The sequence below is a fragment of the Isoptericola sp. 178 genome, from assembly GCF_030586525.1.
GTDB classification, from domain to species: domain Bacteria; phylum Actinomycetota; class Actinomycetes; order Actinomycetales; family Cellulomonadaceae; genus Isoptericola; species Isoptericola sediminis.
This window is the reverse complement of record NZ_JAUQYN010000004.1, coordinates 1-114701: the sequence shown is the minus strand read 5'-3', so window position 1 is coordinate 114701 and position 114701 is coordinate 1. Positions and strand designations below refer to the sequence as shown.

Here is a 114701-nt window from a genome sequence, read left to right as displayed (position 1 = left end):
TGCCGGTGACGAAGTCCGGCAGCGAGCAGCTGGCTGACAAGGAGAGCATCGCGCCCTTCCTGGACCTGCTGCCGGACGCACAGTTCTACCCGTCGACCAACCCGCAGTGGTCGGCCACCCAGGGTGCCGTCCAGTCGCTGATCGGCCAGATCCCGCAGGGCTCCGACGCGCAGGAGGTCCTCTCCGAGATCCAGGCCAAGGCTGACGAGTCCTGACGTGCCGGGGGTGGCGTGCCCGCGCCACCCCCGCACGCTCGCCCGACACCTCACCGCCATCGAGGACTTGACATGACCCACACGACTCTCCATCAGGAATCCCGGCCACCGGGCGCGTCGCGACCGCCGACGACGGACGAGCCGACGGCGGATCCCGTCGACCGTTCACGGCGGACCTTCCGGGACACGCTCTCCGCTCTTCCGTGGATCGGCCCCAGTCTCGCGTTGATCTTCCTGATCGTGCTCTTCCCCGCGGGGTACATGATCTACAACTCCACCCGAGAGATCTCCCAGTCGGGGGTGGACCGCGGAGCTGTCGGTCTGGCCAACTACCTCGACATCTTCGCGAACAGCGCGCTGCCGAGAGTCCTGCTCAACACCGTGGTGTGGGTCGTGGTCGTCGTCGCTCTGACGGTCGTGCTGTCGTTGGCGTTGGCGAACTTCCTGGACAAGCAGTTCCCCGGCAGACAGCTCGTGCGGCTGGCGGTCATCGTCCCGTGGGCCGCGAGCGTCGTCATGACGTCGACGGTGGTGTATTACAGCCTCCAGCCCAACTACGGGATCGTCAATCATTTCCTGGCGGACATCGGCATCCTCGACGTCGGTGACTACGGATTCACGCGCAACGTGGTTCCTGCATTCATCGTCGCCATTCTTGTCGCTGTCTTCGTCTCTCTGCCGTTCACGACGTACACGATCCTCGCCGGGCTCCAGTCCATTCCGCACTCGATCGTCGAGGCGGCACGGATGGACGGCGCCGGGCCCGTCCGAACCTATTTCTCCGTGATACTTCCCCAGCTGCGGCCCGCCGTCGCCGTCGCGACCATCATCAACATCATCAACGTCTTCAACAACGTCCCGATCATCCGCATCATGACCGGCTCCATCCCGGGCTACGACGCCGACATCACGACCACCCTGATCTTCAAGCTGATCCAGACCGACCGGCGCGTCGACCTGGCGTCCGCGCTCTCGGTCGTCAACTTCGCGATCGTCGTCCTGGTCATCGTCGCCTACATGCGGATCGTCAAGCCGATGAAGGGAGTGGACGAGTGAGCACCGGTGTCGCCGCTCCTGCCACGGCAGCGCAGCTTCGCAAGACGTCCCGATACCGCGACGGCGGTCCCGGGGCCGGGGGTTCGGTCATCGGCCGGGTGGTGGCGGGCGTCGTCATCATCGGGGTCTTCCTGGTCCCGTACGGGATCATGCTCTTCGGGTCGCTCAAGGCCAGGTCGGAGATCCTCGGGATCCCGCCGACGTACCTGCCGCAGGAGTGGTACCCGTCGAACTACGTCTCGATGTGGTCCACCCCGGAGACCCCGCTGCTGCAGAACCTCATCTCGACGGTCGTCATCTCGGTCTGTGCCACGCTCCTCGTGCTCCTCGTCGCCGTTCCCGCGGCGTACTACACGGCCCGGTACCGCTTCCCTGGTCGTCTCGCGTTCTTGTTCCTGGTGCTGGTGACGCAGATGCTCCAGCCGGCGGTCCTCGTGGCCGGCCTCTTCCGCCAGTTCCTCACGATCGGCATCAACGACACGTGGATCGCGATGATCCTGGTGAACTCGGCCTTCAACCTCGCCTTCGCCGTATGGATCATGCACAGCTTCTTCGCCAGCGTTCCGCGGGAGGTCGACGAAGCGGCCCAGATCGACGGAGCGGGACGATGGACGGTCTTGTTCAGGGTGAATCTCCCGCTGGTATGGCCCGGCATCGTCACAGCGGTCATCTTCACCTTCGTGGCCGCGTGGAACGAGTTCGCGGCATCGCTGGTCATTCTGTCGACCGCAGGAAACCAGCCCTTGTCGGTGGCGCTGACGAAGTTCATCGGACAGTACGACTCGGCGTGGCAGTACGTGTTCGGCGTGTCCATCGTGGCTATCGTCCCCGTGATCATCCTCTTCGCGCTGATCGAGAAGCGCCTCGTAGGAGGCCTGACCGCAGGGAGCATCAAGTGACGACCGACGATGCACGACACGAGCACGACCGGACCGAGGACCCCGAGGGGATGTCCAAGTCCGTCCGCTGGGAACGGCTGCTGGCCCTCCTGGCGGATCGCACACGACTGTCCGTCACCGAGGTGGCCGAGGAGTTCGGCATATCGGAGTCGACGGTCAGACGTGACTTCGACCAGATGGCGGGACGCCAGCTGGCGCACAGGACCCACGGCGGTGTGGTCGCCGCATCGGTCGCCTACGGGCTGCCGCGCCGGTTCGGGCGACAGCTGGACGCGAAGCAACGCATCGCCGACGCTGCCGCCAACCTCGTCCTCGCACGGCATCCTGCGCCGGTGGTGGGACTGAACGGCGGGACGACGACCAGTCTCGTCGCCAAGGCGCTCGGCGAGCACTCCGAGGACACCACCGACGGGGTCCGGCAGCCGACGGGACATGCCATGACCGTCGTGACCAGCGCGTTGAACATCGCGACGGAGATGGTGCTGCGTCCGCACGTGCGGACCGTCTGCCTGGGGGGTACGGCACGGGCGCAGTCCTACGAGCTCACCGGCCCCGCCGCGATCCAGATGGCGAGCACGATGTGGATCGACGCGCTCGTCCTGGGGATGCTCGGCATCGACGCGGCCGCCGGCCTGACCTGCGGCGAACCCGAGGAAGCGGGCGTGACGACGGCCCTCGTGTCGCGTTCCCGTGAGGTGATCGCCGTCGGCACGTCCGACAAGATCGGCGTCCGCTCCTTCGCACAGATCTGCGAGATCGGTCGGGTCGACACGCTCGTCACCGACTGCGAGGCCACCGAGGAAGCCTTGGCGCCCCTGCGTGACGCGGGCGTCGAGATCGTGACGGTCTGAACCGTCCGAACGACCGTGGTCGGCGGGTGCCGATCACTACTGAGAAGAGAGGCAAGCCCACGATGAGTTCCACCCATGTCGGCGCTGAGATCGCCAGCCAGCCGCAAGCCTGGCGTCAGGCAGCCGCGCTCGCCCATGAGCGCATGACGGACCTGCCGCAGCGTGGCGAGCGTGTCGCCGTCGTCGGCTGCGGGACCTCGTGGTTCATCGCCCAGGCCTACGCCGCCCGTCGCGAGGAGATCGGGCACGGCGAGACGGATGCCTTCGCCGGGAGCGAGTTCCCGGCAGGACGGCTCTACGACCGCGTCGTCGCCATCAGCAGGTCCGGGACGACGACCGAGATTCTCGAGCTCCTCAGAACGCTGCGCGGGAGGCTTCGCACCGTGGCGATCGTCGGCGATGCGGCGTCGCCCTGCGCGCTCGCCGCCGACGACGCCGTCGCGATGCCGTTCGCGGACGAGAAGTCGGTCGTGCAGACGCGATTCGCCACCAGCGCGCTGAGCCTTCTGCGCGCGGGTCTCGGGGAGGACGTCGAGCCGCTGGCCGAGGCAGCGGAGTCCGCGGTGACCTGGGCCGTGCCCCCCGGCCACCTCGAGCGTCAGCAGTTCACCTTCCTCGGGCGCGGCTTCGCCGTCGGGCTCGCGAACGAAGCCGCTCTCAAGATGCGCGAGGCTTCGCTCGCCTGGGCCGAGTCCTACCCGGCGATGGACTATCGGCACGGACCGATCAGCGTCTCGGACGGGTCCAGCATCGTGTACCTCGTCGGAGAGGGCGCCCTGGATCTCGTCGAGGACGTGGAGCGCACGGGCGCCCTGGCGGTGCCCCTGCGCGAGGACCCTCAGGTCGCGCTCGTGCGGCTGCAGCGTCTCGCCGTGGCCAACGCGGTCCACAAGGGTCTCGACCCCGATGCGCCCCGACACCTCACCCGTTCCGTGATCCTCGATGCGCGGATCGCATGACCGGGCCCTCGGAGTCCACCGACACACGGCCCGTCGTCATCGCGCTGGACGTCGGGGGGACGGACATCAAGGCGGCGCTCATGGACGCCGACGGCGTCCTGCACCAGCAGGTCTCCTCGACGCGCGCTGAGCAGGGCGCGGGGGCTGCCGTCGAGGCCGTGCTGGAGGCGATCGCCTCCGTGCGGGCACGCGTGCCGCGGGGACGCCGGATCGACGCCGTCGGGCTCGCCGTCCCCGGAACCGTCGACGAAGCCCGTGGCGTCGTCGCGAGCGCCGAGAACCTGGGCTGGACCGACCTCCCGCTGAGGTCGCTCGTCGAAGAGGCCACAGAGTTACCCGTGGGTTTCGGGCACGACGTCCGTGCAGGCGGCCTGGCCGAGTGGGAGCTCGGGGCAGGACGCGGTGCCCCGGATCATGTCTACCTCTCGGTCGGCACGGGCATCGCGGCGGCGCTGATGCTCCGCGGTGACGTGTACTCCGCAGGCGGCTGGGCCGGAGAGGTCGGGCACGGCGGGTCCACCACCGGGGAGGCTTGCTCGTGCGGTGGCCGAGGGTGTGCCGAGACGTACGCGTCCGCCGCCGGGATGGCTCGTGAGTACCGGCGACTGACCGGTGCCACGTCCGCCCAGGTTCCCGGTTCGTTGGAGGTGCTGCGCCGCGCCGAGGCCGGGGACCGGACCGCAGCAGCGGTCTGGGACCGCGGTGTCGACCGGCTCGGAGAGCTCGTCGCCGAGATGGTGCGTGCCCTGGGGCTGCGGACCGTGATCGTCGGAGGCGGGCTCGTTCGAGCCGGGCAGGCGCTCATGGAGCCGCTGGACGGCGCGGTGCGGCGCTACCTCACGCTGCATCCGGTGCCCCGCCTCGTGCCGGCGGCCCTGGGGTCCGCGGCAGGGACGCACGGCGCTGCCCTGTTGGCATGGGAGGCGGCACGGTCGGTACGGGCGCCGCTCTCGTCGAGCGGCCCCGGCAGGGCAGGAGACGTCGGTCTCGACGCCGCCGTGGGGCGCACCTCGTGAGCGCAGCGCTCGTCGCGGGCGTGCCACGATCCGTCGTGACACTCACTCCCAACCCCGCCTGGGACCTGACCTATCAGGTGGACCACCTCACGATCGGCCAGTCGGTCCGGGTGCACGCGCGGTCTGCGCGCGCCGGGGGCAAGGGTGTGAATGTCGCTCGGGTGGCCCGGACCCTCGGTGCCCGCAGCACCGCGGTCCTTCCGCTCGGTGGTGCGCTCGGCGGGCTGGTCGCCGACGACCTGCTCGAGGATCGCCTGCCGTCCTTGATCGTGCCGGTGGCAGGTCCGACCCGCCAGTCCGTCGCCATGGTGCCTCGTGACGGAGCGCATCCCACGGTGGTCAACGAGCCGGGCCCGGAGCTGGACGACGCGGAGTGGGCCGACCTGATCGCTGCCACCGTCCGGACCGTCGGAGAGGCCGCACCGGCGCCGTCGCACGTGGTGGTCGCCGTCTGCGGGTCGTTGCCTCCGGGCACGACCAAGGACCGCACCACCGACCTGGTGCGGTCGTTGCAGGCGACCGGGGCGCAGGTGTACGTCGACGTCTCGGGTCCGGCGCTCGGCTGGGCGGCGGAGGCCGGCGCCGACCTCGTCAAGCCGAATCGGTCGGAGCTCGCCGAGGCCACCGGGACGGACGACATGGTCCGTGGGGCCGCCGAGCTGTTGCAGCACGCACGGTCGGTCGTGGTCACGGACGGGGAGCGGGGCATGCACGCCTTCGTGGCCGGGCCGCAGGGGGCGAGACTCCTGGCGCACGCGCGACTCCCCGAGCCTGTGGTGGGCAACCCCACCGGAGCGGGCGACGCGGCGATGGCTGCGCTCGCGGCGTCAGGAGCCGCGCCGTGGCCCCGCCGCCTCGCTCTCGCCGTCGCCACGTCGGCGGCCGCCGTACTCCAGCCCGTCGCCGGCGCGGCTGATCCTCAGCACATCGAGACCCTGCTCGCCCGGGTCTCCACGACTACGGAGAAGTGAATGCCTCTCGTCACCACCGACCAGCTGCTCGAGCCGGCATGGCGCTCCGGCCGTGGGGTCGGCGCCTTCAACGTCATCCATGTCGAGCACGCCGAGGCGTTCGTCGCCGCCGCGGAGCGCGCCGGGACCGGCGTCGTGCTGCAGATCAGCCAGAACGCGGTTCGCTGGCACGGTGCGCTGGAGCCCATCGGCGCGGCGACCCTGAGCATCGCGAGGTCATCACGTGTGCCGACGGTCGTCCACCTCGACCATGCGGAGGACCGTTCCCTCGTCTCCGAGGCGCTCGAGCTGGGTTTCACGTCGATCATGTTCGACGGCTCGACGCTCGACTACGAGGACAACGTCGCGGCGACCGCCGAGGTCGTCGCGGAGGCGCGCTCCGCAGGTGCGGTCGTCGAGGCCGAGCTCGGCGAGGTGGGAGGCAAGGACGGTGTCCATGCTCCGGGTGTCAGGACGGATCCGTCCGAGGCCGTCGAGTTCGTGCGCGCGACGGGCGTGGACGCCCTGGCAGTGGCCGTCGGCACGTCCCACGCCATGACGGAACGCGTCGCGTCGCTCGACTTCGGACGCATCCGTGAGCTCCGCCGCGTCGTCCCGGTGCCGTTGGTGCTCCATGGTTCCTCCGGCGTCGCCGACGAGGACCTGACGCGCGCCGTCGAGTCGGGCATGACCAAGGTGAACGTCTCGACCCATCTGAACGCTGCCCTGACGGGTGCGCTGCGCGCGTTCCTGGACAGCCATCCCACGGTGGTCGATCCGCGCAAGTATGTCGGTGCGGGCCGGGATGCCGTGCAGACCGAGGTCCACAGACTTCTCGGTGTCCTGCGCGCGTGAAGAACGACGACGCGGGCGAGGCGACCGCCGACACCGAGGTGGTGGTCGGCCGGATCGTGACCCCGACCGACGTCATCGAGGACGGCGCCGTGCAGATCCGGGACGGTCGGATCCACTGGTGCGGACCGCGGACGGCACTGCCTGCTCGTGCAGGCGAGGCGCCGGTGCCCGATCCGCGGCCGGGCTCGACGGTGCTGCCCGGCCTCGTCGACCTCCACAACCACGGTGGCGGCGGGGCGAGCTTCCCCGACGCGGCGACAGCCGCTCGGGCTCGCCACGCCGTGACCGCGCACCTGCACCAGGGCACCACGAGCGTCGTCGCCTCGCTGGTGACGGCGCCCGCGGAGGTGCTCCGCGAGAGAGTGGCGCTGCTCGCCGATCTCGCCGACGCCGGCGAGATCGCCGGGATCCACCTCGAGGGGCCGTTCCTCTCACCCGCACGGCGTGGTGCCCAGAGCCCGCGACACCTGCGGGCGGGAGATCCGGACCTGGTCCGGGCGCTGGCGGCAGCCGCTCGTGGCCACCTGCGCACGATGACCGTCGCGCCCGAGATCGAGGGCGTCGTCGGCCCGGGCGGGGTCATCGAGACCCTCGTCGACCTCGGGATCCTGCCGTCGATCGGGCACACGGCTGCCGACACGGACACCACGGAGCGGGCCATCTCGACCGCTCGCGCGGCGCTGACCGCGGTGGGTCGCCGGGACTCACGCATCACGGCGACCCACCTGTTCAACGGGATGGAACCGCTGCATCACCGGTCGCCCGGTCCGGTCGCCGCGTGCCTTGCTGCCGCGGCACGCGGCGAGCTCGTCGTCGAGCTCGTCGCCGACGGTGTCCACCTCGCCCCCGGCATGGTTCGCGCCGTGTTCGACATGCTCGAGTGCGGGGCGGCTCGGGGCGGGGCCACGGCGCCGTCGGGAGCGATCGCCCTCGTGACGGACGCGATGGCAGCAGCGGGGATGGCCGACGGCAGCTACGAGCTCGGTCCGATGAGCGTGCGCGTCGTCGACGGCGCCGCGTGGCTCGCGGACGGCAGCTCCATCGCCGGCGGGACGAGCCGTCTGCTGGACGTCGTCCGCTCCGCGGTCGCGGCCGGTGCGGACCTGGTGGCCGCCGTGCGGGCAGCATCGAGCACGCCGGCGGACGTCCTGGGCCTGGCCGACGTCGCAGGGATCGTCGTCGGGCACCGCGCCGACGTCGTCGTGACCGACGGCGACCTCCGTGTCCGCCGTGTGCTGCGGGCGGGGAACGACGTCCTGCCCGTGCAGCGATGACCCGGGCGGTCACTCCTCGGCAGGTGGCAGCCTGCGCTCGGCTGCGGCGGCCCCCTCGGCACGAGCGCTCGCGAGAAGCCTGTCGAGCTCCTGCTTCCGGCGACGGCGTCGAGCGACGCCGGCACCGAGGAGCAGGACGAGCCCGGTGAGGAGCAGGAGCTGCGGCACGGGGAGGGCCCAGGCGGTGATCTCGGCGGCGACGGGCTCGGCGACGACGTCGGCGGCGTCACCCGTGGGTTCGACGGCCGACGGCTGCGCGGCGACGCGCACCCGCACGGGCCCGAGCGGCCAGAGCTGCTCCACGTCGGCCTCGACCGCGCGCGAGCTCCCGGGGAGGACCTCGCCGCCCTCGGCGGTCGTGGACCGCTGGCCGTCCCAGGCGTCGGCCGTGACCAGCGGATCGGCGGCCAGCCGGACGTTCCCGTCGTTCACGAGGTCGAACCGGACGCTGGCGGAGCCGGGAGCGAACGGGTTCCAGGACGGCTCGTAGGTGACGTCGAGGTCCGTGGCGTCCAGGCGCGCCTCCACCGCACCGGGCACCCGCACGTCGACCCGCACGCCCACGCGGTTCTCGACGCGGACACGTTCGTCACCCGTGATCACCGATGCGGTCACGCCCGCGGGATGGTCTCCGGGCGTCGCCCGCGCGGGAACGGCGATGTCCAGCGGGACGACGACGGTCTCTCCCGGTCCTGCGGTCACCGACGGGGGTACCTCGATCCACGACCCGGCGTCGACCGGCTCCGATCCGGACGGGCGCACGTCGAAGCTCCCGTTCGCGGTGAGGTAGCCGTCGTTGGCTGCCATGGCGAAGGTGACCTCGGCGGTGCTGTGGTTGGTCACGGAGACCTGGTCGGTCGTCGAGGCGCCCGGTTCGACCGTGTGGCCGATCGACCTGCGTCCGTCCGGGCCGGCGGTGTCGGCAGCCGCCACCGACCACGTGATGCGGTCGGGCTCGGAGGCGTCCTCCGCCGCCCCGGCCGCGGTGGCGGACGGGGCGGCGAGGGACGCGGCGAGCCCCAGGACCGTGGCGAGAACGGATGACCGCATCATCGAGGACTCCTGAGGTGTGCGGGGTGGGGCGTCAGCTCTGCTCGAAGAGCGTGAGCGTCAGCGTCGAGGTGTAGGAGCCGGCAGGGATGTCGGCGGGCGTCCGGAGCGTGAGGCCGGCCTCCACGTCCCACGTGCCGATCTCCTCGGCGGCCGAGAACGTCGAGACGAGCAGCTCCTGCCCCTCCAGGCCCACGGCGGCGGCGCCGGTGCCGTCGTCGACCACCGAGGACACCGGCTCTCCCTCGGCGACCAGTCCGGTCGAGGACGGGGTGAGGAGCCGGGGTTCCCAGCCGAGGTGTTCGGGGCCGAACGTCTGCGTGGCGTCGCTGCCCTCCACGAAGTCGCCCGCCTGTCCGACGACGGCCCAGTACGACCCGTCCGGCACCTCCTCCGGGGAGCGGGTGTCGGTCACCGTGACGGTGGGCGTGGTCCCGACGAACTGGCGTGCGGTGTCGTCGGAGCCCTCCTCGACGAGGGCCACGCCGTCGTTCGCGGCCACGGACATCGACAGCTCGCCCGCAGGGGTGAGGTCCTCGATGTCGACCGAGATGTCGATGCTGTCGTCACCGGCCGGGTCGGCGGCCGCCGCGAGGGTCGGCACACCGGCCGCCGCGAGCAGGGACAGGCCGATGCTCGCGGCGGCCGTGCGCCGCCTGGTGCTCCGTGCGTTCATGTGAGATCTCCGTCGTCGTCGTCGCGATCCGCCTCATCACGTGCCGCACCGGCTCGTCGACGAGGCAAGAGCAGGTTTCTGCTCTGTAGAACTAGGAATCTCTCAGAAAGAATCATCGGTGTCTACCCCTGAGCGACGGCAGAGACAGCCCGGTCCTCGTGGTCGCGCTGTGCCCGGTCTGGCTGCAGCGCGTCTCGGCCGTGATGGACAGCATGTGGCCGCCAGAACTCTATGACGGATTTTGCGTGAACTCTGGTCATGAAAGTCAGAATGTGTCATTCTCGTCCACACCGAGCACTGTCCAGCTGCAATGAAGCACGGGAGGCACCCAGGCATGGCCCCAACGACAGTCCGCACGGCAGCGCGCCACAGACGGCTCGCCGTCCTCACGACCCTCACGGCGTTCGGCGTCGGCGCCCTGGTTCCCGCGGCCGCAGCTGCCCCGACGGCCCTCCCGCTCGCCGCGGACGGCGACGCCTACGTCGACCAGCCGGACCACGACACCGCGCTGTACAGCGTGGTCGCTCCCGACAACGCGGCTGCCCAGGAGTTCGTGCTCGACGTCGACACGACCGTCGAGCGGGTCAGTGTCTGGCTGTCCTCGAGCGCGACGGAGGGCACGATCACCACGGAGATCCGTACCGATGTCGAGGAGCCGACGAGCGCGATCGCCACGTCCGGCATCGACATCGCCGAGGATCTCGGAGGTTCGGGGTCCGGCTGGATCGACCTCGACTACGACGTCTCCGTGGCGGGCGGCACCGGGTACGCGCTGGTGGTGCAGGCGGACGTGCCGTCCGGCAAGGTGGCGTGGCACGGGACCAGGACAGCGAGGCCCGGGTCCCTGCCGAGCTGGAACTACGACGTGCCCTACTGGGGCGGGTGGCAGCAGTACGGCGGCAGCCGTGCCGCGTTCCACATCAACCCGACGGGCCTCGAGGGGTGCGGCGGGGGCTGCTACCAGGTCGTGCCGGACTGGGCGCTGCGACTTCCGGTCGCGGGCCTGTACTCGAACGGGACCGACGTCGCCCCGATCTCCCCGTCCGAGGGCTGGGGTGCGGAGTACGTCCCGGGCAGCAACGTGCTGGAGATGCCGGACGGCCGGTGGCGCTACCTCCCCGAGGGCGCCACGAGCCCGGTCACCGTGGCGGCCGGCGACGCGGACGCCATGGCTCAGATCGAGGAGTCACGCGCCTGGCTCGCGTCCGGGACCATTCCCGGGAGCACCGCGGAGGAGCGGGCCACCGCCGAGCGGGCGCTCCTCTCGATGCGTGCGCTGACACGGCCGAACGGTGCCGTCGCCGCCGCGTGGCACTCGGCCTGGAAATACTCCTGGCCGCGTGACTCCAGCTTCGTCGCGGCGGCGTTCGCAGCCACCGGTCACATCGAGGAGTCGCTCCGGATCAACACCTTCAACGCCTCGACGCAGCGTGCCGATGGCACGTGGGAGGCCCGGACGACGCTCGACGGCGCAGGTCCCCCCGACGACCGCGAGTGGCAGCTCGACGGCAACGGCTTCGTGCCGTGGTCGATCTGGCAGTGGTATCGGGCCGCCGACGAGTCGAGCACGCGCGACGCGCAGCTCGCCGACCTGTACCCCACCGTGCAGAAGGCAGCCGACTACTCGGCGGCCTCGCTCGACCCTGACACGGGTCTTCCGCCCGCCTCGCCCGACTACTGGGAGCTCGGCACGGACACGCCCAACCTCGGCACGGCGGTCCCGCTGCTCGCCGGGCTGAATGCCGCGGCGGACCTGGCTGCGGAGACCGGGAACGCCGACGACCGCGATCGCTGGAGCAGTGCCGCCGACGCGCTGGCCGACGGCATCGCGAGGACGTTCGCCCCGCTCGGGTACCCGCGGACGACGGAGAACCCGGATGCCCGGGAATCCGCCGTCGGGCTCATGGCACCCCCTTTCGTGGAGGCGCCGGCTGGTCTGCCGGACGCGCTCGACGCCTCCTGGGACGCGCTCGTGCTGCCCAGCGGTGGCGTGGTTCCAGGCGGCTCCGGGTGGGGTGTCGCCTGGACACCCAGCACGAGCTTCTTCGCGCTGGCGTGGGCCGGCACCGGCAACACCGCCCGGGCGACGGAGACCCTCGACTGGATCGTCGACTCGCGCACCTGGCTGGGGGAGCTCCCCGAGCAGGTGGCGTCGGACGGCAAGGCGACGTCGGTGAGCCCGCTCGTCTGGACCGGCGCGCTGTCCCTGCTGATCATGTCCTCGCTGGACGACGACCCGTTGCCCACGCCGCCCACCGCGGTCGCGCCGATGTCGGAGCCGACGGTGACGGCGACGGCGGAGCTGCGGTGCCTCGACTCGCACGCCTACCTTGCCGTGGCCGCGAAGAACGAGGAGCCGGACCCCGTCGCGATCGAGATCGGCGGCGATCACGGCACGCGGTCCTTCGCCACGGTTGCACCGGGGACCTTCGCCACCGCGACGTTCGCCACCCGGGAGGACTCCGTCCCCGCCGGTGAGGTGGAGGTCGTGGCGAGCGCGGAGATCGAGGGCGAGACGGTCTCGACCACCACCACGGTCCCCTACACCGCGACCGACTGCGGCTGACCCCGCTTCCCACGGCCACGACACCCGGAGAGCGCTGTGTCCGCACGTGAACCCTCCGTCCGTCGTCGAGATGACGTCGTGACCAAGCCCCTGCACGACACACGAGAGGCACCCGCCATGTCCCGTACGACAGTCCGGACGACCGCACGCCGGCGACGGCTTGCTGTCCTCGCCACACTCACCACGTTCGCCGTCGGAGCGCTGGTGCCGACGGCCTCAGCCGTCCCGTCCGCACCACCACCCGCGTCCGTCGACGACACCCCGCCCGCCCCCAGCACCTTCGACACCACGCCCGCGCGCGCCGCGATCGAGCGACTCGTCGGAGCGCGCGACGACCTGGAGCTGGTGGGGATCGACGCCGGCGGGGAGGGCGACCGCTACCGGGTCACGGCCGACGCCGGGGCGGTGCGCATCGAGGGCACGTCCCCCTCGACCATCGTCGCCGGCTTCCGTGACTACCTCGGCGCCGAGCTCGACATGTCCATCTCGTGGAACGGCGACAACCTCGGGGGGACGGACGGACCCGACCTCCCGTCGGACCTGCCGCTGCCCGACGCGCCGATCGAGGCTTCGGCGAACGTCGAGCACCGCTTCTACGGCAACGACACCGAGGACGGCTACACCGGCGCGTACCGGACGTGGGAGGACTGGGAGCGCGCGATCGACGTGTTCGCCGCCCACGGCATCAACGAGGTGTTCATGCCCGTCGGGACGGACGCGGTCTACTTCGACACGCTGACGCAGTTCGGGTACTCGACCGACGAGATCCTCGCCTGGATCCCGCAGCCGTCGCACCAGCCGTGGTGGCTCCTGCAGAACATGTCCGGGTATCCGTCGCCCGTCACGGAGGCCACCCTCGACGCCCGCGCCGAGCTCGGCCGGAAGATCGCCGACCGCCTGCGCGAGCTCGGGATGACGCCCGTGCTGCCGGGGTACTTCGGCACCGTCCCCGACGAGTTCGCCGAGCGGAACCCCGGTGCGGTCACGGTGCCCCAGGGTGGGTGGGTCGGTTTCGAACGGCCGGACTGGCTCAGCCCCGCCGACGGCGTCTTCGCCGAGGTGGCCGATGCCTTCTACACCGCGTCGGAGGAGATCCTCGGCACCTCGACGATGTACAAGATGGACCTCCTGCACGAGGGTGGGACGGCCGGTGGCGTGGACGTGGGCGAGGCGACGCTCGGCGTCGAGGACGCCCTGCAGGCAGCCAACCCCGGAGCCACCTGGGTGCTGCTCGGCTGGCAGAGCAACCCTCCCCGCGCCATCATCGACGCGGCCGACCCGGCGACGACCTTCATCGTCGACGGGCTCTCGGACCGGCGCGTGCTCGACCGTGAAGCGTCCTGGGCGCCCGTCCCGTACGCGTTCGGTGCGATCTGGAACTTCGGCGGGCACACGACGCTCGGCGCTCAGCTGAGCCTCTGGAACACCCGCTACCACGAGTGGCTCGACCGATCCGGTTCCCACATGACCGGTGTCGCGATCCTGCCGGAGGCCGGGGACAACAACCCCGTCGCGTTCGAGTTCCTCGCGTCGCGGGCCTGGAGCGACGGGCCGGTCGACGTCGAGAAGTGGTTCGCCGACTTCGCGACCCGACGCTACGGGGTGCGCGACGAGTCCGCCGTCGCCGCCTGGGACGTCCTGCGACGCACGGTGTACGACCTGCCGACGGACGACGGGTGGAGCGAGGCCCAGGACGCGCTCTACGGAGCCACGCCCAGCCTGTCGCGGACCACCGCCGCGTCGTTCTCGCCGGGCAGGGCTCGCTACGACATCGACGAGTTCGCGACGGCGCTCCCGCTGCTCCTGGACGCGAGCCCCGAGGCCCGGGCCACGCCGACCTACGCGTACGACCTGATGGACGTCGCACGACAGGTTCTCTCCAACACCTCCCGCACACTGCTCCCGCGCCTCGCCGAGGCGTCGTCCAACCGGGACGCCGAGACGTTCCGTGAGCTGTCCGACCAGTGGCTGGCGAACATGGACCTGCTCGACGACGTGGTCGGGACGCAGGAGCAGAACCTCCTGGGCGCGTGGCTCGAGCGTGCGCGGTCCTACGCCGTCGACGACGAGCAGGCCGCGGCGCTCGAGGTCGACGCCCGGTCGATCCTGACGACGTGGGGTGATCGGTCCGCGGTGAACGCCGGACTCAACGACTACGCGAACCGTGAGTGGCAGGGGCTCGTCGGCACCTACTACAAGGGACGCTGGGAACAGTTCCTCGACGGGCAGCACCAGAGGATCGTCGACGGCACGCCCGCCCCCGCGATCGACTGGTACGCCGTCGGCGAGGAGTTCGTCCAGGGCACGGGGTCGTTCCCGACCGAAGCCAGCGGCGACATCGTCGCGTTGGCCACCGAGGTGGTGGACCGCCACGCGGAGGCCGAGGCGCCCCTGCCCGACCCGCCGTCCGCCGGGACGACCTACGTCTCCGACATGCCGTTCGTCGCGACGCGGGTGAACGGCGCGTACGGTCCGGTCGAGCGGGACACCGAGGTCGGCAACGCTGCCGCGGGCGACGGTCAGCCCCTGACCATCGACGGGACCGTGTACGACAAGGGGATCGGTGTCAACGCGAGGGCCGAGGTCGACCTGTATCTCGCCGGCAGCTGCTCCGCGTTCGACGCGATCGTGGGGATCGACGACACGATGAACCGCTCGGACGCCTACCCGAGCGTGATCTTCCGGGTGGTCGGTGACGGCGAGGTCCTCTTCGACAGCGGCACCGTCCGTGCCGGTGATCCGCGCGAGGTCTCGGTCGACGTCAGTGGTGTCGAGACCCTCACCCTCGAGGCCGATCCGGACGTCGCGTCGACCCAGCCCGGTGCCGGTGCGGAGTGGTGGGACCGGGCCGACTGGGCGGACGCCCGCGTCACCTGCGGGCCGGCGGTGGCCGTCGAGGCCTCTGCCGAGCTCCGCTCAGTGGGTTCGCGCACCGTCCTCGCGATGCGGGTCGACAACACGGAGGACGTGCCCGTGGACGTCGAGATGTCCACGTCGTCCGGGACGGTCTCCGGACGCGTCGAGGCAGGCGAGTCCCTCTACCGGGGCCTGGTGCTCCGGGAGGACCTGGACGGAGGCACCGTCCGGGTCAGCGTCACGACCGTCGGGGAGGACCCCGAACGGACGGCGGAGTTCGAGCTCCCCTACGGCAGCGCGAACTGACCTCCACCGGGGCGGTCGGACTCCCGTCCGGCCGCCCCGCCCCCTCGCGCCCCCGGGCGCTCCCGAGCGAAGGAGCTTGCATGAGGCCCTCAGTCCGACGATCCGACCACCGGTCACGGCCACCACGCCGCAGCCGCCGTCCCGCCGCAGCCGGCGCGATGCTGGCCCTGGCGACGACCGCGGTCCTCGCCGCGCCTCCCGTCTCGACGGGCGCTGCGGAAGCGGCGGTCGCGACCGCAACCCCCGTCGGGACGGCCACGTCCTCCGTGGTCCCAGAAGTACCCGTCGACGCGTCCGGCACGACGATCGGTGCGATCTCCGACGTCGTGCAGGACGCGGAGCAGGTCACGCTCCAGGCCGCCGACGGCGCTGCCCGCGTGACGTTCCTCGACGAGGCGACCGTCCGCGTGGAGTCCGACCCGTCGGGGAGCTTCACCGACCCCGCGAACACACCGGAGGGTGACCCCGCCCGCACGGCGGACATCGTCGTCGGGCGTGACGAGTTCCCGGGTGTGGAACCGACGGTCACGGAGGCCGACGGCGAGATCACGCTGTCGACCGACGCCGTGGCCCTCACCGTCGACGCCGACACGTCGAGAATGACCCTTCACCGCGCCGACGGCTCCGTCGTCTGGGAGGAGTCGGCGCCCGTCACCTTCGGCGCGGACAGTGCGACGCAGCACCTGGCCACGCAGGACGGGGAGCAGTTCCTCGGCGGTGGCATGCAGAACGGGCGCTCGATCCACACGGGCGAGACCGTCAACGTCGCCCGGAACTTCGACTGGAACGACGACGGTTACCCGAACGCGGTGCCCTACTACATGACGAGCGCGGGCTACGGCGTCCTGCGCAACACGTTCGCCCGGGGTTCGTACACGTTCACGGCCGATGCGACCACCACCCACGAGGAGCGGCGGTTCGACGCCTACTACTTCGTGGGTGACTACAAGGAGTCGCTCGACGGCTACACGGCGTTGACCGGACGCCCCCTGATGCCACCGGTGTACGCGCTCGAGTACGGGGACGCCGACTGCTACAACCGCTCCAACCCGGACTACTCGCCGACAGGAGGCGACCCGGAGGGCATCAAGCAGACCACGCCCCAGGCGGCGATCACCGCGGCCCGTTTCAAGGAGAACGACATGCCGGGCGGCTGGATGCTCGTCAACGACGGGTACGGCTGCGAGTACACCGAGCTGCCCGAGACGGTCGCGCAGATCGCCGAGGAGGCCGACCTGGTGACGGGCCTCTGGACCGAGCGGTCCCTGACGAACCAGGAGTACGAGGTCGCCGAGGCGGGAATCCGCCTGCGCAAGCTCGACGTCGCCTGGGTCGGGTCCGGGTACCGGCAGGCGCTGACGGCCTGCGAGAGCGCCCACAGCGGCATCGAGGAGTTCTCCGACGCACGCGGCACGTCACTCATGGTGGAGGGGTGGGCCGGTTCCCAGCGCTGCGGCATGCAGTGGACCGGTGACCACGCGGGCAACCTCGACGCGGTGCGTTGGCAGGTCTCGGCGCTGACCGGCGCCGGCAACTCCGGCCTCCCGTTCACCACCGGCGACGTCGACGGCATCTTCGGCGGGTCGCCGGAGTCGTACGTCCGCGACCTGCAGTGGAAGGCGTTCGCCCCGGCGCTCTACTCCATGAGCGGCTGGGCCGCGGTCGACAAGCGTCCGTGGCTCTACGGCGACGAAGCGACGAAGATCAACCGCGACTACCTGCAGCTGCGCCAGCGGCTCATGCCGTACATCTACACGCTCGCCGCGCAGGCGCACTCCCAGGGCACGCCGCCGATGCGGTCGGTCGCGCTCGAGTACCCCGACGACCCGATGGCGTACGGCGAGGAGGCGAACACCGAGTTTCTGCTCGGGACCGACTTCCTCGTGGCGCCCGTGTACACCGACTCGGACGTGCGCGACGGGATCTACCTGCCCGAGGGGCAGTGGGTCGACTACTGGACCGGACGCCTGTACGACGGTGGTCGGGTGCTCGACGGTTACGACGCGCCGCTCGACACGCTCCCGGTGTTCGTCCGCGCCGGCGCGATCGTCCCGCAGGGGATGGTCGCGCGCAACGCCTCGCTGGTCCCGGAGGACTCGACCATCACGCTCGACGTCTACCCCCAGGGTGAGAGCACGTTCGAGCTGTACGAGGACGACAAGGTGACGCGGGAGTACGCCGATGGACGGTCGGCGCGCCAGAGCTTCACGGTCGAGGCGCCGGACCGCGACGGCGGCGACGTCAGCATCGCCATCGGCTCGCGCGACGGCGGCTACACCGGCATGGCCGAGGAGCGTCCGTACGCCCTCGACGTGCACACGGGGTCCGCGCCGGAGGCTGTCGTGCTCGACGGCACCGATCTCGCGGAGGTCGCCGACGCGGCCGCGCTCTCGGAGGCGGCGACCGGCTGGTTCTTCGACGAGGAGCGCGGCGGCGTCGTGCGGGTGAAGGTCGGGACCCTCGCCGCGGACGCGTCGGCGAACCTCGTGCTGCGTGGTACCAGCGCCGTCGGCGGCCTCGACTCGGACGGTCAGCGGGTGTCGCTCGAGGTGGAGGCGCCGGGCCAGGTGTTCCCCGGTGAGTCCGCAGAGGTGGAGATGACCTTCACCAACACCGGCACGAAGGTCAAGACGGACCTCGAGATCGCGGCAGAGCTCCCCGAGGGCTGGACGACGGACGACGTGCAGGGGAGCACCGCGGCGGCTGTCGCCCCGGGGGACTCGGTCACTGCGACGTTCGTCGTCACACCGGGATCGGGCGCGAAGGCCGGTGCTGCCACGGTCCGGGGCGCTGCTGCCTACCTCGACTCGGCCGGCGGTGAGCGATCGGTGTCCGGTGGACAGCAGGTGGACGTCGTCTTCGCGAACCTGGCGGACGCGTTCAACCGTGTCTCGATCACGTCGCTCGAGACCAAGGACACCGGGAACTTCGACGGTTCGGGGGCCTCGTTCTCGGAGACCGCGCTGGCCGACGCCGGAGCGACCTGGGGCGAGCCGGTCTCGGTCACCCGGGGCGACGACACGTTCGACATGGTGTGGCCGGATGCGGCACCCGGGGTCGCGAACTCGACGTCCCTGGCGGGCCAGACCGTCGCCGTCTCCGGGTCGGGGACGCACCTCGCGTTCCTCGGGTCGGGGGCGTCGGGAGGCGGCGTCACCCCGGAGGTGACCATCACCTACGCCGACGGCACGACCGCTGAGCGCTCGTTCTTCCTGCCGAACTGGCTCCTGCAGGGCGATCGGCGGGACGCGGTGGACGCGGTGGAGAGCAAGGGCCGCAACAACGCCGCCAACCCCGACGGCTACGAGTACCCCTCGTACACCTATCGGGTGTACGCGAACGTCGTAGCGCTGGACCCGTCGAAGGAGCTCCGGTCGATCACCTTCTCGCAGACGGACCGCGCGATCCTGTTCGACATGAGGCCCGTCGACCTGACCCTGCCCGAGGCTCCGTCCGGTGACGTCTGGTTGTCGGACCTGCCGTGGGTGTCGGCCTCCAACGGGTACGGCGTGATCGGCATCGACGTCGCCAACAAGGACAACGCGAGCTCACCCGACAAGCCGCTCGTCATCAACACGACCGACGAGCTGAAGGAGACCTACGACAAGGGTCTGGGGGTCCACGCGCCCTCGAGGATCACCTACTACCTGGGCGGCGAGTGCACACGGTTCACCTCTGACGCGGGCCTCGAGGACGGGTTCTCCGGCTCGGTGATCTTCTCCGTCGACGTCGACGACGTGAGCCGCTACGAGGGCACGACGTTCCAGCCGGGATTCCCCACCGAGGAGATCGACCTCGACCTCACGGGGGCTCAGTACCTCGAGCTCGCCGTCTCCACGCCGGGGACGTCGATCAACGGTGCGCACGGGGTCTGGGGCGGTCCGCGTCTCGAGTGCGACGAGGACGCCCCGGAGTTGGCGTTCTCGACGGATGTCCGTCTGCGGACCATCGGGTCCTCGACCGTTCTGGCCGTCCGGGTCGTCAACGACGAGGGGGTTCCGGTCGACGTCACGATCGAGACACCGTACGGGGACAAGTCGTTCAGCCAGGTCGAGCCGGGACAGAGCGCCTACCAGGCGTTCTCGACGCGATCGGACGCCGTCGATGCCGGAGAGGTGCTCGTCACGGTGACGGGCACGATCGACGGCAAGGAGGTGACCGCGACGCGGGCCGTCCCGTACCCGGTGGGCTGATCCGCCACTGGCGGGCACCGCGGTGCTCGCCGAAAGGGCCCACCTGCGCGAGATCACGCGCCGGTGGGCCCTTTCGGCCTTCCGTGTCCCGGCGCCCGTCGGGCCGCAGCACGGCGCAGTCCCACCGCTTGATCGCTGGCCTCCGTCGGTGCCGAGAGACTCCGGGGGCCCGGAATGCGTGGGACGCTGGCCGGGAGGAGGCGCGAGCTCATGGGACGCGATGCCTATGGAGTGCGGGCGAAGGTCTACGACCGGGTCGTCGAACCGATGAACGCGCCGCTGCGTCGGATCGCCCGGCGGATGTGCCCTCCGGATCCGGGATGGACCGTGCTCGACATCGGGTGCGGCACCGGGGCGGCGCTGGCCGAGTATGCGGACGAGGGATGTGCCGTCGTCGGCGTGGACACCTCACCGGCGATGATCACGGCAGCGCGTGAGCGCCTCGGCTCCGAGGCGGACCTGCGTCTCGTCGAGGGGTCGCGGCTGCCCGTCGCCGACGGCAGCGCGGACCTGGTGCTCGTCTCCTTGGTGCTGCACTCGATCAGCCGCTCGGACGGCGTCGCGCTCCTGCGTGAGGCCCGGCGGACGCTGGCACCCGGCGGCCGCGTGCTCGTCACGGACTTCGGCACCGACGGCCTCCGGTTCCCGCGCGGGTGGGGCACACGCGCGTTCACGGCGGTGGCCGAGCTCCTCGCCGGACCCCGCCACGCGCGGAACGCCCTGACCTACCTCCGGCGGGGTGGGTTGCGGTCCCTCGTCGACGAGGCCGGGCTGACCCTCACCACGCAGCGTCCGTCAGCCGGCGGGAACATCACGCTTGCCGTCCTCACGGTGTGAGGGGTCCACCTCCGTCGGCGCGGCCCTGAGGGGCAGCACCGAGAGCACGATCATGGCGCCGGCGAAGGCGTAGGTCGCGATGCTCAGCGCGCCGAGGCGGAGCCAGACGACCAGCATCGGCTCGGGGTCGACGAGACTGGCCAGGGCGACGGCCGCGTTGTAGGGGAGCTCGGTGGACACCACGAGCCAGACCGTCAGCACGACGAGCGTGAGCGTGGCCGTCCACAGGGGGACCAGCTCGCGGTACGAATTCGCCCTCGCTCGGGAACGCCAGGCCAGCAGCACGGCGAGACCGGTCACGAGTGCGACGGCCGCGCCTGGCCAGAGCAGCCAGATGTGGGGTGGCGGGGACATGACCGAGACAAAGGTGGTCCCGGTCCAGTCGAGTCGCGCGTTGTTGGAGACGGCGGCCACGTGGAGATCGAGGTAGCCGATGATCACGACGTAGGCCACGACTCCGGGGAGGGTCGCCAGGGCGCTGAGCGCGAGCCGCCAGGTCGGCGATCTCGTGGACGATGTCATCGGAAGAGCCTAGGTGCCATCTCCCGAGGTCACATGGCCAGTGCCTTCCACGTCCCCTCGGAGACCACCTCGACGGCGCCGTCCGCCACCACGATCGCGGTGTCGTCGTCGATCGCGTAGGCGGGGCCGCCGAGGCCGGCCGCCCACGTCTCGGCCGCGGCCAGGGTGTTGGTCGGCAGGTTCGGGTGGTCCAGGTGCGGAAAGATCGAGAAGTCCACGAGTCCCAGCGTGCTGTCGTCGCCCTCGCCGGGCGGCTGCCACCCGACGAACTCCTGCCCGATGCGCGGCGTCGTCACCATGCTGCCGGCGCTCATCCCGAGCCAGACGGTGTCCGTCAGCTCGGGCAGGAGATCCGCGAACCCGGACTCCCGCACCCAGTGGCTCAGGTACACCGCGTCGCCGCCGCTGAACAGCAGGACGTCGGCGTCCCGGACCACCGGCTGCCAGCGTTCGGCGGGGAGGCTGGGCAGCGCCGTGAGCTCCAACAGCCCCATCGACTGCCACCCGAGCCCGACCATGGGGTTGCCCTCCTCCTTCCCGGCGACGAACTCCCACGCCTTGATGCCGGGCCCCACCCACGGGTGCCCGTACATGCCCGTGGGGATGCACAGCGCCGTGCACGCGGCGACGGGCTTGTCGAGCAGGTCGTCCAGGGCCGAGCGGATGGTCGGGTTCGTGACGCCGCCCGAGGTGAGCAGGAGCTTCATGTGCGCCTCCCGTGACGCGGTGAGATCGGGTCACGCACAAGGACGGTGGACAGGCGCGGAACTCATCGCGCGCCCCGACCGTCGAGACAACGCGCGGACGGGCGGCCCGAAGCGGCCGCGCCCCGTACCGTGGTCACTGTCTCCGACGGAGGGGGTGGGACGTGAGCGCCCAGGGCACCGGCTTCACCGAGAAGACCTTCACCTTCTTCGAGGAGCTGGCCGCGCACAACGACCGCGACTGGTTCAGGGCCCACCGAGACGTCTTCGACCAGTACGTCGACGAACCCTTCGTCGCGCTGCTCGAGGAGGTCACCGCGCGGCTCGCCGACACCGACGTCCCCCTGCGCGGCGGGTCGGCCACCACCTTCCGGATGAACCGCGACGTCCGCTTCAGTCCCGACAAGAGCCCGTACACGACGTCGCGCTCCGGCCTGCTGACGCCCAGCGGCACCAAAACCGAGGACGGCGGCCTGGTCTACGTGCAGCTCAGCGCCGACGGTGGACTGCTCGCGGGCGGGCTCTACAAGCCGCCCACCGCGCGACTGGACCCCCTGCGACGGTCGATGGTCGAGGACCCCGACCGCTTCACCGCCGTCGTCGACGACCTCGCCGCCGCCGGGCTCGAGCTCGAACGGAGCGACGCCGTCAGGACCATGCCGCGGGGGTACGCCGAGCACGCCGACCATCCCCTGGCCGACCACCTGCGGCTGCGGCAGCTGGTCGTGATGCGGCCGCTGCCGCGCTCGACCTGGCTCGACGACACCGTCACCGATCGCGTCACCGCCTTCGCCCAGGACGTCTCGCCCCTGCTGCGCATCGTCACCCTCCGCTGATCATCGGCGGACACCCCGCGCGGCAGCGCGTGGAAGCGCTCAGACCTCCGTCGCGACGGCGGCGACCACAGACTCGTAATGCTGCACCAGCTCGTGGCAGACCTTCGCCCAGGTACGCCCGAGCGCCCGCTCCCGGGCCGCCGCACCGAACGCCCGTCGCTTGCGGTCGTCGCCCAGCAGGTCGTCGACGTGCGCGCGCAGCGCCCGGTGGTCGCCCGGCGGGTACAGCCAGCCGGTGTGCGAGTGCGCGACGACGTCGATCGGGCCGCCCGCGGCGGGGGCAACGACGGGCACCCCGGAGGCGTGCGCCTCCTGCAGGGTCTGGCCGAACGTCTCCAGCTCGCCGGGGTGGACGAAGACGTCCAGGCTCGCCATCGCGCGGGCCAGCTCCTCGCCGCGCAGCAGACCGGTGAAGCGGGCCTCCGGCAGCAGCTCTTCCAGCAGTGGCCGCTCGGGACCCTCGCCGACGACGACGAGCCGCACGTCGTCCCGGTCGTGCAGCACCCGCAGCGCCTCGACCTGCTTCTCCGCGGCGAGCCGCCCGACGTACCCGACGAGCAGCGGCCGCCCGGCCCCGACCTCTCGCCGCCAGGCATCGTCCCGGGCGCCGGGGCGGAACAGCTCGGTGTCCACACCCCGTCCCCAGCGGTGCACCCGCGGGATGCCGCGGGCTCGCAGGTGGTCGATGGTCGGCGTCGACGGCGCCAGCGTCAGCGCGGCGCGGTCGTGCAGGGTGCGGACGCGCCACCACAGCAGCGGTTCGAGGTGCCGCACCCCGTACCGGGCCGCATAGCTGGGGACCTCGGTCTGGTAGACGGCGACGGCCGGGACGCCGAGCGCCTCGGCGACCTGCATCCCGCGCCAGCCGAGCATGAACGGCGAGGCGAGGTGCACGACGTCGGGCGCGAACGCCGCGAGCGTCCGCTCGATCCGGGCACGCTGGCCGACGACGACCCGCACGTCCGGGTAGCCCGGCAGGCCGACCGACGGCACCTCCACGACGGGCGCGCCGTGCACGAACGGCGGCAGGTCGCCGTCGTCGGTGTCGGGAGCCAGGACCAGCGCGTCGTGCCCGGTGCGCTGCAGGTGCTCGAGGACCCGCAGGACGGAGTTCGTGACTCCGTTGACCTGCGGGAGGAAGGACTCGGCCACGATCGCTACCCTCACGCTCCGCACACTGGCGGGCCCGGGTGACCAACGGGGGAGCGGCCGGCGACGGGTCGGGGTCGACCCGCGGAACGGGTGGGAAACGTTCGGTGCCGGCTACGCGGACCGGGCGTCGTCGTCCGTCGTCGTCACGTGGCGTCCGCCCGGCTCCGCGGTGCCCAGCCGCACGAGCTGCCACACGGCACCGACCATGAGCACCACGAGCGCGGCGTTGCGCAGCGCCTCGATGACCACGATCCAGGCGTCGCCGGCGAGGAACGGACCGTAGCCCACCGGGTAGACGAGGTAGGTGGCGTAGGCGACGAGGACCATGCCCAGGGCGGGCGGCCACCAGGCGCGCAACGCACGGCCCTCGGGCAGCGACGCCAGCGCGACGGCGACGACGGGTCCGATCCAGGCGATGAACTGCGGCGAGCCGACCTTGTTGAAGACGATGAGCGCGACGAGCTGCGCCGCGGCCGACAGCAGCACGATCTCGTAGGTCCGCGCGGGGTGTCGCCGCGCCACCCACCAGGTGAGGGCGGCCACGGCCACGACGGCGAGGATCAGCAGCCAGTCCAGGGTGTCGGCCACGGTCCGGGCGGCGTCCCCGAGCACCTCGAAGGTGTAGATCTCGTCGTTGTACTCGATCCGTACCGACGGGTCCCACCAGCGGGCCACGGAGAACCAGGTGGCGGCCACGGACTCGGCCTGCAGGGTGCGGCTGCCCTGCTGGCCGAACACGCTCAGCGCCCGGACACCGGCCCCGCCGGCGAGCGCGAGCCCCACGACGACGGCGCTGACGACGGCCCCGGGCACGACGACGGTGCGCAGCAGGTCGCGCAGGCTGCGGCGGGTGGCGGCGATCGCGACGACGACGGCGCCGGGGGAGATCTTCACCCAGGCGCCGGCGGTGGCCACGGCGACGGCGATGCGCGGGTGGCGGCGGGCCAGGACGAGGGCGACGAGGATCATCGGGGCGACGACGCCGTCGATCCGGCCGAGGAAGATCGGCCCGAGCGCGAGCAGGAACAGCAGCCACCACCACGCGCCGAGCACACCCCGCGGCGTCATGCGGACCAGGACGACGGTCGCCACGGCGTCGAGCAGGACGATCATCGCCGTCCAGACGATCTCGTACCCGAGCACGTCGACGCTGAGGACCCCGGGCAGCCCCACGGGCACCAGGGCCCCCGCCGGGTACACCCACGTGTAGTCCAGGACGGGCCACTCGCCGCCCGACAGGCCCTGCCGCGCCCACCACTCGTACAGCGTGACGTCGCCGAAGATCGTGTTCTGCCAGGAGATCGCCTCGTGGACGAGGCGTGCGTGCACCACGACGAAGGCGAGGGCCAGCAGCCAGGGGGACGCGAGCAGCCGCCCTCCGCTGCCGGCCGCCGGAGCGGATGTCGCGGTGGGCGGGTTCTCCGGTGAGCGGTCCTGCGCGGCGTCGGGCACCGCCACATCGTGCCAGAACGCCACCCCCGGCGCTCCGACGGCGGCAGGTGGCCGCGTCTCGAGGGTGCTGTCTACGATCGCGACGACCCGAAGTTCCCCGGCCTCGAGATCGAGGAGGCCCCGTGAGGCCGCGAGCCGCATCGTCCCGGAGTGTCCTGCGCCGGCTGCGTGCCCTGTCCCTGCTCGGCCCCGCCTTCGTCGCCGCGATCGCCTACGTGGACCCGGGCAACGTGGCCGCCAACCTCACCGCCGGTGCCGAGTTCGGCTACCTGCTCGTGTGGGTGCTGGTCATGGCCAACGCGATGGCGGTGCTCGTGCAGTACCTGTCGGCCAAGCTGGGGGTCGTCACGGGGCGCTCGCTGCCCGAGGTCCTGGCGGATCGCATGACCCGGCGGGGGCGGATCGCCTACTGGCTGCAGGCCGAGGCGGTCGCGATGGCCACGGACCTGGCCGAGGTCATCGGCGGCGCCCTCGCCCTGCGCCTGCTGTTCGACGTGCCCCTGGTGCTCGGCGGGCTCATCACCGGCGTGGTCTCGATGCTGGTGCTCTCGATCCAGCAGCGCCGGGGCCAGCGGGTGTTCGAGACGGTCGTGCTCACGATGCTCGGGGTCATCGTCGTCGGGTTCTGCGCGGGGCTGGTCGTCGCCCCGCCGGACCCGGGTGCCGTCGTCGAGGGGCTCGTCCCGCGGTTCGCCGGGACCGACTCGGTGCTGCTGGCGGCCTCGATGCTGGGTGCGACGGTGATGCCGCACGCGATCTACCTGCACAGCTCGCTGGCCCGCGACCGGGTGCGCCACGACCTCGCGGTGCGCGAGGTGCTCACCGAGCTCCGCGGGGCGGACGGATCACCCACGGAGGTCGACGCCCCGTCGGTGCCGGACCCCGGCCTGGTGGAGCGCCTGCTGCGCGTCACACGGATCGACGTCGTCGCCGCGCTCGTCATCGCCGGCGGGGTCAACATCGCGATGCTGCTGCTCGCGGCGGCCAACCTGCCGGGTCGTGCCGACACCGACACCATCGAGGGGGCGCACGCAGCCATCGCCGACGCGCTCGGCCCGGCGGTCGCGGTGCTGTTCGGCGTCGGGCTGCTCGCCTCGGGGCTGGCGTCCACGGCGGTGGGCGCCTACGCGGGCTCGGAGATCATGGCCGGGCTGCTGCACCTGCGGGTCCCGCTGGTCGTGCGGCGGGTCGTCACGCTGGTGCCCGCGCTGCTGCTGCTCTCGACGGACGTCTCGCCGACCTATCTGCTGGTGCTGAGCCAGGTGGTGCTGAGCTTCGGCATCCCGTTCGCGATGATCCCGCTGGTGCGCGTCACCGCGGACGCCGGGCTGCTGGGTCGGTTCCGCAACGCTCGCGCCACCCAGGCGGTGGCGTGGCTGGTGGCGGGGATCATCGTGGGGCTCAACGTGGCGCTGCTCTGGCTCACCGTCGCGGGCTGACCGGCGAACGGCCACCGTCTGATACTGCGTATCGCTTGACGTGAGACTCGGTTGCAGAGCATGATAGGAGCAGGCCGACGCCGTCGTCACCAGCTTCTGCGGCGGCGCGGCCGCCCCCGTAGAGAGTGAGAGAACCTCATGAGCCGCAACGCCCCCACCCAGATCGGCGTCACCGCACCCGACTACGACCTCACCGCCGCCTCGGACGTCGACTACGCCGGCGCCTTCGCCGGGATCGCCCCCGAGGTGCGCGAGCACCAGCTCGCCGTCCGCCAGTTCGTCCAGGACGAGGTGCTGCCGGTCATCGACGGGTACTGGGAGCGCGCCGAGGTCCCGTTCGACCTGGTCAAGGGTCTGGCCGAGCGCGACTTCCTGCGCGACGGCGTCGACGTGCCCGGCCGGCCGACGGTCTCGCTGATGGCCGAGGGCCTGGCCAGCATGGAGATGTCCCGCGGCGACGGCTCGGTCGCGACGGTCTGCGGCGTCCAGGGCGGCCTGGCGCTGCGCTCCATCGTCATGCACGGCTCGCCCGAGCAGATCGAGCAGTACGCCGAGCCCATGGCCCGCGGCGAGATCCTCGGCGCCTTCGCGCTCACCGAGCCCACCCACGGCTCGGACTCGGTCTCGCTGGAGACGACGGCGGAGCGCACGGTCCGCGACGGCGTCGAGGGCTACGTGATCAACGGCGAGAAGAAGTGGATCGGGTTCGGCTCCTGCGGCCACATCACCGTGGTCTGGGCCCGCCTCGTCGGTGATGACGGCGACAACCAGGTGCACGGCTTCATCGTCCCGCAGGACGCGCCCGGGTACACGGGCACCACGATCGAGGGCAAGATGTCGCTGCGTGCCATCTGGCAGGCACACATCGTCCTCGACGACGTGTTCGTCCCGGCCGACGCCGCGCTGCCCGGCGCCACGTCGTTCAAGGCGACGTCCGAGGTCCTCTTCGCCACGCGTCTGAGCGTCGCCTGGGCCGCCGTCGGGCACGCCATCGCCTGCTACGAGTCCGCCCTGGCCTACTCCACGCAGCGCGTCCAGTTCGGCAAGCCGCTGGCCGCCCGCCAGATGGTCCAGGAGCGCCTGACCCGGATGCTCTCCACCGTCACCCAGCTCCAGCTCCTGGTGGCGCGCCTGACCGAGCTCGCCGAGAAGGGCGAGCTCACCGGTGAGCAGGCGTCGCTGGCCAAGTACACCTGCACCCGTGGCGCCCGCGAGGTGGCCTCGATCGCCCGCGACATGCTCGGCGGCAACGGCATCCTGCTGGCCAACCGCGTCGCCCGGCACTTCGCCGACATCGAGGCCCTGCACACCTACGAGGGCACCGAGTCCATGAACGCGCTGATCATCGGCCGCGACATCACGGGAGTGTCCGCGTTCGCCTGAGCCGCAGCGAGGGTGAGGGCCGCAGCGCAGCAAGGCACTCGCCCGCAACGAAGGCGACGGCGAATGCGGGGCTGATCCTGTTCGCCTGATCGCCCCCCCCCCCACAGACCCCGGCGTGGATCGACGCCGGCCCGTGCACCTGCTGGTCCGATCACCAGCCGGCGAGGCGGTGCACAACGGACGAGCGCCGCCCCACCACGTGGGGCGGCGCTTCGTCGTCCCTGGGGCCGGGAGGTGCCGCACGCGAGGACTCCGTTCGGCAGTTCCTGCCTGGATCGGCACCTTGAGCTGCCGATCCAGGCAGGAACTGCCGACCGCGTGGCGGACGGGAGGGCGACCGCGTGGCGGACGGGAGGGCGACCGCGGGGCGGACCCGGGTCAGACCGGCTTGCTCAGCCGGCGCCGACGGCCAGCTGCTCGCGACGGTGCACCCGCCACCAGACGAAGAACCCGACCAGGGTGAAGACGCCGTAGAAGACGTACATCAGCGACGTGGCGAAGTAGCCCGCGGACCACAGCAGCGGCACCCCCACGAGGTCGACGGCGACCCAGACCAACCAGAACTCGACCCACCCCCGGGCCATCCCGTAGGTGGCCAGCAGCGAGCCCATGAAGATCCAGGCGTCGGCCCAGACGGGTTCGTACGAGCCCAGCGCCCGGAACAACGGGGTCAGCGCCGCGGTGCCGACCAGCAGGGCACCGACGAGGAACGCCCGCTGGGGCCACGTCGCCCAGTGCGGGTGCACACCCTCGGCGCCCGACGTCGGCACCTTGCCGTCGGCACGGAGCTCCAGGTCCTGACGCCGGGTCTCGCGCCAGCGCATCCAGCCGTAGACCGACACGGCGATGAACATCACCTGCCGGCCCGCCTGGCCGAGCATGTCCGCCCGGCTCGCGTCGCCGAACACCGAGCCGAGGAACACCGTCAGCAGCAGCACGTTGCCGACGATGCCGACGGGCCATGCCCACACCCGGCGGCGCATCCCGCCGAGGGCAGAGGCGAGGCCGAAGGCGTTGCCGATCACCTCTCGCCACAGGATCTGCTCGTCACCGATCGCGAAGGTCGCGTCGAAGAGCCACTCGATCATCGTGGTCCTCAGGCCAGCACGTCACGGACGGCACGGGCGACGTCGTCGGGCCCCGCGCCCTCCTCGAGCACGGCGACCACGACCCGCTTGCTGCCCGGCCCGCGGCCGTCGGGTTCGGCCGGAGCCGCTCCGGCCCGGGCGCTGTCCGGTGCGGGGCCGTCCGTCGGGGCGGTCGCGACCTTGCGCAGGTCGGCGAAGGCCTCCTCCAGGTCGGGGCGCAGGTCCAGGTAGGGGTTGCGCAGCCACCGGCGCAGCACCGCGTTGTGCACGGCGACCACCGAGGCCGCGAACGCGATCGACATCGTCGACGACGACCGCTCGGTCGGCAGGGTGTCGCGCAGGTAGGCGGTGAACGCCCGCTCGTAGCGGTGGGTGGTGACCAGCTCGCGGTCGCGCAGCGCCGGGACCTGCTGGAGCAGCCGGTGCCGGGCCAGGGAGGTCTCGCGCTGGCCCACGTGGTGGTCGAACACCAACCGGGCGGCGCGGCAGACCTCCAGGTACGGGTCGACCGCCGGGTCCCAGGCGGCGTCGTGGTTGCTGGCCTCCTCGCTGGCCCGCGCCTCGGGGCGGGTCGCGGCGAGCATCACCACGACCTCCTCCAGCAGCAGCTCGTGGTCGGCGAAGACCACGTCCTCCTTGGAGCGGAAGCGCCGGAAGAAGGTGGCGCGGCTGACCCGGGCGGCGTCGGCGATCTCCTCGACGGTGGTGCGCTCGTAGCCCTGGCGGGAGAAGAGGTCGATCGCGGCGTCGACGGCCTGCGCGTGGGCTTTCGTCCGTGCGGCTGTCATGGGCAGGAGGCTACTCGCCGTGCGGGGGCCATGCGTCCGCCGCGTCAGTCGCGCTCGGCCCGCCGGTCCGGGGCGTCGAACCCGACGTGCCCGCGTCGGGACCGCTGCAGGTACCGGAGCTCGCGCACCAGCACGGCCGCGCACAGCGTGAACGGCAGCCATGCCCACACACGGCCCCGCAGCGCGGCGAAGAGCGCCACGGCGGAGAACGCGCCGGCGAGGACGATCGTCAGGATGCTCGCCCAGGGGATCTTGCGCACGATCGAGAGCACGACGCCGAGCCTACCGACCTGCCCGCGGCGCACGCCGGGCCGTGAGATGCCGCACGATCCCCGCGAGCCGCTCCGGACGCCGGAGTATCGTGCCCACGATGACTTCCACCGACACCACGCCCACCGTCGACGTCTACATCGACCCCACCTGCCCCTTCGCCTGGGTGACCTCGCGCTGGGCCCTGGAGGTGGCGGAGCACCGCGACGTCGACCTCACGTTCAAGCTGATGAGCCTGTACCTGCTGAACAAGGACAAGGACATCCCGGCCGAGTACCGGCAGATGATCGAGGACGGCCGCGCCCAGGGGCGCGTCGCCGCCGCCGTGCAGACCGACCACGGTCACGAGGCCCTGTCGGCGTACTACACGTCCTTCGGCACCCGCTGGCACGACCAGGACGTCAAGGACGTCGACGTCGTCATCCGTGAGTCCCTCGCCGAGGCCGGCCTGCCGGCCGAGCTCGCCGAGGCCGCGACGTCCGACGCGTACGACGAGGCCCTGGCCGCCTCCCACCACGCCGGCATGGACCCCGTCGGCCAGGAGGTCGGCACCCCGACGCTGCACGTGGACGGCGTGGCGTTCTTCGGTCCGGTCCTCACGCGCGTCCCGCGCGGCGAGGAGGCGACCCGCCTGTTCGACGCCGCGGTCACGATGGCCGGCAACCCGCACTTCTTCGAGCTCAAGCGGTCCCGCGACGAGCACCCGGTCCACAGCTGAGGAGCACCATGCCGCTCGACCTGCGCATCTTCACCGAGCCCCAGCAGGGCGCCTCCTACGACACCCAGCTCGCCGTCGCGCAGGCGACCGAGCAGCTCGGCTTCAGCGCCTTCTTCCGGTCCGACCACTACCTGGCCATGGGCGGGGACGGGCTGCCTGGCCCCACCGACTCGTGGACCACGCTCGCCGGCATCGCCCGCGAGACGTCCACGGTGCGCCTCGGCACGCTCGTGTCCTCCGCGACGTTCCGCCTGCCCGGCCCGCTGGCGATCCAGGTCGCCCAGGTGGACCAGATGTCGGGGGGCCGCGTCGAGCTCGGGCTCGGCACCGGCTGGTTCGCCGCCGAGCACGCTGCCTACGGCATCCCCTTCCCGGACAAGCGGTTCGGGATCCTCGAGGAGCAGCTCGAGATCCTCACCGGGCTGTGGGGAACACCGGTCGGGGAGACCTTCGACTTCACCGGGAAGCACTACACGCTCGAGGGCTCCCCGGCACTGCCCAAGCCCGTCCAGGACCGGATCCCGGTCATCGTCGGTGGTGGCGGGCCGAAGCGGACGCCGCGGATCGCGGCGCGGTTCGCGACCGAGTACAACCAGGCGTTCCCCGAGCTCGACACCATCGGGCCGCGGATCGCGGTCATGGAGCAGGCGCTCGCCGACGCCGGACGTGCGCCCGGGTCGCTGACCCAGTCGGTCGCCCTCGTGCTGGCCGTGGGCAAGGACGAGGCCGAGTTCACCCGCCGTGCCGAGGCCATCGGCCGGGAGCCCGCCGAGCTGCGCGAGCACGGCATCGCGGGCACGGTGACGGAGGCCGTGGACCGGCTGGCGTCCCTGCGCGAGCAGGGCGTGGAGCGGGTCTACCTGCAGGTGCTCGACCAGCAGGACCTCGACCACCTGGAGCTCGTGGCGCGGGAGGTCGCCCCGCACCTCTGACGGTCCCGCGGTGTTACCGGCCAGTTGCCGCGGAGTGAAGATGTTCACCACACGGCCCATCCCGCGCGACAGGGTCCGGGCACCGACCTACGGTGGAACGAGACGACGAGGTGGGCCCCCGAACGAGGGGGCCCGCCTCTCGTCGTTCCGGGCGGCGTTCTGATCGTCCGGCCTCCGTGAAGGGACGCCCCCGTGACCACCTTGGACCCTCGCGCGCCGGAGCACCTGTCTCCTGCCGGGACCACCGCCGCCCCGCCGCCGACCATCCCGGGCGATCCGACGTCGGCCGCGCGTCGTCGTGACGCGAACGCCGCCGCCCAGTCGCCGTCGCTCATGCTCATCATGCTGCTGGCGACCCTGGGCGCGGTCGCCTACGCGGTCTTCCTGCTGAACCCGGACAACCGGGGTGACCTCCTGCCCTACGGGCTGGTCCTCGTGGCCGAGTGCGTGCTGCTGGCGCTGGCCCTGCTGGCCATGTGGACGGTGCTCTCCTCCGGCCACGACCCCCGCGACTTCGCCTACCACCAGGCCCGCGAACGCCTCTTCGACACGCCCGAGATCCTGCGGGACCGTGCCACCGACGACCCCACCCGGTGGCGGCTCTACCTCGACGACCGACCCGTGACCGTCGACATCTTCATCACGACGTGCGGCGAGGACCTCGACACCATCGCCCGGACGGTCCGCGCCGCCGTGGCGGTGCACGGCGAGCACCGCACCTGGGTGCTCGACGACGGACGGGACGACGAGGTGCGCGACCTCGCGGCCACGCTCGGGGCCCGGTACATCCGCCGCATGTCCAGCGGGGGCCAGAAGGCCGGGAACATCAACCATGCGCTGAGCATCGTCAAGGGCGACTACTTCGTCATCCTCGACGCGGACTTCGTGCCCCGCCCGGAGCTGCTCACCGAGACCGTGCCGTTCTTCGTGCGCGACGAGGTCGCGTTCGTCCAGTCCCCGCAGACCTACGGCAACATGAACTCGCTGATCTCCCGGGGCGCCGGCTACATGCAGGCGGTCTTCTACCGGTTCGTCCAGCCGGGCCGGAACCGGTTCAACGCCGCCTTCTGCGTCGGGACCAACGTCGTCTTCCGCCGCGGGGCGATCGACGACATCGGCGGCATGTACACCGACTCGAAGTCCGAGGACGTGTGGACGTCCATCCACCTGCACGAGCGTGGGTGGCGCTCCGTCTACATCCCGCAGACGCTCGCCGTCGGCGACACCCCTGAGACGATCGTCGCCTACGCCAAGCAGCAGCTGCGATGGGCCACCGGCGGGTTCGAGATCCTGCTGCAGCACAACCCGCTGTCCCCGCGACGCAAGCTGACCGTCGACCAGCGGCTGCAGTACTTCGTGACCTCGACCCACTACCTGTCGGGGATCGCGCCGCTGCTGCTCCTGCTGGTGCCGCCGCTGACGATCTACCTCGACCTGACGCCCATGCAGCTCGACGTGTCGGTGGGCACCTGGGCCCTGTACTACCTGGGCTTCTACGGGCTGCAGATCGCCCTGGCCTTCTTCACCCTCGGCTCGTTCCGCTGGGAGGTGCTGCTGCTGGCGGCCGTCTCGTGGCCCATCTACGTCAAGGCGTTCTGGAACGCGCTGACGGGCAAGCAGCAGGCCTGGTCGGTCACGGGCAGCTCCGGCGGCTCGGCGTCACCGTTCGACGTGATCGTCCCGCAGACCCTGTGCTTCGTGTTCCTGGCGGTGACCTCGGCGGTCGGGTTCTGGAAGCACTGGGGCGACCCGGTCCCGAACCTGTCGCTCGCCTGGAACCTCACCAACACCCTCATCCTCGGCGGCTTCCTCGTCACGGCCGTCAAGGAGCACCGACAGGCGGTGAGGTCCCAGCGCGCGGCCCGCCGCGTCCGCAAGCGGGCCGACCGCCGGGCCCGCCTCGACCGTTCGTCCTCCCCGACCGTCACCGCCGGAGGTGCCGCATGACCTGGGCCACACGATTCAAGCTGCTCCTCGGGTTCGTCCTCGTCCTCGCGCTCTGCGCGACCCTCACGCTGGTGCTCAACCGGCGGGAGAGCCAGGCCACCTCCGCCCAGGCCATGATCGTGGCCGAGGAGGTCGCCGTCGGCACCGACTACCCCGGCACGGTCGTCGAGTCGTTCGTCGACCCCGGCGACACCGTCGCCGAGGGCGACCCGATCTACCGGATGCGGAGCCTCGTGCTCGCGCACGACCTCTCGTCCGGGACCGTGTCCCGCGAGACGGCCTCCTACGAGGTCACGGACGACGGGGAGATGACCGTCGTCGCGCCCTCGGACGGCACGATCGCGGACATCACCACCACGCGCGGAGGGTTCGTCCAGGCCGGCGACGTCGTCGCGACGCTGCACCGCGAGGGTTCCACGGCCGTGGACGCGAAGCTGCTGCTCGATCCCGCGGACTTCGCGCGGATCAAGCCCGGCGCCCCCGTCAGCATCACCCTGCCCGACCAGCGCGAGGTCACCGGCCAGGTCGACTCCATCGCGGTCGACAACGCCCGCAACCGTGCCGAGGCCACGCTCCTGATCGACAGCGAGTCGCTCACCGAGCAGGCCGGCGAGGGTCTCGTCCTGCCCGGCACGCCCGTGGTCGCGAGCGTCCAGCTGCACGACGAGGGCCCGATGGCCGACGTCGACCTGGCGTTCCAGCGGTTCCTGCAGAGGATCGGCCTGTGACGCGGCGGCCGGTCGCTGTGCTGCTCGCCGTCGTCCTGGCCGCCGCCGGGTGCACGACGACGGAACCGGGGGGCGACGAGGCCGCGGGCCCGGCACCCACCGATCGTTCCCTGGCGGGCGCGCAGGCGCCGGCCGTGGATCCCACCGCGCTGCCCACCGTCGAGCGGGAGCCGGGGCCGATGCGGCTCGCCAACGGCCTGCCGCCACCGACGAACCGCTGGTTCTCCGGGCTGGTCTTCGGCGACGAGCCGCAGCCGGTGTTCCCGCTGCCGCTCGCCGTCGGGCTCACGTCCACCGGGTTCGGCTACGGGCTGCCCGACGTCCGGGCCGACGGCACGCTGATCGCCGGCGGCTACGCCCCGCAGGTTCAGGTGGACGTGGGCGAGAGCGTCACCGGCGTCGTGTCGCGCTACGACGCCGCGACGGTCGACGTCGACCTGGTGGCGGAGGACGACCAGGTGCGCGGCACCGTGCACCTGACCCGCGGGTCGCCGGTCGTGCGGTACACCGCGCGGACCGCGCAGAGCCTCGGGCTGGACCGGTCCTTCGACGACGCCGACGCCGGGCTGCCGGACGGCGTCGCGACCGCGGAGGTGGACGCACGGACCCACGCCCTGGTCGGGGTGGACGGTCTCGACGCCGCCGGCGCGCTCGACGGCTCGGGCTGCACCCTCGAGCTGGGAGAGGGCGAGTCGGTGGCGTGGTTGGTCGCCCCGGACGACCCCGCCGAGGGCTCCGGGGCGCTGCCCGAGCTGGTCCGGGCGGCCGGAGAGGCGGTCGAGGCGTCCACCGTCTCGTACGCGACCGGGACCGACGACGTCACCACCACCGTGGGGTACGAGACGACCTCCGGCGGGCCGGCCGTCGCCGTGCGCTTCCCGCACCAGCGCGACGCCGTCGACGACGCCACGTGCGGGCTCGGCTCCTACGCCACGGTGCTCGGCACGGTCGACGTCTGCCGGGCCACCGAGCTGTCGTGGCGCTCGCCGGCACGGGAGCCGGTCGTCGGTCTCGAACTGTCGGACCTGGGGGAGTCGGCGCGCGACGAGCTCGTCGAACAGGTGCGCGCCGACGCGGACCGGGTGCTCGCCGAGACACGACCGGCCGACACGTACTTCGGCGGCAAGGCGCTCGCGCGGGACGCCGAGCTGTGGACGCTGGCGCGCGACCTCGGGATGGACGACGTCGCCGCGGACCTGCGCGAGAGCCTGCTGACGGACCTGCGGCTGTGGACCGACCCGGACGGCTGCGAGGAGCGCCCCGAACGGTGCTTCACGTGGGAGCCCACCCTGGGGACGGTCGTGGGCCAGGCCACCGCGTTCGGCTCCGAGGAGGGCAACGACCACCACTTCCACTACGGCTACTTCCTGTACGCGGCCGGCCTGCTGGCCGCCGAGGACGCCGAGCTGGCCGAGGAGGTCGCGCCCGTCGTCGACCTGCTGGCCGCCGACGTGGCCGCGGCCGCCGATGTGCCCGCCGGGGACGGGGCGCCGATGCCGGCCCTGCGGACGCTCGACGTCGTCATGGGGCACTCGTGGGCCTCCGGGCCGTCACCGTTCGGGGACGGCAACAACCAGGAGTCGGCCTCCGAGGCCGTCGCCGCCTGGCACGGGCTGGCCCTCTGGGCCGACGCGCGGGCGGCGGCCGGGCTCCCGGACGAGGGCCTGACCTCCCAGGCCCGGTGGATGCTCTCGCTGGAGGCCGCCTCGGCCCGGGCCTACTGGACCGACTTCGACCGGTCCGATCCGGTCGCCGACGGGCTGCAGGCGGACGTGACCTCGCTCGTGTGGGACGGCAAGCGTGAACGTGCGACGTGGTTCTCCGCCGAGCCGAGCGCCGCGCTGGGCATCGTCGTGCTGCCGGTGACCGGCGTCTCGACGTACCTGGGCGAGGACCCGGCGCGCGTGCACGACAACCTCGCCGAGGCGCTGGGGACCACGGACCTCTGGGCGGACGACGCCACGTGGGACGTGATGTTCGGCGACCAGCTGCTGATGTACGCCGGCCTGATGGGGCCTGAGGAGGCGACGGCGGCCCTCGAAGTCGCGCGCGAGCTCCCCGAGGACCGGATCGACGACGGGTCGACACGCTCCTGGTTGATGGCCTGGCTGCACGGCCGCGCGGAATGAGCCCGAGGACCCGCCCCCGACCCGGCGACCCGGCCGGGCCGTCCGCAGGTCGGCGGACGCAGCTCCCGTGCGCCGATAGGGTGTGCGGGTCTTCACAGGGCTGACGGACGGAGCGACATGCAGCTGGGCTGGACGAAGCACGGTGACGGCGCGCACGTGGCGCCGGGAGAGGTCGTCGCCCCGGGTGAACGTCTCACCTGGCCCCGCACGATCGGGATCGGCCTGCAGCACGTCGTGGCGATGTTCGGTGCGACGTTCCTCGTCCCGCTGATCACCGGCTTCCCGCCGTCGACGACGCTGTTCTTCTCGGCGATCGGCACCATCGGGTTCCTGCTCATCACGGGCAACCGGCTGCCGAGCTACCTGGGGTCGAGCTTCGCGTTCATCGCCCCGATCGGCGCGGCCACGGCCTCGGACGGGCAGTCCGCCGCCATCGGCGGCATCTTCGTCACGGGTGTGCTCCTGGCGGTCGTCGGCCTGGTCGTGCACCTCGCGGGCGCCCGCTGGATCGACGTCGTCATGCCGCCGGTCGTGACGGGCGTGATCGTCGCCCTCATCGGGCTCAACCTCGCGCCCGCGGCCTGGGGCAACTTCCAGGTGGCGCCGGTGACGGCCGTGGTGACCCTGGTGGCCGTGGTGCTGGTGTCGGTGCTGTTCCGCGGGATCCTCGGCCGCCTGGCGATCCTCGTCGGGGTGCTCGTCGGGTACGCCTTCGCGGTCGTGCGCGGCGAGGTGGACTTCGCCGCGGTGGGGGAGGCGGCCTGGTTCGGCGCCCCGACGTTCACCGCACCCAGCTTCGAACCCGGCGTGCTCGGGCTGTTCCTGCCCGTGGTCTTCGTCCTCGTCGCCGAGAACGTCGGCCACGTGAAGTCGGTCGCCGCGATGACCGGCCAGGACCTCGACGACCGGATGGGACGCGCGCTGCTGGCCGACGGCGTCGCGACGACGCTGGCCGGGACGGGTGGCGGCTCCGGCACGACGACCTACGCCGAGAACATCGGGGTCATGGCCGCGACGCGCGTGTACTCGACCGCCGCCTACTGGGTGGCCGGGGCCGGCGCGCTGGTGCTGTCGTTCTCGCCCAAGTTCGGCGAGGTCGTCAACACGGTCCCGGCCGGTGTGCTCGGCGGTGTCACCACGATCCTGTACGGCATGATCGGCGTGCTCGGGTTCCGCATCTGGGTGCAGAACCGCGTCGACTTCGGCGACCCGGTGAACCTCACGACGGCCGCTGTTCCGCTCGTGGTGGCCATCGCGAACTACACGTGGACCGCCGGTGACCTGACCTTCGAGGGCATCGCCCTCGGGACGGCGTCCGCGCTCGTGCTGTACCACGGCATGCGGTGGATCGGTCGGTGGCGGGGGACCACGCCCGACCTGGCGTCACCGGCCTCCGTCGCCCCGCCGACGAGCGGCGGGTCGGCGAACGGCGATCGGGAGACCGACCCGGCGGACTGATCAGGGCTGCGGACCGCGTCCCCCGGGGTCGGACCTCGTCAGGCCTCGTCGGCGTTCTCGCCCGCGTTCGGACCCCGCTCGTACCCGTACTCGCGCTCCACCGGGTCGAGGTCCTCGGGCGGCACGCACCCCGGCAGGTTGGTCATGGGTTCGCCGGTCTCCAGCGGGACCTCCTCGACCGACAGCGGCTCCTGCCACTCCTGCCCGACGATCAGGTCGACGAACGATCCGGAGCGGTCGTCCATGACGAGGCGGACGTTCTCGTACTGCGCGGCCAGCGTGTACGCCTGCCGCACGCCCTTGATCCCGTAGCGGATCTCCGAGGGGCCCTCGATCTGGTACGTGAAGTCGCCCGTGTCGCGGACGTCGAAACCGCGCTCCGTGAGCGCGTCGGCGTTCGCGCTGGCGAGGTTGAACGTGTAGTCGGCGGCGTTGTAGATCCGCACCTTCACCTTGGAGTACTCCATCGGCGGTGTGCCGTCCGGCCACTTCTCCGCGACGGGCAGGCAGGCGGGCTCGATGCTCGCCGAGGCGGGTTCCGGCGTGACGATCGGCTCGCTGATCGGGGAGTCGATGGTCTCGGTGTAGACCGCGAGGGCGCCGAGACCCAGGATCACCATGAGGGCGATCAGGAGCCCGAAGACCACAGCCTGGCGCTCGTGCTTGCGACGTCGTCGAGCGACGCGGGCCGGGTCCTGGGCTGGTGAAGTCACGCGAAGAAAATACCCGAGATTCCTCGCGATGGCGGGTCAGCCCACCGTCAGGACGCGGGCGTGCAGGATCGGGCGCTGCTGGAGCGCCGCGCGCACCGCGCGGTGCAGACCGTCCTCGAGGTAGAGGACGCCTCGGTACTCGACGACGTGGGCGAAGAGATCGCCGAAGAACGTCGAGTCCTCCGCGAGCAGGGCGTCGAGGTCCAGCGTGCGCTTGGTGGTCACGAGCTCGTCGAGACGCACCTGACGCGGGGGGACGTCGGACCAGTCCATGGATCCCTCGCGTCCGTGGTCGGGGTAGGGGCGCCCGTCGCCCACGGCCTTGAAAATCATGGACGTCATCGTAGAGCCCGGGGGTGACGCCCGACGAGGACGACTTGTCAGGATTCGTCACCTCGAGGTCACGATCGCACCACGATCTCGTCGGCCCGGCCCGTCGGCAGCGGGCAGGGGAGGTGCGATCGCGCCCCTCGCCCCACCGATCCGTGACTCGTCGTTGACTCGTGCGGTGTCGTGCTCGGCTGGTCTCCCTCGTCCGTGACGTGCAGTGCTCGTTCGGGCGCCGTGCGGCCCCCGCAGGAGCCCGGGAACGACGAAGGGCCCGCACCTCGAGGTGCGGGCCCTTCGTGCCGGCGGAGGATGGGGGATTCGAACCCCCGAGGGCGTGAACCCAACACGCTTTCCAAGCGTGCGCCATAGGCCGCTAGGCGAATCCTCCTCGGACGCGACCGACGCTCAGGGCGCCGGGCAACCCCAGCAGAATAGCGGACGGAGGCCCGAGTCTCCGAATCGGCCCGGTGTGAGGTGCGCGACCCTCGACCGGGACGGTTTCGAGGTGGCGCCCACTCTCGGTTAGGCTGTGGGCAGACCCCTCGTGCGGCGTCATCTCGCTGAACTCCCCCAGGGCCGGAAGGCAGCAAGGGTAGGTGAGCTCTGGCGGGTGCGCGAGGGGTCCTTTGCGTCTCCGGTCGGATGCGTGATCGAGGCGTCAACGGCGACGTCCCGGCGCTGACCAGCGACTTCTCGATATGCGATACCCGGGACGTTCGTATCGCGAGATTTTTCCCCCACGGAGTTGGTGCGCCGGTGCGGCGGATGGTCTGCTCCTCGCATGCACCGCATCGCCCCCGCCGCACACCGCACCGCGCAGACCTCCCTGCGCGGCCTGATGTGCACCGCGGCGATGCCGGCCCCGCGAATGTGCGGTCGCTGACCGTCCAGCTCCCCGCCGTCGTCCACCGCTGACGACGACCAGGCCCGTCGCGCGCTGATGGCCGCGGCCTGCCGCTCTCCCCCTGTGCTTCTCCCTCTTCGTCGCGCCACGGCGAGGCTCGTCGTCGTGCGCCCCTGCCCGGAAGGACCCCTGTCATGACCCTGCGCCCCACCCTGCTCGCCGCCGGCGCTGCCGCCTCCGTCCTGGCGCTGGCCGCCTGCTCCGGCGAAGCCGCCGCCACCTCCGCCGGGACGTCCGAGGACCCCGTCCGCATCGGCGTCGTCTCGGCCGGCGAGGACTACTGGGACACGTTCGCCGAGGCGGCCGCCGCCGAGGGGATCGAGGTAGAGATCGTGAACTTCTCGGACTACCAGCTGCCCAACCAGGGGCTGTCCGACGGTGACCTCGACCTCAACCAGTTCCAGCACCTGCAGTTCCTCGCCGGGTACAACGCGGCCCGCGGCGACGACCTCACCCCGATCGGGGCCACCGCCGTCTACCCGCTCGGTCTGTACTCGACCGCCCACGCGAGCCTCGAGGAGATCCCCGCGGGCGGCCAGGTCGCCATCCCCAACGACGAGACCAACCAGGCCCGCGCGCTGCTGGTGCTGCAGGACGCCGGTCTGGTCACCCTGCGCGACGGCGGGAGCTCGTTCTCCACCCCGGCGGACGTCATCGCGGAGGAGTCCCGGGTGACCGTCACGCCGGTCGACGCCGCGCAGACCGCGATCGCGCTGGCCGACGTCGACGCCTCGATCATCAACAACGACTTCGTGGGCGACGCGGGTCTGACCGAGGACGACGCGATCTTCACCGACGACCCGGACTCCGCCGCGGCCGCGCCGTACATCAACGTCTGGGTGGCGCGCTCCGCCGACGCCGAGGACGAGACGCTGCAGCAGCTCGTGGACATCTACCACTCGCCCGAGGTCGAGGCCGGCGTGCTGGAGGCCTCCGGTGGGACCGGCGTCGTCAAGGACAACGACGCCGCCGACCTGCAGGCGATCCTCGACGGCATCGAGACCGACCTCGCCGGCCGCTGACATGAGCCACCCCCTCCTCAGCTTCCACGACGTGGTCAAGGAGTTCCCCGCCCGCGGCCGGGGACGCCGCCGCGACGCACCGGTCCGTGCCGTCGACGGCGTCACCCTCGACGTCGACGCCGGCGAGATCTTCGGCGTCATCGGCTACTCCGGGGCCGGCAAGTCCACCCTCGTGCGCCTGGTCAACGCCCTGGAGACGACGACGGCGGGATCCGTCGTCGTCGACGGCACCGACCTGACAGGTCTGTCGGAGGCGCAGCTGCGGCCGGTCCGGGCCGGGATCGGCATGGTCTTCCAGCAGTTCAACCTGCTGGCCTCCCGGACCGTCGCCGGGAACGTCGCCTACCCCCTGGAGGTCGCCGGGTGGCCGCGCGCCGACCGGGACGCGCGGGTGCGCGAGCTGCTCGACTTCGTCGGCATCGGCGACAAGGCCGACGTCCACCCGGCGCGGCTGTCCGGCGGGCAGAAGCAGCGCGTCGGCATCGCGCGGGCGCTGGCCACCAGCCCCCGGCTCCTGCTCGCCGACGAGGCCACCAGCGCGCTCGACCCGGAGACGACGGCGGACGTGCTCGCCCTGCTGCAGCGCGTCAACCGCGAGCTCGGCATCACGGTCGTGGTCATCACCCACGAGATGGAGGTCGTGCGCTCGATCTGCCACCGGGTCGCCGTCATGGAGGCCGGTCGCGTGGTCGAGCTGGGCGACGCCTACCGGGTGTTCAGCGCCCCGCAGCACCCGGTCACGCGGCGGTTCGTCGCCTCGGCGCTGCGGGACGTGCCGTCGCCGGCCGTGATGGACCGGCTGCGCGAGCGTCATCCCGGACGGGTCGTCACCGTCCGGATCGACGAGGTGGCCGGGTCGTCCGCGCAGCTCACCCGCGTCCTGGCCGAGCACGGTGTGGACGGGACGATCGTCTACGGCGGCATCACCGAGGTCGCCGAGCGTCCCTACGGCTCGCTGACGGTCGAGCTCGTCGGCCACGACGCCGCGGTGCACGCCGCGCTGGACGGGCTGCGTGCCGCCACGACCGTCGTCGACCACGGCACCGCCGCCCGACCCGCGGCCGAGGGGAGCGACCGATGAGCCCGGACCTCGTGCCCCTGCTGGGGCAGGCGCTCGGCGAGACCGTCTTCATGGTGCTGATCACCCTGGCCGTGGGCGGCGTCTGCGGCCTGGCGCTCGGCCTGGGGCTGTACCTGACCCGCCCCGGCAACCTGCTGGAGCACCGTGGCCTGTTCGCCGTGCTGAACGTCGCCGTCAACGTCGTGCGACCGATCCCGTTCATCATCTTCCTCGTGGCGCTCGGCCCCGTGACCCGCGCCGTGGTCGGGACGACGATCGGGACCGGGGCGTTCACCTTCGCGATGTGCGTCATGGCGTCGTTCGTGTTCGCCCGCCTCGTGGAGCAGAACCTCGTCTCGATCGACCCCGGCGTCATCGAGGCGGCCCGGGCCATGGGCGCCTCGCCGCTGCGGATCGTGCGCACCGTCGTCGTGCCCGAGGCGCTGTCCCCGCTGATCCTCGGCTACACGTTCCTGTTCGTCGGCGTGCTCGACATGTCGGCCATCGCCGGCTACCTCGGCGCGGGCGGGCTGGGCGACTTCGCCATCGTGTACGGCTACCGGCAGTACGACTGGGCGCTGACGGCCCTGGTCGTGGTGATCATCATCGCCGTCGTCCAGCTCGTGCAGTGGCTGGGGAACTCCCTGGCGCGGCGCGCGCTGCGGCGCTGAGGCGGGTCGAGGTGCGCCCCGGGGCGGCGCCGGACGGACGGGTGCCGGGCGGGATGTTCGTGTCGCCCCCGACGTCTACAGTGGCTGCGTGACGACCGCTCTGTACCGCCGCTACCGGCCCGAGACCTTTGCCGAGGTCATCGGCCAGGACCACGTCACCGCACCCCTGCGGCAGGCGCTGCGGACCGGTCGTGCCAACCACGCCTACCTGTTCTCGGGACCGCGCGGCTGCGGCAAGACGACGTCGGCCCGTATCCTCGCGCGCACGCTCAACTGCCACCGGAACACCCCCGAGAAGCCGCTGGACACCCCGTGCGGCGAGTGCCCCTCGTGCGTCGAGCTGGCCCGTGGCGGTCCCGGCTCGCTGGACGTCGTCGAGATCGACGCCGCCAGCCACAACGGCGTCGACGACGCCCGCGACCTGCGCGAGCGCGCCACCTTCGCCCCGGCCCGCGACCGGTACAAGATCTTCGTGCTGGACGAGGCGCACATGGTGACCTCGCACGGCTTCAACGCGCTGCTCAAGATCGTCGAGGAGCCGCCCGAGCACATCAAGTTCGTGTTCGCGACGACGGAGCCGGACAAGGTCATCGGCACGATCCGCTCGCGCACCCACCACTACCCGTTCCGGCTGGTCCCGCCGGACGTGCTCGGTCCCTACCTCGAGCAGCTCTGCGCCGCCGAGGGGATCGAGCTCGGTGCCGGTGTGGTCCCGCTGGTCACCCGCGCCGGCGGAGGATCGGTGCGTGACACGCTCTCCGTGCTGGACCAGCTCATCGCCGGGTCGTCCGGCACCGTGGAGTACGACCTCGCGGTCAGCCTGCTCGGGTTCACCCACGGCACCCTGCTCGACGACGTCGTCGACGCCATCGCCGCCCGCGACGGGGCCTCGATCTTCCGCGTCATCGACCACGTCATCGCCACCGGTCACGAGCCCCGTCGCTTCGTGGAGGACGTCCTCGAACGCCTGCGCGACCTCATCGTCATCGCGGTCTCCGGCGAGGCCGCCGACGCCGTGCTGCGCGACCTGCCCGCCGACCAGCTCGAGCGGATGCGCCACCAGGCCGCCAACCTCGGCTTCTCGGAGCTCTCCCGCGCCGCCGACCTCGTCAACACCGCCCTGACCGAGATGACCGGGGCGACCTCGCCCCGGCTGCACCTCGAGCTGCTGTGCGCCCGTCTGCTCCTGCCGGGCGCCGACGACGGTACGGAGGGGCTCGCGGCTCGTCTGGACCGTCTCGAGCGGGGTGCGGTGGCCGCGGGACCGGTCGGTGCGGCGCCCGGCACGACGACGCCACCGGCCGTGGCGGCCGAGCCGGCGGAGGAGCCGACCGCGCCTGCGGGGCTGTCCGGTGCGGCCGCCGCCCGCGCCGCGCTGGCCCGGAGCCGCCGCACCGTGGCGGAGGTCAGCGCCCCCGAGCCCGCCCCGGAACCGACCGAGCCGTCGCCGCGGGAGGCGGCGCCTGCTCAGGCTCCCGCACCGACGCCGGTCGAGGCGACGCCCGGGGCGGACGACGCGCCCACGGAGGCGCGCGAGACCACCGAGCCGGTGGCGACCGAGCCGCCCGCACCGGCCGAGCCGGTCGGTACGGAGCCGTCCGAGCCCGGATCCACCACGGAGCCCGAAGCCCCGGTGACGGACCCGGTGGACGCGGCGGAGCCGCCCGTCGGGGTCTCCGCCACCGAGGAGCGCGCGACCACCGCACCGCCCGCCGCCCGCCCGCAGGAACAGCCCGCCGCGCCGGCACCGTCCGCGGAGCCGACGGGGACGACGGCCGAGGACCTGCGGCGCCGGTGGGAGGAGATCGTCGCCAACCTCGCCAGCCCGGTGACCCGGGCGCTGGTCGAGCAGAACGCGCAGATCGGCTCGCTGGCGGGTGACCGGCTCCGGCTCAGCTTCCAGACCGAGGGACTGGCCCGGAACTTCTCCCAGCCGCGGCACCTGGAGGCGTTCGCCGAAGCCGTCTACCAGACCCTGGGCCTGCGTGCGCAGATCGACGTCACCGTCGGGGCGCCCGGACCCGCGTCGGCGCCGGGCGAACAGCCCGCGGTGGAGTCCGGACCGTCGCGGTCGCAGGAGGCCCCGGAGTCGGACGGGCCCGCCCCCCAGGGAGCCGACGGCGGTGCGCCGTCGGCCCCGTCCCAGGTCTCGGCGGCCACGACGGGCCGCACCGGGGTCGCCGTCGCCGAACGGGTGGCCGATCCGGTCGACAGCGCGCCGCACCCCGACGGACCCGCGCACGACCGCGCCGACGACGCGGCGGCGGACGCCGCCCGGGCCGCGGACGACGCCTGGCTCGCCGGGGCGTCCGCCGCGACGTCGCAGAGCGCGGCGTCGGCCGCGTCGGCCGCGCCGTCCGGCGGTGCGCCGGCCCGGCCGGATCCGGACGAGGCCGTCGCCGCAGCCCCGACGGTGTCGTGGTCGCACGACACCTCCGCGTCCACCGGGACGCCGGCACCGGTCGGGCCGTCGGCGGACCCGTGGCCGCACCGGATGCGCTCCGCCGCCGCGACGGCCGCGCCGGCACCCGAGCGGTCCCCGGCGACGCCGGCCACGGCGCCGGACGAGGACGACACCTCCGACACGGACGCCGAGCTGGTCTCCTCCGGTCTCGTCGGCGTGCCGCTCGTCGTCAAGATGCTGGACGGCAAGATCATCGACGAGACGGCGGACGAGGCGTGACCGCGGCGGCCACCACCCTGCACATCGTGGCGGCCGTCATCGTCCGCCACGGCCGGTGGCTCCTCGTGCGCAAGCAGCGCACCGGGACGTTCATCCAGGTGGGCGGCAAGATCGAGGCCGGCGAGTCCCCGCGCGACGCGCTCCTGCGCGAGTGCGCCGAGGAGATCGGCCTGGACGCCGCCCCGCCGCGCGTGCGAGCCCTCGGGCAGCACCATGCCACGGCCGCGAACGAGCCCGACCACGTCGTCGACGCGCACGTCTTCGAGGTCGAGCTGCCGACGGGTTTCGAGCCCCGGGCGCTCGCGGAGCTCGCCGAGCTGCGCTGGGTCGACCCGCACGACCCCGTCACCCCGTTCCCCGTCGCCCCGCTGTCGCAGGAGCTGATGTCCCGGTTCGGTGCCGGGCGGCCCCGGACGACGCCGGGGTAGCCCGCCGGAGCCTCGGCCTCGACCTGCGACAGTGGTTCCGTGACGACGACGCACCACCTCCTGCCCCGCGCGACCCCCGTGTCCCAGGGGGTCGACCCCGAGTCCCTGCGGCGCCTCGTCGCGGCTCTCGACCAGGTCCGTGACGTCCACAGCCTGATGGTGCTGCGGCACGGTCACGTGGTCGCCGAGGCGTGGTGGGATCCTTTCGCCCCGGGCGATCCGCACCGGACGTTCTCGGTCTCCAAGTCGGTCACCGCCACGGCGGTCGGGATGGCCGTGCACGAGGGGCTGCTCGGCACCGGTGACCGGGTGGTCGACCTGCTGCCGGAGGACGCCCCCGCGGACCCGCCGGAGCATCTGGCGGCGATGACCGTGCGCGACCTGCTGACCATGACCAGCGGTCACGGCACCGACACCATGAACTTCACCCTGCGGAACCTGCACCGACCCGGGTCGGGCTGGGCACGGGACATCCTGGCCTCCCCGATGGTCCACGCGCCGGGGACCCGGTTCGTGTACGACACGGGGGCCACGTACCTGCTGTCCGCGATCCTGCACCGGCTCACCGGGCAGCGGCTGCTCGACTGGCTGACCCCCCGCCTGTTCGAGCCGCTGGGCATCGCCGGCGCGACCTGGGAGCAGAGCCCGCAGGGGATCGACGTCGGCGGGTACGGGCTCGCCGTCACCACGGAGGACCTCGCGGCGCTCGGGCAGCTCTGGCTCCGGCGGGGCCGCTGGGGCGGCCGGCAGCTCGTCCCGTCGTCCTGGGTCGACGAGATGACCGCCGCGCAGGTGGACAACGGCCCGGACGTGAAGCCCGACTGGGAGCAGGGCTACGGGTACCAGTTCTGGCGATGCCGGCACGGTGCGTACCGGGCCGACGGCGCGTTCGGCCAGTTCGTCGTCGTCTGGCCGGAGCACGACGCCGTGGTGGTGCTGACCAGCGGCACCACCGAGACCGCGGCCGAGCTGGACGCGATCTGGGACACGCTCGGCCGCGCCTTCGACCGGGTGCCGGAGCTCGGCTCCCCGCAACCCGCGGATGCCACGTCGTTCGCCCCGGACGACCTGGCGGTCCTCACGCCGTCAGGCTGGGAGCACGGCGTGCTCGAGGACGTGGTGCGCGGCTGCTGGTTCGTGCTGGACCCGGAGGACGACGCGGAGGCCGCGCCGTCCGACACCCCGTTGCCCTGGCACGCGATCTCGGTGGACCGCGTCGACGGTGACCTGGCGTTCCGGTGGGTCGGCGCGCCGGGCGGCGCCGAGCACACGGTGCGGTGCGGTCTCGGGCGGTGGGTCACCGGCCGCGCCGAGCTGGACCACGGTGAGCGGGTCGCCGTCGCCGGGGCCGCCGCCTGGACGGGGGGTCACGAGCTGACCCTCCGCATGATCCGGTGCGGCACGCCCTTCACCCTCGAGGTCCGGCTCTCGTTCGGGGGTGACGCCGCAGGGCAACGGGTCGAGGTGGCCGCGGACCAGCCGGTGTCGTTCGGCCGGACCGCTCTGCTGCGTGCGACAGGGGTCGGAGCGCGACGGGAGCCGCCGCCGGGTCAGGTGTGACGGCGTGCGGCCCGTCCGGTGCGAGCGGGTCCGAGCGGACGGGGCAAGGAGTCCCGTGCGGTCGGGCCGTTGGTCCCTACCGTCCCGACGGCGGGCGGGGTTGGCTGGTCGCAGCAGGGCTCAGTGACCACGTGACCGCCCCGGGGGCGCACCATGACGACACCGGACGCCGGACCCCCGCGAACCCCGCGGCCCCCCGGCACCGCCGACCACGGTCCACGGGCCCTGCGCCGCTGGGTGGCGGCGCATCCGCCGGCCGCCTTCGTCGTGCTCGCCTACGGGATCTCGTGGACCCTGTGGGTGCCCCTGGTCGCCGGCCTCGGCGGACCCGCGGCCCAGGCCCTGCTGCTCGTGGGAGGGCTCGGGCCGGCGGCCTCCGCGCTGATCGTGCTCCGCGGCACCGGGGCGCCCGTCCGTCCGTGGGCGCGGCAGATCGTCCGGTGGCGCGTCCCGCTGCGGTACTACCTCTACGCGCTCGGCCTGCCGCCGCTGCTCCTCGCGATCGTGAACGTCGAGCTCGCCCTGGTCGGTCAGGAGATCGACCTCGCGCTGCTCGGCGAGCGGCTGCCCGCCTACCTCGGGACGTTCCTGCTCGTGGCCACCGTCGGCGGTGGGTTCGAGGAGCCCGGCTGGCGAGGGTTCGCCCTGCCCCGGCTCCAGGAGCGCTTCGCCCCGCTGGCCGCCACCTGCCTCCTCGCGGTGGTCTGGGGAGTCTGGCACCTCCCGTTGTACGGGCTCGGGTTCGTCGGTCCGATGGTGTTCGCGTTCTTCTACACCTGGCTCTACAACCGCACCGGCAGCGTCCTGCTGTGCATCCTGCTGCACGGGAGCTTCACCCCGGCGCTCGACCACCTCGTGCTCCGCGCGGACAACACGACCGTCGACGTCGCCATCGGGGCCACCCTCGTGACCGCCGCGGTCGTGCTCGTCCTCGTGACCAGGGGTCGACTCGGGTTCGACGCGGCGCGGAACCGCGCCCACCGGGCAGCCTGAGCGGCCGGCCCGCCCCTCAGTCGCTCCCGTGGCCGGAGGCCCGCAGGGCGTCGAGCCAGCGGTCCAGGACGGCCACCGAGTCGGGCACGAACGCGAGCTCGTCCACCATCTCGACCAGGCGCCGGGGGGAGACCCACCGGCCCCAGGCCACCTCCTCCGGCTGCCACCGCACGGGGCCGTCGTAGGTGCAGGTGAACAGGAACGCGCGGTATCGCGTGTGCGCGTCGGCGTAGTCCCGCTCGCCGAGCCGCAGCAGGGGGACCCCCTGGACGCCGAGCTCCTCGGCGACCTCGCGGCGTGCGGACTGCAACGGGGACTCGCCGGCCCGCAGCACCCCGCCGGCGCAGAAGTCGTAGCGGCCGGGGTAGACGTCCTTGGTGTCCGTGCGGCGGTGCACGTAGACCTCGCCGGCGGCGTTGCGGACGACGACGGCCGTCGCCGCGTGGCGCAGGTTCTCGGCCCGCACGCGACGACGCGACGCGGTGCCGCACGGTGCACCGGTTTCGTCGAAGAGGGCGACGAGCTCGTCCCTCGTGTCCTCGCTCATCCCTCGCATCATGCCGGAGAAGTCCCCGCCGCGCCGTAGGCTGGGCGCGTGTACGAAGGTGCGGTCCAGGACCTGATCGACGAGCTCGGCCGGCTTCCCGGTGTCGGGCCCAAGAGCGCGCAGCGCATCGCGTTCCATCTGCTCGCCACCGACGCCGCGGACGTGCGGCGGCTGGTGGACGCCCTGACGGAGGTCAAGGCGCGGGTGCAGTTCTGCGAGACCTGCGGGAACGTCGCGGAGTCGGCGACCTGCCGGGTGTGCGCGGACCCGCGGCGCAGCGACGAGGTGATCTGCGTCGTCGAGGAGCCGAAGGACGTCGTGGCGATCGAGCGCACGCGGGAGTTCCGCGGCAAGTACCACGTGCTCGGCGGCGCCATCAATCCGCTGGAGAACGTCGGACCGGACGACCTGCGGATCAGCGAGCTCATGGCGCGACTGGCCGACGGCACCGTCACCGAGGTCATCATCGCGACCGACCCGAACGTCGAGGGCGAGGCCACCGCCACCTACCTCTCCCGCCTCATCGGGCCGATGGGGGTGACGGTGTCCCGGCTCGCTTCCGGGCTGCCGGTCGGCGGGGACCTGGAGTACGCCGACGAGGTCACCCTCGGCCGTGCGTTCGAGGGACGGCGCGTCGTCGGCGGCTGAACCGGGGCCCGTCGACCTCGCGGGCCCGTCTGGCGCCCGGGCGGCCTGTCGGTGGAGACTGGGACGGAGCACGACCGTCCGTCGGCCCGACCGGCCGACGGCAGGCACCACAGGACGGATGAGCACCGTGTCAGAGATCGCTGCAGACTCCGAGCTCCGCGAGGTCGCCGACCAGATGTCGACGCAGGCGCGGACGTTCCTGTCCACGGCGTCGCAGGTCGCCTCCGGCGGGTTCCCGGGGGCCGAGCTGTCCCTGCTGATCCTGGCCACCTCCGACCTGCTGGCCGCGGGCGCCCGCCTGGCCGCCATCGTCGACGTCGTGCCGCCGCAGCGGTTCGAGCCCGACGCGGGCCGCGAGACCGACGTCGACCCCCTCCGCACGGCCCTGGGCCAGATGTTCGACGGGTTCGACGACTACGTCGAGGTCGTCGACCCGGTGCTGGGCCGGGAGCTCGGCCCGGCGTCGCTGTCCGGCGACCTGGCGTGCGTCGCCGAGGAGATCGCCAAGGGGCTGCAGCACTTCGACGACGGGCACGAGCTCGAGGGCCTGTGGTGGTGGCAGTTCTCCTACCTGTCCAGCTGGGGTGAGCGCGCCTCGTCGGCGCTGCGTCTGCTGCAGTCGGTGCTGGCGCACCTGCGCCTCGACGTGGAGGCCGACGTGGCCGCCGAGGCGGAGTACGACGCCCTGCACTCCTGATCGCGCGCGGCCCGGACCGCGCGTCGCGAGCGGTCGCCGCGTGCGAGGATTCCGGACGTGCCCGACCTCGACCCCACCACCGTCGCCCTGCTCGTCCTGGCCGGACTGACCGCCGGCTGGGTCGACGCCGTCGTCGGCGGCGGGGGACTCATCCAGCTCCCGGCGCTGCTGCTCGTGCCGGGGATGTCGCCGGTGCAGGCGCTGGCGACCAACAAGCTCGGCTCGATCATGGGCACCTCGGTCAGCTCGATCACCTACTACCGGCGTGTGGGGCCGGACCTGACCACGGCCGGGCCGATGGCCGCGGCCGCGCTGGCCGGCGCCGTCGGGGGAGCCGCGCTGGCGACGCAGATCCCCGCCGAGCTGTTCACGCCGATCATCCTGGTGGTCCTGATCGGCGTGGCGGTCTTCACCCTCGCCCGGCCACAGCTCGGCCGGTACGACAACCTGCGCTGGGAGGGCAACCGGCACCGCTGGACCGCCGCCGGCATCGGCCTCGTCATCGGCGCGTACGACGGGCTGCTCGGTCCGGGCACCGGCACCTTCCTGGTCATCTCCCTGGTGAGCATCCTCGGGTACGCGTTCCTGCCGGCCTCGGCGCTCGCGAAGATCGTGAACTTCGCCACCAACCTGGGTGCCCTGATCTTCTTCGTGCCCGCCGGGGCCGTCGTGTGGAGCCTGGGGCTGGCGATCGGCGTCGCGAACCTCGTCGGCGGGTACGTCGGGGCCCGGATGGCGGTGTCGAAGGGCAGCAGGTTCGTCCGTGCGGTGTTCGTCGTCGTGGTCGGCGCGCTCATCTGCACGCTCGGGTACGACGTCGTCACCGCCGCGGCGTAGGGACGCCCGGGACGGGCCCCGATCCGCCCGGATGTGACACCTGGCACACCGCTCGTCACGTGGGGTCGCTACGATGGACCGCGCACACACAAGGGACCGGCGGACCGTTGAGAGAGACGGAGGCCGGCGACAGAAAGGTTGTATGCATGGCACTGGTCGTGCAGAAGTACGGCGGGTCGTCCGTCTCGGACGCCCGCTCGATCAAGCGCGTGGCCAAGCGCATCGCCGAGGCCAGGCGCGCCGGCAACGACGTGGTCGTCGTGGTGAGCGCCATGGGCGACACCACCGACGAGCTCCTCGATCTCGCCGCCGACATCAGTCCCCGACCGCCGCAGCGCGAGATGGACATCCTGCTCACCGCCGGTGAGCGGATCTCGATGTCGCTCCTCGCCATGGCGATCGACAAGCTCGGGGTCAAGGCGAAGTCCTTCACCGGCCAGCAGGCCGGTCTCCTCACCGACGCGGTCCACGGCAAGGCCCGCATCGTCGACGTCGTCCCGCACCGCATCCGCCAGACCCTCGAGAAGGGCCAGGTCGCGATCGTCGCGGGGTTCCAGGGCGTCAACCGCGGCAACAACGACGTCACCACCCTGGGTCGTGGCGGTTCCGACACGACGGCGGTCGCACTGGCCGCCGGTCTCGACGCCGACGTCTGCGAGATCTACACCGACGTCGACGGCATCTTCACCGCGGACCCCCGCATCGCGCCGGGCGCTCGCAAGATCGACAAGGTCACCTACGAAGAGATGCTCGAGCTCGCCGCCTCCGGCGCCAAGGTGCTGGCGCTGCGCGCCGTCGAGTACGCCCGCCGCTACGGCGTGCCGGTGCACGTGCGCAGCTCGTTCTCGGGCAAGCCCGGCACCCTCGTCAAGGGCACCCACGGAGACCTCATCGACCCGAACGCCAGCTCCGAGGAGCAGGAGGAAGCCCCCATGGAAGACCCGATCATCTCCGGCGTCGCGCACGACCGCAGCGAGGCCAAGATCACCATCGTCGGCGTGCCCGACACCCTGGGCCAGGCGGCCCGCATCTTCGAGGTCGTGGCCGCGGCCGGCACGAACATCGACATGATCGTGCAGAACGTCTCCGCCGCCGACACCGGCCGGACCGACATCTCCTTCACGCTCCCGCACGCCGACGTCCGCTCGACGACGGCGGCGCTCAACGCCGTGAAGTCCGAGCTGAAGTTCATCGACCTGCAGATCGACGACGAGATCGGCAAGGTCTCGCTCGTGGGCGCCGGCATGAAGTCGCACCCCGGCATCTCCGCGCGCCTGTTCGGGGCGCTGCGCGACGCCGGCATCAACATCGAGATGATCTCCACCTCCGAGATCCGCATCTCGGTCGTCACCCGCGCGGACAGCCTCGACGACGCCGTGCGCGCCATCCACACCGCGTTCGAGCTGGACTCCGACGAGGGCGAGGCCGTCGTCTACGCCGGGACGGGGCGGTGAGCCACGTGGCACAGATCAACTCCACCGGAGTCAACGTCGCCGTCGTCGGTGCGACCGGTCAGGTCGGCGCCGTGATGCGCAAGCTGCTCGCCGAGCGGGCCTTCCCGATCAAGGAGCTGCGGCTGTTCGCCTCGGCGCGGTCGGCCGGGTCGACGATCACCTACGAGGGCGTCGACGTCACCGTCGAGGACACGGCGGCCACGGCCACCGACGACCTCGCCGACATCGACATCGCCCTGTTCTCCGCGGGCGGCGGCACCTCCCGCGAGCACGCCCCGCGCTTCGCCGAGGCGGGGGCCGTGGTCATCGACAACTCGTCCGCCTGGCGGCTCGACCCCGAGGTCCCGCTGGTGGTCTCCGAGGTCAACCCCGAGGCGATCAGCGAGGCCTCGAAGGGCATCATCGCCAACCCGAACTGCACCACGATGGCCGCGATGCCGGTGCTGAAGCCGCTGACGGCCGAGGCCGGGCTGGAGCGTCTGCGCGTCGCCACGTACCAGGCGGTGTCCGGGTCCGGGCTGGGCGGCGTGAAGGAGCTCGCCGACCAGGCGCGCGCCGCGACCGCCGGTGACCTCGAGGGCCTGACGCACGACGGCGGCGCCGTCGAGTTCCCGACGCCGGAGAAGTACGTCGCGCCGATCGCCTTCGACGTGGTGGCGATGGCCGGTGCGATCGTCGACGACGGCTCCGAGGAGACGGACGAGGAGCAGAAGCTCCGCAACGAGTCCCGCAAGATCCTCGGCCTGCCGGACCTCGCCGTCGCGGGGACCTGCGTGCGCGTGCCGGTCTTCACGGGTCACTCGCTGGCGATCCACGCCGAGTTCGGCTCGGCCATCACCCCCGACCGGGCGCGCGAGCTGCTGGCCGACGCCCCGGGCGTGGAGCTCACCGAGGTCCCGACGCCGCTCGGCGCGGCGGGTGCCGACCCGTCGTTCGTCGGCCGCATCCGCACCGACCAGTCCGTCCCGGACGGTCGCGGGCTGGTGCTGTTCGTCGCGAACGACAACCTGCGCAAGGGTGCGGCGCTCAACGCGATCCAGATCGGCGAGCTCGTCGCGGCCGACATCGCCGAGCTGGCGACGTACGACGCGGCGGAGGCCGCGGAGTCGGTGGCCGCCGACGCCTGACCGCCGGTCAGGGCACCTGATCGCGAGTCAGGAGGTCTGGCCGCGAGTCAGGCTGCCGAGGTCGTGCACGAAGGGGCCCGGGGAGAGCGAGACGCTCCCCCCGGGCCCCTCGTCGTGTCAGCCCGGCGCACGGCGCCCGACGGCGGGAGCCACGACCACGATCGCCGCCGCGGCGAGCACGTGCCAGGCCACGTGGCCCCACGGTTCGACGAAGCCGATCAGCGCTCCGACGCCGAGCACGACGAGGGCGGTGAGCAGCCGGGGTCGCAGCACCGGGCGGGCGACGGCACGCAGCAGGATCGCCACGACCGCGACGACCGACGCCGTCCCCTGCGCGACGATGGACGCCGCCGGTGACACGGCGGCCAGGACCGCGTCGGCGAGCGTCGGGACCAGCCACCACCACGTGCGCAGCCGTCGACCGGTCAGGTCCGCGACGGCGTCCGCGGCCACGAGGGCGTAGGCGCCCAGCAGCGGGGGGTCGTGGACGACCGGGTTCCAGGCGGGAGCCGGACCGTGCTGGACCACGGAACCCAGCCCGATACCGACGGCGAGGATCCCGAGGGCGACTCGGGTGCGCGCGGCGGACGGCGCCTCCGCACCGTCGCCCGGCCGGCGCCGTCGGGCCACGATCCACAGGCCCGCGGCGACGAAGGCCAGGCTCGACCACGTGTTCGCCGCGTCCATGCCACCAGCCTCGCCCCCCGGGAACCTCTCCGCTCACGGGGAGGCCTGCCGGACCTCCACCCCGGCCGGGTGAGAACCGTCGCGGACACCTGCGCCACGAGAGCGCGCGTGGCACCATCGGAATGACGTCCCGCCTGGCGAAGGGAGGGGCCATGGACGGCCCCGTCGTGGAGGTGAGCCACCTCCGGAAGACCTACGGCGACAAGGTCGCGGTGGACGACGTGTCGTTCTCGGTCCGCCCCGGGGAGATCTTCGGCATCCTCGGGCCCAACGGTGCCGGCAAGACCACCGCCGTCGAGACCATCGCCGGGATGCGGCGGGCCGACGGCGGCACCACCCGGGTGCTCGGCCACGACACCCAGCGCGACCCCGGTGCGGTGCGGGACAGGCTCGGCATCCAGCTCCAGGAGGCGACCCTCCACGACCGCATCACCGTCGGCGAGGCCGTCCGGCTCTTCGCCGCGTTCTACCCGCGTCCCGCCGACCCGGCCGACCTGCTCGCGCTGCTCGACCTGACCGAGCACGCGGACAAGCAGTTCCGCAACCTGTCCGGTGGGCAGAAGCAGCGGTTGTCGATCGCCCTCGCGCTGGTGGGCAACCCGGAGGTGGCCATCCTCGACGAGCTCACCACGGGCCTCGACCCGCAGGCCCGGCGGTCCACGTGGGACCTCGTCGACCGGGTCCGGGCGACGGGCGTGACGATCCTGCTCGTCACCCACTTCATGGACGAGGCCGAGCGGCTCTGCGACCGCCTGGTCGTCATCGACGCGGGACGGGTCGTGGCCGAGGGGACCCCGCGCGGGCTCATCGACGGCCTCCAGGCCGACCGCACCGTCGTCGTCCGCTTCGCCGAGGGCACCGCCGCCCCCGCCCGGGCGGTCCTCGACCGGCTCACCGAGACCCACCCCGACGTCCACGGCGTCGCACCCGGGAGCGACGGCGAGGTCGCCGTCACCGGCTCGCGACGGGTGCTGTTCGCCGTCATGCCGGCGCTCGCCGAGGCGGACCTCGTGCCGGACGACATCCGCACCGTGACCAGGACCCTCGAGGACGTGTTCCTCGCCGTCACCGGGCGGACGTACGCCGAGCAGGACGACGAGGACGAACCCGCGCTCGCCACGGAGGGGGACCGGTCATGACCGCCACCGCGACCGAGCGACGCCGGCTGACCGGGACGTCCGGGTGGCGCGGGTTCGGGCGTCTGCTGCAGACCGAGTTCCTCGTGTGGTTCCGCGACCTCGCGTCCCCGTTCTTCGGGGTGGTGTTCCCGACGGTGGTGCTGGTCGGCGTCGGGTTCCTCATCCCGGGCATGCGGGACCCGATCCAGGGCGCCCCGCCGGGGTCCGTCTGGTACCAGGTCACGCCCATCGCCACCTACGTGCCGACGATCCTGGCGATGGCGGTCGGCACCGCGGCGCTCACCGTCATGCCGGTCACCCTCGCCACGTACCGCGAGAAGGGGGTGCTGCGGCGGCTCTCGACCACACCGATGCGCCCGCAGGGCATCGTCGCGGCGCACCTGGTGATCAACGCGGTCACGACCTCCGTCGGCGTCGTGCTCGCTCTCGTCGTCGCGGCCGTGGCCTTCGACGTGCCGGCGCCCACGCAGCCGGCGGTCCTCGTGCTCGCGTTCGTGCTGGGCCTGGCCGTGATGCTGTCCCTGGGCATGGTGGTCGCGGCGCTCGCCCCCCGGGCGTCCGCGGCCAACGGCATCGCGATGTCCATCTACTTCCCGATGCTGCTGCTCGCCGGGGTGTGGACGCCGGGGCCGGCGATGCCCGACCTGATCCAGGAGATCGGGCAGTTCAGCCCGCTCGGTGCGGCCTCGCAGGCGTTGTCCGCCGGGTGGTTCGACGACGGCTTCCCGACGTTGCAGGTGGTCGTCATGGTGGTGTGGACGGCGCTGCTGCTGCCGCTCGCCGTCCGCCTCTTCCGCTGGACGTGAGCCGTCCCGGCCGCCTCGCGGACGGGCCCCCGGGCCCGCGAGCGGTCGGCCCGCACGCGGCATAGCCTCGGGTCATGAAGCCGTTCCTGCTGCTGGCGACGCGGGCCGAGGACGTCGCCGCCGACGGCGAGTACGCGGCGATGTGCCGGTACGGCAGGCTCCACCCGGCGCAGCTCCACCGGGTGCGGCTCGAGGCCGGGCCGATGCCGTCCGTCGACCTGGACGCCTACTCGGGGATCATCGTCGGGGGCGGACCGTTCAACTCCTCCGACCCGGACGACCAGAAGTCCGAGGTCCAGCACCGCGTCGAGCGCGAGATGGCCGACCTGCTCGAGGAGGTCGTGGACCGCGACTTCCCGTTCCTGGGGGCGTGCTACGGGGTCGGCACCCTGGGCACGTTCGCCGGGGGAGTGGTGGACCGGCACTACGGCGAGGACGTCGGCATCGTCACCGTCGAGCTCACCCGCGAGGGCGCCGAGGATCCCCTGCTGGAGGGGGTGCCGCCGGCGTTCGCGGCGTTCGCCGGGCACAAGGAGGCGATGCGCGAGCTGCCGCCCGGAGCGGTGCGTCTGGCGTTCTCCCCGTGGGCACCGGTGCAGATGTTCCGGCTGCGCGAGAACCTCTACGCCACGCAGTTCCACCCCGAGCTGGACCTGGCCGGCCTCACCGACCGGGTGCGGGTGTACCGCCACCACGGCTACTTCGACCCGGAGGAGGCGGGCGCAGTGATCGCGCGGGCCTCGGCACGACCGGTCACCGAGCCGATGCGCATCCTGCGCAACTTCGTGACCCGGTACGCGCGCGACTGACGGCCTCCGACGTCGCCGCCTCGCGGAGCCGCGCGGGGATAGGGTCGGCGCATGCCGATCCCCGATCATGTCGCCGCCCTGCGGGCCCGCGTCGGTACCGACCTGCTGTGGCTGCCCGGGGTCAGCGCCGTCGTGCGCGACGGCGACCACCGGCTCCTGCTGGGCCGCCGCGCCGACACGGCGCGGTGGGCGATCCCCAGCGGGATCCTCGACCCGGGCGAGCAGCCCGCCGCCGGGATCGTGCGCGAGGTCCTCGAGGAGACCGCCGTGGTGATCGAGGTCGTCGGGATCGTCGGGGTGTTCAGCACGCCGGTGGTGACGTACCCGAACGGTGACCGCTCCGCGTACCTGGACACCCTGTTCCGCGCCCGGCCGGTGTCGCCCGAGGCCGCCCGGGCCGCCCGGGTCGCGGACGACGAGTCCCTGGAGGTCGGGTGGTTCGCCGGCCACGAGCTGCCCGCCGACCTGGCGGACTCCACGCGCGAACGGCTCGACCGGGAGCGGGAGTTCCTCGCGGCGCCGGACGACGCGGCGCTGTTCGTCCGCCCCTGAGCCCGGATCGTGGACGGCGCTGGACGCGGCGGGACGGCGCGCGTACTGTCGTGGCCGTGGACATCCGTTGGTATTGGCGCTTTACGCCGGCTCCGCTGGGAGCTCGGCGGGCTCGCGCCTGACCGACACCTTCCACCGGAGCCAGCACAGGGCCTGGGACGCGCACCGCGTCCGGGCCCTTCGTCGTCGGACGGGCCTCCGGTCGGGATCGGAACGCGTGCGGCGACACCGCCGCCCCGCCGACACCGACCGCACCACCAGGAGCCCCGCGATCATGAGCACCACGACCTCCGACACCCCCGCCGCGCGCACCGCCGACGCCGAGCGAGATACTGAGCTGATGGCCGAGACCTCCGACCTCCGCGTCCGCGCGCTGGACCCCCTGCCCGCACCGCGGTCGATGCGTGCCCGCCTCCCGCTGGGCACCGCGCGCAGCGACCTCGTGACCACGTCCCGGCGCGAGGTGCGGGACGTGCTGCGCGGCGAGGACGACCGCCTGGTGGTCATCGTGGGCCCGTGCTCGGTGCACGACCCGGCGGCCGCGCTCGACTACGCCCGCCGGCTCGCACCGCTGGCCCGCGAGCTGTCCGACGAGCTGGTCGTCGTCATGCGGGTCTACTTCGAGAAGCCGCGCACCACGGTCGGGTGGAAGGGGCTCATCAACGACCCGCACCTGGACGGTTCGCACGACGTCCACCACGGGTTGCGGCTTGCCCGCGAGGTGCTCCTGGGTGTGCTCGACGCCGGTGTCCCGGCCGCCTGCGAGTTCCTGGAGCCGACCTCCCCGCAGTACATCGCCGACGCCGTCACCTGGGGCGCGATCGGCGCGCGCAACGCGGAGTCGCAGGTCCACCGCCAGCTCGCCTCCGGGCTGTCGATGCCGGTCGGGTTCAAGAACGCCACGGACGGGGACGTGCAGATCGCCGTGGACGGCTGCATCACGGCCGCGAGCGAGCACACGTTCTTCGGCGCGGACGCGGAGGGCCGTGCGGCCGCCGTCGAGACCGCCGGGAACCCGGACTGCCACGTCATCCTCCGCGGTGGCCGGGGCGGGCCGAACTACGGCGCGTCCGACATCGCCGACGCGCTGGCCGTCGCCCGGACCTCCGGGCTGGGCGGCCCCGTGGAGCACGGCGTGATCGTGGACGCCTCGCACGGGAACTCCGGCAAGGACCACGTGCGCCAGGCCGAGGTGGTGCGGGAGATCGCGGCGCGTCTGGCCGACGGCGAGCAGGGGATCAGCGGGCTCATGCTGGAGAGCTTCCTGGAGGCGGGTGCCCAGCAGCCGGCACCGCTCGACCAGCTCGTCTACGGCCGGTCGGTCACCGACAAGTGCATGGACTGGGGCACGACGGCGGAGCTGCTCTCGGTCCTGGCGGAGGCGATCCGCACGCGTCGCGAGGGCTGAAGCCTCCTGTCCGGGGGATGCTCGACCGCCAGGTCCCGCAGCCGGCGCAGCCCGCGGTGCTGCGCCACCCGGACCGCGCCGGCCGACATGCCCAGCCTCCTGCCGACCTGTGCCGCGGACAGGCCGACCAGGACCCGCAGCACCACGACCTGCCGCTGCACCGCGGGCAGGCGGTCGAGCATCCCCCGCAGGCGCGCCGACGTGTCGGCCGCCATCGCGCTGTCCTCCGGCGTGCCGTCGACGACCGGTTCCGGCACTCCGTCGAGCTCGACCAGGTGACGTGACCGCGCGGCCGCCCGCACCGCGTCCGCGACCTTGTGGGCGGCGATGCCGTAGACGAACGGCAGCAGCGGGCCCCGGGCACGCGGCAACGCGACCAGCACCGCCTCGCACACGTCCTGCGCCACGTCGTCGGCACTGGTGTGGCGCCCGGCTCCCGACCCCAGTCGCGCACGGCAGTAGGGCACGACCGTGCGTCGCACCGTGTCCATGACCTGGGCGAGCGCCTGTTCGTCACCGGCTACCGCGCGCGCCACGAGATCCGAGGGTGTCTCGACCACGGTGCCGCACCATCCCCCCACGCTCCGACAGGACCTCGCCGACCTGGCGATGTGACCTGTAACACATCCACGCCCCGGAGCGACATCTTCGGCAACGGGTTGTTCTGCAGGGTGCCGACTGCCGCGTCCGTTCTTTATGCCCTGATTTACGTTTTATGTAAAATCTGTATAACAACGTCTGGTCTGTACTGGTGCTCGAGGATACCGACGTGCCACTGTCCTGGCACCCGGTGGACCACCGGCCCGCTCGATCGGAAGACCCCGACGAAAGGACCTGCTGTGCACAAGAAACTCCTGGTCGTGTGGGGCACGGCCGCGCTCGCCGCCGCGAGCGTCGCCGTCCCCGCCAGCGCCGCCCCGCCCGAGACCAACGGCTACATCGTGATGCTCAGCCCGTCCGTCAACACCGCCTCGGTGGCCGCCCAGCACTCCCGCGCCGCGGACGTCGCCGTCGCCCACGTCTACACCAGCGCCATCCGGGGCTACTCCGCCAACATGAGCGCGACCGCCGCCGCTCGCCTGGCCGACGACCCCCGCGTGCTGCTGGTCCAGCCCGACGGCGTCGTGACGACCACGGCGCAGACCACGCCCACCGGCATCGACCGCGTCGACGCCGAGCTGAGCTCGACCGCCGCCATCGACGGCACCGACACCCGTGTCGACGTCGACGTGGCCGTCATCGACTCCGGCGTCGACCTCGACCACCCGGACATCAACGTCTACGAGCCCGGGGCCATGAACTGCTCCACGGGCCGCTCCGCCAACGACGGCAACGGCCACGGCACCCACGTCGCCGGCACCATCGGCGCGCTCGACGACAGCGCCGGGGTCGTCGGTGTGGCGCCCGGCGCCCGGATCTGGCCGGTGCGCGTGCTCAACAACGCGGGCAGCGGGCAGTGGTCCGACGTGATCTGCGGCATCGACTTCGTCGCGGCCAACGCCGACCAGATCGAGGTCGCCAACATGAGCCTCGGCGGCACCGGGACCGACAACGCCTGCGGCAGCAACACCGACGCCATGCACGAGGCGATCTGTGCCGCGGTCGACGCCGGGGTCACCTTCGTGGTGGCGGCGGGCAACGAGTCCGACGACTCCGCGAACCACCTCCCCGCGGCGTACGACGAGGTCATCACCGTCAGCGCGCTGGCCGACTTCAACGGGCTGCCCGGTGGCGGCGCCGCACCGACGTGCCGCACCGACGTCGACGACACCTTCGCCGGCTTCTCCAACTACGGCGCCGACGTCGACCTCATCGCCCCCGGCGTGTGCATCACGTCGACCTGGAAGGGCGGTGGCTACGACACCATCTCCGGCACGTCGATGGCCTCCCCGCACGTCGCCGGCGGCGCGGCGCTGTACCAGGCCACCCACCCGTCGGCCTCCCCGGCCCAGGTGAAGTCGGCCCTGCAGTCGGCCGGCACCACCGACTGGAACGACGTCGACGACCCCGACGGCACGAAGGAGAAGCTGCTGAACGTGGCCGGCTTCTGATCGCTCCACGAACACCCGGCTGACAGCGGCCGGCACGCCTCGCGCGTGCCGGCCGCTGCTGCGCCCGGGTGCGCCTCGGACGGTCGCGCCACCCCGGGCCGGACCCATCCGGAAGCCGCTCGGCGTCGAACCCCTGGTGTCCCGGGAAGTCCGGGACCGCACGACGGGAGCGGCATGTCGATCGACCTGGTGTGCCCGGTGGGGCACACTGTGCGGGTGCCACCACCCGAGACGACGCCGGTCGACGACGCCCTGGCGGCGTGCGCCGGCGGGACGCCGGACGCGTTCGGGCCGGTGTACGACGCCCTGGCTCCCGCCGCGTACGGCACGGCGCTCAGGGTGCTCCGCGACCCGGACCACGCCGCCGAGGTGACCCAGGAGGTGATGGTCGAGGTGTGGCAGACAGCCGCGACGTACGACCCGGCTCGCGCGTCGGCGCGCACCTGGGTCATCACCCTCGCCCGCCGGCGCGCGATCGACCGTGTCCGTGCCGAGCAGGCGCGGCGCGACCGGGACCAGCGCGACTTGGACACGAACGTCACTCCCTCGGGCCACGACGTCGTCGCCGAGGACGTCGAGCAGCGCCTCGAGGGCGCAGCCGTGCGGCGCTGCCTGGACTCGCTCACGGGGACGCAGCGCGAGGCGGTGGTGGACGCCTACTACGGCGGTCGGACCTACCGTGAGGTGGCCGAGCGGCTCGGCGCCGCCCTGCCGACCGTCAAGTCCCGGATCCGCGACGGACTGATCCGGCTGCGCGACTGCCTGGGGGTGAACCATGGCTGACAGCACGCACGACGCCTGGGACCTCCTGCCCGCCTACGCGCTCGACGCGGTCGACGACCTGGAACGCCGTGCGGTCGAACGCCTCCTCGCCGCCGACCCGGCGGCCCGCCGCGCCCTCGACGAGTACCGCGAGGTGGTCGCGGCGTTCACGGTGGACACGACGCCGCCGGCCGAGCTCCGCGATGCCGTGATGTCCCGCATCGCGCAGGGGTCGACGGCGACACCCGGCGAGCGCTCCGGGGTCGACGACGGCGCGTGGTCCGGATCCGACGGCGAGACCCGGAGCGCCCGTTCCGCGGGCGACGAGAACGTCGTGCCGTTGGCCCGGCGCCGTCGCCGGTGGGGCCTCGTCGCCGCAGCGGCCGCCGCCGTCGTCGCCGTGGCCGTGCCCACCACCGTCGCGATCCGGGCGACCGTCGAGCAGAACCAGCTCCAGCAGCAGGTCGACACGGTCGCGCAGATGATGGCCGACCCGTCGGCGACCCTGCTGCGCAGCGAGGTCGCCGGGGGCGGCCAGGCCTCGGTGCTGGTCGCCGGCGAGGACCTGCTGTTCAGCGCGAGCGACCTGCCGGACGTCGGCGCGGGCTCGACCTACCAGCTCTGGCTGGTCGGCGCCGAGGGCGGTGTGACGTCCGCGGGTCTGCTCGACCCCGAGGACGGTGCCGTCGAGCGGCTGCTGCAGGGTGTGGACGGCGTCGGCCTGGCCGTGTCGGTCGAGCCGGAGGGCGGCTCGCAGCAGCCGACCACCGACCCGGTCGTCGTGCTCGCCGAGGGCTGACCCGGAGCGAGCGTGCGAGTGCAGGGGCGGCCCGACCACGAGTCCTGAGGGCTGACCCGGAGCGAGCGTGCGAGTGCAGGGGCGGCCCGACCGCGAGTTCTGAGGGCTGACCCGGAGCGATCCGCCGCAGCACGACACCGGCCCACCCCGTCCGAGGACGGCGCGGGCCGGTGCGGAGCTGGTGCCCTGGTCCCGCCCGCCCCCTGCGCGGCCGGGACCAGGGAGCCGGTCACATCGTCGGCATGAGGACCCCGTCGATGAGGTAGACGGTCGCGTTCTGCGTCATGACGCCACCGCAGATGACGCCGGCGTCGTTGACCGTGAGCTCGTCGCCCTCGCCGGTGACCTCGACGGTCTCGCCCTGGACCGTGGTGTGCTCGCCGACGACGTCCTCGGGCAGTGCCTGGCCCTCCACCACGTGGTAGGTCAGCACCGAGGTCAGCAGGTCGGCGTCGGTGGACAGGGCGTCGATGGTCTCGGCGTCGACGGCCTCGAAGGCCTCGTCCACCGGGGCGAACACCGTGAACTCGCCCCCGTTGAGGGTGTCGACCAGGTTCACGTCCGGGTTGAGCTCGCCGCTGACGGCGGCGGTCAGCGTGGTCAGCAACGGGTTGTTCGACGCCGCGACGGCCACGGGCTCGGTGGACATGCCCTCGATCGAGCCGGCACCGTCGGGCACCTGCGAGGCGTAGTCCTCGCACCCGGGGCCGACGAGGTTGGCGGCCGGGTCCATCTCCATGTCCTCCTCGGCCATGTCGTCCTCGGACTCCATGTCCTCCTCGGCCATGGACTCCTCCTCCATGGGGGACTCCTCGGTCATCGTCTCCTCCGAGCCGGCCGTGTCCCCGTCGTCGGTGGAACAGGCGCCCAGGGCCAGAAGGGCCAGGGTCGCGAAGCCGGCGGCGGCGGTGCGGGTGCGAGTGCGAGCCTTCATCGTTCTCTCCTTGCCTCGTCGCCCCGACGTCCCCGGGGCGCTTCACGAGGGTGTTCGGAACGAGGGCGCCGTCCGGATGGGTCAGGGCGAAAACTTTGTCGATCTGTGATCTCGCGCGCTCGCCGACGGGCCCGCATCATCGGTGGATGAGCGACATGTGGCGATTCGACGGTCGCATCCTCGGCGTCGGGACGACGTCCGGGACGCGGGTGGTGCTGGGGGTCTGGGACCGCTCGCCGTTCGGTGCCTTCGCCGACGCGATGGTCGAGGACGGCTCCGGCCGTCGTCGGCTCGTGGCGCCGGCCCACGTCGCCGAGTTCGTGGCCACGACCTACGGGTTCGACGACGTCGTGGAGTCGCCGGTCCGTGTGCGGCTCGAGGACGGCGCTCCCGGGTCGCTCACCGCCGAGGCCGGTCCGCTCCACCTGCACGCCGCCGTCGGGCGCCGCACGGGACTGGGCCGGCTGCTGCGGCTGCTGCCGGGCCGGCTCGCCTCCGCGCCGTGGTTCACCGTGCTCACCGACCCTGTCGCCCGGCTCGTGCTCGACGGCGTCCGGACGCGGGGCAGCGCCGGCAACGGCCGGCACGAGACGTACGGCGCCACGGACGTGCACCGGGTCGACGCCGTCAGTGCCACCTGGGAGGGCACGGACCTCGGGGCGCTCGCGGACGTCGACCCGCCGGTCCGGTTCGGGTTCGGCTCCACGCCGCGGCGTCCCAGCCTGACCAGGGTGACGACGACGGTGCGGGGCTGAGCGTCGGGCTCCGACCCATCCGCGCCGCTCCGCGCTCCGAACCCCGGGCATGGAGACGCTCGTCCTGGTCGGTCTGCTCGGTGGTCTGGTCACCGGCATCTCGCCGTGCATCCTGCCGATGCTGCCCGTCATCTTCTTCGCCGGCGGTGTCGAGGGAGCGCGGACCCGGGCCGCGACGGGTGACGCACCCGCGAACCTCGGTGAGGACCCGGCACGTGCCCGCGTCGACCAGGCGCTCTTCGCCGGGGCGCCGACGGCCATCCGGGTCGACCGCGTCGGCAGGGTCTCCAGCGGCCCGTCGCGGGGGGACCGGGACGGCACCGAGGCGCGCCACCGCCGGCGGCGGACGCCCCGGTCCTGGCGCCCCTACCTGGTCATCGCCGGACTGGTCGTCAGCTTCAGCCTCTTCACGCTGCTCGGGTCGCTCCTGCTCACCGCGCTCGGGCTGCCGCAGGACCTGCTGCGCTGGCTCGGCATCGCCCTGCTGGCCGCGATCGGCGCGGGCATGATCGTGCCCCGGTTCGAGGAGGTGCTCGAGCGGCCCTTCCGGCGGATCGCGGCCCTCGGGTCGCGGCGGTCCCCGCGCCCGGACCGCGGGGCGTTCCTGCTGGGCCTCGGCCTGGGCGTGCTCTACGTGCCGTGCGCCGGGCCGGTGCTGGCCGCGATCACCGTCGCGGGCGCGACCGGCGACGTCGGACCGGGCACGGTCGCCCTGACGGTGAGCTTCGCCGTCGGTGCCGCGGTCCCGCTGCTCGTCTTCGCCCTGGCCGGACGGCGCGTGGCCGAGCGGGTGCGGGGGTTCCAGCGCCACCAGCGCGGCATCCGCACCGCCGGAGGGCTCGTCATGATCGCGCTCGCGGGCGCCCTGGCGCTGAACCTCCCGGCCCAGCTCCAGCGGGCCCTGCCGGACTACACCGGCACCCTCCAGCAGCAGCTCGACTCCAGCGAGACCGTCCAGGACGCCCTCGAGCTCGGCGGGATCGTCACGGACGCCAACCGCGAGCTGTCGAACTGCACGAGCGGGGACGCCGAGCTCGCCGAGTGCGGGACGGCGCCGCCCCTCACCGGCATCACCACCTGGCTCAACACCCCCGGCGGTGCACCGGTCGAGCTCGCGGACCTGCGCGGCCAGGTGGTGCTCGTCGACTTCTGGACCTACTCCTGCATCAACTGCCAGCGGGCGCTGCCGCACGTCAACGCCTGGTACGACGCCTACCGCGACGCCGGTCTGGAGGTGATCGGCGTGCACACCCCGGAGTTCGCCTTCGAGCGCGAGACGCGCAACGTCGTCGCGGGGGCCGAGGATCTCGGTGTCGACCACCCGATCGCGCAGGACAACGCCTACTCGACGTGGACCGGCTACCGGAACCGGTACTGGCCCGCCGAGTACCTGATCGACGCCGACGGGACCGTGCGCTACCTGAAGTTCGGCGAGGGTGACTACGCCACGACGGAGCAGCACATCCGCGACCTGCTGCGGGAGGCCGACCCGGGCGTCACGCTCCCCGCGCCCACGGACACCGAGGACACCACCCCGCAGGCCGACACGACGCCGGAGACGTACCTCGCGCTCAACAAGGTCTTCAACTACGCGGGGCCGACCGACTACGGCAGCGGCGAGCGGCGGTTCACCGCACCCACCGAGCAGCCCGAGGACACCTTCTCCCTGGACGGTCGGTGGGACGTCGACTTCCAGGGTGCGACCGCGGTGTCCGACGACGCGATCCTGCGGCTGGCCTACCGGTCCACCGACGTGTACTCGGTGCTCGGGGGCGAGGGCACCGTGACGGCACGGGTCCTGGCCGACGACGGCACCCTGCGCGCGGAGCGGGAGATCGACGTGGCGGGCAACCCCACGCTGTACGACGTGCTGCGCGGTGACGGCGCGACCGAGGGGACGGTGGAGCTGGAGGTGCCCGCCGGCGTGACCGTGTACACCTTCACGTTCGGCTGACCGCCGCGGACGGCGTCGACGCGTCGGGCAGGGCAGCCGTCAGCGGCCCTCGGGATCTCGGTGGACTCCGCGACGGCGAACACCCAGCCCTGGGCGACCGTGGGCTCGGGCGGCACGGCGATCTCGTCGGGGGGTCAGGACCCGGCGGCGAGCGGACCGAAGCGGTCGGCCGACGCGAGCCGCCAGTCGGCGGCCCAGCCCTGCGGTGCGTCGTCGAGCAGCTCGCCCGGGGCGAGCCACTCGTACAGCTCCGCGTACGAGCGGCTGTCCGTGGGGGACACGGTGCGCCGGAGGTGCGCGGGGGTCAGCTCCTCGGGTCCGGAGACGCCCATGGCGGCCATGAGTCGCATCGCCTCGTCGACGGTGGAGCGCTGGTAGCGGTGGACGCGTTCGCTCTTGTCCGCGACGTCGAGGGCTCGGGCCCGCCAGGGGTTCTGCGTGGCGACGCCGCTCGGGCAGCGGTCGGTGTGGCACCGCTGCGCCTGGATGCAGCCCGCGGCCATCATCATGGCCCGGGCGGCGTTGGTGTAGTCGGCCCCCTGGGCGAGCCGTTTGACGATGTCGCTGCCTCCGGCGATCTTCCCGCTCGCGCCGACGCGGACACGGTCGCGCAGTCCCGTGCCCACGAGGGCGTTGTGGACCGTCATCAGTCCCTGGGTGAGCGACATGCCGACGTGGTCCTCGAACTCCAGGGGTGCAGCACCGGTGCCGCCCTCGGCGCCGTCCACGATGATGAAGTCGGGGGCGGTTCCGACCTCCAGCACGGCCTTGCAGACGGCGAGCACGTCCACCCGTGAGCCCACGCAGAGCTTGATGCCGGCGGGCTTCCCACCGGCGAGCTCACGCATCCGTGCGACGAACTCGACGAGCTCGGTCGGGGTCGAGAACACCCGGTGGGCGGAAGGGCTGACGCACTTCTCGCCCGCGGGGACCTGGCGTGTCCGGGCGATCTCGGCGGTCACCTTCGAGGCGGGCAGTACCCCGCCGACCCCCGGCTTCGCGCCCTGGCTCAGCTTGAGGGACACCATCTTGACCTGGTCTTTCGCGGCGGTGGCGCGGAACGTCGCGGAGTCGAAGTCGCCGTCCGCGGTCCGCGCGCCGAAGTAGCCGGTCCCGATCTCCCAGACCAGGTCGCCGCCGTGCTCCTCGTGGTACGGCGAGAGGCCGCCCTCGCCGGTGTCGTGGGCGAACCCGCCGAGGGCGGCACCCTTGTTCAGGGCGCGGATCGCGTTGGCCGACAGGGAGCCGAAGCTCATGGCCGAGACGTTGAGCAGGGCCATGGAGTACGGGCGGGTGCAGTCGGGTCCGCCGACCTGGACCCGCGCCGGCTCGTCGGGGGTCTCCAGCGGGGTCGTCGTGTGCACGAGGTGCTCGTGCCCGACCCGGTTGACGTCGAGCTCGGTGCCGAACGGCTTCTCCTCGTTGACGCCCTTCGCCCGCTCGTACACGAGCGAGCGGGTGTCGCGGTCGTACGGGCGGCCGTCCCAGTCGCGCTCGATGAAGTACTGCTGCAGCTCGGGCCGGACGATCTCGAGGAGGTAGCGCAGATGGCCGATCACGGGGTACCGGCGCAGGATCGTGTGCTTGCGCTGCAGCAGGTCCCAGGTCGCCAGGGAGGCGATCCCCGCGCCGAGGGCTCCTACGCCTTGCCAGGTTCTCCGTCGTCCCACCTCGTCCTCCGTCCTGGACTCGTGCTCCGTCGGGGCGGCCAGGGGTCAGCCGGCGAAAGACTCCAGCGTCGCCCGGTCGACGGTCCCGTCGTGCCGGATCAGCTCCTCGGCCTCGTCCATCCGCTCCCAGACGTTGACGGCCATGGCCCCGTTGACCCGGCCGCCGTCGACCCAGAACGCGACGCACTCGCGGTCCTCGGCGGAGCCGGAGATCACGACGTCGCCCTCGGTGAGTCCCTTGGCCTCCATGCCGAGGTCGAACTGGTCGGAGAAGAAGTACGGCAGCACGTCGTACGGCTCCTCGGAGCCCATCACGGCCCGCGCGGCATGCTTGCCGGTCTCGTCGGCCACGGCCCAGTGCTCGATGCGCAGCAGCCGGTCGAAGCGTGCGGACGGTACCGCGGCGATGTCGCCGACGGCCCAGACCTCCGGTGCGGAGGTGCGCAGGGTCCCGTCGACGGCGACGCCGCCGCCGTCGCGGTCCGCGACCAGGTCGAGCCCCGCCTCCGCGGCGAGCCCGACCTCCGGGGTGACGCCGATCCCGACGACGACGGTGCGTGCCGCGAGGGACGTGCCGTCGTCGAGGTGCACGCTGCTCGCCCGGGTGCCGTCGCCCTGGATCGCGACGACGGAGCGGCCGTGGAGCAGCCGCACGCCGTTGTCCTCGTGCACGCCGGTGAAGACGCGGGCCACCTCGGCGCCGAGCGACGCGAGCGGGTGCGGGCCGCGGCCGACGACGGTCACGTCCCGGCCGAGCTGCCGGGCGGAGGCGGCGACCTCCATACCGATCCACCCGTCGCCGACCACGACGACGGGTCCGTCCTCGGAGAGCGCGGTGGAGAGCCGGTCGGCGTCGCGCACGGAGCGCAGGTAGTGGACGCCGTCGAGCTCGGCCCCGGGCACGTCGATCCGCCGGACCCGGGATCCCGTGGCGAGCACCAGCCGGGAGTACCGCTGGGACCCGCCGGGAGCGGTGGTGACCGAGCGGGCGCCGACGTCGAGCGCGGTGACGCTGGTCCCGGTCCGCAGGTCGACGTTGTGGTCGCTGTACCAGTCCGCGTCCAGGGGGCGCAGGTCGGCACGTCCCGCCTCGCCGCGCAGGTACTCCTTGGACAGCGGAGGACGCTCGTACGGCGGCATGGGTTCGCCGGCCACCACCACGAGCGGCCCGTCGTAGCCCTGGTCGCGCAAGGTCTCCGTGGCGCGGGCTGCGGCGAGCCCACCCCCGACGACGACGATCGGATCCATCGGTCCTCCTTGGCGCTGTCCTGCAGTCCGCCTCACAGAGTGTCACGTCTGCCCGGATCGTGCCGTGGAGGGCCGCAGGTGCGCGGCGGCGGCGGTGGGCGCCAGGCCCCGGTGTCGTCAGGCGGTGTCGCGGTCCTTCTGCCGGGTTCCGGTGGAGAGACCCGCGACGAGCAGCACCGCCCCGGCGAGCAGGAGGTACGTCGACAGCAGGAGGGCGATCGTCGGTGCGTCGTCGGTGGGTCGGGCGAGGATCACGATGCCGAGCACGATCCACAGCACCGCGTTGACGAGCTGCCAGTCCCAGGCCTTCGCGCGTACGGCGCGCCCCCGCAGCCCGGCGACGACCCCGGCCACGCCCGCGGCGCAGGCCCACACGCCGACGACGAGGAAGAGCAGGGGAGCCGTCATCGAGGGCCAGAGCACCACGAGCAGGCCGGCGGCGACGCTGAGCAGCCCGGCGACGAACCGCCAGCTCAGATCACCCTGGTCGGCCCGTTGCCCGGGGACGTTCTCGACCGCGAGCAGCGCTCCCTGGGCGAGGATGGCCAGGCCGATCACCCAGCGCAGCCAGGACAGGCCCTCGTCGGGGTTGACGAGGAGGACGGCACCGGCGACGAGGTAGGCGACGGCACGGACGTGGACGAGTCGCCACAACCTCCGCGCCGTGCCCGCGGTCCGTCGCGAGAGTGGTGTCACCGCGTCGTCGGCCATGCCCGGCTCCTCCCGGCGTCGTCCCGTGCTGGTGATGCTACGAGCAGGGCGTGGTCCTCGCCGTCTGACGTGCGGGGACGGTCACGGTTCCGGCAAGACGTCGCAGGATCACCCTTGCGCTCCGATGTCGCGGACCTCTAAGGTCGGCCATGCGTGGTGACACGAGTCACTACTGCCCCCTCGAGTCTCGACGGAGAGGAACTCGCATGTCAGTCCCGTCCTCGCGCGGCAGGCCCCGCCGCGCACTGGCCCTGGGAGCAGCCGCGGCCGTCCTGCTGACCGGCGTCGGCGCCGCGCAGGCGTCGCCGCCCGACCAGGTCGACCCGTTCGACCCGGACCTCGGCCCGAACGTCATGGTCTTCGACCCCTCGACCCCGCAGGCGGAGATCGAGACGGCGCTCGACGAGCTCGCCGAGCAGCAGACCGACGCCGAGATGTCGACGGACCGCTACAGCGTGCTGTTCAAGCCGGGCAGCTACGGCTCGGCCGAGGACCCGCTGCAGGCGCGCGTCGGCTACTACACGGAGGTCGCCGGCCTCGGGGCGTCCCCGGGCGACGTCGACGTCCGCGGCGCGATCGAGGTCTACAACCGCTGCCTGAACAACATTCCGGGCAGCTCGAACTGCATCGCGCTCGTCAACTTCTGGCGCACGCTGTCGAACCTCCACCTGACGATCGACAGCTCCGGTCAGGACGGGTGCCGGGCGTCGGCCAACTTCTGGGCGGTCTCCCAGGCGGTCTCGATGCGACGTCTCGACGTCGACGGCTTCCTGTCCCTGATGGACTACTGCACCGACGGGCCGCACTACGCCTCCGGGGGCTTCATCGCCGACTCGCGGTTCGACACGCCGCCGCTGAACGGGTCGCAGCAGCAGTGGCTGACCCGCAACAGCGAGATGCCCGCCTGGTCGAACGCCGTGTGGAACCAGGTGTTCTCCGGCGTCGTCGGTGCCCCCGACGACTCGGAATTCCCCTCCCCGCCGTACACGACGCTCGACGAGACGCCCGTGAGCCGGGAGAAGCCGTACCTCTTCGTCGACGACGACGGGCGCTGGAACGTCCGCGTGCCCGCGGCGCAGACCGGCACGCGCGGCGTGAGCTGGGCCGACGGCATGACCGAGGGGCGCACCATCGGCATCGAGGACTTCTTCGTCGCCCAGCCGGGTGACTCGGTCCGCGAGATCAACACCAACCTGGCCCGTGGCAAGCACCTGCTGCTGACGCCGGGCGTCTACGACGTCGCGGAGACCATCGAGGTCAAGCGTCCCGACACCGTCGTGCTCGGCATGGGGCACGCCACCCTGACCGCCGTCGACGGCGCGACGCCGATGCGCGTCGCGGACGTCCCCGGCGCCGTCGTCGCGGGTGTCACGATCGACGCCGGCGAGACGGAGTCCGAGCTGCTGCTGCAGGTCGGCAAGGAGAACGGCGACCACGAGAACCGGACCGACCCCGCGAACCCGACCACGCTGTCCGACGTGTACTTCCGCGTCGGCGGCCCCCACGTCGGGTCCACGGACACCGCGCTCGAGGTGAACTCCGACAACGTGCTCATCGACCACACCTGGGTGTGGCGCGGGGACCACGGCGTCGAGGGCTTCCCCACGGGTGGGGAGAACGGCGTGAACGGTGACACCGTGCGGTGGAACACCAACATCGGCCGCACCGGTGTGCGCATCAACGGTGACGACGTGACCGCGACCGGTCTGTTCGTCGAGCACTTCCAGGAGTTCAACACCGTCTGGAACGGCGAGCGCGGCACCACCGTGCTCTACCAGAACGAGCTGCCCTACGACCCGCCGACCCAGGCCGACTGGACCCGTCCGGACGGCACCCTCGGGTACGCCGGGTACAAGGTGGCCGACGACGTCACCGAGCACACGCTGCACGGTGGCGGGGTGTACGTCTTCAACCAGAACAACCCGGACATCGTCACCGAGAACGGGTTCGAGGTGCCCGACGCCCCGGGCGTGAAGCTGCACCACATCATGACGGTCAACCTGTCGGCCGGGACCATCAACCACGTCGTCAACGGCGTGGGCGACGCGGTGCCGCCGTCGACGGTCGGTGTGCCGGAGTACCTCGTGGAGTACCCCGCACCCTGACCCCTCCCTCCTGAGCAGGAGATGCAGACCCCGCCCCGGGGACGGCCCGTCCGGTCCGTCCCCGGGGCGGGGTTCTCCTGCGTCCGGGGCGGGGCGCCGTGCGCGGAGGGGGTCGGTCAGGTCGAGGCGCGCGGGACGACGCGGCTCGGCTCGTCCGGCCCGGGCGGCAGCGGCCGGCCGTCCAGCACCGCCTCGACGCTCGCCGCCAGGTGACGGGCCTGCGCGGCGCTCGGCTGCGAGATGGTCGTCAGGGGCGGGTCGGCGAGCGAGGCGGCCGGGACGTCGTCGAGACCGATGACGGCGAGACGGCCGGGCACCTCGACACCGGCCTCGCGGGCCCCGGCCAGGACCGCCAGGGCGACCTCGTCGTTGTAGCAGGCGACCGCGTCGACGCCGTCGGCCACCCACCCGCGCACCGCCTCGGTCGCGGGGGCGACCGGGGTGACGACGGCGACCGGCGGCACGGGGACGTCCGCCCGGGCGCAGGCGCGCCGCACACCGTCCGTGCGCAGATCGGCGAACTCGCGCAGCCGCTCGTCCGGGGTCGTGGCGATGCCGAGGTGTCGGTACCCACGCTCGAGCAGGTGCTCGACCTGGAGCTCGCCCAGTCCTCGCTGGTTCTCCGCGTCGATGCCGGGGTGGGCGCCGTCGTCCACGGACCCGGCACCGACCACCTCGATGCCCGCCTGGCGCAGCGCCCGCAGGTCCTCGGCCGGGAAGTGCGTGAGACCGACGACGACGCGGGGCGTGACGGCCCGCCACAGCTCGCGCAGCGGCCGGGTCGAGCGGTGGTGGTGCACCAGCAGGAAGAGGCCGCGTTCGGCGAGGTTGTCGGTGAGCAGGTCCAGGACCGTGTCCACGACGGGGCCGGTGGGCCAGTCGGGCAGGACGCACACGACCAGGTCGCTCTGCCCGCGGCGCAGGGCGCGTGCCGCGGCCGACGGCGCGTACCCGAGCTGTGCGGCGGTGGCCAGGACGAGGTCGCGGGTCGCGGTCGAGATGTTCGTGCCCGGGGTGTCGTTGAGGACGTAGCTGACGGTGGTGCGGGACACGCCGGCGGCGCGCGCGACGTCGGCACTGGTGACGGGCAAGGGATCCTCCACGACGGTGTGGGTCGAACTCTACGCGGCGCGCCGTCGCGGTGGGTGCGCTGGACGGGTGTATCAACTCACTGGTACACATGGTCCCGCCGACCGAACCGACGGAGGTCCTCGCCGTGCCGCTGTTCCTGTTGCTGACGTTCTCGCAGGAGGCGGCCGGGCTCCTGGCGGCCCTCGTGGTCCTCGCGGCCCGTCGGCGGTCCGCCCGCGCACTGCAGGTCACGACGGGCGTCCGCGTAGTGGTGCTCTCCGGCCTGGTGCTCGCTCTGGCCTTCCTGGCCGCGCGGCAGTGGAGCGGCATCGGGCCCTTCGTGAGTATCCCCGACGCGCTGCGCGGACTGTACGGCGCCACCCTCTACACCGGGCCTCTGATCGCCGGACTGATCGCCCTAGCCGTGTTCCTTGTTCCGGTCTGTCGTCGTCCGTCCGGTCGTTCCGCGGTCCTGGCCCGGCGGACTCCTCTGACCTTCGTCCGACCGTGGTGGCTCGTCGCGGCGTCCCTGGTGCTGGCCGTGGTCGTCGTCCTCACGATCGCCCTGGGTCTCGTCTCCCGGCCCGACGACCAGGGGCACTACCGGATGTTCCTCGTCGAGGCCGGGGAGATCGCCGTCGGGACGCACATCTACGGCTGGCACTACTCCGTGCCGTGCCTCGTGCTGATCGCCGTCCTGCTGCTCCTGGCGTACCTCGACCTCATGCTCGTCGCGCGTCCGGCGGTGGTGGGCGACCACGAGGCGGACGTCGCCCAGCGGACCTGGCGCTCACGCGCCGTCGTCGGGGTCGTCGTCGGCGCGCTGCTGCTGCACCTGTCCGCGGTCGTCCACTCGCTTCGTGGCGCGCTGATGGTGCGCGGCTCCTCGTCCGAGACCGGATCGCTGCAGAGCGCGTTCGCACCGCTCGCGGAACCGCTGCGGCTGGCCGGGGACGTCGTCCAGGCCGGTGGTTGGTTCGTGTGGTTCTTCCTGCTGCTGGCGGCGCTGGTGGCCCGCCGCGCCGCACGGCAGCGTGCGGCGGCTCCCGCACCCGTGACGGAGGGCTGAGCGGTGGCGTTGCGCATCGCGCTGACCGGCAGCACGCCACCGGCGGACCAGATCCGCGACCAGATCCGGGGCCTCGTCACCACGGGGCAGCTCGGCGCCGACGAGCGGCTGCCTTCGGTCCGCCAGCTCGCCGCCGACCTCGGGGTGGCGGCCGGCACCGCGGCCAAGGCCTACCGCTCCCTGGAGACGGACGGGGTGCTGGTCAGCCGCATCGGCTCCGGGACCCGTGTCAGCACGACCGCAGGTGCCGCGCCGCGCGCCCTCGTCGAGAGTGCGCAGGGTCTGGCCCGTGCCGGTCGGGACGCGGGGGTCGACGTCGACGAGGCGGTCCGCGTGCTGCGCGCCGTCTGGGGCGCCTGACGCCTCCGTCGGGCCGACCCGTCCGCCTACGCTGAGGCTCGTGGACCCCCTCGACGCCGTCTCGTGGCCCGTGCTCACCGAACGCCTGGCGATCCGCCGCGCCACGCCCGACGACGCCGCGGCGACCTGGCGGTGGCGGCGGCTGCCCGAGGTGGGGGAGTGGATCACCAGCGCGCCGACCGACTACGCGACCTACCGGGCGCGGTTCGTCGACCCCACCCGCCTGGCTCTGACGCTGCTCTTCGAGCTCGACGGCGAGCCGATCGGCGACCTCATGGTGAAGGTCGAGGACGGGTGGGCGCAGGCCGAGGTGGCCGACCAGGGCCGGGCTGTCCAGGCCGAGATCGGCTGGACCCTCGACCCGGCGTTCGGTGGCCAGGGCTACGCGACCGAGGCGGTCCGCGCGGTGATCGGGATGGCCTTCGAGCAGCTCGGGCTGCGTCGCGTGCACGCCGGATGCTTTGCGGCGAACGAGGCCTCGTGGCGGCTGATGGAGCGCCTCGGGATGCGCCGTGAGGAGCACAGCCGCAAGACCGGTCTGCACCGGTCGGGAGAGTGGCTGGACGGCATGGACTACGGGCTGCTGGCCGAGGAGTGGCGGGGCTGACCCACCACGGGGCGGCCTCGGCTGTCTACAGGACGAGCGCCCAGATCGGCGCCGCGGTGATCAGGCAGATGGTGACGGCGGCGCCGAGATCGACGGGCTGCGGCTGAGACCGTGGATCCGGGACGAATCGTCCGCCACGTCGATGCCTGGACCGGACGAGCCAGGTCTCGTGGTCGCGTTCCGCGACGCGACGGCGGAACCCGATCGTCACGAAGAGGGGGAGCAGCAGAGCGACGTAGGTGAGGGTCGCGCCGACGGCGATCGATGCGATCTGCGAGTCGACCTCCGTCCACGCAGGTGCGGGGAACCTGCGCCCGCGGTAGAACGCCACCAGGACGCCGATGATCGTCCCTCCGACGAGGCCGCCACCAGCAGCGAAATGGGCCTTCCTGAGCATGCCGACGCGCTGGTCCGACCGAGGGTTGGCCCCGAACGCCATCTCGAGCTGGCCCTCGCTCGGCCGGCAGAGCAGCCGCAGCACCAGAGCCAGGGAAGTGCCCTCGGCCACGGCGCGATACGTGTACGGCGAACGCTCGTCCCCGTCGTCGCTGCGCATGACCGAAGAGTAGCGACGACGGGAACAGAAGGAGAGGTCTGCCCCCAGGAAAGGCGAAAGGCCCTCCGGTTCAGCGTTTCCGCTGGCCAGAGGGCCTCTCGGCTGGTCGGGGTGACAGGATTTGAACCTGCGACCTCTTCGTCCCGAACGAAGCGCGCTACCAAGCTGCGCCACACCCCGAGGGACTGCACCCGCACGCTCGAGTCCCGGCGAACCGGATCCCTCGTGCGGAAGCCTGCTCAGGATAGCCGACGATGGCCCCGGAACGAAAACTCAGATCCGGCCCCGCGCCGTGAACGTGATCAAGGTCGCTTCCGGGCGGCAGGCGAACCGCACCGGGGCGTACGGCGAGGTCCCGGCGCCGGCCGAGACGTGCAGCCAGGTCGAGTCCTCGCCGCCCGGCTCGTCGGGCCGCGGTCCGGGCCAGCCGTGCAGCCCCTTGGCGCGCCCGCGGTCGATGTCGCAGTTGGTGACCAGCGACCCGTAGAACGGCAGGCACAGCTGGCCGCCGTGCGTGTGCCCGGCGATGATCGCGTCCGCTCCGTCGGCGTGCATCCGGTCCAGCACCCGCTGGTACGGCGCGTGCGCGACCCCGAGGCGCAGCAGCGCCGGCTCGTCGTCGGTCGTCTCCGGGAACTCGTCCCGGTCCAGGTGCGGGTCGTCCACACCGGCCAGGGCGACGCGCCGCCCCCCGACGTCGACGGCGTCGCGCCGGTTGGTCAGGTCGGCCCATCCGGCGTCGCGCATCGCCGCGGCCATGCGGTCCCACGGCAGGTCGGGCGTGCGGCGCATCGGTCCGCGGGCGTCCGGGAGCAGGTAGCGCGCCGGGTTCTTGAAGGTGGGGGAGTAGTAGTCGTTGGAGCCCATGACGAACGCCCCCGGGGCGGCGAGCAGCGGCTGGAGCGCGTGCAGCAGCGGGTCGACGGCGTCGTGGTGCGCGATGTTGTCGCCGGTGTCGATCACCAGGTCGGGCTCCAGCGCGGCCAGCGACCGGACCCAGTCGATCTTGCGCTGCTGGTCCGGGGTCAGGTGCAGGTCCGAGACGTGCAGGACCCGCAGGTCGCGCTCGCCCGGGGCCAGCACGGGCACGGTCACCCGGCGCAACGTGAACAGCTTCGTCTCGAGGTGTGCGTACGCTAGGCCGGCGACGCCCAGGGCGGCGACCCCGCCCAGCACGGTGAGGGGTCTCAGCCGTCGCTCCCGTCGTTCTGACCGTTCCCGTTGCCGTTTCCGTTGCCGCCGCTGTTCCCCGGGCCGTCGCTCGCGCCCGAGGAGTCGGACCCCGTGCTGAACGACGAGCTGTCGTCGGACGTGGTGGGCGCAGAGGTGGGGGCCGGGGCCGAGCCGATCAGCCGCGGGTCAGGGGCGCCGAAGTCCTCGACCGGCATGCCCTTGACCGCCTGGTCCATGTAGGTCTTCCAGGTCGGGGCCGCGACGGTCGAGCCGTAGAGGATGTCGTAGGAGTTGCCCGCGACGGTGCCCGGACCGGTGTGGTCCTCGACGGGGTTGTCGACCGAACCGACCCAGACGGTCGTGGCGAGCTGCGGGACGAATCCCGAGAACCACGTCTGGGCCGACAGCTGGGACGTGCCCGTCTTGCCGGCCACCGGGCGGCCGTCCTCGAGACCGCCGACGTAGTAGGCCGTTCCGCGGGTGAAGACGTTCTCCATGGCGTGAATCATGGTGTTGGCGACGTTCGTCGGCAGCGCGTTCTTGTCGCAGTCGGCCTCGGGGACCTCGTACTCCTCACCCTGGGGCCCGGTGACACCCGTGATCGCCCGCGGCGCGCAATAGGTGCCGCCCGAGGCGATGGTCGCGTACATCGCGGCCATGTTCAGCGGGGAGGACTCCTGCGTGCCGAGCAGCATCGGCGCGAAGATGTTGATGTCGCTCTCCTTGACCTGCGTGGTCTTCAGCGGCCCCTTGTCCCGGGTGTCCGTCTTGATGCTCGTGCTGGTGGGGCGGAAACCCATCTGGTAGGCGGTGCTGCGCAGGTCGCACAGGTTGAGCCGGCTGCCCATGTCGGCGTAGGCCGCGTTCACGGACAGGTAGGTGGCCTTCATCACGCTCATCGGCCCGGCGGAGCCGCCCTCGGCGTTGCCGACCGACCAGGGCGCGGACGTGAGGTTGCCCACGCACGGCGTGTTGAAGTTCGCCGGGATGAGGGTCCGTTCGTTGGCGTTCACGACGTCGTTGAGCGTGTGCCCGCTCTTGAGCCACTCGGCGAGGACCACCGGCTTGAAGTTCGACCCCGGGGAGAAGCCGCCCGAGGCGCCGTGCAGGTAGTCGGCGTTGTAGCTGACGGTCGTGTCCCGGCTCGCCTTCTCCGCGGCCTTCGTGCCGGTGTAGGGGACGTTCTGGGCCATCGCGAGGATCTTGCCGGTCCCGGGCTCGACGGAGACGATCGAGGCCTCGAGCCCCTCGCTGCTGTCGTCCTCGGGCACCGACGTCTTGATGGTCTTGAACGCGGACTTCTGCTTCTTCATGTCCAGCGTCGTGTGGATGTCGAGACCGCCCCGGTAGAGCAGGTTCTGGCGGTCCGCGCGCGTCTCCCCGAACGCCGGGTCCAGCAGCAGCTCCTTGATGACGTAGTCGCAGAAGAACGCCGAGTTGTTCGCCATCTGGCAGCCGGCCGGCGTCGGGTTGACGTTCAGCGTCTCCTCGATCGGCTGGTCGAGCGCCTCGTCACGCTCGTCCAGCGAGATGTACCCGAGGCTGTACATGTTCTTGATGACCAGGTCGCGCCGCTCCTGGGCCAGCTCGGGGTTCCGCGTCGGGTCGAACTTGCTCGGTGCCTTCGTGATCCCGGCGATCGTGGCGGCCTGGACGACGGTGAGGTCCGCGGCCGTCGTGTTGAAGTAGTAGCGGGCTGCCGCCTCCACGCCGTAGATCTGCTTGTGCCCGAACTGTGCGACGTTCAGGTAGCCCTGGAGGATCTCGTCCTTGGACATGCGCTCCTCGAGGGCGATGGCCATCTTGGCCTCGCGGAGCTTGCGGTCGATGGTGGACTCGTGGGCGGCGATCACGGCGAACTGGTCGCCGTCCTGCAGGGCCGACTCGATGAGCATGTTCTTGACGTACTGCTGGGTCAGCGTCGAGGCGCCCTGCGTGGCGTCGTTCGTGAGGTTGTTGACGACGGCACGGGTGATGCCTTGGGCGTCCACGCCGTGGTGCTCGTAGAACCGCTCGTCCTCGATGGCGATCGCCGCGTGCTGCACGTTCTCGGAGATCTCGTCGAGCGGCTTCACGATGCGGTTCTGGTAGTAGAACGTCGCCAGCAGCTTGCCGTTCGAGGCGTAGATCCGGGACTGCTGGGACAGCGGCCGCGGCTCGAGCTCGGCCGGGAACTCGTCGTAGATCTCCACGGTGCTGTCCGCCACCGCGTTGACCCCCGCGACGGCCGGGATGACGAACCCCGCGGCCAGCACGCCGCCGGCGCCGGCGGCCAGCAGGAAGGCGAGCAGCAGCGCGACCATCTGCGTGGCCGGGATCGTGCGCGTGATGCGACGAGACTCAGGAGGCGCCATGTGCCCAGCCTAGAGGTTCGGTCCGCGCCGCCGCACAGGAGGACCGGCACGGGTGTGCAGGTCCTGTGGAGTCGTGGTCCCGGACTCGTGCCGATGCCCCGACGAAACATGGTCGGGCTACCATCGCCGCATGGCTACCACGTGGGAGTACGCGACCATCCCCCTCCTGATCCACAACACGAAGGCGATCCTCGACCAGTGGGGCGCCGACGGCTGGGAGCTGGTGCAGGTCGTGCCGGGTCCGGACAGCGCGAACCTCGTCGCCTACCTCAAGCGACCCTCGGGTGAGTGAGGCCGGCGTGAGCATCGAGTCCCGCCTGGCAGAGCTGGGCCTGACCCTGCCCGACGTCGCCGCACCGGTGGCGGCGTACCAGCCCGCCGTCCGGTCGGGACGGTACGTCTACACCGCGGGGCAGCTGCCCTTCGTGGACGGTGCCCTGCCGACCACCGGCAAGGTCGGCGCCGGCGACGGGCTCGTGGACCCGGCGGACGCCACCGAGCTCGCCGGCATCTGCGCCCTCAACGCGCTGGCCGCCGTGCACAGCCTCGCCGGCGCGCTGGAGGGTGTGCGCATCGTCAAGGTCACCGGTTTCGTGGCCAGCGACCCGTCCTTCACCGGCCAGCCCGCCGTCCTCAACGGTGCCAGCGAGCTGCTGGGCAAGATCTTCGGGGACGCCGGCACGCACGCCCGGTCCGCCGTCGGCGTCGCGGTGCTGCCGCTGGACGCCCCGGTCGAGGTCGAGCTGATCGTCGAGCTCGCCGACTGACGGGTCGCCCGTCACAGCACGAGCTCGGCAGTTCGTGCGTCGATCGGCACCTCAAGCTGCCGATCGACGCAGGAACTGCCGACCGCGCGGGACGCCGCGGTACAGCGCACACAGCGGACGTCGAAGGCCCCCGGACACCGTCATCCACCCCGAAGTGGAGGCCGCCCAGCGGCCGTGAACGTGACGGTGTCCGGGGGCCTTCGACGTCCGCGGACGAGCAGGACTCAGCGGGCGCGGCGCTCCAGCCGGTCCATGTCGAGCAGCACGACGGCACGGCCCTCGCGACGGACCCAGCCACGCGTGGCGAAGTCGGCCAGCGCCTTGTTGACGGTCTCGCGGGACGCGCCGACGAGCTGGGCGAGCTCCTCCTGCGTCAGGTCGTGCGCGACGCGGACGCCCTCGTCGTTCGGCTCGCCGAAGCGCTGCGACAGGTCGAGCAGCGCCTTCGCGACCCGCCCGGGCACGTCGGAGAACACGAGGTCGGCCAGGGTCTCGTTCGTGCGGCGCAGCCGTCGGGCGAGCGCGCCGAGCAGCGTCGTGGCGACGTTCGGGTGGGCGGCGACCCACTGGACGAGCGCCTGGTGGCGCAGCTCGTAGCACAGTGCGTCGGACACCGACGACGCGGTCGCGGTCCGGGGGCCCGGGTCGAAGAGCGAGAGCTCGCCGAACATCTCGCCGGGTCCGAGGATCGACAGCAGGTTCTCCCGACCGTCGCTGGAACGGCGTCCCAGCTTGATCTTGCCCTGCGCGATCACGTAGAGCCGGTCGCCCGGCTCCCCCTCGCGGAACAGGACGTCCCCGCGGCCCAGCTCGACCGGGATCATGGACTCGATGAGCGCCTTGGACTCCTCGGTGTCCATGTCGGCGAACAAGGGGGCGGAGAGCACGACGGTGTCGTCCACAGCAATCCTCACGTTCTCGGGCCTCTGCCCGGGCGGGGCGAGGCGCGCGTCTGTCAAAATGTGTTCCAGGTCTCAGTCTGCCTCACACCAGGGCGTCGTGCCTGGACGCACCGCCGCGGGGTGACGTCCGGGCGAACGACCGGCGGGGTCCTCGAGTTCCGCGACCTGGCGTCCGTCCTGCGGTCGGAGTCCGGGGTTACGCTGCCCGCATGGTCGAGACGTCGGAGCAGCCTACCCCTACCGGCGAGTCCCGTCTGGCCCTGGTCCGACGGGCCCGGCGCATCGACCGCGTGCTCGCCGAGACCTACCCGGACGCGCGTGCGGAGCTGGACTTCACCACGCCCTTCGAGCTGCTGGTCGCCACGGTGCTCTCGGCCCAGACCACCGACGTGCGGGTCAACGCGACGACGCCGACGCTGTTCGCCCGGTACCCGGACGCCACCTCGCTCGCCGCGGCCGAACCGGCCGACGTCGAGGAGATCCTGCGCCCGCTCGGCTTCTACCGGGCCAAGACGCGGTCGACGATCGGACTGGCCCAGGCTCTCGTGGAACGGCACGGCGGCGAGGTGCCGCGCCGTCTGCCGGACCTGGTGGCGTTGCCCGGCGTCGGGCGCAAGACGGCGAACGTCGTGCTCGGCAACGCGTTCGGCATCCCCGGCATCACCGTGGACACCCACTTCGGCCGGCTCGCCCGGCGCCTCGGGTTCACCGAGGAGGAGGACCCGGTCAAGGTCGAGCACGCCGTCGGCGAGCTCTTCCCCCGCAAGGACTGGGTCATGCTGAGCCACCACCTGGTCTGGCACGGCCGCCGGGTCTGCCATGCGCGGCGTCCGGCGTGCGGCGCCTGCCCGGTCGCGCGGTGGTGCCCGTCGAACGGTCTGGGGGAGTCCGACCCGGTCGCTGCCGCGAAGCTGCTCCGGCCGGGGCCGCGGGGCTGACCGCCGGCGCGCCCGTCGGTCAGCGCAGCACGCCCGGGCGCCGCAGCCAGTCGAGCAGCAGCCCGGTCACGGCGTCGGGGGCCTCCTCCGGCAGGAAGTGGCCCGCCCCCTCGACGACCTCGAACCGGAAGTCGCGCGCGAGCGCCGCCCCGTCCAGGTCGGCGGTCTCGCGCCGCAGGAACCCGTCGGCGGCGCCGTGGAGCTGCAGGACCGGCACGTCGATCGGGCGCTTGAGGGCCGCGAGGTATCGGCGTCCGGCCGGGTGGCTCGACGTGCGGGACAACCAGCGCAGCGCGTCCACCGCGCTGTGCGCGGCGAACGGGACGCGCAGCGCCTCCCGGTAGCGCGCGACCGCCTCCGGGTCCAGGGGGCGGTCGGAGCCGGCGTCCAGGATGCCGGCCACGCCGTCGGCGTCCTGGAGGCGGCGTTCGAGGACGCCGGGCAGCTGCGCGGCGGCGAACAGGCGCCGGGCCGCGGGGGTGAGGATGCCCCTCCCCGGGACGTGCAGGCGGCCCGGGTGCGGTGCGCTCACCGCGGCGACGGCCGCGGTGACGGCCGGCTGGAGCGCCGACATGGCCCACGCGAGGGCGCCGCCGGTGCCCGCACCGACGACGACGGCACGGTCGTGTCCGAGGGAGCGGATCACCCCGGCCACGTCGCGGGTGCGGGTCGGCACGTCGCGGCCCGACGGCGGTTTGTCGGACGCGGCGACCCCGCGGACGTCGAGCGCGGCGACCTGCATCCCGGCGTCCGCCAGGGCGGCGATCTGGTGACGCCAGGCCCACCAGAACTGCGGGAAGCCGTGGAGCAGCACCACGAGCGGGTCCCGGTCGCCGTTCGTGGGGCGCGGGCCGGCGACGGCGACGTGGAAGCGGGAACCGTTGGCGGCGACGAACTCGTGCCGCCACGGTCCGTCGACCAGTGCGCAGGAGTAGTCGGCGGCGTCGGACATGGCGGTCACGGGCCGCAACCTACCCGGTCAGCCGCCGGAGGACACGTGGGCGGAGCCGGGGGCGTCGCGGTCGGGGCCCGGCCCCGTCCCCGGGGCGGACGTGTCGTCGCGGGGTTCCTTGGGCGGGTCGAACCGGTAGCCGACGTTCCGCACGGTGCCGATGAGCTGCTCGTGCTCCGGGCCGAGCTTGGCGCGCAGCCGGCGCACGTGCACGTCGACGGTGCGGGTGCCGCCGTAGTAGTCGTAGCCCCACACCTCCTGCAGGAGCTGGGCACGGGTGAAGACGCGGCCCGGGTGCTGCACCAGGTACTTGAGGAGCTCGAACTCCTTGTAGGTGAGGTCGATCGGGCGGCCGCGCAGGCGGGCGGTGTACCCGCCCGCGTCGATCGCGAGCTCGCCGGCGGAGATCTCCTGCGGCGAGTCCTCGCGGGTGCCGTGCGCCGACCGCTCGACGACGAGGCGCAGCCGTGCCTCGACCTCCGCCGGGGAGGCGGACTCGAGCAGGAGGTCGTCCGCGCCCCACTCGTGGTTGACGACGGTCAGGCCGCCCTCGGTGAGGATCAGCACGAGGGGGACCGTGAGCCCGGTGGCGTGCAGCAGGCGGCACGTGGTGCGGGCGGCGACGAGGTCCCGGCGGGCGTCCAGCAGGACGACGTCCGAGTCGGGGGCGTCCACGAGCGCCGAGGGCTCCATGGGGAGCACGCGCACCTTGTGCGAGAGCAGACCCAGCGCGGGCAGCACCTCGACCGAACCGCCGGTCGCGGGCGTCAGGATCAACAGTTCCGCCACGTGCACTCCTCCCGCTGCGGGTGATCGTCAAGGTACCCTGCCGCGCCCCGAAGGTCACAACGTCTTGGCATGGGAGACTCGTCCGCGTGACCGTGACCTCCCGTGCCGTGACGACGGCGGTGCTCGCCACGCTCGTGGCGACCGCCGCCTACCTGGGGCCCTGGTGGACGCTCGGCGCGTGCGGGCTCCTGATCCTGCTGCTGACGGCCGGCTGGGCGCCGCTGCTCCGCCTGCCGGCCGAGGGGGCGACCTCGGTGGTGGTGCTGCTGGCGGGTGCCGGCGGGCTCGCCGTCACCTGGTTCACCGAGGGCGAGCCGATCCTGCGCAACCTGCCCCTCGTCATCGCGCTGTCGCTCGTGCTGGCCTTCGTGGCGCAGATGCTGCGCCGTGGCGGGCGCCCTCGTCTGGTCGAGTCCGTCAGCGGGATGACGGCCGGCGTCGTGGTCACGGTCTCCGCCGCCGGATGGCTGGCCACCGCGTCGACGGACGCCGGTGCCGGGCTCGTGGTCACCAGCGCCGTCGGCCTGGCCGTGGCGTCGGCGGTGGCGGCGCTCCCGGTGGCCGGGGGGTGGATCGGGTCGCTGCTGGGCGTCGTGCTCGGTGGAGCCGCGGGGGCCGGCACCGCGTCGGCCCTGCCCGAGGTCGAACCCGTGCACGGCCTCGTCGTCGGGCTGGTCGCCGGTCTCGTCTCGGCCGCGCTCCGTCTGCTCTTCGAACGCCAGCCCGCCCTCGAGAGACGTCGTGCCGCCGCGGCGGCGGCCGCCGTCCCGGTGACGATCACGGGGATGCTCGTGTTCGTCGTCGGCCGCATGCTCCTGTAGCCCGGGGGTCGGACCCGCAGGTGGACGGTCCGGCGCGGACCGGGCGGGGCGCGTATTCTCCGGTGACGACGGCCGGGAACATCCATGCGAAACGATCTGTTGCCGGTGGGTGGTGATCTGAAGGAGGCCATCGCATGACCGCACAGTGGACCGCGCTCGCCGCGTTGCTCGTGGTGACGGCGGTGCTCGCGCTGACGTGGCGCTCGGCCCAGGGCCGCGTGCGCACGACCGCACCGGGCGCCGTGGACGCCGCCGCGACCGGCTGGACGGACGAGCTCGTCGCCCAGGGTGTGACCCCGGGCGACCGCGCGACGTTCCTGCAGCTGTCGGCGGAGGTCTGCTCGGCCTGCCGGTCCACCGCCCGGACCCTGGGCGCGCTGGCCGCCGAGGAACCCGGCGTCACGCACGTCGAGGTCGACGTGGACCACCGTCCCGACCTCGTGGAGCGCGCCCGGGTGCACCGCACGCCCACCGTGCTGGTGCTGGACGCCGCCGGCACCGAGGTGGCGCGCGCGTCCGGCGGGATGACTCCGGCCCGCGCCCGGGACGCGCTCGCGACGGTGCCGTCGGCACCCGTGGCGGGGAGGACCGCATGACCGTGGAGACCACCGACCCGCCCCGCATCGACCCCCGCGGCCCCCGTGTCGGGGCCGGCATCACCGCCTTGCTGCTGGCCGTCGTCGTCCTCATCGGTCCGACCACGCCCGCGCTGGTGCTGCTCACCGTCGTCGCGCTGAGCTTCGTGCCGGGTGCGGTGCGCGGCCCGCAGGCCACCTGGCAGGGCTGGCTCTTCCGCACCCTGGTCCGGCCGAGGCTCGCCCCGCCGCCGGAGCTGGAGGACGTCCGTCCGCCGCGCTTCGCGCAGACCGTGGGGCTCGTCGTGACCGGTGCGGGCGTCGTCGCCGGCTGGGCCGGGGTGCTCGCGGTCGTGCCGTGGGCCGCCGGGCTCGCCTTCGTCGCGGCGGCGCTCAACGCCACCGTGGGGCTGTGCCTCGGCTGCGAGCTGTACCTGCTGGGACGCCGGCTGCGTCCGTCCGCGCGGTAGGGCGCGGGCGCGCCGGTCAGTAGACCAGGGCCTGGGCCCCCGGGCGCAGCGACTCCTCGACGAACACCGGGGCGCCGGCGATCCGCACCCCGTCGAGCACGTCCTCGGGGCCGATCTCCCGGCGCGCCGCGCACTGGGAGCACACCGTGACCGTCCCGGCCGCCAGCACCGCCTCGAGCAGCTCGGCGGCCGGCGCGGCGTGCTCCAGCGCCAGCTCGTCGGCACGACCGGGCACCCCGAACCACGCCGCGTCCCCGGTCAGCCAGAGGGAGACGTCCACCCCGGCGGCGACCGCCGACGCGGCCACCGTCAGCGCCTGGTTCGCGGCCTCCGGCCGGTCCGTGCCCGACGTCGTCTTGACGACGAGGGATCGCCGGTCTGTGGTCTCGGTCATAGGTCGACCCTAGCCCCACGGCGATGGGTACCATCGAGGCATGTCGATCCACGCGCTCGAGATCTTCTTCACCAGCCTCCTGGTGGTCACCGTGGGAGTGATCACCTGGTTCGCCGCCTACGTCGTCTACAAGCTCTTCCACGGTCAGCGCTGATGCCGTTCACCTTCCCCGAGGGACTCGCTCCCGAGGTGTACCCGCTGGCCTGGCTGGTCGGGCGGTGGACCGGGGGCGGTGTCATCAAGTACGAGGGCATCGAGGAGACCGAGTTCCGCCAGGAGCTCGTCTTCGACCACGACGGCGGTCCCTACCTGCGGTTCGAGTCCACGCTGTCCGTGCGGTCCGGCGCCTCCGACGGCGCGGTCACCGACGGTGAGGTCGGCGACGACGCCGCCTTCGACACCGTCTGGTCCACCGAGACGGGCTACTGGCGCGTCGCCTCCGAGCGACCGGAGGGCCTCTCCGAGAGCCAGCACCCGCTCGAGGTGCTGCTCACGGACGCCTCGGGTCGGGTCGCGCTCTTCCTGGGCGTGGTCGGCGACGGCCGGGTGGACCTGGCCACCGACTTCGTGGCCCGCACCGCCACCGCCGCCGAGGTGACGGCCGCCAAGCGGCTGTACGGCAACGTCGACGGCCGGCTGCTCTGGGTCGAGGAGCTCGCCGCCTTCGGCCACCCGATGGGCACGTACGCGTCGGGAGAGCTCGACCGGGTCACCGACGAATCATGATTTACCGCAGCCCCCTGCTGGACCGCCCGGACGCCGTCGCGGCGACCGGCCCGGACGCCGGGGTCGCCTGGCACTACGGCGACCCGGTGGCCGAGCAGCGCGCGCTCGTGCGCGGTGCGGCCGTCGTCGACCAGTCGCACCTCGGCGTGGTGCGCCTGACAGGCCCGGACCGCCTGGGCTGGTTGCACTCGATCACGTCCCAGGACGTCGAGCACCTCGCCCCGCGCACCTCGACCGAGCTGTTCGTGCTCTCCCCGCAAGGACGGACCGAGCACGCGCTCGCGGTCGTCGACGACGGCACCTCCACCTGGTTCGTCACCGAGCGGGACCACGTCGCACCGCTCGTGGCGTGGCTCGAGCGCATGAAGTTCATGATGCGCGTCGAGATCGACGACGTGACCGACTCCTACGCCGCGATCGGTGAGGCCGTCGACGCCGAGGGCACCGAGGACGAACCCGTCACCTGGCGCGACAGCTGGCCCGAGGTGGTCGGCGGCGGCACCCGCTACGGTCCGCCTGCCGCGGAGCACCCCGGGGCCGACCGCGACTGGCGTCTCGTGCTCGTCCCGCGGGAGACCCTCGTCGACGCCGTGGCCGCGCGGGAGGCGGCCGGGTGGCGGCTCGCCGGGACGTGGGCCACCGAGGCCCTGCGCGTCGAGGCGTGGCGGCCGCGGCTCGCCCGCGAGGTCGACGACCGCACCGTCCCGCACGAGCTCGACTGGCTGCGCACCGCCGTCCACCTGCACAAGGGCTGCTACCGCGGGCAAGAGACGATCGCGCGCGTGCACAACCTCGGCCGGCCGCCCCGGCGCCTGGTCATGCTGCACCTCGACGGCTCCCAGCACGTCGTGCCGGAGGCCGGCGCCGAGGTCCGTCGCGACGGACCGGACGGCAAGGTGGTCGGACGGGTCACGACCGTGGCCCGCCACCACGAGCTCGGCCCCGTGGCCCTGGCCGTGGTGAAGCGGAACGTCCCCGTCGACGCCGAGCTCGCTGTCGTCGGCCCGGTCGGTGCCGGGGACGACGCCGAGCAGATCGCCGTGGCGGCCTCGCAGGAGGTCGTCGTGCCCGGCGAGGGCGTCTCGGCCGACCGGCCCGCCGCGCGCGGCGAGACGATGCGGGGCCTGACCTCACGCGGTGGCGACGGGTCTCAGAGCCTGCTGTGATCGAACGGTGAGGACCGGGCCGGACCCGCGCCGGGCGCGTGACGCCGCCAACACGGCCGTGCGGTCCTTGGTCCGTCGGATCCGGCTGCGCCAGGGCTGGGCCCGTGTCCGCAGCAGCTTCTGGCCGATCGTGCAGGCCTCCCTCGCCGCCGGTGCCGCCTACGGGATCGCGCACACCCTGCTGGGGCACGCCCAGCCCTTCTTCGCGGCGGTGGCCGCCTGGGTGTGCCTCGGGTTCTCCTTCGACCGGGAGCTGCGCCGGGTGGCCGAGGTCGCCGCCGGCGTGGCCGTCGGGGTCGGCATGGGCGAGCTCGTGGTGGAGGTCATCGGCTCCGGGTGGTGGCAGCTCACGGTCGTGCTGCTGGTCTCCGCGCTGCTGGCGCGGTTCCTCGACCGCGGCCCCCTGCTGGTCACGCAGGCGGGTGTGCAGGCCATCGTGGTCGTCGGGCTGCCCTTCGCGATGGTCGTCGACGGCGCGTTCGGCCGCTGGACCGACGCCGCCATCGGCGGTCTGGTGGCCCTGGTGGTGACCGTGCTGACCCCGGGGGACCCGCGCCGCCGGCTGCGGGCCCAGGCGGCCGGGGGCACCTCCGAGCTGGCCGAGACACTCGAGTCGGTCGCGCGGGGGCTGCGGAACCACGACGCGGACGAGCTGGCCGCCGCGCTGGTGCGCGGCCGGGCCAGCGAACCCGTGCTGGCGGACTGGCGCGACGCGGCACGCAAGTCCGCCGACATCGCGCAGGTGAGCGTCAACCGGGGGCACTGGGCGGAGTTCAGCCGTCTGGCCGAGCAGGCGGTGCTGCTCGACCGCGCGATGCGCAGCGTGCGGGTGCTCGCCCGGCGTGCCCCCACCGTCGTCGCCCCGGACGGCACCTGGCCGGACGTGGCCGCCGCCGCCGACCTCGTGGACCGCTTCGCCGGCGGGGTGCGGCTGCTGTCGACGGCGCTCGAGGACGGCTCGTCGCTCGAGGGGGCGCGGGCGCTGCTGCTCGAGGTCGCCGCGGAGGCCGACCCGCGCGAGGTGGGGGGTGACGACCTGGGCGTCGCCTCGCTCGTGGTGCTGCTGCGCGCGCCCGTGGTGGACACCCTGGAGGCCGCCGGCCTGGGGGCCGGGGACGCCCGCGCCGCGCTGCCGGAGCTCTGACCTGGTCTCTCGGGCCGCGAACCCGCCACGGGGCCTACCTGCGACGGACCGACTGCGGTAGCGTCGTCGACCATGGACGTCCCGGTGAGCACGCTGCGTGCCGAGCTCAAGTCGTGGATCGAGCGGGCCCGCGCGGGCGAGGAGGTCGTCATCACCGAGCGCGGGGTCCCGGTCGCCCGCCTCACCGGCGTCCAGAGCGCCGACCTCGTCGCCCAGCTGGTGCGCGACGGCCTGGTCTCCCCGGCCGACGGGTCGCGGCCCGTGCACGAGGTGCCGTCGGCCCCGGAGCCGACCGGCCCCGGCCACGGCACCCACCGCTCGACGTCCGGCTCCGCCCTGTCCGGTCTCGTGCGCCGCATCCGGCGCTGACCGGGGCGGGACAGCGATGGCTCTCGTCTACTTCGACGCCAGCGCCCTGGTGAAGCTCTGCGTCCCGGAGCCGGGGTCCGAGCTCGCCAGCGCCCTGTGGAACCGCGCCGACCTCGTGGTGACCTCGCGGCTCGCGGACGTCGAGCTGCGAGCGGCGCTGGCGGCGGGGCTGCGGGCCGGCGTCCTGGACGCCGCGGAGCACGACCGGGCCGTCGCCCGGTGGGAGGAGCTGTGGCCGGCCCTGCACCGGGTGGAGGTCACCGCGGAGCTCGCCGACCAGGCCGCCGCGCTGGCCGCGGGGACGGACCCGCTGCGGGGCGCCGACGCGGTGCACGTGGCCGGAGCGATCGCCGTCATGCGCGACGGCGGGATCCTCGCGGCCTGGGACGAGCGGGTGGCGACCGCCGCGCGGAGCCACGGACTGCGGGTGCTGCCGTAGCCTGGGCCCGTGATCGCGAGCCTGCAGTTCTACGTCTTCGTCATCCTGGCGATCGTCATCTTCGTCATCGAGGTGTTCGCCCTCGTCGACGCCGTGCGACGTCCGGCCCACGGGTTCACCGCCGAGGGCAAGCTGTCCAAGCCGATCTGGCTGGTCATCCTGGGTGTCGCCACGGCGCTCGGCTTCCTCGCGCTGCCCACCTCGGGCGGGGCGATCAGCTCCCTCGGGTTCCTCAGCATCGTCGCGGTGGTCGCCGCCATCATCTACCTCGTCGACGTCCGCCCGCGGCTCAAGCCGTACGGCACCGGACGGGGCAAGGGCCGGTCGCAGGGGTCGAACGGATGGTGAGCGTCGCGCAGGGAGCCGTCCCGCTGGCGGAGGTCGTCCGGGGCGGCCTGGTGGAGTCCGTGCACCTGGGTCACCTGGTCGTGCTGGACCCGGACGGCACGGTGGTGCTCGCGGCCGGGGACCCGGACGTCGAGATCTGGCCGCGCTCCTCCCTCAAGCCCGTCCAGGCCGTGGCCATGCTGCGCGCCGGGCTGGAGCTCCCGGCCGACCAGCTCGCGCTCGCCGCCGCCAGCCACGACGGGACCCCCCGGCACGTCGGGGTGGCCCGGCAGATCCTGGCCGGGGCGGGGCTGACCGAGGAGTCGCTGGCGAACACCCCCGACCTGCCGTACGACCCGCAGGCCGCGGCAGCGTGGCAGGGGGCCGGTCACGGGCCCGACCGCCTCACGCAGAACTGCTCCGGCAAGCACGCCGCGATGCTGGCCACCTGCCGGGTCGCGGGGTGGCCCCTCGAGGGGTACCTGGCCGTGGACCACCCTCTCCAGCAGGCGGTACGGGCCGCGGTGGTCGAGCTCGCCGGCCCGGACGCCGCCCGGCGCGTCACGGTCGACGGGTGCGGGGCACCCCTGTTCTCCACCACGCCGGCCGGTCTCGCGCGGTCCTTCTCGCGCCTGGTCCAGGCGCCGGCCGGGAGCCCCGAGCGGCGGGTGGTCGCGGCCATGACCGCCTTCCCGGAGCTGGTCGGCGGCGACGGTCGCGACGCGACGCGCGCGATGCGTGCGGTGCCCGGCCTCCTCGCCAAGGACGGTGCCGACGGGGTGTACGCCGCCGCTCTGCCGGGTGGGGCGGCGCTGGCGTTCAAGGTGCTCGACGGGGCCTCCCGGCCGCGGCCGGCGGTGCTGGCCGCCGCCCTGCGCGCCGCCGGGGCCCTCGACGTGCCCGGCGCCGACGAGGCGGCGCTGGACGCGCTCGGCGCCACGCCCGTGCTCGGGGGCGGCGCACCGGTCGGCGAGGTCCGCTCCACCGTGGCCGTCCGGGCGGAGGTGGCCTCGTGAGGGCCGTGGTCCAGCGGGTGACCCGGGCCAGCGTGACCGTGGACGGCGAGGTCGTCGGCACGATCGACCGACCGGGCCTGGTGGCGCTCGTGGGCGTGACCCACGACGACGGGCCCGCCGACGTCGCGACGATCGCCCGCAAGATCGCGGACCTGCGGATCCTGCGGGGCGAGCGCTCCGCCGCGGACGAGGGTGCCCCGGTGCTGGTGGTCAGCCAGTTCACGCTCTACGGGGACGCACGCAAGGGACGGCGGCCCACCTGGCAGGCGGCGGCGCCCGGCCCTGTCGCCGAGCCGCTCGTCGACGCCGTCGTGGCGGACCTGCGCGGGCGCGGTCTCGAGGTCGCGACCGGGGCGTTCGGTGCCGACATGGCCGTCGACCTCGTCAACGACGGGCCGGTCACGCTGCTGCTGGAGACCTGACAAGCGGAGCGGCAACCGGTGACCCGGGATATCATCCGGAAACCTGACAAACTCGTGACCTGCACCGATCGTGCGGATCACCGGGAGGTTGACGATGACGTCCCTGGACCCGGCAGCACCGGCGGCCCGGCGCACCGGCACCGGGTCCGCCGTCGTGGCGCCCTGGGTGGGGGCGTGGCTCGCGCGGGCGGCCGCTGGTGACCCCGAGGCCGTCGAGCAGCTCGTGGCCGCTCTGCGTCCGGCGCAGCTCGCCGGCGGATCGGCTCTGCCCGACCCGCTGCCGGCCGTGCCCGCGCTACGGGCCCGCGTCCCGGTGGCGGCGCTCGACCCGGAGGAACGCCGGGTGCTGCTCTGCGCGGCCCTGGCGGTGTCCGGGCGCGCCGAGGTCGTGCTGGACGCCGCCGGTGCCGACGCCGCCGTGCTGGCCGGGCCGGTGGTCGCCGACCGGCTGACCGTGCGCGACGGGTCGGCCGCCCTGGTGGACCCCGGGGTGCGCGCAGCGCTGCACGCGGCCGCCGATCTGTCCGAGCGGGTCGCGCTCCACGCCGCGCTCGCCGGTGCCGCCCGTCGGGTCGGTGAGACGGCCGCCGCCCTGTGGCACACCGCGGTGAGCACGCTGTCCGGCGACGAGCTGCTCGCCGACGGACTGCTGGAGCTGGCGGACCTGCTGCTGCAGCGGGGCGACGCCTCGGCCGCCCACCGCGTCGCCCGCGAGGCCGTCTCGCACGCCGTGGGGCCCCGGCGGGCGGCCGCCGCCCTGCTGTCCGGCCGCTGCGCCCTGTGGAGCGGGTGCCTCGACGACGCCGACCGGTGGCTGCGCGACGCGGCCGGGGGCCCGGACGCCGGGGTCGCCCGGCAGGCCGCACGGCTCGTCCACGCCGTGGCCACCCTGCGACGGGGTGCCCCGGTGGGGGCCGGCCCGACGGCGCCCCGCCACGGCGGCCGCGACCGTCCCGCGGCCGCGCTGGCCCGGCTCGTCGACCCCCTCGTCGTCCTCGCGCCCACGACGTCGGACCGGACGGCGATGGCTGCGGTCGTCGACGCCCTGCGGCTCCTGGACGACGACCCGGTCGGGGCCGACGCCGCCCTCGCCCGGACGGTCGTGGGAGCCGTGCCGACGGTCCCGCGGCCGGGGCCCTGGCCCGTGGCCTCCGGGGCGCTGACGCCGTTGGTCGAGGCGCACCTGCGCGTCGTCCAGTCCCTCGTGCTGGTGTGCACCGGCGACGCCCGCGCCGCCGTGGACGTGCTGGCGGACGCCGCGGCTCGTCTGCCGTCCGCGCACGTGGTCGGAGGGCTGGCCGCCGAGCTGGCCGGTCGTCTCGCCCGCGAGCGGGACCCGGGTGCCGGGCCGCCCGTCGAGGTGTGGCGACGGATCGGACCGGTCCGGCCCGCGGCGGCGGGGACGGTCGCCGCGCTGCTGCCGGGCGTCGTACCGCCGTCGGGGTCGCTGCTCGCGGCGGCCGCGGCACGAGCCTCCGGCCCGGGGGCGCCGGACGCGGCCCGGAGGACCGGGCTTCCGCCGGCGTGGTCGACGACGCTCACGGCACGTGAGCGCGAGGTGGTCGAGGCCGTCGCACGCGGCCTGACCAACCGGCAGGTGGCCGTCGAGCTCTCCGTCTCGGTGCGGACGGTCGAGGTCCACCTCGGGCGGGTGTTCCGCAAGCTCGACGTCTCCTCGCGGTCCGAGCTGTTGGTCCGGGCGCTGCGCCCCGACGCCTGACGACCCGTACGGGATCACCCGTAGTCCGGGTGTCGGTGGCGGCGGACAAATCTGTGGGGATCCCTGATCCGTCGAAAGGTAGGTTCCCTTACTTTTTAGGGACGCGTTCATCGACGAACCGCCCGGCGGGCCCTCCGGCCGGTGCCGGCGGTGGCGTCCCCGACGACACGAGGGAGACCTCTCATGCGAGCAACCCACCCGGCACCGCGCCGGCTCGGCGCCGCCGGTGCCGCCGTCGTCCTGCTGGCGACGACCCTCGCGGCGGCCACGAGCACCGGGGCGGCGACCGCCGCCGTCGCGTGCGAGCCGTCGTGGACGGCCGAGTCCGTCTACACCGCGGGTGACGTCGCCTCGTTCGCAGGGGAGAACTGGACGGCCGGCTGGTGGACCCAGGGCGAGGAGCCCGGGTCCGCGGAGTGGGGCCCCTGGACGAGCGACGGCGCCTGCGGCGCCACCGGGCCCGGCCCTGAGCCGACCCCGGAGCCGACCGGCGAGCCCGGCCCGGAGCCGACACCGACCGCGGAGCCGAGCCCCGAGCCGACCGGGGAACCGACCGCGGACCCGGGCGAGCCGATCTCGACCAACCCGGACGACGTCTGCCGCCCCGACGGCATGAAGCCGACCGAGGGCGTCGACACGCCCTACTGCGACGTCTACGACACCGACGGCCGCGAGATCCTGCCCAACGGGCTCGACCGCCGTGTCATCGGCTACTTCACGAGCTGGCGCACGGGCGGGAACGACCAGCCGAGCTACTTCGCCAGCGACATCCCCTGGGGCAAGGTCTCGCACGTCAACTACGCGTTCGCCCACGTCGGCCCGGACAACAGGGTGTCGGTCAACGAGGACGTGCCCGGCAACCCGGCCACGGACGCCACCTGGCCCGGCCAGGAGATGGACCCGGCGCTGCCGTACACGGGGCACTTCAACCAGCTCGCGCAGTACAAGGCCGCCAACCCGGGCGTGAAGGTGATCCCCGCCGTCGGCGGCCGGGCCGAGACCGGCGGCTACTTCGACGGTGACGGCAACCGGGTCGCCTCGGGCGGCTTCTACACGATGACCGAGACGCAGGAGGGCATCGACACCTTCGCCGACTCCGTCGTCGACCTCATCCGCACCTACGGGTTCGACGGCATCGACATCGACTACGAGTACCCGACGTCGAACACGAACGCCGGCAACCCCGACGACTTCGCGTTCTCCGACGCGCGTCGCGGCGAGCTGTTCTCCGGCTACGTCGACCTGATGCGCACCGTGCGCGAGAAGCTCGACGTCGCCGGTGCGGAGGACGGCGAGTACTACCTGCTCACCACCGCCTCGCCGTCCTCCGGCTGGCTGCTGCGCGGCATGGAGGCCCACCAGGTCGTCCAGTACCTCGACTACGTCAACCTGATGTCCTACGACCTGCACGGGGCGTGGAACGAGTACGTGGGCGGCAACTCGCCGCTGTTCGACGGCGGCGACGACCCCGAGCTGGCCGCCGGCGGCGTCTACACCGCCTACGACGGCATCGGCTACCTCAACGGCGACTGGGCCGCGCACTACTTCCGCGGCGCGATGCAGTCCGGCCGCATCAACCTGGGCGTGGGCTTCTACACCCGCGGTTTCCAGGACGTGCAGGGCGGCACCTACGGCGACGGCGGCACCGCCCCGGCACCGGCGGGCTTCGACTGCCCGGCGGGGACCAACGGCTCCTGCGGGTACGGCGCGGACGGTATCGACAACCTCTGGTACGACACCGACCCGCAGGGGAACGCGATCCCGGCCGGCGTGAACCCGATCTGGCACGCACTGAACCTCGAGGACGGCGTCGTCGGCGACTACGCCGCCTCCTACGGCGTGCCGACCACGATCGAGGGCACCTACACCCGTCACGTCGACGAGGTGACCAAGAACGAGTGGTGGTGGAACGAGACCACGCGGACCTACCTCTCGGGCGACACCGCCTGGGCGATCGGGCAGAAGGCCGACCACGTCGTCGACTCCGGGCTCGGCGGGATGATGATCTGGGAGCTCGCCGGCGACTACGCCTACGACGAGGCGGCCGGGCAGTACGGGATCGGCTCGACGCTGGTCGACCTGATGCACACGAAGCTGTCCGGCGTCGCCCCGTACGGCGCGACCAAGGCGAACGCCGACCGGCCGGTGCCGGGCCGGGCGCTCGACGTGAGCATCGACTACACCGAGTTCGCCCTGGGGGACAACAACTACCCGATCGCCCCGAAGGTCGTCCTCACCAACCACGGTGCGACGGACGTCCCGGCCGGCTCGACGATCTCGTTCCAGTACGGCACGAGCGACCTCGGCGAGATGAGCGACTGGTCCGGCTTCGGCACGACCACCACGCGGCAAGGCCACACCGGAGACAACGTCGGCGGGCTGACCGGGGACTTCCACGACGCGGAGTTCACGGTGCCGGCCGGGGGGATCCCCGCCGGCGGGTCGATCACCAACAACCTGACCTGGACCCTGCCGATCGCGCAGCTCTCCAACGTGGTCGTCACCGTCGACGGGACCGACTACGCCACCACCTACGACCAGCCGCGGGGTGTCACCGTCGTCGACCTGCCCGCCGGCTCGGGCGGCTCCGGGGGCGGCGACGACGGCGGCGGCGCGGCGGACGGCACCGCCTGCGAGGCCCCCGCCTGGCAGACCGGCGGCACCTACACCGGCGGGGACGCCGTCACCCACGCGGGCCACGCCTGGACCGCGAAGTGGTGGACCCGGGCCGAACCCACGGCGAGCGCCGACGCCTGGACCGACGAGGGCACCTGCTGACCGTGCACGACGCACCGACCACCCACAGGAAGGACAGCACCATGACCGGATCACGACCAGGGGTGCGCCGCGTCGCGGCCGCCCTGACCGGCCTCGCCGTCGCGGTGACGGGAGCCGTCGGCGCCGTCGCCGCCACGAGCGCGACGGCCGCCGAGACCTCCTCCGGCGACAGCGCCATCAACGGGTACCGCAACGTCGGGTACTTCACGCAGTGGGGCGTCTACGGACGCGACTTCCACGTCAAGGATCTCGACACGTCCGGCGTCGCGGCCGACCTCACCCACATCAACTACGCCTTCGGCAACATCCACCACGAGACCCTCGAGTGCTTCGAGGCGAACAAGGCCCAGGGCACCGGTCCGAACGGCTCCGACGGCGCCGGGGACGCCTACGCCGACTACGGCAAGAGCTACTCCGCGGCCGAGAGCGTCTCCGGCGAGGCCGACGCCTGGGACCAGCCGCTGGCCGGGTCGTTCAACCAGCTCAAGCAGCTCAAGGAGAAGCACCCCCAGCTCAAGGTGATGATCTCGCTGGGCGGCTGGACCTGGTCGAAGAACTTCTCGAAGGCGGCCGCGACACCGGAGTCCCGGCAGAACTTCGTGTCCTCCTGCCTCGACCTGTACATCCGGGGCGACCTGCCCGTCATCGACGGCAGGGGCGGGCAGGGGGCCGCCGCCGGGGTGTTCGACGGCATCGACATCGACTGGGAGTGGCCCGGCTCCACCAACGGTCTCGAGGGCAACCACGTCGACGTCGAGAACGACGCCGAGAACTTCCGGCTGCTGCTCGCCGAGTTCCGCGCCCAGCTCGACGCCTACGGCGCCGAGACCGGCGAGGACTACCTGCTGTCGGCCTTCCTGCCGGCCAACCCCGCCGACATCGCCGCCGGCGGGTGGAACGACCCGCGGATCTTCGACTCCCTGGACTACGGCAACGTCCAGGGCTACGACCTGCACGGCGCCTGGGACGCCTCGCTGACCGGCCACCAGGGCAACCTGTACGACGACCCCGCCGACCCGCGCGAGCCGAGCCGGCAGTTCTCCGTGCACCAGGCGGTGCAGGAGTACACCGGCGCCGGCATCGACCCCGCCCAGCTCGGCCTCGGCCTGGCGATGTACGGCCGCGGCTGGCAGGGCGCCACGTCCGCGGACGCCTGGGGCCCGGCCACCGGCGCGGCACCCGGCACCTGGGAGGCCGGCAACGAGGACTACGACGTGCTGAAGACCCTCGGCACCGAGTACTACGACGCCGAGATCGGCGCCGCCTGGCGGTACGACGGGAACCAGTGGTGGTCCCTCGACACTCCGCAGAGCGTGACCCAGAAGGTCGGCTACGTCCGTGAGCAGGGTCTCGGCGGCGGCATGTGGTGGGACCTGTCCGGCGACGAGGAGGGCGAGCTCGTCGACGCCCTGGCCGCCGGGCTCTACACGGGTTCCGCCGGGCCGGTCGACGTGCCGGACCAGCCGGACCCCGAGCCCACCGAGGAGCCCACGCCGAACCCGACCACGTCGCCGAGCCCGGACCCGACCCCGGAGCCCGGGGAGTGCGCGGCCACGGCCTGGGAGACGGGTGCGGTGTACACCGGCGGCGACGTCGTCGCCCACGCCGGCAGCGAGTGGGAGGCGAAGTGGTGGACGCAGGGCGAGGAGCCCGGCACCGCCGACGTCTGGGCAGAGACCGGTGCCTGCGACGGCGGGGAGCCGTCGCCGGCACCGACGACCGCTCCCGGGGACTGCACCGCCACGGCCTGGGAGCCCGGCGCCGTGTACGTCGGGGGTGACGTCGTGAGCCACGACGGCGCGGAGTGGACCGCGAAGTGGTGGACCACCGGCGAGGAGCCCGGCGCGACCCAGGTGTGGGAGGGCCCGGCCTCCTGCTGACCGCCCTCCGCAGCGCGGCGGCCCCCGGACCTGACCAGGTCGGGGGCCGCCGTCGTGCAAGGCTGGCCCTGCTCGGGACACACACCGGGTAGACCGGCGCCCGAGCACCCCGCTCGGCCGGCGCGGACCCGACGACGACCGCAGGAGGCCCCGTGACCGCCGACGAGGCGACCGAGCACGACGCCGCATGGTTCGACAGGCTCTTCGCCGCGCACGCGGGTGCCGTGCACCGCTACCTCGTGCGGCGTCTGCCCGCCGGCGACGGCCGACGCGACGAGGCCGAGGACCTCGCGGCGGAGGTGCTCGCCACCGCGTGGCGACGCCGCGAGGACGTCCCCGGCGGCGCCGAGCTGCCGTGGCTCTACCGCACGGCCGGCTACGTGCTGGCCAACCATCGGCGCAAGCACCGGGCGATGCCGGTCGCGGCGGTCCCCGAGCAGCCCGACGACGTCGACCCGGCGGCGCTCGCGGTGACCGACGACGCGGTGCGCGACGTCCTCGGGCGGCTGAGCCCCCGCGACCGGCGCATCCTGCTGCTGGTGGCCTGGGACGGGTTGAGCGGGGACGAGCTCGCCGAGGTGCTCGACGTCTCGCGCGGCGGGGCGGACGCGGCGTTGTCCCGCGCCCGGTCCAGGCTGCGCGCGGCCTGGCTGGAGGCCGTGGGCTCGGCCGGGTCCGCGGACGACGTCGAGCAAGCGAACCGACCGTGACGACACAGACCGGGTGTGCGGACAGGACCGCGCACCGGCACCGTCACCGAAGCGTCAGGAGGTCGTGATGGACCAGCGAGACGAGGCCTTCGACCGGCTCACCGCGGCCGACCCGGCCGCCGGGGTCGAGACGCGGCACGGGGTGCTGCGCGCGAAGACGGACGCGCTGCGCGAGGAGCAGGGCGGACCGGCGCACGGCAGCGCCGACGAGCTCGCGGTCGCACGCGCCCGGCGTCGGTCCGGGTGGCTCGTCGCCGCCGGCGTGGCGGGTGCGGTGGCACTGACCGGCGGCGGGTACGCCGTCGGCGTCGCCGAGGGCGGGGGAGCGGGCCCGACCGTCGCCGACGGCGCGCTGCCCCCGATCTCCCTGGACGGCGGGGCCGGCGGCGAGGGCGGCGTGGTGACGGAGGAGCGCGCGCTCGGCGGTCAGGCCGCGACGGACCCGGCGGTCGGGACGTCCGTGATGCCGGCGCCCGGCTTCGGCGGCCGCGTCACGTTCTCCCAGGAGGGGTTGTCCACCGAGCCGGGCACGGCGGCGGCGCTCGCGTACGACGCCGCCGACGTCGCGACGGAGTCCGGTGCGGCCGACCTGGCCGCGGCCCTCGACGTCGCCGGCGAGCCGCGGTGGGAGTTCGGCTCCTGGGCAGTCGGCCCCCGGGACGGCAGCGGTCCGAGCCTGTGGCTCGCCGCGGACGGCATCGCGTACTTCAGCTACACGGACCCCACCCTGGACCCCTGGCGGTGCGAGGAGGTCGAGGTCCTGCCGGAGGAGTCGACGGAGTCGCAGGGAGCGATCGAGCCGGCTCCCTGCCCTGTCCCCGACGGGGAGACGGTCCCCGCCGAGGACGCCGCCGACGGGCTCCGGGAGCTGATGACCGCGGTCGGCGCCGACCCGGCCGAGTACGAGGTCGAGGTGGCCGAGGCGTCCGGCGTGGGTCGTCGTGCCGTCGCGTACCAGGTGGTCGAGGGCCGGCGCACGGGTGCCACGTGGAGCGTGACGGTCACCGAGGACGGTGTCGCCTGGGCGGACGGGTTCCTCGCCGAGACGGTCTCGCTGGGCGACTACCCCGTCGTCAGCCCGGCCGAGGCGGTCGAGCGGCTCGGCGACCCGCGGTTCGGGCAGCAGACCTGGCCGATCGCGTACGCCGACGACACCGTCTCCGGGCTGGAGCCGAGCACCCGGCAGCTGCCCGCTCCCGACGCGGTGGAGCCCGACCTGAGCGAACCGACCGTCCCGCCGGCGCCGCCGTCGTCGGGCAGCGACCTGTCCTGGCCCGTGCGTGACGTGACGATCACCGGGGCACGGCTCGGGCTCGCCCAGGAGTTCACCGCCGACCAGGGCGTCCTGCTGCTGCCCGCCTACGAGCTCACCGACGCCGACGGCAGCACCTGGTCGGTGGTGGCCGTCGCGGAGGAGGCGCTCGACACCACCTCTCGCTGAGCCGTTTCCCGGGGTACTGTCGGTCGGGTCCTGATGTACAGCGCGAAGGAGGCGCCATGCCCACCCGTACCGCACGCACCGCCTGGAGCGGCACCCTCACCGACGGCTCGGGCAAGGTCGAGCTCGCCAGCTCCGGTACCGGGACCTTCGACGTCTCGTTCCCGCGGCGTGCCGCGGAGTCGGCCGACGGCGTGGCGAGCCCCGAGGAGTTCATCGCCGCCGCCCACTCGTCCTGCTTCGCGATGGCCCTGTCGGCCGAGCTCGCCGCGCTCGGCGGCACGCCCGACCAGGTCGAGGTCACCGCGGACGTGACCCTCGACGACGACCCGAACGGCGGTCACCGGATCACCTCCAGCGTGCTGACCGTGAAGGGTTTCGCCGCCGGTCTCGACGAGGCGTCGTTCCGTCAGGCGGCCGAGGCCGCGAAGATCGGTTGCCCGGTCTCCAAGGCCCTGGGCACCGTCGACGAGATCGTGCTCGAGGTCGTCTACGAGCACTGAGCCGACCCGCGTCACGTCCTGAGCGCCCGTCCCGCCGCCGCGGGGCGGGCGCTCAGCGCTGCAGGGGCGGGGTGTCGGCGCTCGCGCGGTCCAGCACCCCGTGCAGGACCTCGAGCAGCACCTCGCCCTGCGGCCGGGCCGGCTGCCAGCGCAGCACCTCGCGGGCGCGCGAGGCGTCCATGACGATGTTCGCGGCCGCCATGTCGAGCCATCCGGCGTCGATCGGCACGAGGCGGGCGCGGGAGGCGACGTCCAGGCCCCCGCGCAGCAGGCCGACCGGCAGCTCGACGAGCTGCCCGGCCGCCAGCAGGTCGGCCATGTCCTGACCGGTCAGCGCGCCGTCGGGCGCCAGGTTGAAGGCGCCGCCGTGGCGGCCGACGACGGCGGCGCGCACGGCAGCGGCCGTGTCGTCCGGGTGCAGCACCTGCAGGCGCAGACCCGCCGGGAACGGCATGAGCGGCAGCAGCGGCGGCTCGTCGGGTTCGGGCAGACCCTGCCAGCCCCGCACCGCCCCGCCGAGCGCCTGGCCCAGCGGGCCGGTCGCGACCCTGAGGCCGAGCTGCCCGAGCGGCCCGAGGAAGTAGCGCCCGATCTCGGCACCGGCCTCACGCTGCAGCATGATCGCCGCGCGCATCCGGGTCACGGTCAGCCACGGCTCGGACTCCTCGAGGGCGTCGAGGTGGTGCTCGACCTCGGCCTTCTGCAGCGCGTAGGAGGACCCGGGCACGCCGTCGCGGGGCCAGTCCTCGTCGATCGCGGACCCGTCGGCCGGGCCGGGGGAGTAGACCCCGGAGGCCGACATGAACAGCAGGTGCGGGACCCGGTTGCGGACCACCGCGGCGGTGACCGCACGGGTGCCGTCGACGTTGAGGCGGTGCAGGGTGTCCGGCTCGCGGGCCGGCTGGATCGCCCAGGCCAGGTGGACGACCGCGTCCGCCCCGACGACGGCCGCGTCGAGCCGTTCGGCGACGGTGGCGTCGTCGGTCAGGTCGACGCTCACCCACTCCGCGGCGTCGTGCGGCGGACCGACGGTGCTGGACCCGTCCGCGCGGGGGATCCGGCGGGCGACCCCGACGATCTGGGTCACCACCGGCTCGGCGGCGAGGGCCCGCAGGATCGCGGTCCCGACGTTTCCGCTGGCTCCGATGACGACGACGCGCATGCACCGACGCTATCCGCGTGCGGGGCCGGGCGCGCGGGGGACGGCCCAGGAACGCGCGGGTGTGGACGATTCGCCACCATCCCCGACGGCGGTGGCACAATCGCCACGTGTCCGCTCAGACGACCTCAGCGACCGGCCCGGACGGAACGACCTCGTCGGCGCGCTCCGCCGCGCACGGCGACGCCGCGGCGGAGGCACGACGGGAGGCCGACCGCGCGGCGCGGAGAGAGGCGGAACGCGAGGCCCAGGCGGCCGCCGCCGAGGCCCGCGAGGCCGTCGCCGCGGCCCTGCGCACCGTCATGGACGGGACGGTGGACAGCTCCACCCGTCGGCGTGCCGAGTACTCCACGGACGCCTCCAACTACCGCGTGGTGCCCGATCTCGTCGTCTTCCCCCGGAGCACCGACGAGGTGGTGGCGGCGCTGGACGTGCTGCGCGAGCTCGAGGTGCCGGTCACGGCGCGGGGAGCCGGGACCTCGGTGGCCGGCAACTCCGTCGGGCCCGGTGTCGTCCTCGACCTGTCCCAGCACCTGGACACGATCCACGCGGTCGACCCCACGTCGCGGACCGCCGACGTCGAACCGGGCGTCATCATGTCCTCGCTGCAGCACGCGGCGCGGCCGCACGGGCTGCGGTTCGGTCCCGACCCGTCGACGCAGAACCGCGCCACCCTCGGCGGCATGATCGGCAACAACGCGTGCGGCCCGCACGCCGTGGCCTACGGCCGCACCGCCGACAACGTCGTCGCGCTCGACGTGGTCGACGGGCACGGCCGCCGGTTCACCGCGGGCCGGGGCGACGCCGGCTTCGCGGCCGTGCCGGGGCTGGCCGAGCTCGTCCGCGAGAACCTGGCGCTGATCCGTACCGAGTTCGGACGGTTCGGCCGGCAGGTCTCGGGGTACTCCCTGGAGCACCTGCTGCCCGAGAACGGCTCGGACCTGGCGAAGTTCCTCGTCGGGACCGAGGGCACGCTGGTGACGGTCCTCGGCGCGACCCTCGACCTGGTGCCCGTGCCGAACGCGCCGACCCTGGTGGTGCTCGGCTACCCCGACATGCCCTCGGCCGCCGACGACGTCCCCGTGCTGCTCGAGCACGACCCGCTCGCGATCGAGGGGCTGGACGCCCGGCTCGTCGACGTCGTGCGGCGCGCGAAGGGGGCCGGCGCGGTACCGGAGCTGCCCGAGGGTGCGGGCTGGCTGATGATCGAGGTCGGCGGGGGCAGCGAGAACGAGGTGCGCGAGCTCGCCGAGATGATCGTGGGCGCCTCGTCCGCCGTCGGCGCGGCCGTCTACCCGGCCGGCCCCGAGGCGACCCGCATGTGGCAGATCCGGGCCGACGGCGCGGGACTGGCCGGGCGGACGCCCGCCGGCGAGCAGGCCTGGCCCGGCTGGGAGGACTCGGCCGTGCCGCCGGAGAACCTCGGTGCCTACCTGCGCGACCTCGACGCGCTCATGGCGCGCTACGGGGTCGACGGGCTGCCGTACGGCCACTTCGGCGACGGGTGCCTGCACCTGCGCATCGACATCCCGCTGGAGGCCTCCGGCTCGGTGCTGCGCACGTTCATGACCGAGGCCGCGCAGCTCGTCGCCCGGTACGGCGGGTCGCTGTCCGGCGAGCACGGGGACGGCCGGGCGCGGTCCGAGCTCCTGCCCCTCATCTACTCGCCCGAGGCCGTCGCCCTGATGGAGCAGGTCAAGGCGTTGTTCGACCCGCGCGACGTGCTCAACCCCGGCGTGGTGGTCCGGCCCGCCGCCGTGGACGCCGACCTGCGTCGCCCGGCCGCGTCGCCGGTGCCCTCCACGGGCCCGGTCGGCCGGCACGGGCTGCTCGGCTCGGGCACGCTGCGTGGGATCTCGAGGAAGACCGGCCACGCCGGCTTCAGCTTCACCCACGACCACGACGACCTGACCGCGGCGGTGCACCGCTGCGTCGGGGTGGGCAAGTGCCGCGCGGACAACGAGGCCTCGGGCGGGTTCATGTGCCCCAGCTACCAGGCGACGCGGGACGAGAAGGACGTCACCCGGGGGCGCGCCCGGGTGCTCCAGGAGGCGGTCAACGGGTCGCTGGTGGGCGGGCTCACCGCCCCGGAGGTCCGCGAGTCGCTCGACCTGTGCCTGAGCTGCAAGGCCTGCTCCTCCGACTGCCCCGCCGGCGTCGACATGGCGCAGTACAAGTCCGAGGTGCTGCACCGCACCTACAAGGGCCGGCCGCGTCCCGTGGACCACTACGCCCTGGGGTGGCTGCCCCGCTGGGCGCGGCTGGCGGGCATCGCCCCGCGCACGATCAACCGGCTGCTGTCGGTCGACTGGATCCGCCGGCCGGTCCTGTGGGCCGGTGGGATGGACACCCGGCGTCAGGTGCCCGAGTTCGCCGAGATGTCGTTCCGCCGCTGGTGGCGGCTCGGGTACGCGACCCGGGGCGTCCCCGGCCTGCCCCACCGGCAGGAGCCCGGCAGGCTCGTCGAGTCCGACCGCCCGAAGGTGGTGCTGTGGACGGACTCGTTCAGCGACTCGATGTCCCCGTCGGTGCCGCAGGCCGCCGTGCGGGTCCTGGAGGCCGCGGGATACGAGGTCGTCGTCCCGACCTCGGCGGCGTGCTGCGGGTTGACCTGGATCTCCACCGGGCAGCTCGACGGTGCGCGACGGCGGCTCGACGGGCTGCTGAAGACCCTCGGCCCGTACGCGGTCAACGGCTACGCCATCCTCGGCCTCGAGCCGTCGTGCACGGCCGTGCTGCGCTCGGACCTGCTGGACCTGTTCCCCGACGACCCGCGGGCCCACGCGGTCGCGGGGGCGACACGGACCCTGGCGGAGCTGCTCACCGACCCGGCCACGGCCCCCGCCGAGGACTCCGGGTGGGAGCTGCCGGACCTCAGCGACGTCACCGCCGTCGTGCAGCCGCACTGCCACCAGCACTCCGTCATGGGGTTCGCCGCCGACCGCGCCCTGCTCGCGCAGGCCGGCGCCACCGTCACCGAGCTGGCGGGCTGCTGCGGCCTGGCGGGCAACTTCGGCATGCAGAAGGGCCACTACGACGTGTCGGTGGCCGTGGCGGAGAACGCCCTGCTGCCGGCCCTGCGGGCGCAGGAGGAGGGCGAGGAGTTCATCGCCGACGGGTTCTCCTGCCGCACCCAGGCCGTCCAGCTCGAGGGCGTCGAGGGCAAGGCGCTGGTCGAGGTGCTCGCCGCACGACTCTGAGCGCGACGGTCGGGGCTACGGGGCGCCGGAGACCTCGGCGACGGCCGAGCGGGCCGGCTCCGGCAGCTCCGGGACGAGCACGGACAGGCTGGACAGCAGCAGGTCGCTGAGGTCCTCGCGGCTCGTGGACCCCTCGCCGAGCCACGCCGCCGTCATGGTCTCCGCCAGCGCGACCCAGCCCCGGGCGAGCAGGTCGAGGCGCGCGTCGGCGGTGACGCCGATGTCCGCCAGCGTCGTCAGCCGTCCCACGAGGTCGGCGCGGATGGCGCGCAGGGCGTCCTCCGTGACCGGGTCCCCGGCGAGCACTCCGCGCCAGATGTCCTCCCACACCCGGCGGCGGGCGGTGACGGACCCCAGGAACGCCGACAGCGCCCGGGCCGGGCGCTCGACCAGCGGCCCGTCGTCGGGTGCGAGGTCGGCGGCGAGCCGCTCGATCGCCTCGAGGGCGACGGCGCGCCGCAGCTGCGCCGTCGTGCCGAAGTAGTGGAACACCAGGCCCTTCGAGGCACCGGCCTGCGCGGCCACGGCGGCCGGGGTCAGGGTCTCCAGCCCGCCGGCCTCGGCGGCCTCGCAGGCGACGTCGAGGAGCTGTCGCCGACGGTCGGCGGGATCCTGGCGTGTGCGGGAGGTCATAGCACTGTTGTACCCGTCTTGTTGACCGCTGGTCAACAGCAACGCTAGCGTTGTTGACCAATGGTCAACAAGGAGGCGGCGATGCGGATCACCGTGGACGGCGTGCGTGCCGACGGACGGCGCGAGCCGATGCTGACGTCGGTGGGCTTCTCGTGGGCGACCGGCGAGGCGCTGCTCGCCGCTGCGGAGCCCGGTCACGGCCACACGGCGCTGGCGCTGGTCGCGACCGGCCGGTTCGTGCCGTCCGCCGGGACGGTGCGCCTCGACGGCGCCGAGGTCACGCCGGCGAGGCTCCGCCGGATCAGTGCCGTCGTCGACGTGCCGGGGCTCAACGACCCGGACGACGCCCTCACGCTCGCCGACGTGGTCGCCGAGGGCCTGGCCCTCGCCGGTCGCCGGTCCTGGCCCCGGGACGTCGCGCGCTGGCTCGACGCCCACGGGCTGACGCCGGACCGCGGGCGCCGGGTGGACCAGCTGCCGGGCGCGGTGCGGACCGCCGTCCTCGCCGGCCTCGCCGTGGAGGACCCGGAGGTGCGGTTCGTCGTCCTCACCCTGCCGGACCGGCACGGCGGCGATCCTGCCGACTGGTGGGACCTGGCCCGCTCGCTGGCCGCCGGCGGCACGGGCGTGCTCGTGCAGTGCACGCGGTCGTCCGCCCGCGACCTCGGCGTCGACCTGCCGGCCGCCGTGGGCGACACGCTCCACGCCCCGCCTCGCGTGGTGCGGCGCGAGGTGCTCCGTCCCTCCGGTCCGGACCCCGAGGTCGAGCCCGAGGGTGACCCCGGGACCCGCCAGGACACCGAGCCCGCCGAGGCCGAGGAGGCCGCCCGATGACCGCCGTCCGCCTGGCCGTGTCCGAGCTGCGTCGGCTGGCCACCGGCACCATGCCGCGGCTGGCCGTCCTCGCGATGGCGCTGGTCCCCACGCTGTACGCGGGGCTGTACCTGTACGCCAACCACGACCCGTACGAGAACCTCGACGAGGTCCCGGCCGCGCTCGTCGTCCAGGACGAGGGGACGACCACCACCGACTCCGTCACGGGGGAGGAGACCGAGCGGACCTTCGGTGCCGACGTCGCCGACGAGCTCGAGGACGACGGCGGGTTCGGATGGGTCGAGACCACCCAGCAGGACGCCGAGGTCGGGGTGCGGTCCGGGCGGTTCGACGCCGCGCTGATCATCGGTCCCACCTTCTCCGCGGACCTGGTCTCCGCCGGCGAGTTCGAGCCGGAGCAGGCCAGCCTCACGCTCCTGACGAACGACGCCAACAACTACCTCGCCGGCACCATCGCCGACCAGATCGTCGGGCAGGTGCGCGACTCGATCGCCGAGCAGGTCGGCACCGAGGCCGCCGACCAGTTCCTGCGCGGGTTCGCCTCCATCCACACCAACCTCGCCGACGCCGTGGACGGCGCCGGGCAGCTCCTCGACGGGTCGCGCCGGCTCCGCGACGGCACCGACGACGCGGCGGAGGGCGCGCACGCGCTCGCCGACGGGGCGCGCCGCACGGCCGACGGCGCCGCCACCCTGGACGAGAAGGTCGGGCCGCTCGTCGACGCCGTCGACCGGCTCGACGACGGTGCCGGGAACCTGTCGAGCGGTCTCGACGACCTGCGCGACGCCACCGCGTCGTTGCCCGCGGACACGCGTCGGCTGGCGGACGGCGCGCAGGATGTGGCCGACGGCGACGCCGAGGTCGCGCGGTACGGGCGCCAGGCCTCCGACGCCGCGCACGACGTGCTGCCGGCCCTCGATGCCGTCCGGGACGGTGTGGACACCGCGCTCGCCGACCGCCTGGACGGTCTCGTGGCCGACGGCACCCTCACCCGGGCCCAGGCCGACGCCCTCGCCGCGGACGTCCGGGACCAGGTCACCCCGGTCGTGGACGAGCAGCGCGCCCAGGTCAGCGACTCCGTCGCACAGGTGGACGACGCGTCGGCACGGCTCGACTCCCTGGCCGAGGGCGCGCAGCAGGTCGCCGACGGCGCCGACTCCCTGGCGGACGCCACACCCGCCCTGGCCGACGGCATCTCCTCGGCGGCGGACGGCGCCGACCGGCTCGCCGACGGCACCTCCCGGCTCGCCGCGTCCACCCCGGCGCTCGCCGACGGGGTCGGGCGGCTGGCCGACGGGACCGCGCGGGTCGCCTCCGGGTCGGCCGACCTCGCCGACGGCACCGACCGCCTCGCGGACGGTTCCGGTGACCTCGCCGAGGGTGCCGACGAGCTCCGCGACGGGCTCGCCCAGGGGCTGGGCCAGGTCCCGGACCTGGACGACGAGACGCGGACCGACACGGCCGACACGATCGGCAACCCGGTCCGGGTGCGCGACGAGTCGCTCTCCTCGGCCGGGACCTACGGGGGCGGGCTCGCCCCGTTCTTCCTGTCGTTGGCCGCCTGGATCGGCGCCTACGTCCTGTTCCTGCTGGTGCGTCCGCTGTCGACGCGCGCGCTGGCCGCCGGCCGCTCGGGCCTGGCCACGGCGCTGGGCGGGTGGGCCGTCCCCGCGGCGATCGGCGTCGTACAGGTCGGGCTGATGTTCACCGTCACGAAGTTCGCGCTCGACATCGACCCGGCCCACGGGCTGCTCACTGCCCTGTTCCTGGTGCTGGTCTCCGGGACGTTCGTCGCGATCCTGCAGGCCCTCAACGCCTGGCTCGGGGCGGCGGGCCAGTTCCTCGGCCTGGTCCTCATGCTGGTCCAGCTCGTGACGGCGGGCGGGACGTTCCCGTGGCAGACCATCCCCGAGCCGCTGCGGTCCCTGCACCGGTTCATGCCCATGACCTACGCGGTGGAGGGTCTGCGCCAGCTGCTCTACGGGGGGAGCCTCGACGCCGCCGGACGCTGCGCCGTCGTCCTGGCGGGAGTGTTCCTCGGGGCGATCGGGGCCACCGCGCTCGCGGCCCGACGCCGACGCGTGTGGACGGTGACGGCGTTGCAGCCCGAGCTGGTGCTCTGACCGGCACGTCCTGGCAGGCTGGGCGCATGGAGTTCCGTGACGTGGTCCGACGGCGGCGCATGGTCCGGCGGTTCGGCCCGGACCCGGTGGACCCGGCGGTGGTCGACCGGCTGCTCGCGCACGCCGTGCGCGCCCCGAGCGCCGGGTTCACCCAGGGCTGGTCGTTCCTGGTCCTGACCACCGACGCCGAGCGCGAACGGTTCTGGCGCGCTACCACCCCAGCGGACTCGGCGCGGAACATGTCGAGGTGGCTGGCCGGGATGCGCACCGCCCCGGTGCTGGTCGTGGCGCTGGCCTCGAAGGCCGCCTACGTGGGCCGCTACGCCGAGGCGGACAAGGGCTGGACCGACCGCGACGAGGCGCGCTGGCCGGTGCCGTACTGGCACGTGGACGCCGGGATGGCCTCGCTGCTCATGCTCCAGACCGCCGTCGACGAGGGGCTCGGCGCCTGCTTCTTCGGGATCGACGCCGGGAGCCTCGACCGGTTCCGCGAGGCGTTCGGCGTCCCGGCGGAGTGGGCGCCCACCGGGGTGGTCGCCGTCGGGCACCCCGAGACCGGGGGTGCGAAGGGTTCGCCGTCGCGGCGGCGGCGCAAGCCGCTGGACGAGGTGGTGCACCGCGGGGCGTGGTGAGCGCTCGGCTCAGGTCTCGTACGCCCGGAGCCACCGTGTCAGGACGCCTTCGAGCGCCCTCTGGTCCTCCGCCGAGAGCTGGTCGACCAGGCGACGCTCGTTCGCCATGTGGTCGGTGAACGCCGCGTCGATCCGTTCGACGCCCGCCGGGGTCAGGGCGACGAGGCGCCGGCGCCCGTCGCCCCCCGGGGCGGCACGACGTTCCACCAGGCCGGCGGCGACCAGCCGGTCGATCCGCTTGGTCATCGCGCCGGTGGTGACCATCGTGTGCTCCGCCAGCTCACCCGGGGCGCGTTCGTAGGGGGCTCCGGCGCGGCGGAGGGTGGCGAGCACGTCGAACTCGCCCTCGCCGAGCCCGTGCCGGGCGTAGACGGTGTGCAGCTCGTCGGTGAGGTAGCCGGCCAGGCGGTGCAGGCGCCCGACGACGCCCTGCGGCGAGACGTCGAGGTCGGGCCGCTCGCGCCGCCACTCGGCCTGGATCCGCGCGACGCGGTCGGGGGTGCCGGAGGTGCTGTCCGTGGTCGGGGGCGCGGCCATGGGGGAATAATATCTTCCCTGGAAGACATTATTGCTTCCGTGGAAACTACTTGGCGATGGATGCTCCTCACGGCCGTGGCGCCGGTGGCCTGGGGCTCGACCTACTACGTGACGCGCGAGTTCCTGCCGGCCGACGACCCCCTCTGGGGCGCCGCGCTGCGGGCCCTGCCGGCGGGTCTCCTGCTGCTCGTCCTGGCGCGCCGGCTGCCGCGGGGTGCGTGGTGGTGGCGCTCGGCGGTGCTGGGCGTCCTCAACGTCGGCGCGTTCTTCGTCCTCGTCTACGTCGCCTCGACCCGGCTGCCCTCGAGCGTGGCCTCCACCGTCATGGCGACGTCCGCGATCACGCTCATGCTGCTCGCGTGGCCGCTGCTCGGCGAGCGCCCGGCCTGGCGGGGCCTCGCCGGGGCGTCCGCCGGTCTCGTCGGCGTCGTGGTGCTGGTCGTGGAGGGCGGGGCCGCCGTCGACCCGTGGGGCGTCGCCGCGTCCGCGACCGCGATGCTGCTGTCCTCGACGGGGTACGTGCTCACCAAGCGCTGGGCGCCCGCCGAGCCGATGACGGCCGTCACCGCCTGGCAGCTCACGGCCGGCGGGCTGCTGCTCCTGCCCGTTGCCGCCGCCGTGGACGGGGCGCCGCCGGTGCTGGACGCGAGCGCCGTCGCCGGGTTCGCGTACGTCTCCCTCGTGGCCACCGCCGTGGCGTTCGTCGCCTGGTTCACCGGTCTGCGGCACCTGCCGGCGGGTGCGGTCGGCGTCGTCGGGCTGCTCAACCCCGTCACCGGGGTCCTGCTCGGGACGCTGCTCGCCGACGAGTCCTTCGGCCCGCGCCGGGCAGCCGGCACGATGCTCGTGCTCGGCGGGGTCCTGCTGGCGGCCCGCAGCGCCCGTCAGACGCCGAGGCGGGTGCGCACCGGCGCCGGCAGCTCGACGACGTCGTCGATCGTGTCCAGGTCCGCGGCGGTCCCGGCGCGCAGCACGACGGCGCAGTGCAGCCCGTGACGGGTCGCCTCGGCCTCGTGCGCGGCCCGCGAACGGGCGCCGAACCGGAAACGGAGGTCGGCACCGACCGGGACGCCGAGCAGGTTCGTCCCGGTGCCGTGCCGGTCGGTCGCGACGACGACGTCGGCGTGCGCCGACACGACGGCGTCGACGTCCGCATCGCCCAGCAGCGGAAGGTCCGCGTGGACGACCAGCATCCGGCCCGCGTCCGGCCCCGCCGGCGCGGTCGCGGACAGCTCGTCGCGCGCGTGCTCCAGGGCGGCGTTCAGCCCAGGCCGACCGGCCGGCTCGGCGAGCACCTCGACTGCCGGCCCCGGGACGCCGGACAGGACCTCGCGGGCGAACCCGGCGTCCGCGGTGACCACCACGACCCGGTCCACGTGGTCGCTCGCCGCCAGCACGCCCAGGACGTGCCGCGCGAGCGCGACGACGAGCCGACGCCGGGCCGCCGGGTCCAGCGACGTGGACAGCCGGGACTTGCCGCTGACCCCGTCCCGCAGCGGTACGACGGCGGTCACCCCGGCGGGCTGCGGCCGTGCCGTCGCCTCCGGCACGGTCACGAGCCGGCGAGCTCCAGCAGCTCGCGGGCCAGGCGCTCGCGGCCCTCGGGACCGCCCATGACGGTGTCGGTCACCAGGACCTCGAACCCGAGGTCGGCGATCGGGGCGGCCAGCGCCTCGTCGGCGGCGTCGATCACCATGACGTCGACCAGCCCCGTGTAGAGCCGGGCCACGCCGAGCGCCGAGACGTCGTGCCCGAGGGACTCCAGCACCTGGGCGGCGGGGCCCTTCAGCGCGCGGCCGCCGACGATCGGGCTCACGGCCACACGGCGCGGTCCGCCCGCCCGGAGCGCCTCGCGCACCCCGGGCACGCCCAGCACCGGCTCCACCGACAGGAACGGGTTCGACGGCGCCACCACGAGCAGGTCGCCGCCGGTGATCGCGTCCAGGACGCCGGGGCCCGGGCGGGCGGCGTCGATCCCGGCGAAGTCCAGGTCGAGCACGGCGTCCGCGTGCTGCCGCCGCACGAAGTACTCCTGGAACTCCAGCTCGCCGTCCGGGGTCGTGATCCGCGTGCGCACGGCGTCGTCGGTGACGGGCAGCAGGCGGGCATGGACGCCGAGCGAGCGCGTGAGCGCCGCGGTGACCGCGCTGAGCGGTTCCCCGGCGCGCAGCCGGGCGGTGCGCACCACGTGCGTGGCGAGGTCCTTGTCGCCCAGGGTGAACCAGGTGTCCTCGCCGAGGCGGCCGAGCTGGTCGAGCATCGCGTAGGACTCGCCCGTCAGCCCCCAGCCGCGCTCCTCGTCGTTGAGCCCGGCCAGCGTGTACATCACCGTGTCGAGGTCCGGCGAGACGTGCAGCCCGTGCCGCTCCGTGTCGTCACCGACGTTGACCACGCAGGTCAGACCGCCGTGCGCGCCGGGGGCTCCGCCGTCCGGCAGGGCGCGGGCGAAACCGTGCGCGAGGCGTGCGCCGCCGACGCCGCCGGCCAGGAGGGTCACCGAAGTACTCACGCCCCGAGCCTAAAGGCGTCATGATGGCCCCATGGCTGTCTTCGCGTTCTCCGTCGCCCCGCTCGGTGCCGGCGAGTCGGTCACCGACTCCGTCGCCGAGGCCGTCCGCATCGTGCGGGAGTCCGGCCTGCCCAACCGCACCACCTCGATGTTCACCGAGATCGAGGGGGAGTGGGACGAGGTCATGCCGGTCATCCAGCGCGCCACCGAGGCCGTCGGCAACGGCGGCCACCGCGTGTCCCTCGTGCTCAAGGCCGACATCCGCCCCGGCCGCACCGGCCAGCTGGAGGGCAAGGTGGCCCGCGTCGAGGAGGCGCTCGCCGAGGACGAGTCCGCGACCGGACACGCCTGACACGGCACGAGAAGTCCGGCGCGTCCCCCGTGCCGGATCCCGGGGATGTGCCGGTTCTGTGTGGTGAGAGTCGTCACTCACCTGGGGTGTTGTACGACCCCTGAGGGCCCGCCGTAGGCTATGGCGGATCGCGGCCACACGGGCCGCGTGCGGAGCCGGGGGAGTCAGCGCGATGCCACTGTTCGAGGTCGACGCCAGCAGGCCGCTCCTCGTCCAGTCCGGGCAGACCGCGGGGTCGGTCGAACCCGGGCTCCGGACGACGGCGCACCGGGTCGTGGACTCCCACATCGACGGGCTGCTCGGCGAGCAGATCTTCCCCGTCGCCCAGGGGAGCGGTCCCGACGAGCCGCACCTGCTGGCCCTGGACGCCACCGGGTCGCCCGTCGTCGTCGAGCTCGTGGCGAACCTCGACAAGGCTGCGCTGACCCGGGCCCTGGACCACGCGGGGTGGGCCGGCCGGCTCACCCGTGGCGAGCTCGCCTCGCGGTACCACGGCGGCCACAGCGCCTTCCAGCGCGACATCGCCACCTTCTACGACTCGGTGCCGATCACCCGCTCGCAGCCCGGCCGCTCCAGCGCGCGCCTCATCGTCATCTGCCAGGAGGCCGGCGAGGACATCCTCAACGCCGTCGACTTCCTGCGGCAGCCCACGATGCCCGTCGAGGTCCTCAAGATGGGCGTCATGCACGGGCAGGACGGCCGCCGGTTCGTCGACGTCTCGCCGCTGGTCATCCACCCGGCGTCCGACTCGACGTCGCCCCGGCTGTCGGGTCCCGGCCGCCCGGGTGGCGAGAACACGGCGCCCGCTGCGTCGGGGTCCCGGACCGAGGCGGAGCCGGAGTCGTTCGTCGAGGGGGTCAAGGTCGGCCTCGCCCTGACGGGCAAGAGCCCCGCCGTCGCCGTCCCCGCCGGTGGGGACGGCGAGACCGGTGCGCCGGTCGCCGCTCCGCACCCACGTGACGCCGTCGGCGACACCGCCGAGCAGCCGCCCCTGCGCCGGGGCCGTGCGGCGCGACGTGCGGAGGCCGCGGGCGGTGTCCCGGGCCCGAGCAGCCTGTCGGTGCCGCAGGTGCCGCAGGTGCCGACGTCGAAGCAGTCGCCGCCGACGCCGGTGCCCGCGCCCGCGACCGGCCACGGGCCGGTCCCGCCCCCGCCGTCGACGGGGCACGCGCCGGTCCCGCCCGCGCCCGCGACCGGGCACGCGCCGGTCCCGCCCCCGCCGTCCGGGGACGGACCGCAGGTCCCGCGGCGCCGGTCCCGCAGCGACCGCTTCCGCGAGGGTGGCACCACGTCGGACCCCGCACCGCGCCGCCGCCCGGCCTCCGCCGACGACCTCGACCTGGCCGGACTGGCACGTCGCACGACGTCCGCGGCGAGCCCGGACACGCCGTCGGCGCTCGACCTGCCCGTCCCCGGCGCAGGCTCCCGGAACACGGACCCCCTCGACTCGTGGACCCCGTGGTCGGAGACGTCCGAGCGGGACTGGAAGCCGTCCACCCCGGGTGGTTGGACGGACGCCTCGGACGACCTGCCGCGTCTGCAGGTCCCCCCGCTGGAGGCGCCGTCGTACACGCCGCCGCCCGAGCGGCGGATGTACGAGGCGGCCGCCGACGAGGACGAGGTGGACGAGGACCTCGTGGCGCTGGCGAAGATGTTCGGGCGCCCCACGTACCTCGAGTGGTCGCGGCCGCGTCGCCAGCAGCACTTCGAGGCGTTGCTCCACACGGACGGCGTCATCGAGCTGCCCGACGGGTCGCGGTACCAGCACCCGGACCACGCGGCGTCGGCGGCCTGCGGGGCGCCGACGGACGACGGCTGGAACGTCTGGCGCGTCGTGCCGGACGGGGTCACCCTGCTCGAGGCCTACCGGAGCCGCTTCGCCTGACCCCGCCCTGCGTTGTGGGTATGAAAATCGCGGGGGCGGCGCGCGGCGCGGCCCCGCTTGGGCAAACCACAACCCCCGGGGGGCGGGGCGGACGCGGCGTTGTCCCGCGCCCGGTCCAGGCTGCGCGCGGCCTGGCTGGAGGCCGTGGGCTCGGCCGGGTTCGCGGACGACGTCGAGCAAGCGAACCGACCGTGACGACACAGACCGGGTGTGCGGACAGGACCGCGCACCG

Annotated in this window: 106 protein-coding genes, 2 tRNA genes and 1 other RNA gene (1 of these 109 running past the window's edge); 76 read left to right on the top strand and 33 right to left on the bottom strand. The window is 73.2% G+C overall.

Going from position 1 to position 114701, the window contains the following annotated elements:
• From Q6349_RS13765 to Q6349_RS13725, 9 genes are all read left to right on the top strand, one after another.
• Positions 1-215, top strand: the 3' portion of a protein-coding gene (locus tag Q6349_RS13765) for an extracellular solute-binding protein (RefSeq protein ID WP_304604566.1). 1069 nt of this gene lie to the left of the window's left edge; only the last 215 of its 1284 coding nucleotides appear in the window; its start codon lies beyond the left edge, outside the window; it ends in the stop codon at positions 213-215.
• A gap of 225 nt (positions 216-440) precedes the next feature.
• Positions 441-1271, top strand: a complete 831-nt coding sequence (locus Q6349_RS13760; protein ID WP_304604565.1) for a carbohydrate ABC transporter permease — start codon at positions 441-443, stop codon at positions 1269-1271.
• Positions 1268-2170: a carbohydrate ABC transporter permease gene (locus tag Q6349_RS13755; RefSeq protein WP_304604564.1), complete on the top strand. Its 903-nt coding sequence runs from the start codon at positions 1268-1270 to the stop codon at positions 2168-2170. Before Q6349_RS13760 ends, Q6349_RS13755 begins: the two co-directional genes overlap by 4 nt.
• Positions 2167-3021, top strand: coding sequence for a DeoR/GlpR family DNA-binding transcription regulator (locus tag Q6349_RS13750; RefSeq protein WP_304604563.1), 855 nt, complete (start codon positions 2167-2169; stop codon positions 3019-3021). The genes Q6349_RS13755 and Q6349_RS13750 overlap by 4 nt, the downstream gene beginning before the upstream one ends.
• A 62-nt stretch (positions 3022-3083) precedes the next feature.
• Positions 3084-3980 (top strand): SIS domain-containing protein, encoded by an 897-nt coding sequence (locus Q6349_RS13745; RefSeq protein ID WP_304604562.1) that lies wholly within the window; start codon positions 3084-3086, stop codon positions 3978-3980.
• Positions 3977-4996, top strand: coding sequence for an ROK family protein (locus Q6349_RS13740; RefSeq protein WP_304604561.1), 1020 nt, complete (start codon positions 3977-3979; stop codon positions 4994-4996). Before Q6349_RS13745 ends, Q6349_RS13740 begins: the two co-directional genes overlap by 4 nt.
• Before the next feature lie 35 nt (positions 4997-5031).
• The gene (locus tag Q6349_RS13735) at positions 5032-5967 is read left to right on the top strand and encodes a 1-phosphofructokinase family hexose kinase (RefSeq protein WP_304604560.1); all 936 of its coding nucleotides are present in this window, start codon (positions 5032-5034) and stop codon (positions 5965-5967) included.
• Positions 5968-6801, top strand: a complete 834-nt coding sequence (locus tag Q6349_RS13730) for a class II fructose-bisphosphate aldolase (RefSeq protein WP_304604559.1) — start codon at positions 5968-5970, stop codon at positions 6799-6801.
• Positions 6798-8075, top strand: coding sequence for an N-acetylglucosamine-6-phosphate deacetylase (locus Q6349_RS13725; RefSeq protein WP_304604558.1), 1278 nt, complete (start codon positions 6798-6800; stop codon positions 8073-8075). Before Q6349_RS13730 ends, Q6349_RS13725 begins: the two co-directional genes overlap by 4 nt.
• Before the next feature lie 9 nt (positions 8076-8084).
• Here the strand turns inward: Q6349_RS13725 and Q6349_RS13720 are convergent, their stop codons facing one another.
• Complete coding sequence (locus Q6349_RS13720; protein WP_304604557.1) at positions 8085-9128, bottom strand: WxL protein peptidoglycan domain-containing protein; 1044 nt, start codon at positions 9126-9128, stop codon at positions 8085-8087.
• Between the two features lie 31 nt (positions 9129-9159).
• Positions 9160-9801, bottom strand: coding sequence for a hypothetical protein (locus Q6349_RS13715; protein ID WP_304604556.1), 642 nt, complete (start codon positions 9799-9801; stop codon positions 9160-9162).
• A 334-nt stretch (positions 9802-10135) separates the two neighbouring features.
• Between Q6349_RS13715 and Q6349_RS13710 the strand changes: the two genes are divergently transcribed.
• From Q6349_RS13710 to Q6349_RS13695, 4 genes are all read left to right on the top strand, one after another.
• Positions 10136-12367 (top strand): hypothetical protein, encoded by a 2232-nt coding sequence (locus Q6349_RS13710; RefSeq protein ID WP_304604555.1) that lies wholly within the window; start codon positions 10136-10138, stop codon positions 12365-12367.
• A gap of 117 nt (positions 12368-12484) precedes the next feature.
• Positions 12485-15529: an alpha-N-acetylglucosaminidase TIM-barrel domain-containing protein gene (locus Q6349_RS13705; RefSeq protein WP_304604554.1), complete on the top strand. Its 3045-nt coding sequence runs from the start codon at positions 12485-12487 to the stop codon at positions 15527-15529.
• A gap of 80 nt (positions 15530-15609) precedes the next feature.
• A complete protein-coding gene (locus Q6349_RS13700) occupies positions 15610-19722 on the top strand; it encodes an NPCBM/NEW2 domain-containing protein (protein ID WP_304604553.1) in 4113 nt (1370 codons plus the stop codon).
• A 210-nt stretch (positions 19723-19932) separates the two neighbouring features.
• Complete coding sequence (locus Q6349_RS13695; RefSeq protein ID WP_304604552.1) at positions 19933-20559, top strand: class I SAM-dependent methyltransferase; 627 nt, start codon at positions 19933-19935, stop codon at positions 20557-20559.
• Here Q6349_RS13695 and Q6349_RS13690 read toward each other — a convergent pair.
• A complete protein-coding gene (locus Q6349_RS13690; protein ID WP_304604551.1) occupies positions 20518-21081 on the bottom strand; it encodes a hypothetical protein in 564 nt (187 codons plus the stop codon). The two genes, Q6349_RS13695 and Q6349_RS13690, sit on opposite strands and share 42 nt — an antisense overlap.
• 29 nt (positions 21082-21110) lie before the next feature.
• A complete protein-coding gene (locus tag Q6349_RS13685) occupies positions 21111-21788 on the bottom strand; it encodes a Type 1 glutamine amidotransferase-like domain-containing protein (RefSeq protein WP_304604550.1) in 678 nt (225 codons plus the stop codon).
• Between the two features lie 161 nt (positions 21789-21949).
• Here Q6349_RS13685 and Q6349_RS13680 point away from each other — a divergent pair, with 161 nt between their 5' ends.
• Entirely contained in the window at positions 21950-22621 is a 672-nt protein-coding gene (locus Q6349_RS13680) for a DUF2461 domain-containing protein (RefSeq protein ID WP_304604549.1), read from the top strand.
• A 39-nt stretch (positions 22622-22660) separates the two neighbouring features.
• Here the strand turns inward: Q6349_RS13680 and Q6349_RS13675 are convergent, their stop codons facing one another.
• Positions 22661-23788 (bottom strand): glycosyltransferase family 1 protein, encoded by a 1128-nt coding sequence (locus tag Q6349_RS13675; protein ID WP_304604548.1) that lies wholly within the window; start codon positions 23786-23788, stop codon positions 22661-22663.
• A gap of 96 nt (positions 23789-23884) precedes the next feature.
• Positions 23885-25225: a glycosyltransferase 87 family protein gene (locus tag Q6349_RS13670; protein ID WP_304604547.1), complete on the bottom strand. Its 1341-nt coding sequence runs from the start codon at positions 25223-25225 to the stop codon at positions 23885-23887.
• Positions 25226-25347: 122 nt separating this feature from the next.
• Between Q6349_RS13670 and Q6349_RS13665 the strand changes: the two genes are divergently transcribed.
• Positions 25348-26664 (top strand): Nramp family divalent metal transporter, encoded by a 1317-nt coding sequence (locus Q6349_RS13665; protein WP_304604546.1) that lies wholly within the window; start codon positions 25348-25350, stop codon positions 26662-26664.
• Between the two features lie 138 nt (positions 26665-26802).
• Complete coding sequence (locus Q6349_RS13660; protein ID WP_171245666.1) at positions 26803-28047, top strand: acyl-CoA dehydrogenase family protein; 1245 nt, start codon at positions 26803-26805, stop codon at positions 28045-28047.
• A 392-nt stretch (positions 28048-28439) separates the two neighbouring features.
• On the opposite strand, the gene pnuC is transcribed toward Q6349_RS13660, so the two are convergent.
• The 3 genes from pnuC to Q6349_RS13645 are packed head-to-tail and all read right to left on the bottom strand — an operon-like array spanning position 28440 to position 30195.
• Positions 28440-29135: a nicotinamide riboside transporter PnuC gene (pnuC, locus tag Q6349_RS13655; protein ID WP_304604545.1), complete on the bottom strand. Its 696-nt coding sequence runs from the start codon at positions 29133-29135 to the stop codon at positions 28440-28442.
• A gap of 8 nt (positions 29136-29143) precedes the next feature.
• Positions 29144-29923, bottom strand: a complete 780-nt coding sequence (locus tag Q6349_RS13650) for a TetR/AcrR family transcriptional regulator (protein WP_171245664.1) — start codon at positions 29921-29923, stop codon at positions 29144-29146.
• Between the two features lie 44 nt (positions 29924-29967).
• Complete coding sequence (locus tag Q6349_RS13645; protein WP_246246253.1) at positions 29968-30195, bottom strand: hypothetical protein; 228 nt, start codon at positions 30193-30195, stop codon at positions 29968-29970.
• A gap of 98 nt (positions 30196-30293) precedes the next feature.
• Between Q6349_RS13645 and Q6349_RS13640 the strand changes: the two genes are divergently transcribed.
• The 6 genes from Q6349_RS13640 to Q6349_RS13615 all read left to right on the top strand — a co-directional run bounded on the left by Q6349_RS13640 (position 30294) and on the right by Q6349_RS13615 (position 38105).
• A complete protein-coding gene (locus Q6349_RS13640) occupies positions 30294-30911 on the top strand; it encodes a DsbA family protein (RefSeq protein WP_304604544.1) in 618 nt (205 codons plus the stop codon).
• Positions 30912-30919: 8 nt separating this feature from the next.
• On the top strand, positions 30920-31843 hold the full coding sequence (locus Q6349_RS13635; protein WP_304604543.1) for an LLM class F420-dependent oxidoreductase: 924 nt from the start codon (positions 30920-30922) through the stop codon (positions 31841-31843).
• A 192-nt stretch (positions 31844-32035) separates the two neighbouring features.
• On the top strand, positions 32036-33790 hold the full coding sequence (locus Q6349_RS13630) for a cellulose synthase catalytic subunit (RefSeq protein ID WP_304604542.1): 1755 nt from the start codon (positions 32036-32038) through the stop codon (positions 33788-33790).
• Complete coding sequence (locus tag Q6349_RS13625) at positions 33787-34518, top strand: HlyD family efflux transporter periplasmic adaptor subunit (RefSeq protein WP_171245660.1); 732 nt, start codon at positions 33787-33789, stop codon at positions 34516-34518. The genes Q6349_RS13630 and Q6349_RS13625 overlap by 4 nt, the downstream gene beginning before the upstream one ends.
• A complete protein-coding gene (locus Q6349_RS13620; protein ID WP_304604541.1) occupies positions 34515-36647 on the top strand; it encodes a glycosyl hydrolase in 2133 nt (710 codons plus the stop codon). Before Q6349_RS13625 ends, Q6349_RS13620 begins: the two co-directional genes overlap by 4 nt.
• Positions 36648-36764: 117 nt before the next feature.
• On the top strand, positions 36765-38105 hold the full coding sequence (locus tag Q6349_RS13615) for a uracil-xanthine permease family protein (protein WP_304604540.1): 1341 nt from the start codon (positions 36765-36767) through the stop codon (positions 38103-38105).
• Positions 38106-38143: 38 nt separating this feature from the next.
• On the opposite strand, the gene Q6349_RS13610 is transcribed toward Q6349_RS13615, so the two are convergent.
• The 3 genes from Q6349_RS13610 to Q6349_RS13600 all read right to left on the bottom strand — a co-directional run bounded on the left by Q6349_RS13610 (position 38144) and on the right by Q6349_RS13600 (position 39536).
• Positions 38144-38818 carry a LytR C-terminal domain-containing protein gene (locus Q6349_RS13610; protein WP_304604539.1) on the bottom strand — a complete coding sequence of 225 codons (675 nt, stop codon included), beginning with the start codon at positions 38816-38818 and terminating at the stop codon, positions 38144-38146.
• A gap of 36 nt (positions 38819-38854) precedes the next feature.
• Positions 38855-39151 carry a type II toxin-antitoxin system VapB family antitoxin gene (locus Q6349_RS13605; protein WP_171245656.1) on the bottom strand — a complete coding sequence of 99 codons (297 nt, stop codon included), beginning with the start codon at positions 39149-39151 and terminating at the stop codon, positions 38855-38857.
• A gap of 300 nt (positions 39152-39451) precedes the next feature.
• A tRNA-Ser gene (locus Q6349_RS13600) sits at positions 39452-39536 on the bottom strand.
• Positions 39537-39681: 145 nt separating this feature from the next.
• On the opposite strand from Q6349_RS13600, the gene ffs reads away from it, so the two are divergent.
• The 8 genes from ffs (at position 39682) to Q6349_RS13560 (ending at position 48469) form a co-directional block, all read left to right on the top strand.
• Positions 39682-39778, top strand: an RNA gene (gene ffs / locus Q6349_RS13595) — signal recognition particle sRNA small type.
• A gap of 408 nt (positions 39779-40186) precedes the next feature.
• Positions 40187-41074: a MetQ/NlpA family ABC transporter substrate-binding protein gene (locus Q6349_RS13590; RefSeq protein ID WP_304604538.1), complete on the top strand. Its 888-nt coding sequence runs from the start codon at positions 40187-40189 to the stop codon at positions 41072-41074.
• A 1-nt stretch (position 41075) separates the two neighbouring features.
• Positions 41076-42155 carry a methionine ABC transporter ATP-binding protein gene (locus Q6349_RS13585; RefSeq protein WP_304604537.1) on the top strand — a complete coding sequence of 360 codons (1080 nt, stop codon included), beginning with the start codon at positions 41076-41078 and terminating at the stop codon, positions 42153-42155.
• On the top strand, positions 42152-42805 hold the full coding sequence (locus Q6349_RS13580) for a methionine ABC transporter permease (protein WP_304604536.1): 654 nt from the start codon (positions 42152-42154) through the stop codon (positions 42803-42805). The genes Q6349_RS13585 and Q6349_RS13580 overlap by 4 nt, the downstream gene beginning before the upstream one ends.
• 88 nt (positions 42806-42893) lie before the next feature.
• Positions 42894-45488: a DNA polymerase III subunit gamma and tau gene (locus tag Q6349_RS13575; RefSeq protein WP_304604535.1), complete on the top strand. Its 2595-nt coding sequence runs from the start codon at positions 42894-42896 to the stop codon at positions 45486-45488.
• Positions 45485-45916 (top strand): NUDIX domain-containing protein, encoded by a 432-nt coding sequence (locus tag Q6349_RS13570; RefSeq protein ID WP_304604534.1) that lies wholly within the window; start codon positions 45485-45487, stop codon positions 45914-45916. Before Q6349_RS13575 ends, Q6349_RS13570 begins: the two co-directional genes overlap by 4 nt.
• Before the next feature lie 39 nt (positions 45917-45955).
• Positions 45956-47476, top strand: a complete 1521-nt coding sequence (locus tag Q6349_RS13565; RefSeq protein ID WP_304604533.1) for a serine hydrolase — start codon at positions 45956-45958, stop codon at positions 47474-47476.
• A gap of 153 nt (positions 47477-47629) precedes the next feature.
• Complete coding sequence (locus tag Q6349_RS13560) at positions 47630-48469, top strand: CPBP family intramembrane glutamic endopeptidase (protein WP_304604532.1); 840 nt, start codon at positions 47630-47632, stop codon at positions 48467-48469.
• A gap of 16 nt (positions 48470-48485) precedes the next feature.
• Here Q6349_RS13560 and Q6349_RS13555 read toward each other — a convergent pair whose 3' ends face one another.
• Positions 48486-49016: an NUDIX hydrolase gene (locus tag Q6349_RS13555; protein WP_304604531.1), complete on the bottom strand. Its 531-nt coding sequence runs from the start codon at positions 49014-49016 to the stop codon at positions 48486-48488.
• A 48-nt stretch (positions 49017-49064) separates the two neighbouring features.
• Here Q6349_RS13555 and recR point away from each other — a divergent pair, with 48 nt between their 5' ends.
• The 5 genes from recR (at position 49065) to Q6349_RS13530 (ending at position 53779) form a co-directional block, all read left to right on the top strand.
• A complete protein-coding gene (recR, locus tag Q6349_RS13550) occupies positions 49065-49664 on the top strand; it encodes a recombination mediator RecR (protein WP_171245648.1) in 600 nt (199 codons plus the stop codon).
• 118 nt (positions 49665-49782) lie between these two features.
• Positions 49783-50361 carry a DUF5063 domain-containing protein gene (locus Q6349_RS13545; protein WP_171245646.1) on the top strand — a complete coding sequence of 193 codons (579 nt, stop codon included), beginning with the start codon at positions 49783-49785 and terminating at the stop codon, positions 50359-50361.
• 57 nt (positions 50362-50418) lie between these two features.
• Positions 50419-51198, top strand: coding sequence for a TSUP family transporter (locus Q6349_RS13540; protein ID WP_304604530.1), 780 nt, complete (start codon positions 50419-50421; stop codon positions 51196-51198).
• 146 nt (positions 51199-51344) lie between these two features.
• Positions 51345-52652: an aspartate kinase gene (locus tag Q6349_RS13535; RefSeq protein ID WP_304604529.1), complete on the top strand. Its 1308-nt coding sequence runs from the start codon at positions 51345-51347 to the stop codon at positions 52650-52652.
• 5 nt (positions 52653-52657) lie between these two features.
• Entirely contained in the window at positions 52658-53779 is a 1122-nt protein-coding gene (locus Q6349_RS13530; protein WP_304604624.1) for an aspartate-semialdehyde dehydrogenase, read from the top strand.
• A gap of 117 nt (positions 53780-53896) precedes the next feature.
• On the opposite strand, the gene Q6349_RS13525 is transcribed toward Q6349_RS13530, so the two are convergent.
• A complete protein-coding gene (locus Q6349_RS13525; RefSeq protein ID WP_304604528.1) occupies positions 53897-54466 on the bottom strand; it encodes a hypothetical protein in 570 nt (189 codons plus the stop codon).
• A 152-nt stretch (positions 54467-54618) separates the two neighbouring features.
• Between Q6349_RS13525 and Q6349_RS13520 the strand changes: the two genes are divergently transcribed.
• The 5 genes from Q6349_RS13520 (at position 54619) to Q6349_RS13500 (ending at position 59180) form a co-directional block, all read left to right on the top strand.
• A complete protein-coding gene (locus Q6349_RS13520) occupies positions 54619-55605 on the top strand; it encodes an ABC transporter ATP-binding protein (protein WP_304604527.1) in 987 nt (328 codons plus the stop codon).
• Positions 55602-56411, top strand: a complete 810-nt coding sequence (locus Q6349_RS13515; RefSeq protein WP_304604526.1) for an ABC transporter permease — start codon at positions 55602-55604, stop codon at positions 56409-56411. The genes Q6349_RS13520 and Q6349_RS13515 overlap by 4 nt, the downstream gene beginning before the upstream one ends.
• Before the next feature lie 74 nt (positions 56412-56485).
• Entirely contained in the window at positions 56486-57220 is a 735-nt protein-coding gene (locus tag Q6349_RS13510) for a glutamine amidotransferase (RefSeq protein WP_304604525.1), read from the top strand.
• Positions 57221-57271: 51 nt separating this feature from the next.
• Positions 57272-57772, top strand: a complete 501-nt coding sequence (locus Q6349_RS13505; RefSeq protein ID WP_304604524.1) for an NUDIX domain-containing protein — start codon at positions 57272-57274, stop codon at positions 57770-57772.
• Between the two features lie 274 nt (positions 57773-58046).
• Positions 58047-59180: a 3-deoxy-7-phosphoheptulonate synthase gene (locus tag Q6349_RS13500; protein ID WP_246246252.1), complete on the top strand. Its 1134-nt coding sequence runs from the start codon at positions 58047-58049 to the stop codon at positions 59178-59180.
• Here Q6349_RS13500 and Q6349_RS13495 read toward each other — a convergent pair.
• The gene (locus Q6349_RS13495) at positions 59081-59740 is read right to left on the bottom strand and encodes a sigma-70 family RNA polymerase sigma factor (protein WP_304604523.1); all 660 of its coding nucleotides are present in this window, start codon (positions 59738-59740) and stop codon (positions 59081-59083) included. The genes Q6349_RS13500 and Q6349_RS13495 overlap by 100 nt on opposite strands.
• Before the next feature lie 279 nt (positions 59741-60019).
• Between Q6349_RS13495 and Q6349_RS13490 the strand changes: the two genes are divergently transcribed.
• The 3 genes from Q6349_RS13490 to Q6349_RS13480 all read left to right on the top strand — a co-directional run bounded on the left by Q6349_RS13490 (position 60020) and on the right by Q6349_RS13480 (position 62792).
• Positions 60020-61231: a S8 family peptidase gene (locus Q6349_RS13490; protein WP_304604522.1), complete on the top strand. Its 1212-nt coding sequence runs from the start codon at positions 60020-60022 to the stop codon at positions 61229-61231.
• Positions 61232-61447: 216 nt separating this feature from the next.
• Entirely contained in the window at positions 61448-62014 is a 567-nt protein-coding gene (gene sigK, locus Q6349_RS13485; protein ID WP_304604521.1) for an ECF RNA polymerase sigma factor SigK, read from the top strand.
• A complete protein-coding gene (locus tag Q6349_RS13480) occupies positions 62007-62792 on the top strand; it encodes an anti-sigma factor (RefSeq protein ID WP_304604520.1) in 786 nt (261 codons plus the stop codon). Before sigK ends, Q6349_RS13480 begins: the two co-directional genes overlap by 8 nt.
• A gap of 229 nt (positions 62793-63021) precedes the next feature.
• Here Q6349_RS13480 and Q6349_RS13475 read toward each other — a convergent pair whose 3' ends face one another.
• Positions 63022-63726, bottom strand: a complete 705-nt coding sequence (locus tag Q6349_RS13475) for a fasciclin domain-containing protein (protein WP_171245634.1) — start codon at positions 63724-63726, stop codon at positions 63022-63024.
• A gap of 146 nt (positions 63727-63872) precedes the next feature.
• Here Q6349_RS13475 and Q6349_RS13470 point away from each other — a divergent pair, with 146 nt between their 5' ends.
• Both Q6349_RS13470 and Q6349_RS13465 read left to right on the top strand, forming a co-directional pair.
• The gene (locus tag Q6349_RS13470) at positions 63873-64481 is read left to right on the top strand and encodes a hypothetical protein (protein ID WP_304604519.1); all 609 of its coding nucleotides are present in this window, start codon (positions 63873-63875) and stop codon (positions 64479-64481) included.
• A gap of 49 nt (positions 64482-64530) precedes the next feature.
• Complete coding sequence (locus Q6349_RS13465) at positions 64531-66435, top strand: cytochrome c biogenesis protein DipZ (RefSeq protein WP_304604518.1); 1905 nt, start codon at positions 64531-64533, stop codon at positions 66433-66435.
• A gap of 134 nt (positions 66436-66569) precedes the next feature.
• Here Q6349_RS13465 and Q6349_RS13460 read toward each other — a convergent pair whose 3' ends face one another.
• The 3 genes from Q6349_RS13460 to Q6349_RS13450 all read right to left on the bottom strand — a co-directional run bounded on the left by Q6349_RS13460 (position 66570) and on the right by Q6349_RS13450 (position 70064).
• On the bottom strand, positions 66570-68105 hold the full coding sequence (locus Q6349_RS13460; RefSeq protein WP_304604517.1) for an FMN-binding glutamate synthase family protein: 1536 nt from the start codon (positions 68103-68105) through the stop codon (positions 66570-66572).
• 45 nt (positions 68106-68150) lie between these two features.
• Positions 68151-69353 carry an NAD(P)/FAD-dependent oxidoreductase gene (locus Q6349_RS13455; RefSeq protein WP_304604516.1) on the bottom strand — a complete coding sequence of 401 codons (1203 nt, stop codon included), beginning with the start codon at positions 69351-69353 and terminating at the stop codon, positions 68151-68153.
• Between the two features lie 117 nt (positions 69354-69470).
• The gene (locus tag Q6349_RS13450) at positions 69471-70064 is read right to left on the bottom strand and encodes an HdeD family acid-resistance protein (RefSeq protein WP_304604515.1); all 594 of its coding nucleotides are present in this window, start codon (positions 70062-70064) and stop codon (positions 69471-69473) included.
• A 206-nt stretch (positions 70065-70270) separates the two neighbouring features.
• Between Q6349_RS13450 and Q6349_RS13445 the strand changes: the two genes are divergently transcribed.
• Positions 70271-72169: an adenylyl cyclase gene (locus Q6349_RS13445; RefSeq protein ID WP_304604514.1), complete on the top strand. Its 1899-nt coding sequence runs from the start codon at positions 70271-70273 to the stop codon at positions 72167-72169.
• Between the two features lie 116 nt (positions 72170-72285).
• Here Q6349_RS13445 and Q6349_RS13440 read toward each other — a convergent pair whose 3' ends face one another.
• Positions 72286-73260, bottom strand: coding sequence for a LacI family DNA-binding transcriptional regulator (locus Q6349_RS13440; RefSeq protein ID WP_304604513.1), 975 nt, complete (start codon positions 73258-73260; stop codon positions 72286-72288).
• Positions 73261-73349: 89 nt separating this feature from the next.
• On the opposite strand from Q6349_RS13440, the gene Q6349_RS13435 reads away from it, so the two are divergent.
• From Q6349_RS13435 to Q6349_RS13425, 3 genes are read left to right on the top strand one after another with little or no spacing between them, the layout of a single operon-like run.
• Entirely contained in the window at positions 73350-74309 is a 960-nt protein-coding gene (locus tag Q6349_RS13435; protein WP_304604512.1) for a hypothetical protein, read from the top strand.
• A gap of 3 nt (positions 74310-74312) precedes the next feature.
• On the top strand, positions 74313-74669 hold the full coding sequence (locus tag Q6349_RS13430) for a GntR family transcriptional regulator (protein WP_304604511.1): 357 nt from the start codon (positions 74313-74315) through the stop codon (positions 74667-74669).
• Between the two features lie 40 nt (positions 74670-74709).
• A complete protein-coding gene (locus Q6349_RS13425; protein WP_304604510.1) occupies positions 74710-75276 on the top strand; it encodes a GNAT family N-acetyltransferase in 567 nt (188 codons plus the stop codon).
• 25 nt (positions 75277-75301) lie between these two features.
• Here Q6349_RS13425 and Q6349_RS13420 read toward each other — a convergent pair whose 3' ends face one another.
• The 4 genes from Q6349_RS13420 to Q6349_RS13405 all read right to left on the bottom strand — a co-directional run bounded on the left by Q6349_RS13420 (position 75302) and on the right by Q6349_RS13405 (position 79359).
• Positions 75302-75832, bottom strand: a complete 531-nt coding sequence (locus Q6349_RS13420) for a hypothetical protein (RefSeq protein ID WP_304604509.1) — start codon at positions 75830-75832, stop codon at positions 75302-75304.
• A gap of 103 nt (positions 75833-75935) precedes the next feature.
• Positions 75936-76012 (bottom strand) — tRNA-Pro (locus Q6349_RS13415).
• Positions 76013-76105: 93 nt separating this feature from the next.
• On the bottom strand, positions 76106-77008 hold the full coding sequence (locus tag Q6349_RS13410) for a metallophosphoesterase (protein ID WP_304604508.1): 903 nt from the start codon (positions 77006-77008) through the stop codon (positions 76106-76108).
• An 11-nt stretch (positions 77009-77019) separates the two neighbouring features.
• Positions 77020-79359 (bottom strand): transglycosylase domain-containing protein, encoded by a 2340-nt coding sequence (locus Q6349_RS13405; RefSeq protein WP_304604507.1) that lies wholly within the window; start codon positions 79357-79359, stop codon positions 77020-77022.
• A 130-nt stretch (positions 79360-79489) separates the two neighbouring features.
• Here Q6349_RS13405 and Q6349_RS13400 point away from each other — a divergent pair, with 130 nt between their 5' ends.
• Positions 79490-79651 carry a DUF4177 domain-containing protein gene (locus tag Q6349_RS13400; protein ID WP_171245625.1) on the top strand — a complete coding sequence of 54 codons (162 nt, stop codon included), beginning with the start codon at positions 79490-79492 and terminating at the stop codon, positions 79649-79651.
• A 7-nt stretch (positions 79652-79658) separates the two neighbouring features.
• Positions 79659-80126 carry a RidA family protein gene (locus Q6349_RS13395; RefSeq protein WP_304604506.1) on the top strand — a complete coding sequence of 156 codons (468 nt, stop codon included), beginning with the start codon at positions 79659-79661 and terminating at the stop codon, positions 80124-80126.
• Positions 80127-80350: 224 nt separating this feature from the next.
• Here the strand turns inward: Q6349_RS13395 and Q6349_RS13390 are convergent, their stop codons facing one another.
• Complete coding sequence (locus Q6349_RS13390) at positions 80351-81028, bottom strand: Crp/Fnr family transcriptional regulator (RefSeq protein ID WP_304604505.1); 678 nt, start codon at positions 81026-81028, stop codon at positions 80351-80353.
• A gap of 209 nt (positions 81029-81237) precedes the next feature.
• On the opposite strand from Q6349_RS13390, the gene nth reads away from it, so the two are divergent.
• Positions 81238-81966, top strand: a complete 729-nt coding sequence (gene nth, locus Q6349_RS13385; RefSeq protein WP_304604504.1) for an endonuclease III — start codon at positions 81238-81240, stop codon at positions 81964-81966.
• Between the two features lie 19 nt (positions 81967-81985).
• On the opposite strand, the gene Q6349_RS13380 is transcribed toward nth, so the two are convergent.
• Entirely contained in the window at positions 81986-82918 is a 933-nt protein-coding gene (locus Q6349_RS13380; protein WP_304604623.1) for an alpha/beta fold hydrolase, read from the bottom strand.
• 27 nt (positions 82919-82945) lie between these two features.
• A complete protein-coding gene (locus Q6349_RS13375) occupies positions 82946-83707 on the bottom strand; it encodes a response regulator transcription factor (protein WP_304604503.1) in 762 nt (253 codons plus the stop codon).
• An 86-nt stretch (positions 83708-83793) separates the two neighbouring features.
• Here Q6349_RS13375 and Q6349_RS13370 point away from each other — a divergent pair, with 86 nt between their 5' ends.
• The 3 genes from Q6349_RS13370 (at position 83794) to Q6349_RS13360 (ending at position 85573) form a co-directional block, all read left to right on the top strand.
• A complete protein-coding gene (locus Q6349_RS13370) occupies positions 83794-84528 on the top strand; it encodes a hypothetical protein (protein ID WP_171245622.1) in 735 nt (244 codons plus the stop codon).
• Positions 84529-84662: 134 nt separating this feature from the next.
• Positions 84663-85124 carry a thioredoxin family protein gene (locus Q6349_RS13365; protein ID WP_304604502.1) on the top strand — a complete coding sequence of 154 codons (462 nt, stop codon included), beginning with the start codon at positions 84663-84665 and terminating at the stop codon, positions 85122-85124.
• On the top strand, positions 85121-85573 hold the full coding sequence (locus Q6349_RS13360; RefSeq protein WP_304604501.1) for a DUF4395 domain-containing protein: 453 nt from the start codon (positions 85121-85123) through the stop codon (positions 85571-85573). Before Q6349_RS13365 ends, Q6349_RS13360 begins: the two co-directional genes overlap by 4 nt.
• Positions 85574-85589: 16 nt before the next feature.
• On the opposite strand, the gene Q6349_RS13355 is transcribed toward Q6349_RS13360, so the two are convergent.
• Entirely contained in the window at positions 85590-85967 is a 378-nt protein-coding gene (locus Q6349_RS13355; protein ID WP_171245619.1) for a DsrE family protein, read from the bottom strand.
• Positions 85968-86120: 153 nt separating this feature from the next.
• Here Q6349_RS13355 and Q6349_RS13350 point away from each other — a divergent pair, with 153 nt between their 5' ends.
• The 14 genes from Q6349_RS13350 (at position 86121) to Q6349_RS13285 (ending at position 100605) form a co-directional block, all read left to right on the top strand.
• Positions 86121-86693, top strand: coding sequence for an FABP family protein (locus tag Q6349_RS13350; protein WP_304604500.1), 573 nt, complete (start codon positions 86121-86123; stop codon positions 86691-86693).
• Positions 86690-87859 (top strand): folate-binding protein YgfZ, encoded by a 1170-nt coding sequence (locus Q6349_RS13345; RefSeq protein WP_304604499.1) that lies wholly within the window; start codon positions 86690-86692, stop codon positions 87857-87859. Before Q6349_RS13350 ends, Q6349_RS13345 begins: the two co-directional genes overlap by 4 nt.
• A gap of 7 nt (positions 87860-87866) precedes the next feature.
• Entirely contained in the window at positions 87867-89003 is a 1137-nt protein-coding gene (locus Q6349_RS13340; RefSeq protein ID WP_304604498.1) for an aromatic acid exporter family protein, read from the top strand.
• An 84-nt stretch (positions 89004-89087) separates the two neighbouring features.
• Positions 89088-89372, top strand: coding sequence for a type II toxin-antitoxin system Phd/YefM family antitoxin (locus Q6349_RS13335; RefSeq protein WP_304604497.1), 285 nt, complete (start codon positions 89088-89090; stop codon positions 89370-89372).
• Between the two features lie 16 nt (positions 89373-89388).
• Entirely contained in the window at positions 89389-89811 is a 423-nt protein-coding gene (locus tag Q6349_RS13330) for a type II toxin-antitoxin system VapC family toxin (protein ID WP_304604496.1), read from the top strand.
• Between the two features lie 9 nt (positions 89812-89820).
• A complete protein-coding gene (locus Q6349_RS13325) occupies positions 89821-90159 on the top strand; it encodes a DUF2516 family protein (RefSeq protein ID WP_304604495.1) in 339 nt (112 codons plus the stop codon).
• Positions 90153-91154: an asparaginase gene (locus tag Q6349_RS13320; RefSeq protein ID WP_304604494.1), complete on the top strand. Its 1002-nt coding sequence runs from the start codon at positions 90153-90155 to the stop codon at positions 91152-91154. The genes Q6349_RS13325 and Q6349_RS13320 overlap by 7 nt, the downstream gene beginning before the upstream one ends.
• Positions 91151-91576 (top strand): D-aminoacyl-tRNA deacylase, encoded by a 426-nt coding sequence (dtd, locus tag Q6349_RS13315; protein WP_304604493.1) that lies wholly within the window; start codon positions 91151-91153, stop codon positions 91574-91576. The genes Q6349_RS13320 and dtd overlap by 4 nt, the downstream gene beginning before the upstream one ends.
• A 94-nt stretch (positions 91577-91670) precedes the next feature.
• Positions 91671-93296 (top strand): helix-turn-helix transcriptional regulator, encoded by a 1626-nt coding sequence (locus Q6349_RS13310; protein ID WP_304604492.1) that lies wholly within the window; start codon positions 91671-91673, stop codon positions 93294-93296.
• A gap of 183 nt (positions 93297-93479) precedes the next feature.
• Entirely contained in the window at positions 93480-96074 is a 2595-nt protein-coding gene (locus Q6349_RS13305; RefSeq protein WP_304604491.1) for a glycosyl hydrolase family 18 protein, read from the top strand.
• Positions 96075-96115: 41 nt separating this feature from the next.
• Complete coding sequence (locus Q6349_RS13300) at positions 96116-97954, top strand: glycosyl hydrolase family 18 protein (RefSeq protein ID WP_304604490.1); 1839 nt, start codon at positions 96116-96118, stop codon at positions 97952-97954.
• Between the two features lie 152 nt (positions 97955-98106).
• The gene (locus Q6349_RS13295) at positions 98107-98664 is read left to right on the top strand and encodes an RNA polymerase sigma factor (RefSeq protein WP_304604489.1); all 558 of its coding nucleotides are present in this window, start codon (positions 98107-98109) and stop codon (positions 98662-98664) included.
• Between the two features lie 67 nt (positions 98665-98731).
• Positions 98732-100105: a hypothetical protein gene (locus Q6349_RS13290; RefSeq protein ID WP_304604488.1), complete on the top strand. Its 1374-nt coding sequence runs from the start codon at positions 98732-98734 to the stop codon at positions 100103-100105.
• A 56-nt stretch (positions 100106-100161) separates the two neighbouring features.
• Positions 100162-100605, top strand: a complete 444-nt coding sequence (locus Q6349_RS13285) for an OsmC family peroxiredoxin (protein WP_171245605.1) — start codon at positions 100162-100164, stop codon at positions 100603-100605.
• A gap of 52 nt (positions 100606-100657) precedes the next feature.
• Here Q6349_RS13285 and Q6349_RS13280 read toward each other — a convergent pair whose 3' ends face one another.
• Positions 100658-101767, bottom strand: coding sequence for an NAD-dependent epimerase/dehydratase family protein (locus tag Q6349_RS13280; protein WP_304604487.1), 1110 nt, complete (start codon positions 101765-101767; stop codon positions 100658-100660).
• Between the two features lie 299 nt (positions 101768-102066).
• Between Q6349_RS13280 and Q6349_RS13275 the strand changes: the two genes are divergently transcribed.
• Positions 102067-104964 (top strand): FAD-binding and (Fe-S)-binding domain-containing protein, encoded by a 2898-nt coding sequence (locus Q6349_RS13275; protein ID WP_304604622.1) that lies wholly within the window; start codon positions 102067-102069, stop codon positions 104962-104964.
• A 15-nt stretch (positions 104965-104979) separates the two neighbouring features.
• On the opposite strand, the gene Q6349_RS13270 is transcribed toward Q6349_RS13275, so the two are convergent.
• Positions 104980-105597: a TetR/AcrR family transcriptional regulator gene (locus Q6349_RS13270; protein WP_304604486.1), complete on the bottom strand. Its 618-nt coding sequence runs from the start codon at positions 105595-105597 to the stop codon at positions 104980-104982.
• An 81-nt stretch (positions 105598-105678) separates the two neighbouring features.
• Here Q6349_RS13270 and Q6349_RS13265 point away from each other — a divergent pair, with 81 nt between their 5' ends.
• From Q6349_RS13265 to Q6349_RS13255, 3 genes are read left to right on the top strand one after another with little or no spacing between them, the layout of a single operon-like run.
• Positions 105679-106431 (top strand): hypothetical protein, encoded by a 753-nt coding sequence (locus Q6349_RS13265; protein ID WP_304604485.1) that lies wholly within the window; start codon positions 105679-105681, stop codon positions 106429-106431.
• Positions 106428-108554, top strand: coding sequence for a YhgE/Pip domain-containing protein (locus tag Q6349_RS13260; protein WP_304604484.1), 2127 nt, complete (start codon positions 106428-106430; stop codon positions 108552-108554). Before Q6349_RS13265 ends, Q6349_RS13260 begins: the two co-directional genes overlap by 4 nt.
• 26 nt (positions 108555-108580) lie before the next feature.
• The gene (locus tag Q6349_RS13255; protein ID WP_304604483.1) at positions 108581-109186 is read left to right on the top strand and encodes a nitroreductase family protein; all 606 of its coding nucleotides are present in this window, start codon (positions 108581-108583) and stop codon (positions 109184-109186) included.
• Positions 109187-109195: 9 nt separating this feature from the next.
• Here Q6349_RS13255 and Q6349_RS13250 read toward each other — a convergent pair whose 3' ends face one another.
• Positions 109196-109723, bottom strand: coding sequence for a MarR family winged helix-turn-helix transcriptional regulator (locus Q6349_RS13250; RefSeq protein WP_304604482.1), 528 nt, complete (start codon positions 109721-109723; stop codon positions 109196-109198).
• Between the two features lie 39 nt (positions 109724-109762).
• Here Q6349_RS13250 and Q6349_RS13245 point away from each other — a divergent pair, with 39 nt between their 5' ends.
• Positions 109763-110719 (top strand): DMT family transporter, encoded by a 957-nt coding sequence (locus Q6349_RS13245; protein WP_370375395.1) that lies wholly within the window; start codon positions 109763-109765, stop codon positions 110717-110719.
• Here Q6349_RS13245 and cofC read toward each other — a convergent pair.
• Entirely contained in the window at positions 110608-111279 is a 672-nt protein-coding gene (gene cofC / locus Q6349_RS13240; RefSeq protein WP_304604481.1) for a 2-phospho-L-lactate guanylyltransferase, read from the bottom strand. The two genes, Q6349_RS13245 and cofC, sit on opposite strands and share 112 nt — an antisense overlap.
• A complete protein-coding gene (gene cofD, locus Q6349_RS13235) occupies positions 111276-112232 on the bottom strand; it encodes a 2-phospho-L-lactate transferase (RefSeq protein WP_304604480.1) in 957 nt (318 codons plus the stop codon). Before cofD ends, cofC begins: the two co-directional genes overlap by 4 nt.
• Before the next feature lie 31 nt (positions 112233-112263).
• On the opposite strand from cofD, the gene Q6349_RS13230 reads away from it, so the two are divergent.
• The gene (locus Q6349_RS13230) at positions 112264-112584 is read left to right on the top strand and encodes an MTH1187 family thiamine-binding protein (protein WP_171245597.1); all 321 of its coding nucleotides are present in this window, start codon (positions 112264-112266) and stop codon (positions 112582-112584) included.
• 172 nt (positions 112585-112756) lie between these two features.
• Entirely contained in the window at positions 112757-114469 is a 1713-nt protein-coding gene (locus tag Q6349_RS13225) for a hypothetical protein (RefSeq protein ID WP_304604479.1), read from the top strand.
• Positions 114470-114701 lie beyond the last annotated feature (232 nt).

Bases quoted from the DNA above. Each gene is read 5' to 3' on its own strand.
- Q6349_RS13635 (WP_304604543.1), top strand. From the start codon at position 30,920: ATGCCGCTCGACCTGCGCATCTTCACCGAGCCCCAGCAGGGCGCCTCC.
- Q6349_RS13660 (WP_171245666.1), top strand. From the start codon at position 26,803: ATGAGCCGCAACGCCCCCACCCAGATCGGCGTCACCGCACCCGACTAC.
- Q6349_RS13435 (WP_304604512.1), top strand. From the start codon at position 73,350: ATGGTCCCGCCGACCGAACCGACGGAGGTCCTCGCCGTGCCGCTGTTC.
- Q6349_RS13265 (WP_304604485.1), top strand. From the start codon at position 105,679: ATGCGGATCACCGTGGACGGCGTGCGTGCCGACGGACGGCGCGAGCCG.
- Q6349_RS13290 (WP_304604488.1), top strand. From the start codon at position 98,732: ATGGACCAGCGAGACGAGGCCTTCGACCGGCTCACCGCGGCCGACCCG.
- Q6349_RS13450 (WP_304604515.1), bottom strand. From the start codon at position 70,064: ATGGCCGACGACGCGGTGACACCACTCTCGCGACGGACCGCGGGCACG.
- Q6349_RS13745 (WP_304604562.1), top strand. From the start codon at position 3,084: ATGAGTTCCACCCATGTCGGCGCTGAGATCGCCAGCCAGCCGCAAGCC.
- Q6349_RS13625 (WP_171245660.1), top strand. From the start codon at position 33,787: ATGACCTGGGCCACACGATTCAAGCTGCTCCTCGGGTTCGTCCTCGTC.
- Q6349_RS13310 (WP_304604492.1), top strand. From the start codon at position 91,671: ATGACGTCCCTGGACCCGGCAGCACCGGCGGCCCGGCGCACCGGCACC.
- Q6349_RS13320 (WP_304604494.1), top strand. From the start codon at position 90,153: ATGGTGAGCGTCGCGCAGGGAGCCGTCCCGCTGGCGGAGGTCGTCCGG.
- Q6349_RS13690 (WP_304604551.1), bottom strand. From the start codon at position 21,081: ATGACATCGTCCACGAGATCGCCGACCTGGCGGCTCGCGCTCAGCGCC.
- Q6349_RS13230 (WP_171245597.1), top strand. From the start codon at position 112,264: ATGGCTGTCTTCGCGTTCTCCGTCGCCCCGCTCGGTGCCGGCGAGTCG.
- Q6349_RS13640 (WP_304604544.1), top strand. From the start codon at position 30,294: ATGACTTCCACCGACACCACGCCCACCGTCGACGTCTACATCGACCCC.
- Q6349_RS13585 (WP_304604537.1), top strand. From the start codon at position 41,076: ATGAGCCACCCCCTCCTCAGCTTCCACGACGTGGTCAAGGAGTTCCCC.
- Q6349_RS13300 (WP_304604490.1), top strand. From the start codon at position 96,116: ATGACCGGATCACGACCAGGGGTGCGCCGCGTCGCGGCCGCCCTGACC.
- Q6349_RS13700 (WP_304604553.1), top strand. From the start codon at position 15,610: ATGAGGCCCTCAGTCCGACGATCCGACCACCGGTCACGGCCACCACGC.
- Q6349_RS13605 (WP_171245656.1), bottom strand. From the start codon at position 39,151: ATGATTTTCAAGGCCGTGGGCGACGGGCGCCCCTACCCCGACCACGGA.
- Q6349_RS13500 (WP_246246252.1), top strand. From the start codon at position 58,047: ATGAGCACCACGACCTCCGACACCCCCGCCGCGCGCACCGCCGACGCC.
- Q6349_RS13710 (WP_304604555.1), top strand. From the start codon at position 10,136: ATGGCCCCAACGACAGTCCGCACGGCAGCGCGCCACAGACGGCTCGCC.
- Q6349_RS13270 (WP_304604486.1), bottom strand. From the start codon at position 105,597: ATGACCTCCCGCACACGCCAGGATCCCGCCGACCGTCGGCGACAGCTC.
- Q6349_RS13510 (WP_304604525.1), top strand. From the start codon at position 56,486: ATGAAGCCGTTCCTGCTGCTGGCGACGCGGGCCGAGGACGTCGCCGCC.
- Q6349_RS13275 (WP_304604622.1), top strand. From the start codon at position 102,067: ATGGACGGGACGGTGGACAGCTCCACCCGTCGGCGTGCCGAGTACTCC.
- Q6349_RS13515 (WP_304604526.1), top strand. From the start codon at position 55,602: ATGACCGCCACCGCGACCGAGCGACGCCGGCTGACCGGGACGTCCGGG.
- Q6349_RS13705 (WP_304604554.1), top strand. From the start codon at position 12,485: ATGTCCCGTACGACAGTCCGGACGACCGCACGCCGGCGACGGCTTGCT.
- Q6349_RS13695 (WP_304604552.1), top strand. From the start codon at position 19,933: ATGGGACGCGATGCCTATGGAGTGCGGGCGAAGGTCTACGACCGGGTC.
- Q6349_RS13555 (WP_304604531.1), bottom strand. From the start codon at position 49,016: ATGAGCGAGGACACGAGGGACGAGCTCGTCGCCCTCTTCGACGAAACC.
- Q6349_RS13525 (WP_304604528.1), bottom strand. From the start codon at position 54,466: ATGGACGCGGCGAACACGTGGTCGAGCCTGGCCTTCGTCGCCGCGGGC.
- Q6349_RS13445 (WP_304604514.1), top strand. From the start codon at position 70,271: ATGTCAGTCCCGTCCTCGCGCGGCAGGCCCCGCCGCGCACTGGCCCTG.
- Q6349_RS13405 (WP_304604507.1), bottom strand. From the start codon at position 79,359: ATGGCGCCTCCTGAGTCTCGTCGCATCACGCGCACGATCCCGGCCACG.
- Q6349_RS13280 (WP_304604487.1), bottom strand. From the start codon at position 101,767: ATGCGCGTCGTCGTCATCGGAGCCAGCGGAAACGTCGGGACCGCGATC.
- Q6349_RS13285 (WP_171245605.1), top strand. From the start codon at position 100,162: ATGCCCACCCGTACCGCACGCACCGCCTGGAGCGGCACCCTCACCGAC.
- Q6349_RS13330 (WP_304604496.1), top strand. From the start codon at position 89,389: ATGGCTCTCGTCTACTTCGACGCCAGCGCCCTGGTGAAGCTCTGCGTC.
- Q6349_RS13360 (WP_304604501.1), top strand. From the start codon at position 85,121: ATGACCGTGGAGACCACCGACCCGCCCCGCATCGACCCCCGCGGCCCC.
- Q6349_RS13470 (WP_304604519.1), top strand. From the start codon at position 63,873: ATGAGCGACATGTGGCGATTCGACGGTCGCATCCTCGGCGTCGGGACG.
- Q6349_RS13420 (WP_304604509.1), bottom strand. From the start codon at position 75,832: ATGCGCAGCGACGACGGGGACGAGCGTTCGCCGTACACGTATCGCGCC.
- Q6349_RS13455 (WP_304604516.1), bottom strand. From the start codon at position 69,353: ATGGATCCGATCGTCGTCGTCGGGGGTGGGCTCGCCGCAGCCCGCGCC.
- Q6349_RS13225 (WP_304604479.1), top strand. From the start codon at position 112,757: ATGCCACTGTTCGAGGTCGACGCCAGCAGGCCGCTCCTCGTCCAGTCC.
- Q6349_RS13480 (WP_304604520.1), top strand. From the start codon at position 62,007: ATGGCTGACAGCACGCACGACGCCTGGGACCTCCTGCCCGCCTACGCG.
- Q6349_RS13505 (WP_304604524.1), top strand. From the start codon at position 57,272: ATGCCGATCCCCGATCATGTCGCCGCCCTGCGGGCCCGCGTCGGTACC.
- pnuC (WP_304604545.1), bottom strand. From the start codon at position 29,135: ATGATCGAGTGGCTCTTCGACGCGACCTTCGCGATCGGTGACGAGCAG.
- Q6349_RS13475 (WP_171245634.1), bottom strand. From the start codon at position 63,726: ATGAAGGCTCGCACTCGCACCCGCACCGCCGCCGCCGGCTTCGCGACC.
- Q6349_RS13535 (WP_304604529.1), top strand. From the start codon at position 51,345: ATGGCACTGGTCGTGCAGAAGTACGGCGGGTCGTCCGTCTCGGACGCC.
- Q6349_RS13355 (WP_171245619.1), bottom strand. From the start codon at position 85,967: ATGACCGAGACCACAGACCGGCGATCCCTCGTCGTCAAGACGACGTCG.
- Q6349_RS13345 (WP_304604499.1), top strand. From the start codon at position 86,690: ATGATTTACCGCAGCCCCCTGCTGGACCGCCCGGACGCCGTCGCGGCG.
- Q6349_RS13590 (WP_304604538.1), top strand. From the start codon at position 40,187: ATGACCCTGCGCCCCACCCTGCTCGCCGCCGGCGCTGCCGCCTCCGTC.
- Q6349_RS13350 (WP_304604500.1), top strand. From the start codon at position 86,121: ATGCCGTTCACCTTCCCCGAGGGACTCGCTCCCGAGGTGTACCCGCTG.
- nth (WP_304604504.1), top strand. From the start codon at position 81,238: ATGGTCGAGACGTCGGAGCAGCCTACCCCTACCGGCGAGTCCCGTCTG.
- Q6349_RS13465 (WP_304604518.1), top strand. From the start codon at position 64,531: ATGGAGACGCTCGTCCTGGTCGGTCTGCTCGGTGGTCTGGTCACCGGC.
- Q6349_RS13615 (WP_304604540.1), top strand. From the start codon at position 36,765: ATGCAGCTGGGCTGGACGAAGCACGGTGACGGCGCGCACGTGGCGCCG.
- Q6349_RS13685 (WP_304604550.1), bottom strand. From the start codon at position 21,788: ATGAAGCTCCTGCTCACCTCGGGCGGCGTCACGAACCCGACCATCCGC.
- Q6349_RS13650 (WP_171245664.1), bottom strand. From the start codon at position 29,923: ATGACAGCCGCACGGACGAAAGCCCACGCGCAGGCCGTCGACGCCGCG.
- Q6349_RS13305 (WP_304604491.1), top strand. From the start codon at position 93,480: ATGCGAGCAACCCACCCGGCACCGCGCCGGCTCGGCGCCGCCGGTGCC.
- Q6349_RS13520 (WP_304604527.1), top strand. From the start codon at position 54,619: ATGGACGGCCCCGTCGTGGAGGTGAGCCACCTCCGGAAGACCTACGGC.
- Q6349_RS13380 (WP_304604623.1), bottom strand. From the start codon at position 82,918: ATGTCCGACGCCGCCGACTACTCCTGCGCACTGGTCGACGGACCGTGG.
- Q6349_RS13545 (WP_171245646.1), top strand. From the start codon at position 49,783: ATGAGCACCGTGTCAGAGATCGCTGCAGACTCCGAGCTCCGCGAGGTC.
- Q6349_RS13260 (WP_304604484.1), top strand. From the start codon at position 106,428: ATGACCGCCGTCCGCCTGGCCGTGTCCGAGCTGCGTCGGCTGGCCACC.
- Q6349_RS13580 (WP_304604536.1), top strand. From the start codon at position 42,152: ATGAGCCCGGACCTCGTGCCCCTGCTGGGGCAGGCGCTCGGCGAGACC.
- Q6349_RS13250 (WP_304604482.1), bottom strand. From the start codon at position 109,723: ATGGCCGCGCCCCCGACCACGGACAGCACCTCCGGCACCCCCGACCGC.
- Q6349_RS13730 (WP_304604559.1), top strand. From the start codon at position 5,968: ATGCCTCTCGTCACCACCGACCAGCTGCTCGAGCCGGCATGGCGCTCC.
- Q6349_RS13720 (WP_304604557.1), bottom strand. From the start codon at position 9,128: ATGATGCGGTCATCCGTTCTCGCCACGGTCCTGGGGCTCGCCGCGTCC.
- Q6349_RS13740 (WP_304604561.1), top strand. From the start codon at position 3,977: ATGACCGGGCCCTCGGAGTCCACCGACACACGGCCCGTCGTCATCGCG.
- Q6349_RS13400 (WP_171245625.1), top strand. From the start codon at position 79,490: ATGGCTACCACGTGGGAGTACGCGACCATCCCCCTCCTGATCCACAAC.
- Q6349_RS13365 (WP_304604502.1), top strand. From the start codon at position 84,663: ATGACCGCACAGTGGACCGCGCTCGCCGCGTTGCTCGTGGTGACGGCG.
- Q6349_RS13560 (WP_304604532.1), top strand. From the start codon at position 47,630: ATGACGACACCGGACGCCGGACCCCCGCGAACCCCGCGGCCCCCCGGC.
- Q6349_RS13255 (WP_304604483.1), top strand. From the start codon at position 108,581: ATGGAGTTCCGTGACGTGGTCCGACGGCGGCGCATGGTCCGGCGGTTC.
- Q6349_RS13715 (WP_304604556.1), bottom strand. From the start codon at position 9,801: ATGAACGCACGGAGCACCAGGCGGCGCACGGCCGCCGCGAGCATCGGC.